This is a genomic window from Pseudomonas sp. FG86, from assembly GCF_057808775.1.
Genome location: NZ_JBMDIS010000007.1, coordinates 53359 through 162114, shown reverse-complemented (window position 1 = coordinate 162114; position 108756 = coordinate 53359). Strand labels below are relative to the sequence as shown.

Annotated in this window: 124 protein-coding genes and 3 pseudogenes (2 of these 127 cut by a window edge); 70 read left to right on the top strand and 57 right to left on the bottom strand. The window is 59.3% G+C overall.

Annotated elements, in window-relative coordinates; translation table 11 throughout:
* The 20 genes from ACODSV_RS07485 to ACODSV_RS07390 form a co-directional block, all read right to left on the bottom strand.
* Positions 1-1099: the 5' portion of a coiled-coil domain-containing protein gene (locus ACODSV_RS07485; protein WP_454844098.1), read on the bottom strand. It extends 92 nt beyond the left edge of the window; 1099 of the gene's 1191 nt are visible here — the first part of the coding sequence; it begins with the start codon at positions 1097-1099; the stop codon falls past the left edge of the window.
* A gap of 161 nt (positions 1100-1260) precedes the next feature.
* Positions 1261-1527 (bottom strand): hypothetical protein, encoded by a 267-nt coding sequence (locus tag ACODSV_RS07480; protein ID WP_489044299.1) that lies wholly within the window; start codon positions 1525-1527, stop codon positions 1261-1263.
* Complete coding sequence (locus tag ACODSV_RS07475; RefSeq protein WP_489044301.1) at positions 1524-1898, bottom strand: hypothetical protein; 375 nt, start codon at positions 1896-1898, stop codon at positions 1524-1526. The genes ACODSV_RS07480 and ACODSV_RS07475 overlap by 4 nt, the downstream gene beginning before the upstream one ends.
* Complete coding sequence (locus ACODSV_RS07470; RefSeq protein WP_489044303.1) at positions 1895-2092, bottom strand: hypothetical protein; 198 nt, start codon at positions 2090-2092, stop codon at positions 1895-1897. The genes ACODSV_RS07475 and ACODSV_RS07470 overlap by 4 nt, the downstream gene beginning before the upstream one ends.
* The gene (locus ACODSV_RS07465) at positions 2089-2685 is read right to left on the bottom strand and encodes a hypothetical protein (RefSeq protein WP_489044305.1); all 597 of its coding nucleotides are present in this window, start codon (positions 2683-2685) and stop codon (positions 2089-2091) included. Before ACODSV_RS07465 ends, ACODSV_RS07470 begins: the two co-directional genes overlap by 4 nt.
* Positions 2682-2885 carry a hypothetical protein gene (locus ACODSV_RS07460; RefSeq protein WP_489044307.1) on the bottom strand — a complete coding sequence of 68 codons (204 nt, stop codon included), beginning with the start codon at positions 2883-2885 and terminating at the stop codon, positions 2682-2684. Before ACODSV_RS07460 ends, ACODSV_RS07465 begins: the two co-directional genes overlap by 4 nt.
* Positions 2882-3097: a hypothetical protein gene (locus ACODSV_RS07455; RefSeq protein ID WP_073842603.1), complete on the bottom strand. Its 216-nt coding sequence runs from the start codon at positions 3095-3097 to the stop codon at positions 2882-2884. Before ACODSV_RS07455 ends, ACODSV_RS07460 begins: the two co-directional genes overlap by 4 nt.
* The gene (locus ACODSV_RS07450; protein WP_489044309.1) at positions 3094-3519 is read right to left on the bottom strand and encodes a hypothetical protein; all 426 of its coding nucleotides are present in this window, start codon (positions 3517-3519) and stop codon (positions 3094-3096) included. The genes ACODSV_RS07455 and ACODSV_RS07450 overlap by 4 nt, the downstream gene beginning before the upstream one ends.
* Before the next feature lie 21 nt (positions 3520-3540).
* A complete protein-coding gene (locus ACODSV_RS07445; protein ID WP_200656480.1) occupies positions 3541-3801 on the bottom strand; it encodes a hypothetical protein in 261 nt (86 codons plus the stop codon).
* A 21-nt stretch (positions 3802-3822) separates the two neighbouring features.
* A complete protein-coding gene (locus ACODSV_RS07440) occupies positions 3823-4110 on the bottom strand; it encodes a hypothetical protein (protein ID WP_138725722.1) in 288 nt (95 codons plus the stop codon).
* Between the two features lie 377 nt (positions 4111-4487).
* Positions 4488-4769: a hypothetical protein gene (locus ACODSV_RS07435; protein ID WP_489044312.1), complete on the bottom strand. Its 282-nt coding sequence runs from the start codon at positions 4767-4769 to the stop codon at positions 4488-4490.
* Positions 4766-4951 carry a hypothetical protein gene (locus ACODSV_RS07430; protein ID WP_489044314.1) on the bottom strand — a complete coding sequence of 62 codons (186 nt, stop codon included), beginning with the start codon at positions 4949-4951 and terminating at the stop codon, positions 4766-4768. Before ACODSV_RS07430 ends, ACODSV_RS07435 begins: the two co-directional genes overlap by 4 nt.
* A 64-nt stretch (positions 4952-5015) precedes the next feature.
* Positions 5016-5264 carry a hypothetical protein gene (locus tag ACODSV_RS07425; RefSeq protein WP_489044316.1) on the bottom strand — a complete coding sequence of 83 codons (249 nt, stop codon included), beginning with the start codon at positions 5262-5264 and terminating at the stop codon, positions 5016-5018.
* Positions 5265-5417: 153 nt separating this feature from the next.
* Positions 5418-5768, bottom strand: a complete 351-nt coding sequence (locus ACODSV_RS07420; RefSeq protein ID WP_489044318.1) for a hypothetical protein — start codon at positions 5766-5768, stop codon at positions 5418-5420.
* 60 nt (positions 5769-5828) lie between these two features.
* Complete coding sequence (locus ACODSV_RS07415; RefSeq protein WP_489044320.1) at positions 5829-6440, bottom strand: tail assembly protein; 612 nt, start codon at positions 6438-6440, stop codon at positions 5829-5831.
* Between the two features lie 55 nt (positions 6441-6495).
* Positions 6496-6837 carry a hypothetical protein gene (locus ACODSV_RS07410; RefSeq protein ID WP_489044322.1) on the bottom strand — a complete coding sequence of 114 codons (342 nt, stop codon included), beginning with the start codon at positions 6835-6837 and terminating at the stop codon, positions 6496-6498.
* A 50-nt stretch (positions 6838-6887) separates the two neighbouring features.
* Complete coding sequence (locus tag ACODSV_RS07405; RefSeq protein ID WP_489044324.1) at positions 6888-7385, bottom strand: hypothetical protein; 498 nt, start codon at positions 7383-7385, stop codon at positions 6888-6890.
* Between the two features lie 311 nt (positions 7386-7696).
* On the bottom strand, positions 7697-8635 hold the full coding sequence (locus ACODSV_RS07400; RefSeq protein WP_489044325.1) for a hypothetical protein: 939 nt from the start codon (positions 8633-8635) through the stop codon (positions 7697-7699).
* Entirely contained in the window at positions 8635-9093 is a 459-nt protein-coding gene (locus tag ACODSV_RS07395) for a DUF6932 family protein (RefSeq protein WP_489044326.1), read from the bottom strand. The genes ACODSV_RS07400 and ACODSV_RS07395 overlap by 1 nt, the downstream gene beginning before the upstream one ends.
* Positions 9074-9532, bottom strand: a complete 459-nt coding sequence (locus ACODSV_RS07390) for a hypothetical protein (RefSeq protein ID WP_489044328.1) — start codon at positions 9530-9532, stop codon at positions 9074-9076. The genes ACODSV_RS07395 and ACODSV_RS07390 overlap by 20 nt, the downstream gene beginning before the upstream one ends.
* Before the next feature lie 105 nt (positions 9533-9637).
* On the opposite strand from ACODSV_RS07390, the gene ACODSV_RS07385 reads away from it, so the two are divergent.
* The 40 genes from ACODSV_RS07385 (at position 9638) to ACODSV_RS07190 (ending at position 36273) form a co-directional block, all read left to right on the top strand.
* A complete protein-coding gene (locus ACODSV_RS07385; RefSeq protein ID WP_489044330.1) occupies positions 9638-9841 on the top strand; it encodes a Cro/CI family transcriptional regulator in 204 nt (67 codons plus the stop codon).
* 120 nt (positions 9842-9961) lie between these two features.
* Positions 9962-10429, top strand: a complete 468-nt coding sequence (locus ACODSV_RS07380; RefSeq protein WP_489044332.1) for a YmfL family putative regulatory protein — start codon at positions 9962-9964, stop codon at positions 10427-10429.
* A gap of 61 nt (positions 10430-10490) precedes the next feature.
* Complete coding sequence (locus ACODSV_RS07375) at positions 10491-11342, top strand: Rha family transcriptional regulator (protein ID WP_489044334.1); 852 nt, start codon at positions 10491-10493, stop codon at positions 11340-11342.
* Positions 11339-12253, top strand: a complete 915-nt coding sequence (locus ACODSV_RS07370; protein ID WP_489044336.1) for a helix-turn-helix domain-containing protein — start codon at positions 11339-11341, stop codon at positions 12251-12253. Before ACODSV_RS07375 ends, ACODSV_RS07370 begins: the two co-directional genes overlap by 4 nt.
* The gene (locus ACODSV_RS07365; RefSeq protein WP_489044338.1) at positions 12240-13028 is read left to right on the top strand and encodes a hypothetical protein; all 789 of its coding nucleotides are present in this window, start codon (positions 12240-12242) and stop codon (positions 13026-13028) included. Before ACODSV_RS07370 ends, ACODSV_RS07365 begins: the two co-directional genes overlap by 14 nt.
* Positions 13025-13297 carry a hypothetical protein gene (locus ACODSV_RS07360; protein ID WP_489044340.1) on the top strand — a complete coding sequence of 91 codons (273 nt, stop codon included), beginning with the start codon at positions 13025-13027 and terminating at the stop codon, positions 13295-13297. Before ACODSV_RS07365 ends, ACODSV_RS07360 begins: the two co-directional genes overlap by 4 nt.
* Positions 13294-13767 carry a hypothetical protein gene (locus tag ACODSV_RS07355; protein WP_169867159.1) on the top strand — a complete coding sequence of 158 codons (474 nt, stop codon included), beginning with the start codon at positions 13294-13296 and terminating at the stop codon, positions 13765-13767. Before ACODSV_RS07360 ends, ACODSV_RS07355 begins: the two co-directional genes overlap by 4 nt.
* Complete coding sequence (locus ACODSV_RS07350) at positions 13764-14195, top strand: hypothetical protein (RefSeq protein ID WP_489044342.1); 432 nt, start codon at positions 13764-13766, stop codon at positions 14193-14195. Before ACODSV_RS07355 ends, ACODSV_RS07350 begins: the two co-directional genes overlap by 4 nt.
* Entirely contained in the window at positions 14188-14763 is a 576-nt protein-coding gene (locus ACODSV_RS07345) for a hypothetical protein (protein ID WP_489044344.1), read from the top strand. Before ACODSV_RS07350 ends, ACODSV_RS07345 begins: the two co-directional genes overlap by 8 nt.
* The gene (locus ACODSV_RS07340; RefSeq protein ID WP_454844142.1) at positions 14760-15236 is read left to right on the top strand and encodes a hypothetical protein; all 477 of its coding nucleotides are present in this window, start codon (positions 14760-14762) and stop codon (positions 15234-15236) included. Before ACODSV_RS07345 ends, ACODSV_RS07340 begins: the two co-directional genes overlap by 4 nt.
* On the top strand, positions 15233-15703 hold the full coding sequence (locus ACODSV_RS07335; protein WP_454844143.1) for a hypothetical protein: 471 nt from the start codon (positions 15233-15235) through the stop codon (positions 15701-15703). The genes ACODSV_RS07340 and ACODSV_RS07335 overlap by 4 nt, the downstream gene beginning before the upstream one ends.
* On the top strand, positions 15700-16281 hold the full coding sequence (locus ACODSV_RS07330; protein ID WP_454844145.1) for a recombination protein NinG: 582 nt from the start codon (positions 15700-15702) through the stop codon (positions 16279-16281). Before ACODSV_RS07335 ends, ACODSV_RS07330 begins: the two co-directional genes overlap by 4 nt.
* A complete protein-coding gene (locus ACODSV_RS07325; RefSeq protein ID WP_454844146.1) occupies positions 16278-16823 on the top strand; it encodes a hypothetical protein in 546 nt (181 codons plus the stop codon). The genes ACODSV_RS07330 and ACODSV_RS07325 overlap by 4 nt, the downstream gene beginning before the upstream one ends.
* Positions 16824-16955: 132 nt before the next feature.
* The gene (locus tag ACODSV_RS07320) at positions 16956-17120 is read left to right on the top strand and encodes a hypothetical protein (protein WP_305452218.1); all 165 of its coding nucleotides are present in this window, start codon (positions 16956-16958) and stop codon (positions 17118-17120) included.
* A gap of 372 nt (positions 17121-17492) precedes the next feature.
* Positions 17493-17813 (top strand): MFS transporter, encoded by a 321-nt coding sequence (locus ACODSV_RS07315; RefSeq protein ID WP_454844094.1) that lies wholly within the window; start codon positions 17493-17495, stop codon positions 17811-17813.
* A gap of 3 nt (positions 17814-17816) precedes the next feature.
* The gene (locus tag ACODSV_RS07310) at positions 17817-18149 is read left to right on the top strand and encodes a hypothetical protein (RefSeq protein ID WP_454844093.1); all 333 of its coding nucleotides are present in this window, start codon (positions 17817-17819) and stop codon (positions 18147-18149) included.
* Between the two features lie 11 nt (positions 18150-18160).
* Positions 18161-18340 (top strand): hypothetical protein, encoded by a 180-nt coding sequence (locus tag ACODSV_RS07305; protein WP_454844092.1) that lies wholly within the window; start codon positions 18161-18163, stop codon positions 18338-18340.
* Positions 18337-18771, top strand: coding sequence for a proteasome subunit beta (locus ACODSV_RS07300; RefSeq protein WP_454844091.1), 435 nt, complete (start codon positions 18337-18339; stop codon positions 18769-18771). Before ACODSV_RS07305 ends, ACODSV_RS07300 begins: the two co-directional genes overlap by 4 nt.
* A gap of 10 nt (positions 18772-18781) precedes the next feature.
* A complete protein-coding gene (locus tag ACODSV_RS07295) occupies positions 18782-19390 on the top strand; it encodes a hypothetical protein (RefSeq protein ID WP_454844090.1) in 609 nt (202 codons plus the stop codon).
* 1 nt (position 19391) lies between these two features.
* Positions 19392-20876 (top strand): terminase, encoded by a 1485-nt coding sequence (locus ACODSV_RS07290; RefSeq protein ID WP_454844089.1) that lies wholly within the window; start codon positions 19392-19394, stop codon positions 20874-20876.
* 44 nt (positions 20877-20920) lie between these two features.
* Entirely contained in the window at positions 20921-22270 is a 1350-nt protein-coding gene (locus ACODSV_RS07285) for a DUF4055 domain-containing protein (RefSeq protein ID WP_454869442.1), read from the top strand.
* On the top strand, positions 22271-22507 hold the full coding sequence (locus tag ACODSV_RS07280) for a hypothetical protein (RefSeq protein WP_454843448.1): 237 nt from the start codon (positions 22271-22273) through the stop codon (positions 22505-22507). It begins immediately after the preceding gene.
* The gene (locus tag ACODSV_RS07275; RefSeq protein ID WP_454844087.1) at positions 22482-23597 is read left to right on the top strand and encodes a putative phage head morphogenesis protein; all 1116 of its coding nucleotides are present in this window, start codon (positions 22482-22484) and stop codon (positions 23595-23597) included. The genes ACODSV_RS07280 and ACODSV_RS07275 overlap by 26 nt, the downstream gene beginning before the upstream one ends.
* Positions 23594-23842, top strand: coding sequence for a hypothetical protein (locus ACODSV_RS07270; protein ID WP_454844086.1), 249 nt, complete (start codon positions 23594-23596; stop codon positions 23840-23842). The genes ACODSV_RS07275 and ACODSV_RS07270 overlap by 4 nt, the downstream gene beginning before the upstream one ends.
* A gap of 60 nt (positions 23843-23902) precedes the next feature.
* On the top strand, positions 23903-24271 hold the full coding sequence (locus ACODSV_RS07265; RefSeq protein ID WP_454844085.1) for a Gp49 family protein: 369 nt from the start codon (positions 23903-23905) through the stop codon (positions 24269-24271).
* Between the two features lie 82 nt (positions 24272-24353).
* Positions 24354-25121, top strand: a complete 768-nt coding sequence (locus ACODSV_RS07260) for a hypothetical protein (RefSeq protein WP_454844084.1) — start codon at positions 24354-24356, stop codon at positions 25119-25121.
* A gap of 13 nt (positions 25122-25134) precedes the next feature.
* Positions 25135-26307: a major capsid protein gene (locus ACODSV_RS07255; protein ID WP_454844083.1), complete on the top strand. Its 1173-nt coding sequence runs from the start codon at positions 25135-25137 to the stop codon at positions 26305-26307.
* Between the two features lie 46 nt (positions 26308-26353).
* Complete coding sequence (locus ACODSV_RS07250; RefSeq protein ID WP_454844082.1) at positions 26354-26584, top strand: hypothetical protein; 231 nt, start codon at positions 26354-26356, stop codon at positions 26582-26584.
* A 39-nt stretch (positions 26585-26623) separates the two neighbouring features.
* Positions 26624-28252 carry an SGNH/GDSL hydrolase family protein gene (locus tag ACODSV_RS07245; RefSeq protein WP_454844081.1) on the top strand — a complete coding sequence of 543 codons (1629 nt, stop codon included), beginning with the start codon at positions 26624-26626 and terminating at the stop codon, positions 28250-28252.
* Positions 28253-28282: 30 nt separating this feature from the next.
* Entirely contained in the window at positions 28283-28777 is a 495-nt protein-coding gene (locus tag ACODSV_RS07240; RefSeq protein WP_454843462.1) for a DnaT-like ssDNA-binding protein, read from the top strand.
* Complete coding sequence (locus tag ACODSV_RS07235; RefSeq protein ID WP_454844080.1) at positions 28777-29166, top strand: hypothetical protein; 390 nt, start codon at positions 28777-28779, stop codon at positions 29164-29166. Before ACODSV_RS07240 ends, ACODSV_RS07235 begins: the two co-directional genes overlap by 1 nt.
* Entirely contained in the window at positions 29163-29732 is a 570-nt protein-coding gene (locus ACODSV_RS07230; protein ID WP_454844079.1) for a hypothetical protein, read from the top strand. The genes ACODSV_RS07235 and ACODSV_RS07230 overlap by 4 nt, the downstream gene beginning before the upstream one ends.
* Positions 29732-30154, top strand: coding sequence for a phage tail terminator-like protein (locus tag ACODSV_RS07225; RefSeq protein WP_454844078.1), 423 nt, complete (start codon positions 29732-29734; stop codon positions 30152-30154). The genes ACODSV_RS07230 and ACODSV_RS07225 overlap by 1 nt, the downstream gene beginning before the upstream one ends.
* 71 nt (positions 30155-30225) lie before the next feature.
* A complete protein-coding gene (locus ACODSV_RS07220; protein ID WP_454844077.1) occupies positions 30226-30873 on the top strand; it encodes a phage tail protein in 648 nt (215 codons plus the stop codon).
* A 9-nt stretch (positions 30874-30882) separates the two neighbouring features.
* The gene (locus ACODSV_RS07215) at positions 30883-31266 is read left to right on the top strand and encodes a phage tail assembly chaperone (protein WP_454844075.1); all 384 of its coding nucleotides are present in this window, start codon (positions 30883-30885) and stop codon (positions 31264-31266) included.
* A gap of 62 nt (positions 31267-31328) precedes the next feature.
* Positions 31329-31574 (top strand): DUF1799 domain-containing protein, encoded by a 246-nt coding sequence (locus tag ACODSV_RS07210; RefSeq protein WP_454844021.1) that lies wholly within the window; start codon positions 31329-31331, stop codon positions 31572-31574.
* A gap of 24 nt (positions 31575-31598) precedes the next feature.
* Positions 31599-34415, top strand: a complete 2817-nt coding sequence (locus ACODSV_RS07205) for a phage tail tape measure protein (RefSeq protein ID WP_454844074.1) — start codon at positions 31599-31601, stop codon at positions 34413-34415.
* Complete coding sequence (locus tag ACODSV_RS07200; RefSeq protein ID WP_454843471.1) at positions 34415-34753, top strand: phage tail protein; 339 nt, start codon at positions 34415-34417, stop codon at positions 34751-34753. Before ACODSV_RS07205 ends, ACODSV_RS07200 begins: the two co-directional genes overlap by 1 nt.
* Positions 34754-34762: 9 nt before the next feature.
* Complete coding sequence (locus tag ACODSV_RS07195; RefSeq protein ID WP_454843472.1) at positions 34763-35515, top strand: phage minor tail protein L; 753 nt, start codon at positions 34763-34765, stop codon at positions 35513-35515.
* 2 nt (positions 35516-35517) lie between these two features.
* Entirely contained in the window at positions 35518-36273 is a 756-nt protein-coding gene (locus tag ACODSV_RS07190; protein ID WP_454844073.1) for a C40 family peptidase, read from the top strand.
* A 161-nt stretch (positions 36274-36434) separates the two neighbouring features.
* Here the strand turns inward: ACODSV_RS07190 and ACODSV_RS07185 are convergent, their stop codons facing one another.
* Positions 36435-37022: a hypothetical protein gene (locus tag ACODSV_RS07185; RefSeq protein ID WP_128191816.1), complete on the bottom strand. Its 588-nt coding sequence runs from the start codon at positions 37020-37022 to the stop codon at positions 36435-36437.
* 196 nt (positions 37023-37218) lie between these two features.
* Between ACODSV_RS07185 and ACODSV_RS07180 the strand changes: the two genes are divergently transcribed.
* The 8 genes from ACODSV_RS07180 (at position 37219) to ACODSV_RS07145 (ending at position 45527) form a co-directional block, all read left to right on the top strand.
* The gene (locus ACODSV_RS07180; RefSeq protein ID WP_104902946.1) at positions 37219-37563 is read left to right on the top strand and encodes a lipoprotein; all 345 of its coding nucleotides are present in this window, start codon (positions 37219-37221) and stop codon (positions 37561-37563) included.
* A 54-nt stretch (positions 37564-37617) separates the two neighbouring features.
* Positions 37618-38205: a tail assembly protein gene (locus ACODSV_RS07175; protein ID WP_454844072.1), complete on the top strand. Its 588-nt coding sequence runs from the start codon at positions 37618-37620 to the stop codon at positions 38203-38205.
* 59 nt (positions 38206-38264) lie between these two features.
* Positions 38265-41834, top strand: a complete 3570-nt coding sequence (locus tag ACODSV_RS07170) for a TipJ family phage tail tip protein (protein ID WP_454843480.1) — start codon at positions 38265-38267, stop codon at positions 41832-41834.
* Between the two features lie 328 nt (positions 41835-42162).
* The gene (locus tag ACODSV_RS07165; protein ID WP_454844071.1) at positions 42163-42795 is read left to right on the top strand and encodes a hypothetical protein; all 633 of its coding nucleotides are present in this window, start codon (positions 42163-42165) and stop codon (positions 42793-42795) included.
* 9 nt (positions 42796-42804) lie between these two features.
* Entirely contained in the window at positions 42805-44013 is a 1209-nt protein-coding gene (locus ACODSV_RS07160) for a hypothetical protein (RefSeq protein ID WP_454869450.1), read from the top strand.
* Positions 44010-44351, top strand: coding sequence for a hypothetical protein (locus ACODSV_RS07155; protein WP_454843486.1), 342 nt, complete (start codon positions 44010-44012; stop codon positions 44349-44351). Before ACODSV_RS07160 ends, ACODSV_RS07155 begins: the two co-directional genes overlap by 4 nt.
* A 58-nt stretch (positions 44352-44409) precedes the next feature.
* Positions 44410-45015: a glycoside hydrolase family 19 protein gene (locus ACODSV_RS07150; RefSeq protein WP_454844069.1), complete on the top strand. Its 606-nt coding sequence runs from the start codon at positions 44410-44412 to the stop codon at positions 45013-45015.
* The gene (locus ACODSV_RS07145) at positions 45012-45527 is read left to right on the top strand and encodes a DUF2514 family protein (protein ID WP_454844068.1); all 516 of its coding nucleotides are present in this window, start codon (positions 45012-45014) and stop codon (positions 45525-45527) included. The genes ACODSV_RS07150 and ACODSV_RS07145 overlap by 4 nt, the downstream gene beginning before the upstream one ends.
* A 363-nt stretch (positions 45528-45890) precedes the next feature.
* Here ACODSV_RS07145 and ACODSV_RS07140 read toward each other — a convergent pair whose 3' ends face one another.
* The 12 genes and pseudogenes from ACODSV_RS07140 to ACODSV_RS07085 all read right to left on the bottom strand — a co-directional run bounded on the left by ACODSV_RS07140 (position 45891) and on the right by ACODSV_RS07085 (position 56234).
* Positions 45891-46805 carry a transporter substrate-binding domain-containing protein gene (locus ACODSV_RS07140; protein ID WP_150095548.1) on the bottom strand — a complete coding sequence of 305 codons (915 nt, stop codon included), beginning with the start codon at positions 46803-46805 and terminating at the stop codon, positions 45891-45893.
* Positions 46806-46865: 60 nt separating this feature from the next.
* Positions 46866-47150, bottom strand: a pseudogene (locus tag ACODSV_RS07135) (aldehyde dehydrogenase family protein); the annotation flags it as partial.
* An 85-nt stretch (positions 47151-47235) separates the two neighbouring features.
* Positions 47236-48051, bottom strand: coding sequence for an HpcH/HpaI aldolase/citrate lyase family protein (locus ACODSV_RS07130; RefSeq protein ID WP_150056481.1), 816 nt, complete (start codon positions 48049-48051; stop codon positions 47236-47238).
* Positions 48048-48893: an HTD2 family dehydratase gene (locus tag ACODSV_RS07125; RefSeq protein WP_150056482.1), complete on the bottom strand. Its 846-nt coding sequence runs from the start codon at positions 48891-48893 to the stop codon at positions 48048-48050. The genes ACODSV_RS07130 and ACODSV_RS07125 overlap by 4 nt, the downstream gene beginning before the upstream one ends.
* 25 nt (positions 48894-48918) lie before the next feature.
* Complete coding sequence (locus ACODSV_RS07120; RefSeq protein WP_454844067.1) at positions 48919-49848, bottom strand: electron transfer flavoprotein subunit alpha/FixB family protein; 930 nt, start codon at positions 49846-49848, stop codon at positions 48919-48921.
* A 2-nt stretch (positions 49849-49850) separates the two neighbouring features.
* Positions 49851-50615, bottom strand: coding sequence for an electron transfer flavoprotein subunit beta/FixA family protein (locus tag ACODSV_RS07115; protein WP_454844066.1), 765 nt, complete (start codon positions 50613-50615; stop codon positions 49851-49853).
* A 62-nt stretch (positions 50616-50677) separates the two neighbouring features.
* The gene (locus tag ACODSV_RS07110) at positions 50678-51880 is read right to left on the bottom strand and encodes a CaiB/BaiF CoA transferase family protein (RefSeq protein ID WP_190300968.1); all 1203 of its coding nucleotides are present in this window, start codon (positions 51878-51880) and stop codon (positions 50678-50680) included.
* 74 nt (positions 51881-51954) lie between these two features.
* On the bottom strand, positions 51955-53118 hold the full coding sequence (locus ACODSV_RS07105; RefSeq protein ID WP_454844065.1) for an acyl-CoA dehydrogenase family protein: 1164 nt from the start codon (positions 53116-53118) through the stop codon (positions 51955-51957).
* A gap of 66 nt (positions 53119-53184) precedes the next feature.
* On the bottom strand, positions 53185-53781 hold the full coding sequence (locus tag ACODSV_RS07100; protein WP_150056397.1) for a thiamine pyrophosphate-dependent enzyme: 597 nt from the start codon (positions 53779-53781) through the stop codon (positions 53185-53187).
* The gene (locus tag ACODSV_RS07095) at positions 53769-54308 is read right to left on the bottom strand and encodes a thiamine pyrophosphate-binding protein (protein ID WP_150056396.1); all 540 of its coding nucleotides are present in this window, start codon (positions 54306-54308) and stop codon (positions 53769-53771) included. The genes ACODSV_RS07100 and ACODSV_RS07095 overlap by 13 nt, the downstream gene beginning before the upstream one ends.
* Positions 54309-54481: 173 nt before the next feature.
* Positions 54482-54616 (bottom strand): annotated as a pseudogene (locus ACODSV_RS07090) (aspartate transaminase); the annotation flags it as partial.
* Positions 54617-54857: 241 nt separating this feature from the next.
* Positions 54858-56234, bottom strand: a complete 1377-nt coding sequence (locus ACODSV_RS07085; RefSeq protein WP_454844064.1) for an MFS family transporter — start codon at positions 56232-56234, stop codon at positions 54858-54860.
* A gap of 504 nt (positions 56235-56738) precedes the next feature.
* Here ACODSV_RS07085 and ACODSV_RS07080 point away from each other — a divergent pair.
* Positions 56739-57662, top strand: coding sequence for a LysR family transcriptional regulator (locus ACODSV_RS07080; protein ID WP_150056399.1), 924 nt, complete (start codon positions 56739-56741; stop codon positions 57660-57662).
* A 6-nt stretch (positions 57663-57668) separates the two neighbouring features.
* Here ACODSV_RS07080 and ACODSV_RS07075 read toward each other — a convergent pair whose 3' ends face one another.
* Positions 57669-57818, bottom strand: a complete 150-nt coding sequence (locus ACODSV_RS07075; protein ID WP_190300994.1) for a hypothetical protein — start codon at positions 57816-57818, stop codon at positions 57669-57671.
* Between the two features lie 283 nt (positions 57819-58101).
* Positions 58102-58353, bottom strand: a pseudogene (locus ACODSV_RS07070) (integrase); the annotation flags it as partial.
* A gap of 240 nt (positions 58354-58593) precedes the next feature.
* Between ACODSV_RS07070 and ACODSV_RS07065 the strand changes: the two are divergent.
* Together ACODSV_RS07065 and ACODSV_RS07060 are read left to right on the top strand one after the other, a co-directional pair.
* A complete protein-coding gene (locus ACODSV_RS07065; protein WP_150055396.1) occupies positions 58594-59826 on the top strand; it encodes an MFS transporter in 1233 nt (410 codons plus the stop codon).
* Positions 59827-59839: 13 nt separating this feature from the next.
* Positions 59840-60772, top strand: a complete 933-nt coding sequence (locus ACODSV_RS07060) for a LysR family transcriptional regulator (RefSeq protein WP_102623990.1) — start codon at positions 59840-59842, stop codon at positions 60770-60772.
* Between the two features lie 237 nt (positions 60773-61009).
* Here ACODSV_RS07060 and ACODSV_RS07055 read toward each other — a convergent pair whose 3' ends face one another.
* Genes ACODSV_RS07055 through ACODSV_RS07045 form a run of 3 tightly spaced genes read right to left on the bottom strand, consistent with a single transcriptional unit; the run spans position 61010 to position 64997 of the window.
* Entirely contained in the window at positions 61010-63265 is a 2256-nt protein-coding gene (locus ACODSV_RS07055; protein ID WP_150055395.1) for a xanthine dehydrogenase family protein molybdopterin-binding subunit, read from the bottom strand.
* Positions 63262-63726, bottom strand: a complete 465-nt coding sequence (locus tag ACODSV_RS07050; protein WP_150055394.1) for a (2Fe-2S)-binding protein — start codon at positions 63724-63726, stop codon at positions 63262-63264. Before ACODSV_RS07050 ends, ACODSV_RS07055 begins: the two co-directional genes overlap by 4 nt.
* Positions 63723-64997: a c-type cytochrome gene (locus tag ACODSV_RS07045; protein WP_102623992.1), complete on the bottom strand. Its 1275-nt coding sequence runs from the start codon at positions 64995-64997 to the stop codon at positions 63723-63725. Before ACODSV_RS07045 ends, ACODSV_RS07050 begins: the two co-directional genes overlap by 4 nt.
* A gap of 350 nt (positions 64998-65347) precedes the next feature.
* On the opposite strand from ACODSV_RS07045, the gene ACODSV_RS07040 reads away from it, so the two are divergent.
* The 5 genes from ACODSV_RS07040 (at position 65348) to ACODSV_RS07020 (ending at position 69741) form a co-directional block, all read left to right on the top strand.
* Positions 65348-65992 carry a DsbA family oxidoreductase gene (locus tag ACODSV_RS07040; protein ID WP_024076455.1) on the top strand — a complete coding sequence of 215 codons (645 nt, stop codon included), beginning with the start codon at positions 65348-65350 and terminating at the stop codon, positions 65990-65992.
* Positions 65993-66029: 37 nt separating this feature from the next.
* Positions 66030-67142, top strand: coding sequence for an alkene reductase (locus ACODSV_RS07035; protein ID WP_024076454.1), 1113 nt, complete (start codon positions 66030-66032; stop codon positions 67140-67142).
* Between the two features lie 52 nt (positions 67143-67194).
* Positions 67195-68337, top strand: coding sequence for an FAD binding domain-containing protein (locus tag ACODSV_RS07030; protein WP_069076662.1), 1143 nt, complete (start codon positions 67195-67197; stop codon positions 68335-68337).
* 206 nt (positions 68338-68543) lie between these two features.
* On the top strand, positions 68544-69443 hold the full coding sequence (locus tag ACODSV_RS07025; RefSeq protein ID WP_150055393.1) for a LysR family transcriptional regulator: 900 nt from the start codon (positions 68544-68546) through the stop codon (positions 69441-69443).
* A gap of 28 nt (positions 69444-69471) precedes the next feature.
* Positions 69472-69741, top strand: a complete 270-nt coding sequence (locus tag ACODSV_RS07020) for a hypothetical protein (protein WP_150055392.1) — start codon at positions 69472-69474, stop codon at positions 69739-69741.
* On the opposite strand, the gene ACODSV_RS07015 is transcribed toward ACODSV_RS07020, so the two are convergent.
* Both ACODSV_RS07015 and baeS read right to left on the bottom strand, forming a co-directional pair.
* Positions 69723-70406 (bottom strand): response regulator, encoded by a 684-nt coding sequence (locus ACODSV_RS07015; RefSeq protein ID WP_024076450.1) that lies wholly within the window; start codon positions 70404-70406, stop codon positions 69723-69725. The two genes, ACODSV_RS07020 and ACODSV_RS07015, sit on opposite strands and share 19 nt — an antisense overlap.
* Positions 70407-70409: 3 nt before the next feature.
* A complete protein-coding gene (gene baeS, locus ACODSV_RS07010) occupies positions 70410-71795 on the bottom strand; it encodes a sensor histidine kinase efflux regulator BaeS (RefSeq protein WP_150055391.1) in 1386 nt (461 codons plus the stop codon).
* Positions 71796-71938: 143 nt separating this feature from the next.
* On the opposite strand from baeS, the gene ACODSV_RS07005 reads away from it, so the two are divergent.
* The 4 genes from ACODSV_RS07005 (at position 71939) to ACODSV_RS06990 (ending at position 78453) form a co-directional block, all read left to right on the top strand.
* Complete coding sequence (locus ACODSV_RS07005) at positions 71939-73123, top strand: efflux RND transporter periplasmic adaptor subunit (RefSeq protein ID WP_024076448.1); 1185 nt, start codon at positions 71939-71941, stop codon at positions 73121-73123.
* Positions 73124-73125: 2 nt separating this feature from the next.
* Complete coding sequence (locus tag ACODSV_RS07000; RefSeq protein ID WP_150055390.1) at positions 73126-76260, top strand: efflux RND transporter permease subunit; 3135 nt, start codon at positions 73126-73128, stop codon at positions 76258-76260.
* Positions 76257-77651: an efflux transporter outer membrane subunit gene (locus tag ACODSV_RS06995; RefSeq protein ID WP_024076446.1), complete on the top strand. Its 1395-nt coding sequence runs from the start codon at positions 76257-76259 to the stop codon at positions 77649-77651. The genes ACODSV_RS07000 and ACODSV_RS06995 overlap by 4 nt, the downstream gene beginning before the upstream one ends.
* Positions 77652-77751: 100 nt before the next feature.
* Positions 77752-78453 (top strand): MlaA family lipoprotein, encoded by a 702-nt coding sequence (locus ACODSV_RS06990; protein ID WP_024076445.1) that lies wholly within the window; start codon positions 77752-77754, stop codon positions 78451-78453.
* Between the two features lie 86 nt (positions 78454-78539).
* Here the strand turns inward: ACODSV_RS06990 and ACODSV_RS06985 are convergent, their stop codons facing one another.
* From ACODSV_RS06985 to ACODSV_RS06910, 16 genes are all read right to left on the bottom strand, one after another.
* Positions 78540-79538 (bottom strand): helix-turn-helix domain-containing protein, encoded by a 999-nt coding sequence (locus ACODSV_RS06985; protein WP_024076444.1) that lies wholly within the window; start codon positions 79536-79538, stop codon positions 78540-78542.
* A gap of 71 nt (positions 79539-79609) precedes the next feature.
* On the bottom strand, positions 79610-81088 hold the full coding sequence (locus ACODSV_RS06980) for an aldehyde dehydrogenase family protein (protein ID WP_150055389.1): 1479 nt from the start codon (positions 81086-81088) through the stop codon (positions 79610-79612).
* Positions 81089-81160: 72 nt separating this feature from the next.
* Positions 81161-82009, bottom strand: coding sequence for a VOC family protein (locus tag ACODSV_RS06975; RefSeq protein WP_150055388.1), 849 nt, complete (start codon positions 82007-82009; stop codon positions 81161-81163).
* Positions 82010-82031: 22 nt separating this feature from the next.
* Positions 82032-83678, bottom strand: coding sequence for a bifunctional 3-(3-hydroxy-phenyl)propionate/3-hydroxycinnamic acid hydroxylase (locus ACODSV_RS06970; protein WP_150055387.1), 1647 nt, complete (start codon positions 83676-83678; stop codon positions 82032-82034).
* A gap of 21 nt (positions 83679-83699) precedes the next feature.
* Positions 83700-84521, bottom strand: coding sequence for an IclR family transcriptional regulator (locus ACODSV_RS06965; protein ID WP_024076440.1), 822 nt, complete (start codon positions 84519-84521; stop codon positions 83700-83702).
* Between the two features lie 3 nt (positions 84522-84524).
* Positions 84525-85376, bottom strand: coding sequence for a fumarylacetoacetate hydrolase family protein (locus ACODSV_RS06960; RefSeq protein ID WP_024076439.1), 852 nt, complete (start codon positions 85374-85376; stop codon positions 84525-84527).
* 228 nt (positions 85377-85604) lie between these two features.
* Complete coding sequence (locus ACODSV_RS06955) at positions 85605-87050, bottom strand: carotenoid oxygenase family protein (RefSeq protein ID WP_150055386.1); 1446 nt, start codon at positions 87048-87050, stop codon at positions 85605-85607.
* Between the two features lie 35 nt (positions 87051-87085).
* Positions 87086-88267, bottom strand: coding sequence for an MFS transporter (locus ACODSV_RS06950; RefSeq protein ID WP_069076690.1), 1182 nt, complete (start codon positions 88265-88267; stop codon positions 87086-87088).
* Positions 88268-88282: 15 nt separating this feature from the next.
* Complete coding sequence (locus ACODSV_RS06945) at positions 88283-89275, bottom strand: SphA family protein (RefSeq protein WP_150055385.1); 993 nt, start codon at positions 89273-89275, stop codon at positions 88283-88285.
* A gap of 177 nt (positions 89276-89452) precedes the next feature.
* Positions 89453-91009 carry a methyl-accepting chemotaxis protein gene (locus ACODSV_RS06940; protein WP_150055384.1) on the bottom strand — a complete coding sequence of 519 codons (1557 nt, stop codon included), beginning with the start codon at positions 91007-91009 and terminating at the stop codon, positions 89453-89455.
* A 343-nt stretch (positions 91010-91352) separates the two neighbouring features.
* Positions 91353-91586 carry a hypothetical protein gene (locus ACODSV_RS06935; RefSeq protein ID WP_024076434.1) on the bottom strand — a complete coding sequence of 78 codons (234 nt, stop codon included), beginning with the start codon at positions 91584-91586 and terminating at the stop codon, positions 91353-91355.
* Positions 91587-91867: 281 nt separating this feature from the next.
* Positions 91868-92287 (bottom strand): DUF6691 family protein, encoded by a 420-nt coding sequence (locus ACODSV_RS06930; RefSeq protein WP_150055383.1) that lies wholly within the window; start codon positions 92285-92287, stop codon positions 91868-91870.
* 2 nt (positions 92288-92289) lie between these two features.
* Positions 92290-92724 carry a YeeE/YedE family protein gene (locus tag ACODSV_RS06925; RefSeq protein WP_024076432.1) on the bottom strand — a complete coding sequence of 145 codons (435 nt, stop codon included), beginning with the start codon at positions 92722-92724 and terminating at the stop codon, positions 92290-92292.
* A 70-nt stretch (positions 92725-92794) separates the two neighbouring features.
* Entirely contained in the window at positions 92795-93601 is an 807-nt protein-coding gene (locus ACODSV_RS06920) for a sulfite exporter TauE/SafE family protein (protein WP_150055382.1), read from the bottom strand.
* Between the two features lie 28 nt (positions 93602-93629).
* Entirely contained in the window at positions 93630-95300 is a 1671-nt protein-coding gene (locus tag ACODSV_RS06915) for a bifunctional protein tyrosine phosphatase family protein/NAD(P)/FAD-dependent oxidoreductase (RefSeq protein WP_150055381.1), read from the bottom strand.
* 52 nt (positions 95301-95352) lie between these two features.
* The gene (locus tag ACODSV_RS06910) at positions 95353-96231 is read right to left on the bottom strand and encodes an MBL fold metallo-hydrolase (protein WP_150055380.1); all 879 of its coding nucleotides are present in this window, start codon (positions 96229-96231) and stop codon (positions 95353-95355) included.
* A 243-nt stretch (positions 96232-96474) separates the two neighbouring features.
* Here ACODSV_RS06910 and ACODSV_RS06905 point away from each other — a divergent pair, with 243 nt between their 5' ends.
* From ACODSV_RS06905 to ACODSV_RS06880, 6 genes are all read left to right on the top strand, one after another.
* Positions 96475-97800, top strand: coding sequence for a sigma-54 interaction domain-containing protein (locus ACODSV_RS06905; protein WP_150296282.1), 1326 nt, complete (start codon positions 96475-96477; stop codon positions 97798-97800).
* A gap of 159 nt (positions 97801-97959) precedes the next feature.
* Complete coding sequence (cydP, locus tag ACODSV_RS06900) at positions 97960-98136, top strand: cytochrome oxidase putative small subunit CydP (RefSeq protein ID WP_024076427.1); 177 nt, start codon at positions 97960-97962, stop codon at positions 98134-98136.
* Positions 98133-99704, top strand: coding sequence for a cytochrome ubiquinol oxidase subunit I (locus tag ACODSV_RS06895; RefSeq protein ID WP_024076426.1), 1572 nt, complete (start codon positions 98133-98135; stop codon positions 99702-99704). Before cydP ends, ACODSV_RS06895 begins: the two co-directional genes overlap by 4 nt.
* Positions 99697-100833, top strand: coding sequence for a cytochrome d ubiquinol oxidase subunit II (cydB, locus tag ACODSV_RS06890; RefSeq protein ID WP_150056358.1), 1137 nt, complete (start codon positions 99697-99699; stop codon positions 100831-100833). The genes ACODSV_RS06895 and cydB overlap by 8 nt, the downstream gene beginning before the upstream one ends.
* 22 nt (positions 100834-100855) lie before the next feature.
* Positions 100856-100978 (top strand): cytochrome bd-I oxidase subunit CydX, encoded by a 123-nt coding sequence (gene cydX / locus ACODSV_RS06885; RefSeq protein WP_024076424.1) that lies wholly within the window; start codon positions 100856-100858, stop codon positions 100976-100978.
* Positions 100975-101262: a cyd operon YbgE family protein gene (locus tag ACODSV_RS06880; protein WP_024076423.1), complete on the top strand. Its 288-nt coding sequence runs from the start codon at positions 100975-100977 to the stop codon at positions 101260-101262. The genes cydX and ACODSV_RS06880 overlap by 4 nt, the downstream gene beginning before the upstream one ends.
* Before the next feature lie 93 nt (positions 101263-101355).
* Here ACODSV_RS06880 and bamA read toward each other — a convergent pair whose 3' ends face one another.
* On the bottom strand, positions 101356-103722 hold the full coding sequence (gene bamA, locus ACODSV_RS06875; RefSeq protein ID WP_069076698.1) for an outer membrane protein assembly factor BamA: 2367 nt from the start codon (positions 103720-103722) through the stop codon (positions 101356-101358).
* Between the two features lie 188 nt (positions 103723-103910).
* Here bamA and ACODSV_RS06870 point away from each other — a divergent pair, with 188 nt between their 5' ends.
* The 4 genes from ACODSV_RS06870 to ACODSV_RS06855 all read left to right on the top strand — a co-directional run.
* On the top strand, positions 103911-104594 hold the full coding sequence (locus ACODSV_RS06870) for a response regulator transcription factor (RefSeq protein ID WP_150056207.1): 684 nt from the start codon (positions 103911-103913) through the stop codon (positions 104592-104594).
* The gene (locus ACODSV_RS06865) at positions 104591-105874 is read left to right on the top strand and encodes an ATP-binding protein (RefSeq protein WP_069076699.1); all 1284 of its coding nucleotides are present in this window, start codon (positions 104591-104593) and stop codon (positions 105872-105874) included. The genes ACODSV_RS06870 and ACODSV_RS06865 overlap by 4 nt, the downstream gene beginning before the upstream one ends.
* A gap of 57 nt (positions 105875-105931) precedes the next feature.
* Positions 105932-106384: a hypothetical protein gene (locus tag ACODSV_RS06860; RefSeq protein ID WP_069076700.1), complete on the top strand. Its 453-nt coding sequence runs from the start codon at positions 105932-105934 to the stop codon at positions 106382-106384.
* Positions 106385-106511: 127 nt separating this feature from the next.
* On the top strand, positions 106512-108756 hold the 5' portion of the coding sequence (locus ACODSV_RS06855) for a TonB-dependent receptor (protein ID WP_150056206.1). The gene runs 161 nt beyond the window's last position; 2245 of the gene's 2406 nt are visible here — the first part of the coding sequence; it begins with the start codon at positions 106512-106514; the stop codon falls past the right edge of the window.

The window sequence follows — 108756 nt, the reverse complement described above, 5'->3', positions numbered from 1 at the left end:
ATGCGTCCAGCGCGGCGCGGTTGATCTTCGCTTTGTGCGCCTTATCCGCTTCCCGTGCGGCGGCTTGGCGGTTGATCTCGTCGGCAGCGGCATTTGCACGGGCGATCTCTGCGAGTCTCGCTCGCTCAGCGGCTTCAGCTTGGCGGCGCTCCGAGTCAATGCGCTCTTGTTCTGCACGCTGCTCAGCAGCGACTCGATCTGCTTCGGCCTGAGCAATCGCGTGCTTATGTCGCTGTTCGTCTTCGATCTTCTGTTGCGCGGCGCGCTGCTCCGATTCGATCTTGTCCCGCGCTGCCTGGGCGGCGGCGCGCTCCGATTGCTCAGCAGCCAGCTTCAACTCCAGCTCGCGGCGATCAGCGGCGGCTTTTGCTTCGACTTCACGCTTGGCTGCGGCATCACGTTCTGCCTGTGCACGCTGCTCGGCTTCGCGGCGGGCGCGCTCCTCAGCTTCCCGAGCGATTTGGGCGTCACGCTCGCGCTGGGCCTGGGCTTCTGCTTCGGCGCGCAACCGTACGAGTTCGGCCTGTTCGGCCTCGTGCTGGGTGCGCTCGTTTTGCATGGCCCGCAACAAGGAAAGGGTTCGGTCCTTGGCTTGGGCGGCCTCCGGAAGGAACTCTTCCCAAGAATCGCCGAGCTCGATGGCTTCCAGCTGGACAATCACTTGCGCCACCGCAGCTGCAGTCGGCGTTGCGCCAAACACTTCCATGTCCTTGATGGCCTGGATGTTGTCGACGTGCCGGTCCTTGCGGGCCTGCTCGGCATTTTCCCAGTCGGTCAGGGGCTGGCGGGTTGTATCGCGCAGGCTGTCCATCTTGGTGACGAACTCGCGCAGTTCGGCCTCGACGACCTTGGGCATTTCCTTGAGGCGCTTCAGGTAATCGCGGCCTGGCTTCTCGACTGCCGCCTTCGACTTGCTGACTGTTGCTGCTAGGCTGGCTATGCGGGCTCGGCCCTTGGCGGTCTTGAGGTCAGGAACTTCGGTAGTAACCTCGGCCTTCACCGCTTCGAAGAACTGGCTAAGGCCACCTGCTACGTAAATGGCCGGCGCGTTGTCTGCGCTGATGTCGTCGATGGTGATGACTTGCTGTTGTGCGGACACGGTGACTCCCTGCCGCGATGCTCGCAGCGATTGAAGGTTTGGGGTTTATTCGGTTATCAGGCCGCCGATAGCGGGTCCCAGGAACAGGACGGCGTAGAAGATCAGGCCGGTGATGAAGAAGGCCCAGCGGATGGCTCGGCGCCGGTGCCGCTGGTGGGTAGTCATGGCTTTACACCGAAGTGTTTCAGCAGGTTGAACACGCCACGCCCAGGTCGACCGCCACCGCGCGGGATGAACTTACCGGTCCCGGGCCAGAAGTCGGCCACCTTGCCGTCGTGGCTAACAATCAGGTGTGCACCCATGTTCTTGGTTTCGAACTGGATACCGCGATCCGCCAAGATTACAGCGCTCTTTTCTCGGTTATCCGCCCGGCGCGCTTCGCTTTCGCCTTTCCAGCCTAGAGCTTCGGTGCGCTCGATATCCCTCATGGCTTTTCTCCCATACCCCTGAGTTGGTCCACTACGCCAAGCCAGTTATCGCCATAGATGCGCTCAAGGCTAGACTCGGCGTCCTGTGCGATGAACTGGAAGCGCGCGGCGTCGATGCGCAGAGTTTCGATCTCGTCCTTGAGCCGGTCGCGCTCGGCGCAACTGGACTGACGCCGATCCACTCGAGTGTTCCAGTCGTGCAGCAGCAGCGGTAACTGGTCATCGGTCTGCGGGCAGTCAAGCTGGAAGTCTTCAAGCGGACAGCCTGTTACGTGGTCTGCTGCGATTCGATACCAGTCGCGGCCAACCTTTGAAAGGCTTGCATGCCCGCCACAGTAGGGGCATGGCTCCAATTCGATGCGTTCGCTCATAGCGCGCCCTCGAAGTCTTCCAGAAGGCCACGGTTGTCCTCTTCCAGCCGGGCGCACTCTTTGCGCAGCGCTTCAATCTCTGCATTAACGCTTGCCCTGGAATCCCTCCATAACTGGAAGTAAATATTGCGCGGCTTGATTAGCTGCTTATCGCAATACGCCTGGAATTCTTCCAGCAGTTGGTGATCGCTCATTCCGACACCTGCTTGCGGTAGCCCGCGTCGTATATCTTTTGGGCCGCTTCCCACAGATATGGCGTTGGGGTGGAGCTGGTCGCGGCGAGGAAATTTCCCAACTCTTCAATCCCTTTTCGCCGATCTTCAGCCGCGATCTGCTCGGGAGTTCGGATGGGGCGGAAGCAGCCGTGCATACCTTGCTCTACACAGGCATTGCCGCGTGAAAGGTTGCGAGGGTTGAACGTAAACGCCGCCAGCTCGCTTTCACCATCCTTGAAGTGAGCGATGATCGTCACCTCGTCGCCCTCCTTGAGGTCTTTGTCGAATGGATCTTCTGGGCAGTTCGTGCCGCCGGCAAACTCACAGACCGTCCCAACAGGCGGCAGACCTTCGCCGGTCCAGGGCGCTGGGCGCAACTGCTCAAAATGAAACTCAGACCGGCGCGGGTTGTGACGGTGATCGCTGTTACCGCCGCCGTAGGGGAACGGTTTGGGCTGATCAAGCCTTTGGTATTGATGCTCGCCGACCCACACTTCACGAATTTCTCCGCCGAACGCATGCAGCGCATGGCCGACCGCCCAGGCTGGCGCCTTGCTGAAATCAACATTCATGCCTTCACCTCATAAGCCACTGTCCACTCACCGCACAGACAGGCCCGGCGGCTCCAGGCGTGAACATTTGGGATGCCTGCGTCGTGAGCAAGCGACAGGGCGCCCAGCCACTTTGTGTGAGTGAAGGCCAGGGTCATGCGGTCGGCGGGCAGTTCTTCAATCTGCTCGTCGACCAGCGATTTTACAACTGGAGTGGTCATGCTGCGGCCCTCTTAAGCTCTGCATTGCGCTCGACGAACTTGGCGTCCAGCGCATCGCGGTAACGGTTGGCGGTAGGGGAGTCGACCAGATCGGCGAACTCGGCCATTTCGATCATGCCCATGACGAAGGTGCGGTCAGGGACCGGGGTGCACGACTTCTTCATCTTGGCGATTTCCAGGCCCAGGCGGGCGAGGGCGGTTGGGGTGTTCATAGTTCGTTGTCCTCTGCCTGGGCGATCAGGGCGTTATTGACCAAGGGCCGGAGTAGGGCCTCTGCGAGTTCGCCAAGCTTGCCGAAGGTGTGGTCGCTCGGGCCCAGCAGCTCGGCGGTTGACTTTTTGTCAGCCCGTCCGCAGTTGTTGGCGATCAGCAGCCACCCGAGTGCCGGTGTGCCGATGTCACAGCTCTCCATCCGAGCGTTCACAAGCTCATCAGCCGCCAGTGCCAACTGGGCTACCGTGACGGCCTGTGGCCTTCTCAGGCGGCGCTGGACCTTTACGTCGCAGCCGAATCGCACCAGTTGCTCCACTGCGTTGTAAAGCCACTCAGCGCGTGCCAGTTCCAGAGGACTTTCGCTGACTGGAGGCGGCAGACGGTTATCGAATTCACTTTGTGCAAGCGCTGTTGCGTTCATTTTCGCCTCCAGGGTGGCGGGTTAGTCGTAGTAGTCCTGATCGGCCAAGTACTCGGAATGCTCGTTTACAAGCCATTCCTCCATTGAGGCGATCTCGGATTCAGTCATGAAGCTGGTGTCGTCTTTCGACTCCCAATTGATTTCGCAATGTCCGAAGTACTCATCGGGATCGGCGGCTTGCGAACTGAAATTTCCTTTCCGGGCCGAGTAATAGGCGACGGTCAATTTGATAGCGATGTCCTCACCATCCTTGACCGTCCAATATTCGTAAGTGCGGGCCATGGCGACCTCCAGTGTTTGGGGTTAGGCGGCTTCGGCCTTCGGTTCGTCTTTGTCGTACTTCTCGCCGCAGAACATGCAGTAGCTGCCCAGCATCGACATGTCCTGCTTTTTGCGCTGGAACCCGTCGCCTTTCTTCTTGGGCACTTCGTACTCGATGTGCAGGTTCAGCTTGTTCTTCATGCTCACGGTGCCGCCCAGGAGCCAGGCGAACCCTTGCAGCTCGACGGAGAAGTCGCGAGAGCCTTCTGGCAGCTTGGCGCGAATCTTTTCCTTTGCTGCCGATTCAACTTCGGTTGCGCAGTTGCACATGGTTATTTCCTCTGTGGGTTCACCTGTATTCGCTCAACACTCATGCCTCCCGCTGGTTGCCGATGGGCGCGGGGGAGGAGTGCTGACGGGTAGAGGCGGGGAAGTGGGTGCAGATGGCCGGAGACAAGCCCCGGCGCTACAGGAAACCCCTGCGCATTCATCTGCTGTGTTGCGGTGATGCAGGTGGGCGGTTATAGGCCGCAGTTTCGTCCGCATCGGGGTGTGAACTGCATGACGTTTGTCTGCCTTTGCTCTCGCGCTAGCTGGCGGTACTCAGTTCACACCCCGATGCGCTCTCATAGAGAGGATCGGGCAGTTAACGACAGGCTGTCGTGGTTCAGGTCCATACATTCCGTTTCAACCGCTGTGACTAACAGCTACGCGGACTGCAGCGGGGCCTGATCCTCTATCAGCATCAGCCCTTGCTCGCGGCAGAACTGGATCTCTGCGTCGTATCCGGCGCGGCTCAGAACCTGCCGGCCGTTCTGGTCGTAGATCGCTCGGTGGAAGCCTGCGCCGCTCTTACGTGGCGTGCGCTCAACCGTATAGCTGTGGCGCTGGTAGCAGCCATTGGGGCTGTTTGGGTCCGGCATCGTCTTGCCCTCCGTTGTTTTCCCGCTGCACCCGTCACCAGGTGCATCAGTGAAAAGGTCCGTCATGCAGCAGCCTTGCAATCGGCCGCCGTCATTCGATGACCGTCTTCGCACTCAACGACGCGAACGCCGCTGGTGTAGCCACGCTCAGCGTTGAGCCTGTTTGCCTCGTGAATGCAGGCGGCCAGGCTCTCATCGGTAAATACCTGCAGCTCACCACGCAGAGTGATGTGGATGACTTTGTTCATGGTCATGCTCCGGGTTGTTTTCCCGATACCCACCGCTCTGGATGGGCATCAGTGAAAAGGTCCGTCATGCTGCGAAAAGATCTTGCTGACCTGCCTTGGCAGTGAATGGCTTGCGGTTGGCAAACGACTCTTCCAGCCAGTACCGCTTCGGCTTGAAAAAGCTGCTCAGGTAACCAGGCTCCGACCTGCCGACAGTTGCGTGGGTGTTCAGGTTTTTCCATTCCGAGAACTCAGGCCAGGGAGTGGGGTGGATGTTTTCCGGCCCGCCTATTGCCTGGAAGAAATGGTCTCTACTCACCTCGATCATGCTCATCGTTGTATCTCCGTTGATTTCCAATGCCGCCTCATAGAAGCGGCATCAGTAAATCTGTGGCGCCGTGACCCGCTACTGGCGTCGGTCACCGGCTTGAATCAAATGGGGTGTTAGCCGCTACAGGCTTTTCAGGTGATGGCGTAATCGCTCCGCTCAGAAGAAGCCGCGACTGCTGCGAATCACGCCAATCTCAGCCAGCGCCGAGCGATCGAGCAGGTATTCAGCGTCCAACTTGATGTGGTCGGCGATGAACGTCAGCTCGCGACCCTTGTTCTCGTGCTCAGCCTGCTTATCTGCCAGCGCTTTCTTCGGGTCACCATTCGAGTACTGCATTGCCTCGATCTGTGCGTCCTGAAGACTGCTGTGCTGCTTGGCGTAAGCACCGGCACGCTCATGGTGGAACGCTGCCTGTTTGTTGCAGAGGTCGCGAAGCTCGGGGCCTGCGACGGTTACCTTCAAGCCTTCGATTGGAAAGCTGATTGCTTGAGCTGCTACTTCGGTCATGGTTTTCTCCAGGCAATAAAAAAACCGCCTCGTGGGCGGCTGCGGTGCTACGAATGTTGGCTACATCTGGTCTTCGGCATAGATCGCGGCGCTGATGATCGCACCGCCCACCCGCCGCTTGCCGTAGCAGAGCGGTACCGGGTTGCCGGATGCGGTGGTGTTCTTCGCGCTACCGAAGGCGTAGCCCGGTGTGTTCTCGGGTGCGGCGCTGGTCTTGAGTCCGCCGGCCTGGGGGCTGAGCATTTGAATTACACCTCCAGCGACCATCCCAATACCGCCAGCGATCAAGGCGGCACCTATAGGGGAGGCAAGACCAAATGACATCCCGCTAACGACAATTCCAGCGACAACCATAACTGCGCCAACGATCGTCTGAAGCAGGCCGGCGCGCTTGGAGCCCGTGATAACGGGCACGATTCTGATCTCCCCCTTACCCTGGAAGCAGAGTTCGTCCTCGCCAATGTTTTTCTTCCCTCGAAATACGGCGAACTCCAAACCTCGCGATTTTGCATTAGACAGAAAGCGTTCGAAGCCTGGAATTTGCACGCAGAGCGCTTTGATTGCCTCTGCCGGACTCCGAACAGACAGCCTGTATTCTTTACCAAACTGCCGCAGCATTCCGCCAAGTCGAATCGTTTCTAGCGGTGAATATTCAATAGCCAGTGCTGGCATAGCTTTTCTCCAGGTGTAAAAAAACCACCCGAAGGTGGTTATGTTTTTAGATGGTTCAAATGCAGTCTTTTGCGGAGCTTTTCCAGCCGCTAGTCCCCGCCCAATCCATTGGAAGAAATACTCGAATCAAAGACCCGCCACCAGACTCATCGACGACCGCCAATGCGACTACGCCAGAAAGCGCTGCCGAGGCGGCAATCTTATATCCGCTCTCGGTTTCGATTGAGCTGGTAGATGGATTGAATTCTTGCCATTTAGGGGCAAGGCAGCGCACGTACTGCTGGGCCGTTTTTTTGGACTGCCCGGTAAAAGCCGGTTTGTCTTGCTCTATCCCTGATGTCGAACATCCCACCAGCAGCACGGAAGCAGCTATAGCCGCAGTCAATAAAATTCGCATGACACCCCTCCTTGTTAAAGGTGGAGCGTATCACTACAGGTCGGGGCTTCCTATGCGGTGAGCGCGCCATCGGCAAACCCGAGCGCCGTCATGACATCCCTTTTTATGTTGAAGGTTCTACAGATGAACAGCATGTTGTTTCCATGCTTGGAGTCATCAAGCATTTCCTTCACCTCTTTGGCTACGACAGATCTAGAGACAATCATGTTGATCTGAACTTCGCAGCCTTCAGCGGTTGAAGCATCATCCCATCCGACCCCCTCGAGGTCTTGGGTTACCGTCACCCTCATCTGCTTGCCCTGATAATGAACAACGAGAATCTCGGTTCCATTACGATGAGGAGATTTTGCGCGACTGCTTACTGGTTTCATTACCTTCTCCTGCGAGCCGTCTGACTCTCTGCTTTCCGCAAAGTCCTTCTCAAGACTTTCTGGAGAGCGTCCTGCCCGCTGGTAACGGGCAGGTATTCTCCTTTCCTTGCATAGGTCAACGGTCGCTTTCCCGTTGATGCCTGTCGGTGTGCCTGGGGTCATGCCGCCATTAGCCATACACCTACTCAACACCGCGCAGCCTCTCCAGCTACGCCCTCCGAATGAGGTCTCCTATGCCCAGCGCCGACATTAGGTCGAATCGCTGCGTACCGTTGCGCGGTACGTCCGCTGGCTATGCATCGGCCAGCTCGGCGTCCATCAAGTTTTTAAAGAGCGGATCGATTCGCGGCTGCCTGTTGAAGGACTGTGGCGTCTCGATGGGATAAGTATTGCCGCCGGAGATATGCAGTGTCAATCCCGGCGGCGATATATTTTTCTAGAGACGAAAAAAAGCCCGCTCTGTGCGGGCTCGATTTGGAAGGGGGTTGCTAATCGTCAGTTATGAGGTTGAATGTCGAAAAGTCTTTTCCGGCAATTTCATCCCTCTTGGTATGCCTCATAGCTTTAAGCGATACGATCATCCCGAGGGTTAGCTTCTGGACGTGCAGGTATTGCTGCCGGTTGTAGTTAATCTTGATTTTGCTTCCGTCATCCATTCGCACATAGATGGCGCCGGTCTCGTTTAGTTGAGATACGCGACCCTCGACGGAAACCTGGATGGGCTTGTCGACCTGAACCACCGAAAGTCTTGAGTGCGCTGACTTTACTGCATCCAATGATCCACCCCAGTGATACAGCTTGGCGTTTGGTGCTGGCCAGGTTAACTCGGCTCCAATTTCCTGCTTCTCAAGCGTACCAAGAAGGTCGCTAAGGGCTTTTGCCGCTGGGGCTCCGATTGCTGTTACTAACTCCCGTATCTTTTCTGGAGAAGGCGAGGATAGAACATCAAATATCTGCTCAAGCGCGCCCTCCATTAAAGAATCCCCCGTTGTGTCTGGCGCTATGTTCCCTGCAAATACGAGCCTGGTGGAGCCAAATGCTAGGCCAGACAGACGCAGGTCAATCTCAGCCGATGTGTCCTCGGGGATACCCTTGGAAGGGGGTCTTCCATGTCTAAGATGATAAGCAGCATGCGCGATCGCACTGTTGAATCTATCTGCAACCTTCGCCAGAAGCTTGAGTGGGATACTGCCATCCATTCTGCGCCCCATCAGGCGAAGCTCGACGACCTCATGTTGAAGGGCTGCCTTTGCCTGCCTGAGGTCCTGCCTCAGTTCTTCCTGGTGCGATTTCCAGGAGTCGAGAGCGAGCTCGACAGAAAACTTCCCTGGAGTTTCCTGCAATCTTAATGAGTCGCGCTGAATAAACCGATTGACCTGAGCAAGCTGGCGCTCAAGCCAATCAATACGATTTGCTTGCTCAGTCATCAATTTAACCTCAAGGCGGCAAGCCCTTTAGGGGTGCGCTCATCGCGCTGCGTGCCGAATTTTTGAATCCAGAATTCTAGACCTTCCTGATCACTGCTCTCTACTTTGAACACGTGCAGGCCAAAGCGTGCGGCGACAAAATTAGTATTGAGCAAATTATTTACGACAGGGAGAGCCGATTCGGAGAGGGAGTCAACATTTTCCGGGTCGTAAACGACAACCAAATCAATGTCTTCAGGCTCGTCTTTGGCGCACATAAACGAGCCGTCAACCCAGATTGTGCTTTTAACTCCAGCATTCTCCAGAAGCTCAAGATAAACCGTAAGGCCGCCAAAAAGCACCTTCCTTCGCGTTGACTCGGGAAAGTCATCGACGGTTAGTCTCTTCAGGTCATCTAGGGAGTATGGATGAATTCCAGCATCAAGCAGTGGCGGGTAATCAATCTTTTCTTGATTCATTAGATGGCATCAGTAGGTCCATTACCTGCTTGAGTTTCAGCGCCTGTTCGGCTGATAACTCCAGCATTTGAGTTGCAATCTCGTCAACCGCCTGACGGTGCTCCGGAGTCGCCCTTTGGTACTTCTCATCCTGATAGTAGTGGGGCGTGCCACTGCTTGCTGCGAGGGAGATCTTGGATATCTCTTCAGCCAATCTGGGACTGAATACCTCGACTGGGGTTGATATCAATCCCGATATAACACTTGCGACCTTCGCGTTAAGGGCGTTGTACCCATTCAGGTACGAGCTCACGGACCCCTGGTTAATGCCAAGGGCGTCAGCAATCTTTCCTTGAGTAAGAGATTCGGATCTGGACTTTCCTGTGTTGAAGGCGTCCACCGCAGCCTTGAGCGCCAAGCACTCAGCTTTTTCCCATTCTTCTAAGTCGCGTTTTTTCATGCGCCGATTATTCCTTGCGGCGATATTTAATCAATCGCCGCCGGGGTTGATTTAATAATCTCCGGCGGCGATACTTGGCGCATATCTATCAAAAGGAGGACGGCTATGAGCCGCATGACCCTTCAGGAGTTTTCCCGCGCCCACGGGCAAACCAAGGCTGCGACCTTGCTTGGCCTTACCCAGGGCTCACTGAACAAAGCCCTTCGTGTTGGTCGGGATGTGTATGTGATCGAGCACGACGACGGGGCTTTCACCGCGGAAGAGCTCCGCCCATTTCCAGTTCAGTCCGCCAAAAGAACCGCCGCCTAAATCGTGTCATCAGCTGCCAAGTGTGGCTGGAAGTGAGGTCGCCTGGGCCTGATTAAGTAAATGACCAATCTCGGCGACGAAGCAATCTTGAACGCAAACGACCCAAGGAAAAACTAGGACATGAAAACGCCCGTACTAGAGACCCGTCGCCAAGTAATGGCAGCCGTGTCCAACGCTTTCCCTGGAGGGATGGATTGCGCAGCTGCTCGCCTTGGCATCAAGGACAAGCGTCTGGAAAACCAGATCTACGAAACCGCCGGGTGCAAGCCGCTGAGCGATGCCGAGATATTTGTGCTGGAAAGCGAAACGAAGACCGAGCATTTGCCGGACTACATCTGCGCGATGTACGGCGGTGTGTTCGTGAAGATCCCGGAAGCGGGGGAGCTGGACAACGTCGATCTGTATCAGCGCTCGCTGGCGGCGTCTGCGCAGCGCGGTGCGCTTGATCAGATGGTGGCCGCAGCCCTGGAAGACGGCGAAATCGACGCAAGCGAAGCCAAGAAGATCCGCGCCCTGCACGCCAAGTACATGTCGGCGAGCCTCGAGGCTATCGGGGCGGTAATTGAGTTGCACAAAGCCCGCGCATAAATCGCAGGCACAAAAAAGCCAGGTTCGTGGCCTGGCTCATTGCTACTTCAGCGAGGCAATAATGAATACACAATCCATCCCCGTCAATACCCCCAACAATCTCGCGCCACGTTTTCTGCAATCGCAAAACGTGGCGCGGACAGTTTCCATGACCAGCCTCGAGCTGGTGGATTTCATCAACTCAACCAAAGAGGACGGGCAGCCTGATCTTCGTCACGATCACTTCATGGCGAAAGTGCCTCGGGTCATCGGGAAAGCAGCTCCCAATTTTTTGGGAACTGACTCTTACGCCAACGGGAGCGGCGGCCGGGTAATTCGTCGCATCTACACCTTCCCAAAACGCGAAGCCTGTCTGATGGCTATGTCGTACAGCTATGAGCTTCAAGCTCTGGTGTTCGACAAGATGACAGCACTTGAAGAGTCTATTTCTTCAGGGTTCTTTTCAGTCCCTAAAACGCGTGCTGATGCACTGCGCCTGGCTGCTGACCTTGAAGAACAGAACGCCGCCCTTGCCATCGAGAACCACCAGCAAGCCGAGAAAATCGCCAGCCTTGAATCCATCTTCCAGGTGGGTATGACCCCTACACAGTTCTGCAAGCGCCTCAATGGCGTGAACTGCCAGCAGGTCAACAGCGCGTTACTGGCCCGCAAGTGGATATACAACGCGGAGCGCGACGAGAAGCGTTCGGTCAAGTACCGGGTTGGCTCCATCGCTCGCGACAAGTACCTCACCGAGAAAGTTACCAATATCTCGAACGAGGGCATGGATACCTTCGCCAAGTACACGCCGATCCTGCTGAAGGAGGGGGCCAAGCGCCTGCACGACCTCTACATGGCACAGAAGCTCCCTATGAAGAAGACCTGGGACGGCCAGTTCTGCCACTGCAAGGCTACCGAAGAGGATTTGGCGTGAGCATGGGCCTTATGGTCGCCGCGATGAAGCTTCGCGTCGGCAATCCATTGCGCAAGCTGGTACTGATCAAGCTGGCAGACAACGCCAGTGATATTGGGGAGTGCTGGCCCTCGTACCAGCACGTCGCCGATCAGTGCGAGATCAGCAAGCGCTCTGTCATGAATCACATCACCGCCTTGTGTGAGGCGGGGCTATTGCGCAAGGAGATCCGGAAGGGTGGCCCGAAGGGGAATTCGTCAAACGTTTACTTCCTCACCCTCGACGGTGGTGGTGCACCTGCTGCACCAGGGGTAGTGCAGCAGGTTCACCAGGGTAGTGCAGCAGGTTCACCACCTAGTGAATCTCCTGCACCAGGGGGTAGTGCAGCAGATGCACCCAGAATCAGTAACTCTCTTGAACCAGTCATGGAACCAGTCATGGAACCAATTACGCCCCAGGCTGACGCCAAGGTCGTGACGGGTCAGGTCGTGCCATTTGCCCCCCAGCAGCCACGAGTTGAGATTCCCGCCGACATGCCTGGGCCCAAAGACCAGGCCTGCAAAACCTTCAAGGTCTGGGCCAACTACGCCATGGCCTACCGCAAACGCTACAACGCCTGGCCGGTGTGGAACGCCAAGACTGGCAAGCAGATGGCTTTGCTCGTCGACCGCCTGGGTGCCGATGTCGCCCACCACGTCGCCGCTCACTTCCTGAAAACCAGCGACGCCGCTGTGCTGCGCAAGTGCCACAGCCTCAACGAACTGCTGGCCAACGCCGAGAGCTACCACACCCAGTGGGTGACCGGACAGCGCGTCAACGGCACAACCGCCCGCCAGATGGAACGTACCGAGGCAAACCTCTCCGCCGCCGAGCAGGCCGCCCAAATGGTTCTGGCCAAACGCCAAGCAGGTGACCGCAATGAATACCTCTGAAATGAACGACCAGCAGGTCGCCGGACTGGCCGCCGCCATCTGCGCCACAGCCGAGGCCATGGGCCAGGAAATGAACCCAGGCACTGCCGCGATGATGGCCGAAGACCTCTGCGCCTACCCCGTGCCCGTCGTCAAAGCCGCGTTGAAGGCATGCCGCTTCGAGGTGAAGGGCAAGCTGGCAATGGCAGACATCCTGCAGCGCGTCCAGTCCTCCGACGGCCGTCCCGGCAAGGACGAGGCTTGGGCTATCGCCATGACCACCAACGACGAATACGAAACGGTCGTTCTGACCGACGAAATCCAGCTGGCCCTGGCCGCTGCCAAGCCTGTGCTCGATGCCGGGGACAAGATTGGGGCCAGGATGGCGTTCATCAGCGCGTACGAGCGGTTTGTCGGCCAATCCCGAGAGGATGCCAAGCCTGTGAACTGGCACGTCTCTGTGGGCTTTGACGCCAACCGCAGGATTCAGGCCGTCACCAAGGCGATGGAGTTGAAGCGCATCCCCCGCGAACACGGCCAGAAGTACTTGGCGGACCTGAGTGTCGTCCCGGTCACCGAGGATGGCCGGGCGATTGCTGGGTTGCTCACTGGCGCTGTAGCCAGGCCCGCCCCGGCGCTGCGCGAAAAACTGCACTTGGTGAAGTCCTCCATGCTGGAAATGCGCGCCGCCAGCGAAGAACGGAAGCTCGAAATGCGAATTGAAGCAGCCAACGAATTGGCAGATCGCCGCGCACTGCTCATCAAGCAGGCCCAGGAATTGGAGTCACGAGCATGACCGTAACCAGCATTCGATATAGCACCTCGCAGGCCAAACCAAAGCCGCAGGCCGGCGACGAACGATTCCTGAAAGGCCGTGGCGTCCAGCAAATCCGCCAGCAGCAGTACAGCAAGATGTACCGGGCCTACATGGTCAGCAACGGCCGCCCGGTGTGGGAGTGGGTCGACAAGGGCAGCGAGCGAGATCGCACTTCTGATGCGTGGCTCCAGGCCCGCAAGTCGGAACGTTTGGCAGTGATCGCAGAAGCAGCGGAGCAACGGACATGACCGAATTCGTAGAGGTGAAGACGCAAGACCTGTCGGGCGCGGCGCTGCTGGTTCTGAACGCTCACGCAAACTCCTTGGATATTCCATTCCCTCACTGGATTGGTGGTGCTGACGCTGACCAGGGTCCGTCCTACTGCCGGTCATGCGCGGAAGCAGAGGTCGCAGCAGGGCGTGCTGAATACGTCGATGGCGGATGGCAGCAAGAAAATGACGGCTGCTGTCACTGCGAAACCTGCGGGCGCCTGCTCGATTACACGCTGACCGAATACGGCGCCAGCGAAGAGATTGATCACTACATGGGCACCGAACTTGCGGGGCCGATCTCCCCGGAGGATGCATTCCACATCGCGAAGATGCTTGAGCAGGATGAAAAAAATCCTCAGGCACTCTCGATTGGTATTCAGGCTGCGGAACTGATCAAGGCTCAACAATCGGCCATCGAAGCCGCAGGCCTGAAGGTGAAGCCATGACCGACAACACCGAACTGAAGCGGCTGGCCGAGGCTGCACCGAAAGTGCGGGACCCATTGAAAACCAGAGCCCACGGCAAAGTCCGGGATGCGATTTTGTCAGGAAATCTTGTGCGGCCATCAATTTGCGAAAAGTGCGGAGACGAGCCAGGAGCGGGCGTAGATGGGCGATCCCTGATCCAGGGTCACTACCACAAAGGGTATGACAGGCCTTTGGATGTGGAATGGCTATGCGCTCGTTGCCACCGGATGGAAACCCCTTTCAATCCTCGACGCGGTGACGCTGTGAAGGTCGGGAAGCTGACGCTGGATGCCGTCCTGGATATCAGAACAAAGCGCATGTCTCAGCGCCAATTTGCAGCGCTGTATGGCGTTGTGCAGACCGCAGTTCAGCAGGTACAGACCAGAAGGACTTGGGATCATGTGTGAAGAATGCAAGAAACAAATCGCGGCCCTGATCGCCGAGAACGAGCGGATGAGCACCAACTGTCTTGGTGTGAAATTGGATGTTTTCGAAATTGTTTGCGCAGAGCGCGACCAGCTCAAGGCCGAGAACGAGCGTCTTTCCACGGAAAATAGCGAGATTGAGTCGGCGGCCATCACTTACATCGAGGACATGCAGGAAGCGCATCGCGAAAACGCGCGCCTCACTGAGCTTTTCACGGTTGGGATGACGCTGGATGGGAATCTGCGTGTTTATGGCGATTGGCAGAGCGTTAGGAAAGCACAGGAGATTCTCGCTGAGCGCGACCAGCTACGCGCCGAAATCGCCGGCCTCAAGACCGGCTACGAAGCCTACGAGCGGGTGAATGCTGAGCTGAAGGCTGAGGTCGAGGCGCTGCGTAAGGATTCTGATCGGTATCAGTGGCTGAGAGACAAGAGCGAGTCCGTGCATCAGTTCTACCTGAGCGTGCCGCTGTGGTTTACCGGCGTGCACTTTCGCGCCCAGGACGTGGACAAGTCTATCGACGCAATGAGCAAGGGAGAGCAGTCATGAAACCGATTATCACTCACCAAATGCAACCATGCCCTTACAGCTGCGTATCGACCTGCCTGGCAATGATTGTTGGGCGCCCGGCACAGGAAGTAATCGAAGAAATGCACAAGCCATATCGCGACGGGGATATGACCTTGCGACAGATGCTGGAGCGACTTGGCGTTGAATACACGGCGTTCTTCAGTCTGGATTGCCCGCCGCTGGCCGCCGAGGGTGTTTATCTGTGCACGTCACCGTCGCTCAACATCGAGGGCGGAAACCACCAGATCCTGATCGAGGTCACCGACGAGGGCTACTTCGTATTTGACCCGGTGCAGGGGCGCGAGGATCGCAAGTATTACGTGGCGCGCGGGCGCGGAGAGGGTATTCCGCTGGCGATCGACCTTGGCGGCTTCGTCGTCGACGCATTTATCTCGCGCGACCACCTATTGGTCCTGCGCGGCGACTCGCCTTTGTCGGAGGCTGCAGCATGACGGACAAAATCTCAGTCAACTGCCGCTCTATGCTCACCGAGGCCATCACACGCATGTCCAGGATGTTCGAGGACAAGCACTACGTGTTGGTTAGCCTTCGCCCGGGCAAGGACCGAACCCTGGACCAGAACCGCTTGTGGTTCGCCATGTACAAGCGCATCGCCGAGATGACCCAGTTGGGCGACCCAGCCGAGGCCCGCAAATATTGCAAGCTCCACGTCGGCGTGCAGATCCTGCTGAACGATGACGCCGGGTTCCAGGCTGAGTGGTACCGGGTGATGCGTCACCTTCCGTATGAAACCAAGCTGGACATGATGGGCGAGTGCCACCTGTTCGGCCCGGACGGCTTCCCGGTGACCAGCCTGTTCAATCGCGCTCAGGGCATCGCCTACACCGATCGCATCGTCGCCCGCTTTGCACCGCAGGGCGTGTACTTCTCTGACCTGCTTAGCCAGGAGGCCGCATGACCATAGAACGGAAGCCTGCCAAGCCGAAGAAATGCCGCGTTGCTACGTGTAGGGCCTCATTCGTCCCGCAGCGCCTGGGTCAGGCGGTGTGCAGCCCTAAGTGTGCGCTGGCCACTGTTGAGGCGCAGAAGGCCAAGGAGAAGAAGTCGCTGGCCCAGGCCGGGCGCCGGGACATCAAGGTGCGCAAGGAGGCGCTCAAGACTCGTGCGGACCACCTCAAAGACACGCAGGTCGCCTTCAACGCCTGGGTGCGCGCCCGTGACGCGGATCTGCCTTGCATCAGTTGCGGTCGCCACCACGAAGGCCAATATCACGCCGGCCATTACCGCACTGTAGGAGCGAACCCAGAGTTGAGGTTTGAACCGCTCAACGCCTGGAAACAGTGCGCCCCGTGCAATAACCACCTATCAGGAAACCTCATCAATTACCGAATCTCGCTCCTACAGAGAATCGGTGAGGAAAAGGTTGCATGGCTTGAAGGCCCTCATGAGCCCAAGAAGTACACCGTGGAAGAGCTGAAGGCGATGGCCGCCGATTACCGGGCAAAGACCAGAGAGCTGAAGGGGAGAGCGGCATGACTTATCGCAACGTGGTATCCGCAGTTGTCCGGGCGCTCGCCGCCGAAACCATCAACTCCGCCGGCGGCTGCGACTTTGAGCCAAAGGTGCAGTGCGCCAAGCAGAAGGGGGAGATCGTCGGCAAGGAGGCTGCATTCCTCACCGACTGCTGGGTTTTCGGTCGCCTACACAAATCGCTGTCCGCCGAACACTGGCGCGCCCTTGTGGCGAAGTTCTCCACACACACCGAGCGCAAGCATGCGGCAATTGCAGAATTGACCCGTGTGATGCGCTCACCGGCGCCGGAGCGGTTCCTTCACTGTGCCGTGGTTACGTGGGCGTTACCTCGGCTGCCGGGCGTGGACGGGAAGCGCTCAACGAACGTCCTGCCGGCCGGCTGGTACGAGATGGATAACTGGTCAAACGAACCGCATCCGATTAAGACCCAGGAGCGGTGGAGGCGTGACATTCGCAAGGCGCTGGAGAGCAGTGTTGACTTGGCTCTGGTCGAGGCTCAGCACATCCTTGAGCAGGAAGGCCTTGTGATATCAGAAGTCGCTTGACGATGGCTGAGCCAATGAGCCATTATTCACCCATCCTGTCGTACTTGCGCATGTAGGTGATGCAAGAGACAAACAAACCCGGCCACAGCGCCGGGTTTTTTATTGCCTTAATTCTACTGCCGGTAGGTGCGCATGAAGCTGAAGACCAGAATCAGCACGCTGGAGCGGGCCCGTACGGCCTGGGAAGCAGTTGCGCGACAAGTTGGCGAGACCGACTTCTCGCGCCATCCGCAGACCGGCGAATACCTGCATCCTGGTGTCGCCATGGGCTGGCGCATCCATAAGAAGAATCTGTAGATTTACCTGCAGCCAGGGCAGCCCTCGGGAGGCCTGGACGCTGATAAGCCGGTAGTGCAGCGCTACGGAAAAACACCGGCAGCCCGCGCGCCCTGACCTAACACGCTTTCAGGGTGGCGCGAGACATGAGCAGCGAGATCGATGCACTTGGGTGTCGACGCCGTGATGGTCTTTGGCTGGCAGCGTGGGAAGACACGCGTACCTATTCAGGGCCTCGACATTGATCGGGGCCTTTTCGTTTTCGGCCCCGCCACACCCTTCGCTCTGAGCTGGGAGTGCTGCCGGGGCTGACCTATTCGCCGCTGCTCCCCAGCGTTTGGCCGGCACCTGACGGCCTTTTTTATTCACTCATGCAACTGAGAGGTCGAGCGCATGGAATTCCTGCATCGCTTGCTCGACAAGGCCGACCTGATCCTTGCCGGGGTAGTCGGCGCCATCATCGCGAGCTGGTGGAGCAAGGACGACCTCAAGGATCTCTGGTCTTGGGTCATCTTCCTGCTGACGGGTATTGCCTGCGCCCTGTACTTGACTGGCATTGTTTGCGACCGCCTGGCTGTGACTGACCCCAGCAATGTGGCCGGTGTTGGGTTCCTGCTTGGAGCTTTCGGCGGGTCGCTACTGACCGCCATCAACCGCGCCATCAAAGCCGCCGACATCTGGGCGCTTATCCGCTCGAAGTTTGGGGGGGGTTAATCAATGAGCGTTCAAACATTGAGCACGGCCTTTATCTCCCTCATTGCCATCTGGGCGATGTGGTGTGTACTGAGCCACAAGGTGAGAGACGGTATTGTCGGCAAGATCATTTACGCGGCGATCGCCGTGTCCGGTTTCGCGATTGCTACCCGTGGCGAGACTGTACTCCTCAGCCCCAGCGCTGCAGGCGTCACCTTCCACGGAGCGCTCGCATTGGCTGGCCTAAGACACTGGTTCGTCGCCAACCACTGGCCGCGCGTCAAGGGATGGCTGTGCCGATACCTGCACTGTGAGCAATGCCTCAATAACCTTGAGCAGCCTCAAACCAAAGAATGATAGGTGATCCCATGGACAGAAAAGTCATATTCCTGGCCTATCACCCCTGGTGGTTCCGCCTCTACGTGATAGCGGTGAACACCTTCGCTTACCTGGCAGGCCTTGAGGTCGACACCGACAAGCTGAACGCCCAGGCGCGCAAGGCGACCCGTTACCGTGAGATTGACCCGGGTGATGAGGCAACGCTATGACCACGATCGCCTACAAGGACGGCATCATCGCCTATGACGGACGCTGCACTGCTGGCGGAACGATCGTCTATGACGACTTCGACAAGATGCGTGAGCGCGATGGGGCTTTCTTCTTCGGTGCTGGCGGCATGTCAGAGATCAATGATCTGATCAAGGCCTACCACGGTGAAGAGATCTCAGGCGACTGTGGGGCTCTTGCCATTGTGTGCAAGAGCGGTGAGTTAAGCCTGATCAGTTATGAAGATGGCAGGATCGTGGAGAGCTCTGTGCTCCCGGACAAGGCCTATGCAATCGGCAGTGGTCGAGATCACGCATACACAGCACTCGACATGGGCGCGTCCGCCTATCAGGCCGTAGAGATGGCAGCCAAGCGCGATACAGGCACTGGTGGAAAGATCAGAACGTTCACCGTGAAGGTTGAGCAGCAATAAGGAATTCAACATGGCAGCAAAGCAACCCGACTGGGAGCGCATCGAACAGCTCTTCCGGGCCGGTCTGCTCTCCGTCCGCGAGATAGCATCAGCTTGTGGTGTGTCTCATACCGCAATCAACAAGCGGGCAAAGGCTGAAGGATGGGAGCGAGACCTCAAGGCGAAAATCAAGGCTAAAGCCGATTCGCTGGTTTCCAAACGTGAGGTTTCCAGCAAGGTTTCCACGGAAACACTGGCAACCGAGCGAGGGATCGTTGAAGCAAACGCTGAAGTTATCGCTGACATCAGGATGGCGCACCGCACGGATATTGGTCGCTCTCGTCGCCTGGCAAACAAAATGCTGGACGAGCTTGAAAGCCTGACCGACAACAGAGAGTTGTTCGAAGAGCTTGGAGAGCTGATGCGTGACCCCGACGATAAGGGTTTCGACCGGCGCAACGAGCTGTACGGAAAGGTCATCAGCCTCGGCGGCAGATCCAAGACCATGAAGGAGCTGGCCGAGACCCTGAAGACCCTGGTCCTCCTTGAGCGCCAAGCATATGACCTCGACGCCAAGTCTGGTGGCGATGACTCCGAAGACCTATCAAAACTGATGGACGAGCTATCGAAGGAAGCCTGACATGAAGCCCGAGCACTTGAAGCTGCTTCGGGACAAGCGTTGGAGGCTGAACAATCTCTATTTTATTAATGATAAAAACGGCAAGCGCATTCGCTTCCGCATGACCGATGAGCAGGTCGAGTACTTCGATGGGATGCATACCCGGAACATCATCCTGAAGGCTCGGCAGCTAGGCTTCACCACTGAGTGCTGCATCATCCAGCTAGACGCCGCTCTGTTTGAGTCGGCCAAGTGCGCGTTGATCGCTCACACGCTGCCTGATGCCCATCGTCTCTTTCGGGAGAAGGTGAAGTACGCTTACGACAACCTGCCTCTTGAGATCCGCAAGGCTAACCCTGCGCGCAATGATGCGTCTGGAGAGCTGGTATTCAACAAGGGCGGATCAATCTACGTCTCCACGTCCTTCCGGGGCGGCACGCTGCGCTACCTGCACGTGTCCGAGTTCGGGAAGATCTGCGCCAAGTTCCCGTATAAGGCCCGCGAGATCGTCACCGGCGCCTTCGAGGCTGTGGCCACTGACTGTTTCGTCACGATCGAATCGACGGCGGAGGGTAGGGCTGGCTACTTCTTCGACTACTCGCAAAGCGCCGAGAAGCAACAGATATCTGGTACGCCCCTGGGGCTGCTGGACTGGAAATTCTTCTTCTTCTCATGGTGGAAGAACAAAGACTATCGCCTCGACCCGGAAGGCGTGGTCATCCCGCAGCGCCTGACCGACTACTTCAACGAATTGGCGGCCAAGCACGGGATCATCACGAATGACGGGCAGCGCGCCTGGTACGCGGCCAAGGAGAAGACCCTCGGCGACGATATGAAACGGGAATACCCGTCCATCCCTGTCGAGGCATTCCAGCAGTCTGTCGAAGGCGCTTACTACGCCAAACAGTTCACCAAGCTCTATGCCGAGAAACGCATAGGCGTAATCCCAGACAACAGCCATCAGCCGGTTATGACCTTCTGGGACATCGGTGTCGGCGACTCAACGGCCATCTGGTTCGTGCGTCAGGTCGGCACCGAGTACCACGTCATCGACTACTACGAGAACTCCGGCGAAGGCCTGCGGCATTACATGAAGGTGCTCAAGGACAAGGGTTACACCTATTCCGAGCACTGGGGGCCGCATGACATCGAGAACCGCGAGTTCGGCAGTGATGCCAAGAGCCGCAAGGACATCGCCAAAGAGGGCTATATCATCGACGGAGACAAGTACTCCATTCGGTTCCAGGTCGTACCCAAGACCGGCATTGATACCGGCATCGAGGCGGCGCGGGAGATCCTTCCGCTCTGCGTGTTCGATGAGTCCAAGTGCGAAGAAGGCATCGGTCACCTCGAAAACTACCGCAAGGAGTGGGACGAGAACCGCGGCTGCTGGAAAGACAAGCCATTCCATGATGCGACCTCTCACGGCTCCGACGCCTTCAGATACTTTGCTGTTGCCAAGACCAAGCGTGTACGCACCGCATCCACCGCACCTCTGAGAATCTAGATATGTCTGATGACCCAAGCAAAACGCTACCGGCAGTAGACGCCATGCGCGAAGACTGGGCCATCGTCGATCCTTTGATGGGCGGCACCCGGGCGATGCGTGAGGCTGGCACTGCGCTGCTGCCGAAGTGGCCGAAGGAAGAGGACTGCGACTATCGGAAGCGCCTGAGCCTTTCGACCCTATTCCCGGCTTACCGAGAGACGGTGAAGAACAACGCCGGGCGCGTATTCGCTGAGCCGATCGTGCTGGGTGAAGATGTCCCGCCGCAGGTCGCTGAGCTGACTCAGGACTTTGATCGCCAGGGTAATAACCTGCAGGTCTGGGCGAAGTCATTCTTCACTCAAGCGCTGTCGCACGGCCTGTGCCATGCGCTGGCTGAGTACCCTAAGATTCAGACTGGTGACGACGAGCGGCCGGCTACCCTGGCTGACGCTAAGGCTATCAACGCTCGTCCATACGCCATCATGATCCGCCCTCAGCAGGTGATCGGATGGCGCGTTAGTAACCGCAACGGGCAGTATTCACTCGACCAGTTCCGTTACATGGAGTCTGTCGAAGAGGAAGACGGTCTGTTCGGCATCAAGTCCATCGACCAGATCCGCGTACTGACCCCTGGAGCCTGGCAGACCTACCGCGAGACGAAAGACGACAAGGACAACAAGACGTGGATGCTTTACGAGGAAGGCTCGACCTCTCTCGATCACATCGCACTGACAACCCTCTACACCGACCGTACAGGGTTCATGACCGCCCGGCCGCCACTGCTGGAGCTGGCCTATCTCAACGCCAAGCACTGGCAGTCCCAGAGCGATCAGGACAACATCCTGCACGTTGCCCGGGTGCCGATGCTGGCGATCTCGGGCATCGATGATGATTCCTGGGAGCTGAAAGTAGGTACCGCATCCGCTACCAAGCTGCCGAAAGACGGCGACATGAAGTGGGTAGAGCACACCGGCGCGTCGATCGAGGCCGGGCGCACATCGCTGGCTGACCTCGAAGACCAGATGCGCGTTGCAGGTGCCAAGCTGCTCCAGAAGGACAAGCAGGCGGTGAAGACTGCCACGCAAGCCGAGGAAGAGGCAGCTCAGGAGCTGAGCCCGCTTCAAACCATGGCGAGCGGCCTTGAAGACGCACTTGACCAGATCCTCCAGCACTTCGCCGAGCTGAGTGACCTTCCTGAAGGTGGCCATGTGCAGGTGCAGGGCAACTTCGACGTAGACTTCGCGCCGGAAACTACACTCCCGCTGCTGCTCAACATGGCATCGCAAGGCCGCCTGTCCGACGAGACGCTGTTCTCGGAGATGCAGCGCCGCAACGTGGTGTCGAGCGATATCAAGTGGGAAGACGAACAAGCCAAGATCGCAACGCAAGGGCCTGGCCTCGGGGTACTCTAAATGGCTATCAAGCATGTAATGGGCCGAGACATCGCGGTACAGCTATGCAATATCGTCGGACTTGACCCAAGCCTGGTGACTGGCATAAAGCTCAATCTTGAGCCTGGCAGCATTGCCGCTATCGAAGTAACTCGCATCCTTACGCGCGACGAGGCTGACACGCTCGTTCATGTGGTTGAGCAGTACGATTTCTTCAAGCGGGCGCAGATCAATGTTGACAGTCAACCAGATACTTGAGGACGAACAGGTCGCCCATGCGGTCAGCCTTGAGAAATATAAGGTTGGCGTGGTCAAGCGGATAATCTCGCTGCTGAACCGATCAGATGCTGACCTATCGGCGGCCTTGTCCGCTGCATTGGAGCGCCTGCCGGCGGAATCCTTCACGGTTGAGCGCCTGGAACTGCTGCTGGATCAGGTGGGGCTGATCAACACTCAGGCCTATGCTTCAGTAACCACTGAGCTACAGAGCGACCTGAAGGACCTGTCAGGCTATGAGGTGAGCTGGCAGCAATCGCTGTTTGAGACGACCATCCCCGACCCGGTGCAGGTCCGCTTCCCGATTGCCAGTGTCAGCGCCGAACAGGCTTATGCTGCGGCTATGGCAAGGCCATTCCAGGGGCGTTTGCTCAAGGACTGGGGGACTGAGATCGCCGCCGACCGGATGACAAAGATCCGCAACGCGATCCGCACCGGTTACCTCGAAGGCAAGACGACTGACCAGATCATTCGCGGCATTCGCGGTACCAGGGCGTCTGGATACTCCGATGGGTTCCTTGAGCGGCCCCGGAAAGACCTTGCTGCGGTCGTCAGGACGGCTGTGAGCCACACAGCAGCGACTGCGAGGGGTGAGTTCGTCAAGGCCAACGAAGAGATCATCAAGGCGGACAGGTGGATCAGTACGCTAGACAATAGGACCAGCGCCCAGTGCAGGATTCGTGACCAGCTTCAGTACACCGCCGTGACGCACAAGCCCATCGGTCACAAGGTGCCCTGGCTGCAAGGCCCTGGCAAGATCCACTGGTGCTGCCGGTCGACTTCGGCGCCTGTGACCAAGAGTTGGAAAGAGCTGGGAATTCCTCTCAACGAGATGACCCCGGCCCAGCGCGCGAGCATGGACGGCCAAGTCCCCGGCGGTACCACCTACAGCGAATGGCTCAACCGCCAGTCGGACGCCCGCAAGATCGAGGTGCTCGGCCCGGTACGCGCTCAGTTGCTGAAGGATGGCAAGCTCGACCTTGAGGACTTCTATTCACCTACAGGGGAATGGCTGACACTCGACCAGATGCGCGCCCGTGACGCTGCGGCATTTGCTAAGATCGCCGCATGACCGACAAGCCCCGCTTCCACGTAATAGACGGCACCGCTCCACCGGATACCCCGGCCGAGCAGGTGCGTCGTCGTGTGCGTGCGATGCCTAAGCCTGAGGCGATGGTTCAGTGCCATCGCTGCGGCGGGCGTGAGGTGATCGAGTCCAAGATCGGCGTCCTGATGAAGAACGGCAAGCCAACTGGCGGGACGAAGGCGCTGCTGTGCGTCGTGTGCCTGCTCAAGGGTGAGCGCGTCACGCTGTAGCACGAAACGAATTCAAATAGCCCTGGCATCCGCCGGGGCTTTTTTATGGGCGGAGAATCCATGAACGACGAAGCAATTGAGAAAGCGATCCAAGCAAAGGGCCTGAACGCGCCGCGCATCACCCCGGACGAGCTGCAAGCCAACATCGTCGGCGAATACTTCTTCACTGCTGCCGATGGTGTGCAGGCCGCTTTCAGCTCGCAGGATGAGTTGACACGACTTACCGGTGCGCATGGCGAATTGGCGCTGCTGACCTTCTGTGTGCTCGTACTGCGTAACGGCTTCACCGTGACCGGTGAGTCTGCGTGTGCCAGCCCGGAAAACTTCAATGAAGAAATCGGCCGCAAGATCGCTCGCAAGAATGCTGAGCAGAAGATCTGGCCGCTGATGGGCTACGAGCTCAAGCAGCGCCTGCAAGACTCCAAGTAAGCAAAAACGATTCACACAAGCCTCGTCCATGACGGGGCTTTTTATTGCCGCCAGGCGGCCAACAGACCCAAGGGGTTAGCAGATGTTTATTTTCGGCAAGTGGTATCCGTTGATGGCTCCAGAAGGAGAGGGCGGCAATGGTGGCGGTGGCGGCGACGGCACTCCCCCTGCCCCATCCCCTGAGGTGCAGGCGCAGATTGCCGCTGCTGTAGAAGCGGCTGTAGGCGGCCTGAAGACCAAGAACAGCGAACTGCTCGGCAAGCTTAAGGCTGCCGGCGAGAACGCTGCTCGTTTCGAAGGAATCGACCCTGATGCGGTTCGGAACATCCTGTCGAAGTTCGCCAACGACGAAGAAGCTGGCCTGATTGCTGCCGGCAAGATCGACGAAGTGCTCGACAAGCGCACCACGCGCATGAAAGCAGGCTTCGAACAGGAAACCGCCAAAGAACGTACCGCTCGCGAGGCTGCCGAGGCTCGGGCTGACAAGTTCAGTCGCCGCGTCCTTGAAAACGGCATCCGTGCAGAAGCAACCGCTGCTGGCCTCCACCAGTACGCAATTGATGATGCGCTGCTCCGCGCCAGTGCGACCTTCAAGCTCGACGACGAGGGCAACCCTGTCGCCGTAGAAGACGCATTCGGCAAGGACGGCAAGCCGCTGACGCTCAAGGAGTGGTTCAGCGACATGAAAGACAAGGCTCCGCACTGGTTCCCTGCTTCCGCTAATGGCGGTGGCTCGCAACAGAGCAACGTGCAGATGGGGGCCAAGACCATGAAACGAACCCAATACGAAGCCTTGAGCCCCCTCGATCAGCGAGCGGCGGTCCAGGCGAAAATCCAGATTGTCGATTAAGAGGTAACACCGCATGGGCACTTTGACCCTCACCAGTCTGATCCCTTCCATTCAGGAAGCGATGGACGTTGTATCCCGCGAGCTGGTCGGTTTCATCCCGGCCGTATCCCGCGACTCCACTGCGGAGCGTGCAGCCGTCGGCCAAGCCGTTGTTTCTCCTGTTGTTGGCGCAATGGCTGCTGAAGACCTGGTTGCTGCGGCTTACGCCGCCGACACCCCGAACCAGACCATCGGCAATGTGCAGATGACTATCACCAAGGCGCGTTCGGTTCCGTTCGGCATCACTGGTGAAGAAACCAAAGGCCTGAGCAATGCCGGCACTCTGGGCAGCATCAACGTCCAGCGCCTGGCCCAAGCCATGCGGACCCTGACCAACGAAGTCGAAGCTGACCTCGCTGCGCTGCACATCAATACCTCGCGCGCCTATGGCGCCGCCGGTACCACTCCGTTCGGCACCTCCGGCGACATGAGCGACTTCGCTCAGGCTCGCAAGATCCTGGACGACAACGGTGCTCCACAAAGCGACATGCACATGGTCCTCGGCGGTGCAGCCGTTGCAAACATCCGCGGCAAGATGTCCACCCTGTTCCAGACCAACACCGGCGGCCCGCAAGCCGAAGCTCTGTTGCGCATGGGCGCCCTGGGAGAATACCAAGGCCTGCTGCTGCACAACTCGGCCCAGGTGAAGGAAGGTGTCATCTCTGGCACTGGCGCATCTGCCACCACCAACACCGCCGGTTATGCAGTTGGTGCAACCGTGATCACTCTGGCCTCGGCTGGTACTGGCACCATCCTCGCGGGTGACATCATCACCTTCGCTGGCGACACCAACAAGTATGTGGTTGTCTCGGGTGATGCGGACACCTCCAACGGCGGCTCGATCACCATCGCTGAGCCAGGCCTGCGCGTTGCAATGAGCGCTGCTGCCAAGGCGATCACCGTGATTGCAGCATCCACCCGCAACATGTTCTTCCACCGCTCGGCTATCCAGCTGGCCACTCGCGCTCCTGCGATGCCAGAAGGCGGCGATGCTGCTGACGACGTGATGATGGTCACCGACCCTGTATCGGGCCTGACCTACGAGTTCGCGATCTACAAGCAGAAACGCCAAGTTCGCTATGAGGTCAACCTGGCCTGGGGCGTCAAGATGATCGCGCCGCGTCACGCTGGCCTGTTGCTGGGGTGATCGTAACGCCCGGAGTTCAGGCTCCGGGCCTTCAATGGAGAAAAACATGCCAGTTATTCAAGTCAAGCCATGGGGTGAAGGCCAGGGTGATTTTGTCGAGATCAATGATTTTGACTTTGACCCGAGCTTTCACGTTCTGCTCGGTGATGAATCATCCGACGGAAAGGCCAAACTGACCGCCGCCGAGATCAAGGCCAAACTGACCGAGCTGAACATCGAGTTCAGGAGCAACGCATCGTACGACTCGCTTCAGGCATTGCTCGAAGCTGCCGCTTAACCGAAGACTGAAATCTACAGACAAGTGAAGGGCTAGACGATGAAGAGCATCACTGCCGGCGGGAAAGAAGTAATCACGTTAAATGAAGGCTATACCCTGAGCGTAACGGGGCAGGATGGTGCGGCGGGTGTTGTTTATCGTCTGGATACCTCGCTGGGCGGGAATAACTCGCTCAAGTCGTGGGTAGTTGGGGTGGGCAGCATCCCAGTAATAGGGCCTTTTAGTGGGCAGCAGCAATTCCTTGTGACCTGTTCGCTGGGAAGCATTGACATCAGTACGTCCAGCGCAAGTGTAGCCGCCGATTCAAGGCTGACGAAACTTGCGGCTTCCGGAACCCAGATAACAACTACCCCCGACCAGATTCCAGGCCTGAAGATGTGGCTCGACGCATCTCAGCCCATGTACACCGCCAGCTATGCCGCAAAGGTCGCCAACAGTGGAGATCAGATCGGAATCTGGCCTGATCGGAGCGGCAACAGCAACTCCGGTACGGCTAGCGGAACATTCCCGACCTACAGCCCTACAGGCATGAATGGCCGTCCGACGATCAACTTCAACGGCAACAGCAAGTTCGTCACGCCGTCGTTCCTGGATAGTACGTACGACACAGGGATGACCATCTTCATCGTCAGCGCCGCGAGTGGTGGCGCAGCCAACAAGGTCGTCCTTGGCTCTGCCTCGAACCGCCTGTACTTGCAGCGCAATGACTCGGCCAAAAGCAGCAGCTTTTCGCTTGCTGGTGTTTCCCCGGCGCCGTCGATCACTCCCTACGTCAATACGAGCGGGATTGATGCCCTGGTTTATCGCGCGACATCGTTCACCTACGAATATGACCGGTATTTCAACTCGGTCAGCGCTGCCCCTGGCGGTGCTTCTGCCAACAACAACGTCATCACCGCGACTGGTACGCTCGGGCTGACCGGCGTTTTGACTATTGGCGACATCGCAGCTGGCGGATTTGCTTGGCCAGGCAGCATCAGCGAAATTCTGATATGGAATACCGCGCTCACCAACGAGCAATACCGGATGGTTTATGACTATCTGGCGGCCAAGTGGGGTTTCCACTCCAAGAAGTTCGTGCTTTGTGCTGGCAACAGCCTGACATCCGGTACAAACAGCACCGGCGGCCAGACCCAGGCAACGTCTGTGACCGGAAACAACTATCCAAGCGTGCTGTGGAGTCTGTTGGGCGCCAATAACTACGACGTCCGCACGGATGCATTCCCTGGGCGAACCACCGACCAGATGCTTTCAGGGACGCCACTCTTTGGCGACCTGTTTTGGCTTCCTGCCGCCTCGACCAAGAACATCTGCGTTGCATGGGAAGTCACCAACACGCTGGCGACAAGCTCTAGTAGTGCTGCGGCCTATGACAAGATCGTCGCCTACTGCAAAGCTCGACAGGCACGCGGCTACAAGGTGGTGATTGCTACTTGCTTGCCTCGCCTTGGCAGCTACGCCGGGTTTGGAGTCGACTATTTGGCTGTCAACGGCCTGATCCGCGATAACTACGCGAGCTTTGCCGACGGGATTGCAGACGTGGCTTCCGATAGACGCTTGAAAGACCCCACAAACCTGACCTACTTCGCGGCCGATCAAATCCATTTGACCGACGCCGGGTATGCCGTAGTTGCGGGAATTATCGCGCCCGTCGTGGATAGCCTGTAATCAAAAAGACTCAGTCAGCTTGAGGCATCTATGTCACTGACAATTGAAACCGGCTTGATCATTCCAGGTGCCGAGAGCTTCGCCACGGCTGCCGAGTTGGTAACGTACGCTGCGAACTTTGGCCGTGTGATTCCGGCTGATACCCCATCGCAAGAGGCGTTGCTCCGTCGCGCCGCGCTAGAGATGAACGCCAAGCCATGGAAGGGGCACACTGTCAGTTCTGCCCAGGTGCTGTGCTGGCCTCGGTATGAGGTGTGCCTGAATAAGTGGCTGCTTCCGTCCAATACCATTCCGGCGCAGGTCAAGGCCGGTCAGATGGCGTTGGCCACGGAGATCTATGCCGATGACCTGAAAGACCCAGCAACCAAGCAAGGAGCAGCCATCCGGAAAAAGGTTGGCCCGCTTGAATTTGAGTACGCTGCTGCCAGCTCCATAGTTACAAAGGCTGCGGCTACGCGACAGTCATACGCCCAGTTCTCCGGCTTGCTTGAGTCGTCGAGCCAGGTAAAGCTGAGTAGAAGCTGATGAGCGATATCTATGATGAAGCTAAAGCGCTGGCCGCCGAGATGCTGGCGCCGCGCAGCCAGGGTGGAAACGGCCTAGAACTATCTCTGGTGCGCGTCACGCCTGGGGAATACGACCCGGATACCGGATCGTCCTCACCAACCACCGTGCAATACGATGGCTCGGGCTTCCGTGACACCTACAAGCAGAGCGATATAGACGGCTCGCGCATCAAGCAGGGTGATGTGAAACTCCTCGTCTCTCCTGTGCTGCTGAATGCTGCCGATATGCCTCAACCGATCAGCCAGGACAAGATTCTGTTCGACGGCGAGACTTACACCGTCCAGAACGTTGACCCTTGGGACTATGCCGGTATTACTGTCGGCTTCAGCGTACAGGCGCGCAAATGAGCTTCGCATTGGACCTGAAGGCGTTCGCAGCGAAAGCCGAAGCCAATGCCGAGACCGTCATCAAGAAGGTCGCCATCGACCTGCTGGGCGCCGTGGTGGATCGATCCCCCGTCGGCAACCCTGAGCTATGGGCGGCCAACGCGACTGCGACCCAGTACAACAACGAAGTGGCCAGGCTGAATGCCGAGCTGCGCGCCGATCCGGCGAACCTGTCCAAGAATGGCAGGATGAAGCCAGGTCGGCTGATCAAGGATGGCATGGACTTAACAGCCGGTGCTGGCTATGTCGGCGGGCGCTTCCGGGGTAACTGGCAGGTGTCGTTCGACGTGGCTAAGACCGGCACGCTGGAGCGCATCGACCCATCTGGGAACGGTTCGAAAGGCGATGGCATAAACGTCATCCAGGGCTTCACGACTCAGGTCGGCACTATCTGGATGATGAACAACCTACCGTACGCCCAGCCGCTCGAGTACGGACATTCAAGCCAGGCTCCGGCGGGGTGCGTCAGGATTTCAGTACTAGAAGTGCATATGTTCATCAATAAAGCCGTATCGGAGCTCCCCTGATGTCAGACAAGATCATCCGCAGCCTGTTTGAAGGCCGCCTGAAGGCGTGGGCGGCCGCCAGGGTTCCGGCACTGCCGATTGCCTACGAGGACGTCGCTTTCACGCCGCCGGCGGACGGTTCGACCTACCTGCGCGCCTTCCTGCTGCCGGCCAACACGACCAGCGAAGACCTCGAAGGCAAACACACGGCCTACCGTGGCATCTTCCAGATGAGCGTTGTGACCAAGGCCGGTATCGGTCGCGGCGCCGCTGAAGGGATCGCCGATGAGATCGCCGCGCTGTTCCCGAATAACCTCGGCCTGACCAAGACGACTTTCACCGTCTACGTCCGCTCGCCGATGTCTACAGGCTCGGCCCAGCAGGGCGACACGACCACCACGCTGCCGCTGTCGATCCAGTATCGGGCCGACACCACAACCTAATCCGCCCATTGGGCAAACCCAGAGCCCGCCATTTAGCGGGTTTTGTCATTTCTGCATAGAGGAAAACCCCCATGGGCTACAAGATTCCGAACGGCGGCACGTTTGAACATGCCGCCACTTACGCCGCAGCGCTGCCGTTCTCGGCCATCTCCAACGCATCCGAAGCAATCTGCACCGTGACTGGCGCTACTCTGGTTGTCGGCGACATTGTGCTGGTCACTTCCGGTTGGACTGCGCTGAACAACAAGGTCGTTCGCGTGAAGGCAGCGACTGCCACCGCGATCACCCTGGAAGCTATCGATACCACCAGCACCACGACTTACCCGGTCGGCTCTGGCGTCGGCAGCTTGAAGAAGGTCCTGACCTGGGTGCAGATCCCGCAGATCACCGACGTAGCGTTTTCCGGCGGAGACCAGAACTATCAGGACGTCGTGTTCCTCGAAGACGCCCAAGGCCGCCAGATCCCAACCGACAAGGCGGCCGCAAGCATGGTTCTGACTGTTGCGGATGATCCGACACTGGCCTATGTGCCAATCGTGATCGCTGCCGATTCCGCCCAGACTGTGCAAGCCGCACGCTTGAACCTGCCAGGCACCGACAAGATTTACTACGGCGCCTACACCTCGTTCTCGCTGCAGCCGGCCGTGTCGCGCAGCAACATCCTGACGCGCACCGTCTCCCTGGCCCTGCAGGCCGCTCCTGTTCGCTACCTGTCGTAAGGAAACCACATGGCCAGCTTCAAGATTGCCCAGAACGCCACGTTCAAGGCGGAAGTCGAGATTCCTCGTGTCGGCTTTGAGCTGATCAAGGTTGAGTTTGAGTTCCGCTACCGGGACCGCAAGGAATTGTCGAAGTATTACGACAAGTGGAATGCGGAGCGTGACGCAGCGGCCAAGGAGGCCATGAAAGACGGCGCAACCTGGGAGCAAGCGACCGAACGGCAGATCGCTCTCGAAGTTGGTCAGATCAAGGATATCGTCGTCGGCTGGAGCTTCGATGAGGCTTTCACTGATGAGTCGATCACCGAGCTTGTCACCACCTGCGTCGGTGCGCCGGCTGCTGTTCTTGATGCTTATCAGGCGGCCTATGCGGTAGCTCGCCGGGGAAACTGATTGCCGCTTCGCGCGCCCTGTACGAGCGCGGCGCGGATGCTGAAGAACTGGCGAAGCTAGGCCTGACACTGGCCGACCTCGATCAAGGCGATACGGAGATCTGGCCAGACAACTGGCCGGCCTTCCGCCTTTTCAATGCGCTCAGTACCCAATGGCGCACCGGGCCAGGCGGTGCCACCGGACTGGATTATTCGGTCGTTCGCGAGGTGGCCATCCTCATCGGCATCAAGAAGCGGCAAATCCCCGAACTATTTCCTGACCTTCAAGTAATGGAGGCCGAAGCGCTCGCTGTCATGGCCGAGGCGTAGTGAATTTATTGTCAGGAGAGTGGCATGACACAAGACATCGCCAGCCTTGGGATCAAGATCGATACGGGCGAGGTTGCCAAAGGCACATCCGAGCTTGACGGGCTGGCTCAGGCCGGCGCGAAGGCAGAGAAGGCCACGGAAAGCCTTTCCACCGAGAGCAAGAAGGCAAGCGCCTCTATCAAGGCGATGGCGGCTGAGACGAAAGCTGCCGAGGCTGCTACAGCCAAGCTTGGAAAGCAGACTGCAGCGGCTGGTGTATCTGCTGCACAAACTGCTGCTGCGCTGCGCGGAGTCCCGGCCCAGGTAACGGACATCGTTACCAGCCTGCAAGGTGGGCAGGCCCCGCTTACTGTTCTTCTGCAGCAGGGCGGTCAGCTCAAGGATATGTTCGGCGGGATTGGCCCTGCCGCAAAGGCGCTGGGCGGTTATGTTGCCGGCCTGGTAAATCCATTCACTCTCGCAGCAGCAGCCGGCGCAGCTCTTGGTCTCGTCTATTACAAGGGTTCTCAGGAGTCCACCGCCTATAGCAATGCCCTGATCCTGACGGGTAACGCTGCCGGGACAAGCGCTGACCAGCTTGCAACCCTGGCAACTCAGGTTAGTTCGACTGTAGGTACTACTGGCGCAGCGGCTGAGGTGCTGGCGAAGCTAGCCGGTAACACACAGATCGCGGGTGAGAGTTTTGGTGAGATCGCCACTGCCGCCATCCAAATGGAAAAGGCCACAGGCAAGGCCATCGACGAAACTGTCGCTGAGTTTGCGAAGATTGCGAAAGATCCTGTCGCTGCGGCGAAGGAGCTGAACGATCAGTACAACTTCCTGACTGCCGCTGTGTACTCGCAGATCGTTGCGCTGAAAGAACAGGGCGACACCATCGGCGCCGCCAAGCTGCTCACTGACACCTACGCATCAACCATCAATACCCGTACCGGTGAGATCACCCAAAACCTGGGACTGATCGAAAGGGCCTGGAAGGGAATTAAATCTGCTGCCGCTGATGCGCTGGATGCAACCCTGAATATTGGACGCTCCCAAACTTTGGAGCAGCAAGCGGCTGATATCCGTCAGCGCCTACAGTCCAACCAAGGTCGCGGTGGCCGCGCGGCGGCAATGGGTATTGATACCCGAAGCACGGAGCAGGACAAGAAGGACCTGACCTATCTTGAGCTGCTGATCGAGGCGGAAAAGTCTCGTACCAAGTACATAGGCGATCGCAATCAAGTCCAGCAGGAAGGGATTGATGCGTCAATCAAGCTGAAGGCGATCAGCGACTCCAACCTCAGCAATGAGGAAAAGCGCAACAAGCTGGTCAAGGAGTATCTGCGCGACGTTGAGAAACTTCGTGCCGCTAATCCAGACGACCCGCTCGTCCAAGCAGGCGTAGTCGCCAAGAACGTCCAGAACATCAAGGACAAGAACAAAGATCCGGCCGGCAAGGCAAACCAGCTCAATCTGACCGGTTACAACGACGCCCAGAACGCGATCAAGGATCTGCAGGCCACTTACTCAAACTCCACGAAGGAGCTTGAGGCGCAGCAGAAGGCCGGCCTGCTCACGCAACAGAGCTACCTTGATCAGCGCACAGCTTTGATCCGCGCGGAGCGTGATGAGGTAACCAGCGCTTACCAGGCTGAGATCTCGGCCCTGGAAGCCGTCAAGGATAAGACCGGCACGACTGGCGAGCAGCGCATTCAGCTAGACCAGAAGATCGCCGACGCCCGCACCAACATGGTCAAGGCCCAAAAGGACGCAGATAGCGAACTGGAAATCCTGGCCACCAATGAACAGGGCCGCCTTAAGAAGCAATCTCTCGCCATCCAAACCTATACCGATGCATTGAAGCAGCAGGCTGTAACTCTGCGTCAGCAGGGCCAGCGTGAGGCGGCAGGGCTTGGCATGGGTGACCGGCAGAAAGCCCTTCAAGGTCAGTTCAACAGTATTGACGACAAAGCCAACTCTCAGCGCATCGACCTGGCTAACCAGTACGGTGATGGCTCGCGCGGCATGAGCCTCGACGAGTACAACGCCAAGCTAAAAGCTGTATCGGATAGCCAGCAGCAACTGCGCAATGTGGTTGTCGCCAACTACGACGATATGACCTCAGCGCAGGGCGATTGGACATCTGGCGCGTCCTCCGCCTGGGAGAACTACCTTGAGTCGACGCGCGACGTGGCTGGGCAGACGAAAAGCCTGTTCACCAACGCGTTCAGTTCAATGGAGGATGCGGTCGTTAACTTTGCGCTAACCGGGAAACTTTCGTTTTCTGACTTTGCCAAGTCCATCCTGTCTGACATGGCTCGCATTGCTGCACGTCAGGCCAGTTCGTCTGCGCTGAGTGGATTGTTCGGCCTTGCTACCACTGCGGCGAGTTCGTATTTCGGTGGTAGTTCATCTACTTCGCTGGGTGCCTCGCAGTCTGGATATTCCTCGACTTACTTCCCTCAAGCGAAAGGAGGTGCTTGGTCGGGCGGCGTACAGATGTTCGCCGACGGCGGCGCGTTCACGAATTCAGTTGTCAGCAAGCCCACTGCGTTCGGTATGGCCAATGGCAAGACAGGGGTAATGGGCGAGGCCGGCGAGGAAGCGATTATGCCTCTGACCAGGACATCCAGCGGCAAGCTCGGCGTTATGGCCATGGGCGGTGGCGGGGCCGGCGCAACACAGATCAATGTCGAGGTGCATATCGATGGCGACGGGAACGCATCCTCGACCGCTGACGCGCCTGGCTACGACATGTTTGGCAAGGAGCTGGCGGCTTTTGTTGAGCAGAAGTATCAGGAGCTACGGAGTAAGGACATGCGCCAGGGTGGCGTGATCAACAACGCAATCAAGGGGCGGTGATGGCTATCGAACGATTTACTTGGGCGACGGAGAAGGGCGCAGAGGGCGATATAGTCCAGCGCGTTCGCTCCAAGCAGTTCGGCGATGGGTACGAGCAATCGGTCGAGGATGGCCTCAATAACCAGTCCCAATCCTGGCCGGTGACATTCACCGGCTTGAAGGGGCGTATCAAAGACATCATAGCGTTCCTCGATCGGCACAAGGGCGCCAAGGGATTTCTATGGGAGCCGCCCCTGGGCGAGCTTGGCCTCTACAAGTGCAACGGCTACAAACCGGTTCACCGCGGAGGCCAGGTCTACGCCATCACCGCCACCTTTAAGCAAACCTTTCATCCCTGAGGTCCATCCATGGCACTGATCACGGACATCCAGAAACTGGAGCCCGGCGGCGAGATTCGCCTGTTTGAAATTGACGGGACTGAGTACGGCGCGGATTACCTGCGCTTCCACGGGCATGCCATTCCGCACACACCTGAAGAGCTGCTGGCCTACGAGCATTTGGAAGAGGATCTGCCGGCGAAGTCGATCTGGTGGCAGGGAGAGGAGTATGCGGCCTGGCCGGTGCAGATTGAGGGGATTTCCTCAAGTAGCGACGGCACAGCCTCACGGCCGACATTCGCCGCCGGCAACGTCAACGGCAGAGTCACGGCACTGTGCCTGGCCTTCGAGGACATGCTCAAGTTCAAGCTGACGGTCCGTGAGACGCTGGCCCAGTACCTGGACGCGGCGAACTACCCTGACGGCAATCCAACTGCCGATCCAACCCAGGAGGCGCTGGAGATCTGGTACATCGACCAGAAAACCAGCGAGGACGGTGAGGCGGTGGTCTGGGAGCTGTCTTCCCCGGGTGAGATCGATAACCACGGCCTGCCAGGGCGCCAAATGACGACATTCTGCCACTGGGCCATGACCAACGGTTACCGGGGGCCGGACTGTGGCTACACCGGCGCGGCCATGTTCGACGACGAGGACAACCCCACGGATGACCCGGCACTGGACCAGTGCAAGGGCTGCCTGTCGTCCTGCAAGCTGCGCCTCGGAGAGAACAACGAACTCTCCTTCGGTGGATTCCCTGCTGTGTCCCTGATCGCCCGGAGCTGACCATGCGCAAGCACATCATTGCGGCCATCCAGGCGCACGCGGCGGCTCAGTATCCGAAAGAGTGTTGTGGGTTGTTGCTGGCTATCGGTCGCAAGCAGAAGTATTTCCCGTGCCGGAACATTGCCACGGAGCCGAGGGAAGAGTTCCGGCTCGATCCTGAGGACTACGCCGCGGCCGAAGACCTGGGCGATGTGATTGGCATTGTTCATTCACACCCGGACGCCACCAGCCGGCCGTCCCCCCACGACCTGGCCATGTGCGAAGTAACGGCCTTGCCGTGGCACATCTTGAGTTGGCCCGAGGGCGACCTGCGCACCATCGCGCCAACCGGCCGCACGCCGCTGCTCAATCGCCCGTTTGTACACGGCGCCTGGGACTGCTGGCAGGTCTGCGCCGATTGGTACAAACGCGAGTGGGGTCTTGAGTTCGAAGCCTTCCAGCGCACCGATGGCTGGTGGGAGAGTGCGGAGAACGCTAGCCTTTACGAGGCGAACTACGAGGCCGCCGGCTTTGTACGCGTAGACCGACCGCAGCGCGGTGACATGATCGTTATGCAGGTTGGGCGCACGGTTCACCCGAACCATGCTGGGATCTACCTGGGCACCGACCCAACGCTGCCCGGTGAAGAGTCAGGCGCCTTTGGCCCTGGCCCATTCATGCTGCACCATCTGTACGGCAGGCCTTCCGAGATCATCGTCTACGGCGGACCATGGCATGACCGGACACGCCTGATTCTCAGGCACAAAGACGCCAGATAACCAATATGACGCGGTAAGGCCGCAAGAGGACAGTATGCAAGCAGGTAACCAATTCCAGGCGCATTTTCCTTTGCGAGCAGAAGATATCCCGGTTTCAGCCTCAATGGTCGAAGCCGGGCTAGCTGTGCTTGAGGAGACGGATGATCGGCCTCTATCCAGATTTACGGTCGAAAGAGCTTTTCAGGCGATGTGCCTGTGTGGTCTAGCTGAATCTGCTCGCGAGTCCTCTTCTCGGTAATGACTTCAATTCCATAGTGAATAGCCTGAAAGATTCTTGCGAGTCTTAAGCAGTGCGCCCGCAACTCATCGAGCGTCAAAACGGCATTCGCTTTCTGTACGCTTTTTGGTTTGATTAAATCGGTTTGTGTTGCGGTAGGACCTTCATTAAGCCCCCATTGCCAGTGAACAATTTTATGCCTGATTGGCGATATTAGTTCGAATGCTTCGATAGAAGCCTTCAGGTCATCGGCTATATCGCTTTGCTCTTCCAAACTGTCGGAGAGCTTGAATTTTGAATATCTGATCATCGCCGCCATCGACATATTAGTTTCAACGCAGATGCGTTGCGCCTCAGCGATAGGCTTGTCCAGGAAAAAGGCGAAAAGCTCAGATATCTTCCACTCCACTGCGGAGTAACAGGCTACAAACTGGCCGATCGCATGCAGATTCGGGTCCGAAGGGCCGACATCGAATTGGCGCACCCAGTCGACCGTGAACGCGGGTCGCGGAACGAATTGGTCATCTGACACATTGACCTCCAGGTCATAAACGCGCCGATATTGGCGCTATCCCAGTCCTTGGGCTTGCAGGCGAAGGACTGGGGAATCCTTGCGTGTGGCAGGAGGCTACTACTGAGGGAAGGATTGGCGTTACTGGTATTCCATCCACGCTGGATGCCTGGCCAGGTCCGGGTTACAGTCGCCACTTTCAGGACGAGGATCGATCATGCGGATTTTGATAGCTGCGGTAGCGGTGGCGATGCTGGCGGGGTGCACAACACCTGGCGACCTCAAAGGCGGAAAGGCAACCATCAGCGCCTCGTCGAGTAAGGCGCCGAAACAATATGCCCTCTGCGTCATGCCCAAATGGCAGGATGCTCGCTCAGGAGCCACGATGGCCGAAACCTCGACTGGTTATAGGCTCATCGTTGCTACGGACTCGACGGCCGAGGAGCTTCTTGAGGTGAATCAGTCCTCAAATGGCAGCAGCATCGCGCTTTATCAGCGATTGTCCTGGGCGCCCGGTTACGGTCGATCAGCCATTGAAAAGGCAGTTCGCGACTGCCTGTAACGAACAACTACATCAAGCCGCCTTCGGGCGGCTTTTTCACGTCCGGAGAAAACTATGGCAGCGCTCGCAATCGAATACCAGCCACTCACCACCATCCTGCTATTCGGTCAACTACGCCAGTTCGGTCGCTCTTTCAAACTGTCGGTCAGAACGACAGCCGAGGCGATCAAGGCCCTCTGCGTGCAGGTCCCTGGCTTTGAGCGATTCTTGTCGAATGCGAAGTCTCGAGGGATTGAGTTTGCGGTGTTCAGGGGGAAAAAGAATATTGGAGAGGGCGAGCTCGCTTTTGGCGGAGAAGGCGATATCCGCATTGCGCCGGTAATTACTGGTAGCAAACGGGCCGGGATTCTCCAGACGATTGTTGGTGTAGTGCTACTCGCTATTTCTTACGTTTTCCCGGTTACTGCACCATATTTGGCTCCCGCCGGCATCGGCCTTGTCGCCGGAGGCGTGATCCAAATGCTCAGCCCCCAGGCCGGCGGCCTCAAGACCAGCGCCGCACCAGAGAACACTCCCGGTTACGCCTTCGGAAGCGCCAAGAACACCACTGCATCCGGTAACCCGGTACCGCTCTGCTACGGCAAGCGGCGGGTGGGTGGGGCGATCATCAGTGCCGCCATTTATGCCGAAGACCAGATGTAGCCAACACCTGAAGCACTGCAACCGTCCATGAGGCGGTTTTTTATTGCCTGGAGAAAAGCATGGGCGCAGCACGCAAGATTGATATTCACGGCGCCAAGGGCGGCGAAGAGAAAGCAAAAACGCCAACGGAAGCCCCGGATAGTCTGCGCTCCGTTGCCATCGCCAAGATGCTGATTGCCATCGGGGAGGGTGAGTTCGAAGGCACCCCAACCGCTCGCGACATTTACCTCGACAACACCCCACTGCAAGATCCTCAGGGCAACATGAACTTCCCGAACGTGAAGTGGGAGTGGCGCACCGGTGCGGTGGATCAGACCTATATCCAGGGCATCCCCTCGATCGAGAATGAGACCACCATCAGTACTGAGTTGCGCAGTGGCACGCCGTGGGTGCGGGCGATCACCAATACCCAGCTTTCGGCCGTGCGCGTGCGTTTCGCCTGGCCGGCACTCCAGTCAATTGATGCCAGCGGCAACATCAACGGTTACCGGATCGTGTACAAAGTTGAGCTGGCCACCGACGGCGGCGCCTACCAGCAGGTGTTGAGTGAGGCGGTCGACGGCAAGACCACCAGCACTTACGAGCGCACCCGCCGTATCGATTTGCCCAGGGCCACCACCGGCTGGCTGATGCGCATCACCCGTCTGACGATCAACCAGAACAACAACAAAATCTCCGACACGATGCAGATCGCCGGCTTCACTGAGGTGATCGACGCCAAGATTCGCTACCCAAACACCGCGCTGCTTTACATCGAGTTTTCGGCCGAGCAGTTTCGCAGCATTCCGGCCGTGACTGTCGAGACCAAGCTGAAGAAGATGCAGGTGCCGAGCAACTACGACCCTTTGTCGCGCTCGTATACCGGGATCTGGGACGGCACCTTCAAGCAGGCCTGGACTGACAACGCTGTATGGATGACCTACGACATCACCACGGCCGATCGCTTCGGCCTGGGCCGTCGCATCAAACCGTGGATGGTAGACAAGTGGGAGCTCTACAGGATCTCTCAGTACTGCGACCAACTGGTACCGGACGGGAAGGGCGGCCAGGAGCCGCGCTTCATCTGCAACCTGAACCTGCAGAGCAAGGCTGACGCCTGGTCGCTGCTGCGCGACATCTCGGCGATCTACCGGGGCATGACCTACTGGGCCCAGGGCCAGGTCTTCACCCTGTCGGATATGCCGCGTGCCACTGACTTCGACTTCGCCTACACCCGGGCGAACGTGATCGACGGCAAGTTCACCTACTCGAGCGCTTCGGAGCGCACCCGATACAGTCGCGCCCTGATCAGCTACGACAACCCGGCGAACAATTACGACACCGACGTCACTGCCGTTACAGATGCCAAGCTGCAGCGACGCTACGGCGACAATCTGCTGGAGATCAGTGCCATCGGCTGCACTCGTGAGTCTGAGGCGCAGCGCCGCGGTAAGTGGGCGCTGCTCACCAACTCCAAGGACCGGGCCGTTACCTTCAAGGTCGGCCTCGACGGGCGCATCCCGCTGCCTGGCTACGTGATCCCGATCGCTGACGAACTGCTGGCCGGTCGGCCGGTGGGCGGGCGCATCTCGGCGGTGAACGACAAGGTCATCACCCTGGACCGCGACACCCAGGCCAAGCCCGGCGACCGGCTGATCCTCAACCTGCCCGATGGCAAGTGTGAGGGGCGCACCGTGCAATTGGTCAGCAGCCGCCAGGTCACCGTGACCGTTGCCTATTCGGTTATCCCCGAACCCGAACTGGTGTGGGCGCTCGATGCCGATGACCTGGCAATCCCGTTGTACCGGGTGGTGAGTGTGGCGCGGCCGGAGCCTGGCGTGTTCGAGATATCGGCCGTGCAGTATGACCCGAGCAAATTCGCGCACATCGACACCGGCGCGCGCCTGGAAGAACGCCCAATCAGCGTTGTGCCGATCACCGTCGTTCCGGCGCCGGCGAGCGTCACGCTGACGTCGAGCTACGCCGTGAACCAGGGCATCGCGATCAGCACCATGAATATCTCGTGGCCTGCCGTGGCCGGCGCGGTCGCCTATGACGTGGAGTGGCGCAAGGACAGCGGCAACTGGATCAAGGTGCAGCGGACCGGCTCGACCAGTGTCGACGTCACTGGCATTTACTCGGGCGCATACGTGGCCCGGGTTCGGTCAGTGAGCGCCTTCGAGATCTCCTCGGTCTGGAAGAGCTCCAATCTGACCAACCTGGAAGGTAAGGTTGGCCTTCCGCCGGCGGTGGCGTTCCTGACCACTGCCAGCGAACTGTTCGGCATCGGCATCAAGTGGGGCTTTCCTGCTGGCGCCGAAGACACCCAGCGCACCGAGCTGTGGTATGGCCCGGCGAACGACCTAGGGGCGGCGACCAAGCTGGCCGATCTCGCGCACCCGCAGGCGGATTACAGCATGCAGGCCCTCAAGGCTGGCGCGCAGCTCTTCTTCTGGGCGCGCCTGGTGGACCGTACTGGCAACATCGGTCCGTTCTTTCCAGTCGGCAACGGCGTGATGGGGATGGCCAGTGCCGACGCGGCGCCGGTGTTGGAGCTGATCGCCGGACAGGTCGGCCGGACCGAACTCGGTCAGGACATCAACGACGAGATCGACAAGATCCCAGGCCTGCAGGCGCAGATCGATGCGCTCGACGGGCTATCTGCCTACGATCCTGAGCAAACCTACCTCGAGGGCGACCTGGTGGTGGTTGGCAAGCGGATATATCAGGCTACTGGTCTGGTTCCCGTCGATACACCTCCGCCGAACGCCGATTATTGGGTGGACGTGGGCCAGGTTCTGGTTACGGCCAACGGCCTAGCGCGCCAGGTTGAGATCAACACCACCAGCATCACCGAACTGGACGGCGTGGTCACGGCCAATGCGTCGAGCCTTCAGGCCTTGCAGTCGGCTTATCGGGACGATACTGGGGAGGGTGATCTGGCCGATGCACTCCAGGGCTATAACGCCTCGGCGAGTTTCGCGCAGGAAGTGAAGACGCGCGCTTCGCAGAACGCGGCCATGGTGCAGCGGCAGACCGAGCTTATCGCTGAGGTGGGCGAAGTCAGCGGCTCGGTGAGCGAACTCGAAAGCGTGGTGGTTACCGACCGAGAGGCAACTTCTCAGGCTATCCAGCAGGTCAGGGTGGAAATCGGCGAGACCTCGGCCGCCGTTCAGGTCGTGAGCCAGGCCCAGGCCGACACCGACGGCAAGTTCACCACGATGTACTCGGTGAAGATGCAGGTGAACGCCGACGGGCAATTGGTTGCAGCCGGCTTTGGCCTGGGTATCGAGCAGGACGAAGAAGGGGTACTTCAAAGCCAGTTCCTTGTGAGCGCCGATCGTTTTGCAATCGTCAGCACGCTGGCGGGGGGGCAAGTGTTTACGCCATTCACGGTGGATAACGGGCAGGTCTTCATGCGCTCGGCGTTCATCCAGGAAGGCAGCATCACCATGCTTCAGATTGGTCAGGCTTTGCAGTCTGACAACTACGTCGCTGGGGTGCAGGGCTGGCGGCTTGATAAGGCTGGGAACCTGGAGTTCAACGGCCCAGCGCCTGGTGGCGGCCGCCTTACGATGACCAATAGAGCCATCAAGGTCTACGACGAGAACGGCGTTAAGCGGGTCCAACTCGGAGACTTAACAGCATGATAGCTGGAATTAGAATATGGGGGCCAACGGGGGCGCTAGAGCTAGATGAAAACTCATTCACAGTAAGAGTTTTATATTCTGCTCTAGTTTCGACCTCAGGAAGAAGCCTATACATAGCTATTCCCGGGGTTGCTGCGGCAACTTGTACAGGTGTTTGTTTGCCAAACGGAAATTGGTCGAACAGTTCGTCAAGCCAAGATGCTGGTAACTCACAGTTTGATGTTCAAGTTCTGAATGGCGGCGTGAGAGTTTGGTTCTCAAATAGAAATATGCCTACCGGCAGGATCGGAATTTCTACTCAAAGGCTTTTGGTGTTGAGGTACAGATAATGGGGTTTGGGTTAGAGTTTATAAACAATTCAAATGTCGTAACCTTGGATTCTGAGTTTTCAAGGCTGGTTGTTTTATATTCGGCGCGCTACTCTGGTGGCGCGGTTTTTCCTTACCCTATCAACTCTCCCGAGGCCCCTCTGATTTTTGCAAGGCCAGACGGTAACGCGACATTCCAGTGGGTTAGGTTGATTGGCTCTCCCGGCAACTGGACGGGATGGACTAACGTTGCAGGCGGTACCGGAACATATTTCCTGGCGGCATACCAGTCTAAGGAAACTGCTACTTACGGAATTAGGCTGTGGGATGGAAGCTCAAAACTACTAGTCGATACTGGTAACCCCTGTGCGCAGTTTACAGATGTTGTAACAAGCTGGGGTTATTTAGGTGCTACAAATCCGTCTGTGGGTAGGTGGGAAAACAGGTGGTCCGCTGGCGTCCCATTGAATACGGGTAACTTTATGCTGATAAACAACATCGCAATGGATCTTCCAGGTCAAGATACTTTCTCAAAGCTTAGCTGTTCGTGGAACTACTCCAGCAACTCTATTACGGCGCTGCTTCAGAATATAGGGGACTTTAATGGCTCCAGTTTCTTTTTGCCGCTCCTGTTCGCAAAACCTATTTCGTAGGAGAGTTTGATGACTTGGTACAAAACTGGGACTGCTAGCGTCACGTCCGGTAGCAATGCTGTGATCGGCACCGGAACGTCGTTCATCGCGAACTCGCGTGTAGGTGATGCCTTTCGTGGGCCCGATGGCGAATGGTACGAGGTGACCAACATTGCGAGCGATACAGCGTTGTCGATCGCTCCCAATTACCAGGGCGCCACCGTGGCGGCCGGGGTTTACTCGCTTGCGCCAATGCAGGGCTACGTCAAGGATTCGGCCGACGCCCTGCGAGCAGCCACCCAGGTGATCGCCAGCGGTGTTGCTGATATGCAGGACCAAGTGGCGGCGGCGACTGAGGCCGCCACATCAGCCGGGCAATCCAAGACGGTGGCCACCGAGCAGGCTGGCATCGCAAGCGCAGCGGCTGATGCATCGGCGGGGAACAAGGACGCCTCGCAGTTGGCGGCTCAGCAAAGCGGTTTGTCTGCCCAGGCATCCGCCGCGGCAGCTGATCGAGCAGAGACGGCCAAGACCTCCATCATTCAATCGGAGCAGGCGGCCGCAGCATCTGCATCAGCTGCGGCAGCATCTGCTGAACACGCTGAGGAGGTCACGCTCGGCAAGGCCGCCAGTGGCGAAAACAACGACATCACGTCTCTGCGAGCACTTTCCGCTGATGGCTTCGACAGGTTGCGGCAGGGCATCGCGCCGATGGTCGGTGCAACGGCAACTGTTGCGGGAACCAAGGGCCTAGTGCCGGTTGCGTCAGTCGCTGAGCGACTGAAGGTTTTGAGCGGTGCCGGGGTTTGGGTACCGCTGCCAACTGGAGCAGCCTGGGGTGCGATTACCGGAACGCTTTCGGCGCAGACGGATTTGCAGTTGGCATTGGACGCCAAGCAAAGTGTTTCAACCGCCCCATTCACTAAGTTTTTTGAGAGCGCACCGACAGCTTGGACTGTAGCGGGCCAACTGACTTTTACTCATGGACTTGGTGCACTTCCTAAATATGTAGAGATAGAAGTAATCGTTACTGCTGCGTTTGCTTCTACGCCAGTCGGCACTCGATTCAGTGCTGTTTTGATTTATGCTAGCGGATACCTTGGCGCGCAGGTTGACGGAAGAACAGCGACTACCGTTACCGTTCGTTGTGGTAACACCATGATTAGGTTAATTAACACAACCAGTGGTGATCAGGGAACTCCAGCAAACACTCAAATAATAGTCAGGGCGGCAGCATGAAATATTACATTGATATCAACGGTCAATTTCTGGGCGGCTGGGATCAAGACCCACCGGATGGCGCAATTGAAGTTGAAAATCCTCCAGAATACGCCGACCAAATTTGGATATCTTCTGGCTGGGGTCCAAGCATCTCAAAGGCCTCTCAGGAGGAAAGCAAATGGCGTGACGAGCAAATGCTTACTGCTCAGCAGAACGTAACAGCCATTGATTTCGGCTCAAAAAATGTCCCGGGATCTGCTCAGGAGTGGAAGGACTACTGGCTTGGCCTTCTTGGGTGGACCGCCGATAACCCTGACTTCCCCGACAGCAGCAAGCGCCCTGTAGCGCCTACCTGATCCGCCGCTGAACAACGCCACCCGCCATGAGCGGGTTTATTTTTGCCTGGAGAAAGCCATGCCTATCACTGAGCAGCAATTGCTGCAGATCCTCCCGAACGCCGGCCGCAATGCCGGCGTTTTTGCATCTGCGCTGAACCTAGCCATGGACCGGTACCAGATCAACACCAGGCTTCGGATGGCGGCTTTCATCGCCCAGGTCGGGCACGAGTCTGGCCAGCTGACGAGCCTGGTGGAAAACCTGAACTACAGCGCTGAAGGCCTGATGAAGACTTGGCCAAGCCGGTTCGACCTGGTTCGAGCAACGGCAGCAGCCCGCAAGCCCGAGCAGATCGCCAACATCGTGTATGCCGGTCGCATGGGCAACACCGAGCCGGGTGATGGCTGGAAATATCGCGGTCGTGGTTTGTTCCAGGTGACCGGACGGGCCAACTACACCGCGTGCGGTGAAGCCCTGGGCCTGGACCTGATCAATAACCCCCAGCTGCTCGAGCAGCCGCAGTACGCCGCGATGTCAGCGACCTGGTTCTGGTCAACCCGCGGGTTGAACACGCTGGCGGACCAGGGGCAGTTCGTGAAGATCACCCGGCGCATCAATGGTGGACTCACCGGTCAGGACGATCGTCAGGCACTGTACGACAAGGCATTGAAGGTGCTGGCATGAGCGCGATCTGGCTGAAAGCCCTTCCTTATATAGCGGCGTTGCTGCTGGCCCTGGGTGCGCTGTATGGCGCCTACCACCATGGTGTGAGTACCACAAACGCGACATGGAAGGCCGAATGGAACGACCGCGATACACGCGATGCACAGGCCAAGGAGCAGAACGAGGCCGCCGAGCGTGCCAAAGAACAATCTCGCCAACAGGCGATCAACAAGGTAGTCCAGAATGGCCAAGCTCTTATCGATACCGCTGCTGCTGCTGTCACTGCTGCTAACCGCGAGTCTGACCGGCTGCGCAGAGCAGCCGACGGCCTTGCCAGTCGCATCGCAGCCAGTCAAGGCGGCAGCCATTCCTGCACTGCCGCCGCAAGCGCGGCAGCTTCCCGTGCCGTCCTGGTGCTTGCCGACGTGCTCAAGCGCGCTGACCAGCGAGCGGGCGACCTGGCAGGATATGCTGACCAAAGCCACAGCCGGGGAGTGACCTGCGAGCAGGCGTATGACAGCTTGGGGAAATAGGGGGTTGTGTTCGTCGGCAGGACGCCGGGGAGGGGGCGTGACATTTGCGTGACTCTCTCACGCACTTGCAAGCTCTTGTGGGAAGTCGATTGCAGCGAGCGCCAATAAAAACAGCTAGTTAACAATGGCTTGCAGGTGTACTGCGTGCATGGGGTGCTAGGGGTCGAGTGTTCGAATCACTCCGTCCCGACCATATAATTCAAAGGGTTGCGAGATTTTATCTCGCGACCCTTTTTTGTTTTTAGGTGTTTTTACCCCTACAAAAACTCTGGCTCTTGGTGGAATCTTCAGCAGCTACAAAGGTCATGGCGCGAGAAGAGTGCCTCGCTGTGTCCTGGTCGCTCGAGCAGAAGGGGACGGCCGTTAAAGAGCCTTTTCCGGCGCCGGTTGGTCGTTGGGTTGGGCGATGATTGTTTTGAGCTCTGCGCTCATGGGGAATTTGAGATTCAAGCCTTTGGGAGGGATGGGCTGAGTAAACCATTTATCGTAGATGGCGTTGATTTCACCCGAGACAAAAAGTGACTTGATCGAGTCATCCACGACTTTTTTGAGATCCGGATCACCCCGACGCATTGTGCAACCATAGATTTCGTTGGATTGCGGGGTGCCGGTCACCACCCAATCTTCCGGTTTCTTTGCCTTGGCCATCTCGCCCGCCAGCAATGCGTCGTCCTGCATAAACGCAATGGCGCGGCCGGACTCGAGCATTTGGTAAGACTCGCCAATGTCTTTGGCAGAGATTACGTTCATGTTCATCTTTTTCTCGGCATTCATGACCTTGAGCATCCGCTCGGCAGTGCTGCCAGCAGTAGTCACTACGTTCTTGCCGTTGAGATCTTGAAAGTCCTTGTAAACCGAATCCTTCCTGACCAACAGGCGGGTGCTGGCTTCAAAAATGCCGACCGAGAAGTCGACCTGCCGAGCTCTCTCGGCGGTATTGGTTGTGGAGCCGCACTCCAGGTCCACAGTGCCGTTTTGCACCAGTGGGATACGCGTCTGTGATGTCACCAGGTTGTACCGTACGTTCAGCTTGGGCATACCGAGTTCTTGCTTGATAGCCTCGACAATCTTTAATTGAATGTCATGGGAGTAGCCCACCGGCTGACCGGATCCGTCGGCAATATAAGAGAAGGGAATGGACGAGTCTCGGTGACCCAGGGTGATGGTCCCCGAGGTCTTGATTTTCTTAAGCGTGCCGGTGGGTTCGGCAGCCATGAGGGCAGTACTACTTAAGGCCACAGTCAGGGTAACGCTCAGGATTGCAGGGAAGGCACGCATCAAAAGCTCCTCATTAGGGTGAGGCGAGAGGTCTCGCGGGGCTTGGCGACTCGCTTGTTGTTAGTGACGGTCCAGCCAGACGGTCTGTGCATTACAGAATTCGCGCACACCGAAATGCGACAGTTCACGGCCAAAACCGCTTTTCTTTACGCCGCCGAAAGTGGCGCGTGGGTCGGTTGCGCAATAGCCATTGATGAATACGCCTCCGGTTTCCAGTTCGCCGGCCAGCTTCTGGGCCAGTTCGACATTGCTCGTGTAGATGGTCGAGGCGAGCCCGAATTCACTGTCATTGGCCAGTTCCAGAGCATGTGCGGCGTCCCGCGCAGTGATGATCGATGCCACGGGTCTAAGGCCGGAAACGTTAGTCATGACACCGTCCTGTAGGATGGGAATGGATGCATAGCTTCTAAGCAACAGCGCCGGTTTTGAATCAGATCGCGCGAGCCAAAATGGATTGTGCGCGACCAATGACCGGCGCATCGACCATTTGCCCATCCAGCACGAAAACGCCTTCACCTGAACGAGCGGCTTCGATAATGCGTTGCGCCCAGTGCAATTCTTTCTGGCTTGGTTTCAGCGCCTGATGAATGATCGCGACTTGGGTTGGATGAATACACAGCGCGCCACCAAAGCCCATGTCGCGTGCAAAATGAACAGCGTGTAGCAGCCCTGCGGTGTCCTGGATCGACGGAAATACCCCATCCAACGCTGGAGCGAGCGCGGCAACCCGGGTGGCAAGCAAAACGGCGTAGCGCGCATGGCTAAGGATTTCTTCAGCGGCAGGGCTGCCAGTAGACAGGTTCAGGTCCAGACCCAGATCCAGACTACCGAACGACAAGCGCTCAACGCCTTTAGTGCCGGCAATTTCGTTGAGTGCTGACAAGCCCATGGCGCTCTCGATGATTGGCCAAATCGGCTTTTCGGTACCGGCAGCTGTGGTGACCTGTTTCGCGCTTTCTGCTTTGGGCAGCAGAATTCCGATAACGCCGGCGTGGCGTCGGCTAAGATCCAGATCCGCAACATGCGCCCAGTGATCCGGGGCATTCACTCGGACCAGAATTCGTGCATCCGGGGCTTCGCTCAGAAATGCATCGAGATTATCCCTCGCCTGCTCCTTGAGGTTTTCTTGCACGGCATCTTCCAAGTCAACGATGACCCGATCCGCCCCGGTGGCAATAGCTTTTGAGATGCGCTCTGGTCGAGTGGCCGGCACAAACAGGGCGGAGCGAACAATTGATTTGCTCATGGCGTTGCTCCATTGCTGAACTCGATCTCTCCGATCTGTGCTGTGCCGTCCTGATTGCCAGCCCAGACCTGTGCCTTGCCGTTTTCGATTAGACGTCCGCCCACCTCGAAAGGCTTAGGCGAAATCAGAGGTCGTACTCCGCGGAATGCGAAACGCTCCAGACGCGCAGTTGGATGCGCTTTGGTAAAGGCACGCAAATTTAACGTTGCGATCAATGGACCATGTACCACCAGCCCCGGATAACCTTCGGTCTCTGTCACATACGGCCAGTCATAGTGAATACGATGACCATTGAAGGTCACTGCGGAATAGCGAAACAGCAGGGTTGGAGTGGGCTCTATTCGTTCCTGCCATTGGCCTTCAGGTAGCTTTTCGGTACCGTTCAGTTTGGGCGGGGAAGGTTCACGGTAAACAATGTCCTGATCGTCTTGAAGGGTGCGTTTGCCGTCCTGGAAAAACTCATGGCGTACTGTGACGAACAATAAGGAACCCGTGCGACCGTGCTTCTCCTCGACGTTGAGGATGGTCGATACACAGGTCACTTCAGCATCCACTTTTAATGGCTGGAAAAACTCAATTCGGCTTCCCGCCCACATGCGATTACGGTTATGGGCCGGCGGCAAAAATCCCCCAAGCGCTGGATGGCCGTCCGGCCCCAGTTCGCTGGCACCCACCGGCTCCTGAAAAAATGCCCAGTGCCACAGGGGCGGCAGCGGCTCACCGGGTTGTGGAGCCGACTCGCCCAATGTCGCGGCAATGCGTTTGACCAGAGTGAAACTAATCCGGTCCTGGCTTTCCTGACGTCGTCCAATCCAGGCGGAAAAATCGGAACTGTTGCTCATATTCTTTGCTCCAGTCGGTCAGTGATCAGGCCAGGGCAGCCATTTCTGGAATCGCTTCAAACAGATCTGCCACCAGGCCGTAATCGGCCACCTGGAAGATCGGCGCTTCTTCGTCCTTGTTGATCGCAACGATCACTTTGGAGTCTTTCATGCCGGCCAGGTGCTGGATCGCGCCGGAGATACCGACCGCGATGTACAGCTGTGGAGCAACGATCTTGCCGGTCTGACCGACCTGCATGTCGTTGGGTACGAAACCTGCGTCGACCGCGGCGCGCGAAGCGCCGACGGCAGCGCCCAGCTTGTCGGCCAGGGCGTACAGGTGTTTGAAGTTGTCGCCGTTCTGCATGCCGCGACCGCCGGAAACGACGATCTTGGCAGCGGTCAGTTCAGGACGATCGGACTTGGCCAGCTCTTCGCCAACGAAGCTCGAGGTGCCAGCGTTGTGCGCAGCAGCCACCGCTTCAACAGCAGCCGAACCACCTTCAGCGGCCACCGGGTCGAAACCGGTGGCACGCACGGTGATCACTTTGACCGCAGCGTTCGACTGAACGGTAGCGATGGCGTTACCGGCGTAGATCGGGCGCTTGAAGGTGTCAGTGCTTTCCACCGAGATGATCTCGGAGATCTGGTCAACGTCCAGCTGAGCGGCAACGCGCGGCAGGATGTTTTTGCCGTTGGAAGTCGCGGCAGCCAGGATGTGGCTGTAGCCAGCGCCCAGCTCGGCTACCAGCGGCGCTACGTTTTCCGGCAACTGGTGAGCGTAGGCAGCGTTGTCGGCCACCAGCACTTTGGCCACGCCAGCGATTTTCGCAGCGGCTTCAGCCACGGCGCCAGCGCCCTGGCCAGCGACCAGAACGTGGATGTCGCCGCCGATTTTGGCAGCGGCAGCCACAGTGTTCAGGGTGGCCGGAGCCACTACCTTGTTGTCGTGTTCAGCGATTACCAAGATAGTCATGATTAGATTACCTTCGCTTCGTTTTTCAGTTTCTCGACCAGTTCAGCCACCGACTTGACCTTGATACCCGCGCTGCGTGCAGCCGGCGCTTCGACTTTCACGGTCTTGTTGGTGGAGGCGGTGGAAACGCCCAAAGCGTCCGGAGTCAGCACTTCGAGAGGCTTCTTCTTGGCTTTCATGATGTTTGGCAGGGACGCGTAGCGCGGCTCGTTCAAACGCAGGTCGGTGGTGACGATGGCGGGCAGTTTCAGGGAAACGGTCTGCGCGCCGCCGTCGATTTCGCGGGTCACGGCAACGCTGTCGCCGGACACTTCGACTTTCGAAGCGAAGGTGCCCTGACCGTAGCCGCTCAATGCAGCGAGCATCTGGCCAGTCTGGTTGTTGTCGCTGTCGATGGCTTGTTTGCCAAGGATCACCAGCTGCGGCTGTTCCTTGTCGACAACAGCTTTCAACAGTTTGGCAACGGCCAGGGAAGTCAGATCTTCAGCGGATTCGACGAGGATGGCGCGGTCGGCACCCAGAGCCAGCGCGGTGCGCAGTTGCTCTTGAGCAGTGGTCGGGCCGACGGAAACGACGACGATTTCAGTCGCAACGCGCCCTTCTTTTATAAAGAGTTCTTTCAGGCGTACGGCTTCTTCCACGGCGATTTCGCAGAATGGGTTCATCGACATCTTCACGTTGGCGAGGTCGACGCCGGAATTGTCCGCCTTGACGCGAACTTTCACGTTGTAGTCGACTACTCGTTTCACAGCTACCAGGATCTTCATTGGGCAGTGTTCTCTCAAAAACTTTGATCGTTGCAGGCAGGCTTTTTGTGTTCAGCTCAAGGTTAAATCGCCCCGGCTGAGCGCATTTGTTCAATACGATCCGTACCTAGCCCCAGTTCCCTGAGCACCTGTTCGGTGTGCTGGCCGAGGCCCGGTACGGCATCCATACGTGGTTCGAATGCGCTATTGCTGCCTGGAGGAATCAAGCTGGGCACGGTGCCGGCAGAGGTTTCGACTTCCCGCCAGCGATCACGTGCCTGAAGTTGCGGATGGTCCCAAACACCTTGCATGTCGTTGACCCGAGCGTTGGCAATTTGCGCCTGCTCCAACCGATCAAACACGGCATCGAAATTAAGTGTGGAGAACGATTCAACGATGAGTGCCCGCAGCGCCTGGCGGTTTTCGACGCGCTTGAAGTTGGCAGAGAAACGTTCGTCTTTCGCCAGTTCAGGCGTCAGCAGTACCTTGTCGCAAAACAGCTGCCACTCTCGTTCGTTCTGCAAACCCAGCATTACTGTGGTGCCGTCACCGATGGGGAAGGGACCATAGGGGTAAATCGTGGCGTGCGCGGCGCCGGCGCGAGGGGGAGGTGTAGCGCCGTCGTAGGCGTAGTACATCGGGTAGTTCATCCACTCGACCAGGCTTTCCAGCATGGACACATCGAGGTGGCTACCTTCGCCAGTGCGTCCACGCAACAGCAAGGCTGACAGAATTCCGGTGTAGGCGTACATGCCGGCCGCAATGTCAGCAATCGAGCAACCTGCCTTGGCCATTTCGTCCTCACCCGGTCCTCCGGTGACCGAAAGAAATCCGCCTTCGCTCTGGATCAACAGGTCATAGGCTTTTTTCTTTTCATAGGGGCCGCCTGCGCCGTAGCCTGAAATGTCACAAACGATCAGGCGCGGAAACCGCTGATGCAAAGCCTCAAATGAAAGTCCCATTCGTGCTGCGGCACCCGGCGCCAGGTTCTGCACCAGGACATCGGCAGTGGCCAGCAAACTGTCCAGCACCTCGGTGGCCGAATCTTGTTTCAGATCGAGGGTCAGGCTTTCTTTCGAGCGATTGGTCCAGACGAAGTGCGAGGCGAGACCATTGACACGTTGGTCATAACCTCTGGCGAAGTCCCCCGTGCCGGGGCGTTCGACCTTGATTACACGCGCACCAAGGTCGGCCAATTGTCGGGTGCAGAAGGGCGCTGCAATGGCATGCTCAAGGCTGACGACAGTAATGCCATCGAGCGGACGGATGCCTTTGGGTTGGCTCATGATTATTATCTCTCTTGTCATGGCTCCCCAGTCGCGCCTGCTTAAGCCGACGCACTGGGCTTTACGCTGATCCTTTAGAAGGAGCGCGGCAGTTCGAGCAGGTGTTCGGCAACGTACGACAGGATCAGGTTGGTGGAGATGGGAGCAACCTGATACAGACGGGTTTCACGGAATTTGCGCTCGACGTCGTACTCGCAGGCAAAACCAAAACCGCCGTGGGTCTGCAAGCACGCATTGGCGGCTTCCCAAGAGGCTTTCGCCGCCAGGTACTTGGCCATGTTGGCGCTGGCCCCGGCGTTGATACCGCTGTCGTATTCCTCGCAAGCACGCCAGCGCATCAAGTCAGCCGCTTCGATTTCAATGTGTGCTTCAGCGATGGGGAACTGAACGCCTTGGTTCTGCCCGATAGGGCGTCCGAACACGACGCGATCACGCGCATAGGCGCTGGCTTTTTCGATAAACCAGCGACCGTCGCCAATGCATTCGGCGGCGATCAGTGTGCGCTCGGCGTTCAGGCCATCCAGGATATAGCGGAAACCTTTGCCTTCCTCGCCGATGAGGCTGTCGGCAGGAATTTCGAGGTTGTCGAAGAACAACTCGTTGGTTTCGTGGTTGACCATGTTGGCGATAGGTTGCACGGTCAGGCCGTTACCGATGGCCTCACGCAGGTCGACGAGAAAGATCGACATGCCTTCGGACTTTTTCTTCACGTCGGCCAGAGGGGTCGTACGCGCCAGCAGGATCATCAGGTCGGAATGCTGAATTCGCGAGATCCAGACCTTCTGTCCGTTGATGACGTACTTGTCGCCTTTGCGTACGGCGGTGGTCTTGATCTTGGTGGTGTCAGTACCGGTAGTCGGCTCTGTCACTCCCATCGATTGCAGGCGCAATTCGCCGCTGGCCAGTTTCGGCAGGTAGTAACTTTTCTGTGCCTCGCTACCGTTACGCAGCAGGGTGAACATGTTGTACATCTGCCCGTGAACGGTGCCGGAGTTGCCACCGCAGCGATTCACTTCTTCCAGGATTACCGAGGCCTCGGCCAGTCCGAGGCCGGAGCCGCCGTACTCGACAGGAATCATCGCCGCCAGCCAGCCGGCATCGGTCAGGGCCTTGACGAAGGTTTCCGGGAAGCCTTTTTCTTCGTCGACTTTACGCCAGTAAGCCGCATCGAATTCAGCGCAAAGAGCGCGTACGCCCTCGCGGATGGCATTGAGTTCCTCAGAGTTGCGGTCAGTCATTATTGTTCTCCTCAACGCGTCACGCATGACAACGGCCCTGCGTGACCGGGTACGGGCATAGAATGGTCAGATCGGGTTGAAACCCAGCGCAGCACGAAAGCGATTCTTGATGTAGTGACCATCGCGCGGTGGCAGCACCCGTGGCGGGTTTTCCGCCTTGATTTTTATCGTCGCTAGCTTGACGCCATCGCGAGTTGCAAAGCGCTCGCGCAAGTTATGTACGCCTTCCATGTCACGGATTTCATCGGTCCAGCTGAAGCCGCAAGTCTTTGCGACCTGATCCAGGGAAATACCAAAACCGGCGTGGCTGACTTGCATGCCGGTTTCGCCGAAGTGACCGTTATCCAGCACAGCGATGGTCAGGTTGGCAGGCTTCTGCAGTGCCACCGTGGCCAGTGCGCCGAACCCCATGAGCAACTCACCATCACCGGTGACCACCACCACCGATTTGTTTGGCTGCGCATTCGCCAGGCCCAGACCCACAGTGATTGCGCTGCCCATGGCGGCCCAGAGGTAATAATTCAGATCGTTGTCACCGGCGGCCATGACGTCATAGGACGCTGAACCCAGGCCTGTCACGACCAGCACGTCTTTGCGGTCGGCCAGCAAGGCCTTGACCACTTCGCGGCGGCACAGAGTGTGGTTTGCGCTTACTTGACCCATTTCTTTTCTCCAATCAGGCGCTGACCGAGCAGCAGGGCAGTGGACGAATCACCGTTGAAGGCCATGGTCGCGGCACCGTGCAGCAACGGGGCGACGTCTTCCGGAACGTCCGCGCGCCAGGTCATGACCTTCATCAGGTTCAGGGAGGCTTCGGTGGCCTGACCCATAGGGTTCTGCCATGCGTTGAATTCGGCCCAGTCGCCGCGCATGGTGACCACCATCAACAGCGGGAAGCCGGCACAGACTTGAAGTGCCAGAGTGTTGATGCAGTTACCGACGCCGCTGGACTGCATCAGGAGGGCACCGCGTTCGCCGCCAAGCCATGCGCCGGCGAGATAGCCGATGCCTTCTTCCTCGGTGGTGAGGACAACAGCCTTGATGTCCGGGTCTGCATACGACATACGGATCGCCGCCGAGTGGCCTGCATCCGGGACGAAGACCACGTGTTTGACGTCATGGGCCTTGAGCACGCGGAACACGTCCTCCTGCCAATCCTGTCCCACGATTTGTTCAGCTTCTGTTGACATACTCATCTCCCAAGCAGTGCTGCTTTTGTGTTTTCACCCATTCTGGGAGTGCTGGAGGAGAAGGACGACTACCGTTTTTGTCTTTGAGATATGCCCATTTTGTATAGCTGGTTCGGGAATGCGTGGCATGTCGGGTAAATGCGATAGCCACGCTTTATGGGAAGGGGGAATGATTAACGCAGCGGTGTGCAGAATGTACGGATCGTCTCGCAAGCCCGGCGCAATGAAGCATCATCCAGTGCATAGGCAATACGGATTTAAGGACCCAGACCAAAATCACTGCCATGTTCCACGGCCACATCTGCTTCCAGGAATTTACAGAACATACGATCCCCTTGAAGTTGTAGGCCTGGTTCGGCGTTACCTTTCGCTCAAGGAGTCAATGACGTGCCTTCACCAGAAAGTTTCAGTCACGTGCAACTACCTATGATGGTGGGGGCAGTTGAGCGTGGCTTCTTCAACGCAGGTAGCATCCGCTACTCAGGGATGGTTAAAAGGGCCCAGGGATCGTCATGGGCCCTTTAACTAACCGCAGTAATCGTCAGTGCTTCAGATCCTCGCAGCGTGCGACTTAGTGCAACCCCTCAGTCCGGTTCGTTCTTCAATCTCACCCGAACCGCTGATGTAACCATAGCGTGACAGGTTCGGCATCAGCATTGCGGCTATGAAAGTGATGGTCACGACAGCCGCGACATAGAAGAAAAAATACTCCTCTGTACCTTGTGACCGCAGCGACAAGGCGACGTATTCCGCGGTGCCGCCGAATGCCGCATTGCCTACCGCATACGGAAAGCCCACGCCTAACGCACGTACCGCAGGTGGGAAAAGCTCAGCTTTGACGATCCCGGCAATGGGAGTGTAAAGCGATGCGATAGCGAGGCCGCCAAATACCAGCAGGAACGCCGTAAACGGACTACTGACTGATTGCAGTGAATAGAGCAGAGGGATCACCAGCAGCATGGCCAATCCAGAAAACATCAACATGTGAGCTTTGATTCCGATACGGTCGGCGAGCAGACCAAAGAGCGGCTGGCAGAACATAAAGCCAACCAGTGCCGCCGTCATGATGAAACTCACCGTTTCCGGACTAAACCCTGCAGAGATCACTAGAAATTTCTGCATGTAGGTGGTGAAGGTGTAGAAGTAAAGCGAACCGCCAATGGTGAACGCTACTACCAGTGCAACGGCACGTTTGTGTTTGAACATGCCGCGCAGCGAACCGGCATCTTTGCGGTTCATGTCTTTTTTGGTGGCGGTTTCATGCATGGCGCGTCGCAGATACACCACCACGATGGAACTCAATGCACCGATGAAAAAAGGAATTCTCCAGCCCCATTCCCGCAGTTCCTCGCCGGTGAGGGTTTGTTGAAGAATGACCACGGTCATCAGCGCCAGGAGTTGGCCCGCGATGATGGTGAAGTACTGGAACGACCCATAGAAACAGCGTCGTCCCGGCGTCGCGATTTCACTGATGTAGGTGGCACCTGTACCGTACTCTGCGCCTACAGACAGGCCCTGAATCAGTCTGGCGACGACGAGCAAGACTGGCGCAGCCATACCTATCGTTTCATAGGTGGGCATGACGGCGATCAATAGCGAACCGGCGCACATCATGAACACCGAAATGATCATTGAGACCTTGCGGCCACGGGTGTCGGCAATCCAGCCGAAAATCCAGCCACCGAGAGGGCGCATGAAAAAACCGACGGCAAAAACGCCGGCTGTAGCGAGCAGTTGGCTCGTGGTGTCACCTTTGGGAAAAAACGAAGCCGCGAAGTAGATGGCGGTGTAGGCGTAAATGAAAAAATCGTACCACTCCACCAGATTGCCCGAGCAGGCACCCATGATGGCTCTGACGCGATTCGGACTTTTCATCTGATCGGACTTTTCAGTGTGGAGTGTTGAGTCGCTGGTTGATGCGGACATTTTGTTCACCCTTTTTTCAAGGCGAGACGATACGAGGCGCACGCTGATGCGTGTCCGACGTTGCTAGCTCGATGGGTTGATGTGCTTAACGCAGTTGCAGTGATCCTTTGACGACCAAGGCAAATGAAGAGGGGGGATGTGTACGAGAGGTCAGCTGCTCACTGACGGTATTAGGCGGGTCGGTCAGGTAACGAGAAATGTAGTAAGTCATGGCGTAAACCCTCGAATCTTATTCTTGTCGTCAGTCGATCGCCCTTGGCGTCGACGTTGATTGCACGCTACCGCAGAGTGACGAGGGTAATAAGCCGTCAGCCAGGTCTAACTGATATACCGAAATTCTATAGCTTGTCTTGCAGCCCCGGCTGGCTAGGGTATACAGCTGCTCGTAAGCCGCGACTCCCCATGCGGCGCGGATTCTGCGGCATTCCAAGGGGCGCTAATGTGTTTACACTGACTCTACCTTCGACGCATTTCGCGCCGAGCCCGACTTTGACTGGCCTGGTAATGGATGTCGTTCAACTCAAGACCCTGATTCATGTGGCCGAGCTAGGCAGTCTCAGCAAGGCTTCCGACCGGCTTCACATCGCACAGCCGGCACTGAGTAGGCAAATTCGTCTGTTGGAAAAAGAACTCGGGGCCTACCTTTTTGATCGGCATGGTCGAGGCATGGAAATTACCGATGCCGGCCGTGAAGTCTTGGCGCATGCCACCCGGATCATGGAAGAGATGGAGTCCATTCGAAGTTCGGTCGTGGGCGGGAAGTCTTCATTTCGGGGTACAGTGGTGATCGGTACAACACCGACGGTTGCGGAAATTGTCACCGTTCCGCTGGTTCGGAAAATCAAAGAAGAGCATCCGAATCTCGCCATCAGGTTCTCCTCCGCCTTTAGCGGTTACCTGCTGGATTGGGTTCAGCGTGGCGAATTGGAGCTGGCGATTTCTTACGATCCCCAACCCTTGCATACGCTGCGTATCGTGCCGGTGATGATGGAAAACCTGCTGCTGGTGGGGCCCGCCAGCGCCAAGCTGCGCCTGGATGCGCCGGTGTCATTCGAGTCTTTGGCTGAGCAGCAATTGGTGTTGCCAAGCGCCCGCCACAGTCTTCGCGTGATTTTGGATAATTGTGCGCGTGAAGTCGGTATCAAGCTCAAAACCAGCGTTGAAGCCGACTCCTTCGGCGCGATGATTGACCTGGTTCGCAATGGCTTCGGTTTGACAGCTTTGCCACTGGCATCGATTTATACGCAGATTGAATCGGGAGTGCTCAGTGCTGCACCTTTGGTCGACCCTATTCCCATGCGTAAATTGGTCCAGGTATTTCCCGCGGACAGGCGAGTCAGCCCGGCTGCAAAATTTGTTGGGGATGCGTTCATCGAGATTGCTGCCGATCTAGTAGGTCGCGAAATCTGGGCAGGGCACATGCTTTGAACAACATCAATCCTCGACCATGAACCTATGAAGGAAACCCCCGTTGTCTTCCCACCGAACTGAGATTCGACCGGCCAGATTGCCATCCTCTCTGAGGATTCGGCCGGCATCATTGGCGGTCAGCGACTCGAGTTCTTTGATGGTAATTTTGGCCATGAAATGGACTCCCCCTACTTTTACCCCCACAAAAACGCCGGCTCTTGATGGACGTTACTGGAGTCTCGTAGAGCAGAACACCGCTGGAGCTCAAGTAAATACTCGCTTGGAAAAATCCAGAGTAAAACTTTGGAAGCTTTCAAGACGTATGAAAAAGGAGATGGGGTGCTAGGGGTCGAGTGTTCGAATCACTCCGTCCCGACCATTATTCCTGAGTAAAATCAGACAATTGAGCCGATCTAACAGATCGGCTTTTTTGTGCCTGCGCAAAATCAGCGCAAAACTACCCGGTGATTTCACTGATATTCAGGTCCGGGATTGCTTCTGCCCAGATGATTTCATCGTGGTCCCGCTGGTGGTTTTTGGTCATGCCCTCGCTCGCATGACCAGTGATCTTTTGCCCATCCTTTCCGGCTTTCTCTTACAGGTGCAGCGACAGAGCTCGCACTTCGTGGAAGCCTGGCATCTCCTCTTCCTTCCATCCCGCGTAGCTGCTCGCCGCCTCGCTGACCGCCTTGAGCGCTCGCGCCAGATATGAGCTGGCCTAATGAATTTGGACATATCAATAGGGCGCTCTGATGGCGTCCAAACCTGAGGTGTGCAGTTGCTGTTATCGACTCAGCCCGGGCATCTCTTGCGCACGACGCAACGCGACGTTGCGTCCCGGCCATATTCTCTCGAGGTGCACTGCCGCCTATGTTGTTGGCCTGGCAAACATGAATGCGAGTGACCTTCGTTGGAAGGTCACCGCTGTCGAACCTCAGGAGTCTATGGCATGGGCCTTTCTACACGTGATACAGCAGCGACGATACAAAAAGCATCAATGACAAAGGGGCTGGTGCTTCTGTTTGCTTTTTGTTGCGGTGCCATCGTGGCCAACATCTATTACGCACAACCGATTATTAGCTTGATCGCCCCGGATATCGGCATGTCGAGTGGGAGCGCGAGTTTCATCGTTTCGCTGACCCAGATTGGTTATGCGCTCGGATTGTTTTTCCTGGTGCCCTTGGCGGACCTGCTAGAAAACCGTCGGCTGATGATCGCGACGATCGTGATTACGATCTTCAGCCTGGTCGCCGCCGGTTTATCCAAGCAGCCGAGTGTATTTCTAGTGGTGTCGGCACTCATCGGTTTCAGCTCAGTCTCCGTGCAGATGCTTATTCCGTTGGCGGCACATCTGGCATCGGAAGAGTCTCGCGGTCGGGTGGTTGGCGGGATTATGGGGGGCTTGCTGCTAGGGATTCTGCTGGCGCGGCCTCTGTCGAGCCTGGTTGCCGATCATTTGGGCTGGCGGGTGGTGTTTGTCGGGGCCGCCGCCTTGATGCTCGTTATCGCCATCGTGATTGGCATGACCCTGCCTAAATGGCAACCGACCCATCGTGCGTCTTACGGCCAATTGCTGATGTCCCTTGGCCAACTGTTTTGCCGCGAGCCCGTGCTGCGTCAGCGCGCGCTCTATCAGGGGCTGATGTTTGCGGCGTTCAGTTTGTTCTGGACCGCTGTGCCATTGATATTGAGTCGTGAGTTCGGCCTCACGCAAAGTCAGATTGCGATTTTCTCTCTGGTTGGCGCCATCGGTGCCATTGCCGCACCTATCAGTGGCCGTCTTGCCGATGCAGGCCATACTCGACGAGCGTCGCAGGTGGCCATGGTGCTGGGTGTATTGAGTTTCCTTCCGGCCTTCATCAATCCCTTTTACGGTGTGATTGGGTTGGCCGTCACCGGGATAGCGCTGGATTTTGCAGTGCAAATGAACATGGTGCTTGGCCAGCGAGCTGTCTATGCATTGGGCACTGCCAACAGAGGCCGTCTGAATGCGTTGTACATGATCAGTATCTTTATTGGGGGTGCAATCGGTTCTTCGGTAGCCAGTTTGCTTTATGAACATGCCGGCTGGCTGGCGATTGCTGCGGTGGGAAGCGCATTGTCGCTGGTAGCTCTAGTCGTCTTCTCGGTGGTTTCTCGTCGGACCCGAACTGGCACAATGCTCAATATGAACAACGGGTGAGTCAAGGAGTGTCATGGACAAGCTGCTCGCATTGAAGATGTTCGTCCAGGCTGTGGATTCGAAGGGCTTTTCTTCTGCCGCTCGACAGTTAGGCCTGGCGACGTCTTCTGTGACTCGGATGATCGATGGGCTTGAGGCGGAACTGGGCGCTGTCTTGCTTAATCGATCCACGCGTCAAATCTCATTGTCAGATGCCGGGGCCGCCTACTACTTGAAAGCGCGGGAAGTGCTGAATGCTGTCGCCGAGGCGGATGCCTCGGTCAGTGACCGCGGGGAACTCCCTGCGGGCCATCTTCGTATTTCCGTGCCCGTAGCGCTGGGGCGTCGTCTGATTGCACCTCATATTGCCTCGCTGTTGAAGCGATACCCTCAACTTGTGTTGGACATGACGCTCTCCGATGACATCGTTGAATTACTGGGGGAGCGCGTCGATCTGGCGATTCGATTGGGATCGGCAGCCGCCATGGATGGTGTCGTCAGTCGTCCAGTCGGTCATTTCAAGCGCCGGGTGGTGGCCAGTGCCGAGTACCTGAATGCACATGGCTTTCCTGAACATCCCATGGACCTCATGCAGCACGAGTGCCTGCGTTTCAGTTACGGCCCAAAGCAACAGGTGTGGACTTTCTTAAAGGAAGGTGAGGAGACTCGAGTACCGATTGAGGGCCGCTTCAAAAGCAACAATGCCGAGGTTTTGCGTGAGGTTGCGTTGGCGGGCGGTGGAGTGGCTCTGTTACCTGACTGGCTCGTCAACGACGATATTGGCAGCGGTGATTTGACTTCATTGTTCGAGTCTTTCGTTATCAATCCGAACGATGCCAGTTCGGCCATTTCCGCGCTGTATCTTCCCAATCATCGTGGCTCCAAGCGCGTCAATGCGTTTATCGATTTCATCAGCGAATTGCTAGGGCCTGAAGGCTCGTTTTCGAACGATGCTGTCAGGAGATAGCCTTGAAATGCTTAAGCGCCTGCAAAACTCTATCGATATTTCCCCAGCAAAGAGGCACGGATAGACCGCGTGTACGACGAGGTGTATCAGTGGGATTCCTCGTGTTCGCGTTAACGGGTTGCTGCATGAGCGCCAGGCGCTCATGAGCGTGCGCCTGGCTACCGATTCAGACGTTTCGCCGGCATCGGCTGGCTGACTTGTGGCCGAAGGGCATAAAGTCGACACCGCCCGGATCGGTCATGACTCCAGCGCCTCCTGCCAGCCACGTCGCGCCAGCGGCAGATCGAGCAAGCGCTTGCCGGTGGCATCGTTGATGGCATTGCCCAGTGCTGCGGCCATGGGGCCCTGGACGATTTCCGCCGCACCAAGAAATGGCTGATCCGGCTGATCAATCAGGTGGACCTCGACCTGTTGCGGCAAATCCGGAAAACGCATGATCGGATAGCCGCTCCAGTCGAAACTGTGCATGCCGCTGGCGTCATAGAGGATTCGCTCATAGAGCGTCCAACTGGCGGACTGCACGATGCCACCCTGGATCTGATTGAGCAGCCCGTCGGGGCTGACAATTTGCCCCACGTCGACGGCGGCGACAACGCGATCAATCGTCACCTGTCCAGTCTGGCGCTGCACATGCAACTGCACGGCGATTGCGCAGTAACCCATGATGTTTTTGTAGCGGGCAAAGGCAAAGCCGATTCCGCTGCCGGGGCCCGTTGCTTTTTGCGGCCAGCGGAACTCAGCGGCCACGCGTTCCACCACCGCCCGTGCTCGCGGATCGCTCAAGTGATTCAGGCGAAATTGTACCGGGTCGACGGTGGCCCTGGCCGCCAGTTCATCGACGGTGCTCTCGATGGCGAAGATGTTGATATGGGCACCGAGCGAACGCATGGCCGAGGTCCTGAATGGCATGGTCAGTACAAAGTTAAGATCGACCTTCAGGTTGGGGATCTCATACAACGGAACGGCATTGCGGTCGCCGTCGCCTTCGGGCTGAGCGATCGGTACCGACGGTGCCGGGGTGAAGGGATTGGCCAACAGCCACGCCGGCAACAGGCGCCCGGCGTTGACGATACGTTCGTTGTGCGGCGTACTCCAGAGTTCGTATGTCCAGTCGCGAAGCCGCCCGCTGTCGTCCAGTCCTGCTTCCACTTCGGCAAGCATGGCCGAGCTGTAGGGCTCCCAGAGATTTTCCTGTTCGCGCATCCATTGCACCCGTATCGGCTTGCCGGGAATGGCCATGGCGATCAGCGCGGCGTCGGCGGCGGCGTCATCGGCGCCGTTGTGGCCATAGCAACCGGAGCCTTCAGCGTGGATGCACCGCACCTGAGCCACCGGCAGGCCGACCATCTCGGCGATACCCGCGCGCAATGGATAGACACCTTGAGAGTGGGTCCACACGGTCAGTGTGCCATCCTTGAACCAGGCCACTGCGCAGGAGGGGCCGATGGAGCCGTGCATCAGGTATTGCTTGGTCACCCGGGCCTTGTAGGCGCGCGGCACCGGTTGCGGGAGGTCACCCTTGGCACTCACCGGGTAGCGTCGCGCCGGCAATTCGGTGAGGAGTTGATGGATGTGTGTCGAGTCGGGCAGCGGGTTACCTGCTGTCCAGCGGGCCGTGGCATAGCCCTCGCGCATTGCTTTGACCGCCAGCCATTCATCGGTGGCGACCACGGCAAGGTAGCTGCCGTTGCGGATCAGTTTCACCTCACCGGGCAGTTTCCCGAGGGCGGCCTCGTCAATCTCCAGAAGCTGACTGCCGCGCCGGGGTGGCCGTATCACGCGGGCATGCAGCATATCGGGCAGGCGCATGTCCTGCACATAGGCTGCACCGCCGCTGACTTTGGCCGGGATGTCCAATCGAGGCAGTGATTGGCCGATCAGGGTGAAACGGCTGGCTGGCTTGAAGGGCGAGTTGGCCGATGCAAAACGATGCAGTTGGACCCCTGCCACGGCTTGTGCGTAGGTCATGCTGCGGCCTTGCGCATCGTAGATCACCGCGTTCCGCGTGGTCAGGCTGTCGACGTTGAGATGCCATTGCCGTGCCGCGGACTCGAGCAACAATTGACGCACCTGGGCCGCGGCGTTGAACAGCGCGGTGCCGCTGTCGACGATCGTATGGCTGCCGGCGGTATACCCTTCATTGGGGGTCAGTGCGGTGTCGGCGGTGAGAAAACGGATGAGCGTGGGCGGCACTTCCAGCCGCTCGGCGGCGATCTGCAGGAGCGCAGTTTTGACGCCAGTGCCCAGTTCCACTTTGCCGGTGTAGACGGTGATGCCATCTTTCGCATCAATGCGGATCCAGGCGTCCAGGTGAGGAGTGGCGCGCAGGCTGCCCGGCAGGTCGGGGGCGAGGATCTCTGTCCCCAAGGTGTCTACTTCAGTGTCGGCGAAGGCGCGAGGAATAGCCGGGAGCAGTGCGAACCCCATCACCAATGCGCCATTTATCATGAAGGCGCGGCGGCTCAGATCGACTTTTTGCGTTGAGGTTTTCATACCTTGCCCCCTTGCGCGATGACCGACTTGATAGCGGCGAGGATTCGCACATGGGTGCCGCAGCGGCACAAGTTGGCTGCCATGTGGCGACGGATCGTTTCATCGTCCGGATGGGGGTTGGCTTCCAATAGCGCCTGTGCGCGGACGATCATTCCGGCGATGCAATAGCCGCACTGGGCCGCCTGTTCCTCGATAAAGGCTTTCTGCAAGGCACCCGGTTGGTCAGCGCTGCCGAGGCTCTCGACCGTGCGCACCGATTTGCCCGCCAGCGCGCCGCAGGGCGTCAGGCAGGAAAACACCGGTTTGTCGTTCACTAGCACCGTGCAGGCGCCACATTGACCCAGACCGCAGCCGTATTTGGCGCCGTTGAGCCCCACTTGATTGCGCAAGGCATACAGCAAGGGCATGTCGTCCGCGATGTCCAGTTCGTGAGTCTTGCCGTTGATATCGAGTGTGATCACGGTTGCTGCTCCTGAGCCCGAATGCTTTTGATGGTCTTGTCGAGATCCGTCCAGGGACGGTTCGCGCAACTTTGGTTGCGCAAGTACTCGGCAAGTGCGGCCACATGGGTGTCGTCCAGGCTAGGGGCGAAGGCAGGCATGTAGTGGCTGGAAGCGGCGCTGGACATGGGGATGCCCTGCAGGATGGTCTGGATCAAATTGCGTGGCGAGTCCGCCATCACCGCCGAGGTGTTCGCCAGCGCCGGCCGAGATTCAATGACACGCATCGGCGCCGCGCCGCCGTGGCAACTCGCGCAGGCGCCGTCGAACAATGAGGCGCCCATAAGTGCTCTGGCGCTGGGCTTGACCCCAGAAGTGCAGGGCGGCGATGGGGCATCCGATGAGGTTTTCTTGAGGTCGAGAATGTACTGCGCGATGGCATGGGCATCTTCCGTCGGCAATTGCGCGATGCTCAGACTGACCGGCAACATCGGGCCCGCTGCTGCGCCGTGTCCTTCGGCGACCTCGCCCGTCAGATAGGCGACCAACTGGGCTTCGTTCCAGGGGTGTTGCGCCTCGGTCATTCCGCGCAGGGCAGGGGCAGTCCAGCCGTCGACGACACCACCGTTGAACCGCTCGCTGCTTTTTTCCCCGCCAATCAGATTCAGGGGCGAATGGCAGGATGAACAATGTCCCGCTCCCTCGACCAGGTAGCGTCCGCGGTTCCATTGTGCTGACTGGTTGGGAAGTGGCTCCAGCGGATCTCCATGCAGGAACAACAGGTTCCAGAAGGACACCAGCGGACGGAAGTTCATGGGGAAGACCATGTGGTTCTGCGGCGCGGTGTATGTGATCGGGTCCACGCTCATCAGGTAGGCATAGGCGTCGGCGATATCGGCGTCGCTCATCTTTCGATAATGCACGTAGGGGAACGCCGGATAGAGGAAATGGCCGTCACGCGCGATGCCTTCACGCATGGCCCGTTCAAAGGCGTCCAGCGACCACTTTCCGATACCGGACTCCGGGTCCGGGGTAATGTTGGTGGTGAAGAGGGTTCCGAAAGGCGTTACCAGCGGCAAACCGCCGGCCATGTAGGCGCCTCCTGGCCGTGTGTGACAGACCGCACAGTCTCCGGCTTCGACGACGCGGCGGCCTCTGTCCAGGGTTTCGCGATCGGCCTTCAGGGGCTGGCTGACCGTGGCAATTTCCGGCCTCCACATCATCCAGAACGCAAACCCTAACCCCACGACGCCGATCGCCAGAACGACACCGATGATCGTTTTGCGCTTCATCGCCTTACCTCTCGAGCTGAATTAACGACAGATTTTTCAATCCGCCGCGTGCGATGGGCGTACGGCGATTTTCCATGACGTGAGCTTAGAGAGGGTGCTTGTGATGGAGTACCCCATCAAGGCGCAACGCTACATTGCGCCAGGCGCAACGGTGACCGAATCAACAACCGCTAACTCGCGCAGCGTGCGCCCCTGCCCAAAGACAGGCGCTCAAGGACCGTGGCGCGCCGAAGGCGTGATCGGCACATCGTTGCGTTTTGCGAAAAGCTACGTTGTGCAACCGACGGATTCTCTGGCGGCGCTCCGGCCCCTACCTTGGGGGGGTGAAACACTCAACCACGGAGACCGTCATGAGTTTGCACTCATCCACAATTCAAGTGACTTACGACTTCATCTGCCCATGGTGCTGGATCGGTGAGGAACATCTCGAACGCGCTCTGGCTGCTTCGGGTTTATCAACGGACCGACCCATCGGCTTCCTGCCTTATCAGTTGAACCCTGACATGCCCGTTCAAGGCATGGATCGCAAAGTCTATCGCTCTGGCAAATTCGGCAGTTGGGCACGTAGCCAGGCGATGGACGCACAGGTCACCCACGCCGGTAAGGCGGTCGGGCTTGAGTTCGATTACGAGCGAGTCAAAAAAACGCCCAACACCCTGGCCGCGCATCGGTTGGTATGGCGCGAGCAACAGGCGGGTCGAGACGCGTCGACGCTGGTCAAGGCCATTTTCAAGGCGTACTTCGGCGAGGGGCGGGATATCGGCGACCTCACGATACTGGCCGACATCGCCGCCGAAACCGGGCAGGACCGAGCGGTCATTGTCGACTTTCTCAAGTCCGATGAAGGCACGGCTGAAGTCTTGAAGCTCGAAGCCCAAACCAAGGCATCCGGTGTGCGCTCGGTGCCCAGCATTCAGATCGCAGATGACGTGATCAGTGGCGCCCAGCCCGTCGAAATAATGACCCGGATACTGAAACGAAGCGAAGCCGCTTAAGGCGTTTTTCCAATCCCTATTCATTCAGGAAATCATCATGACTCATCACTTGTTCAGCCCGATCAAACTTGGCCAACTCACCCTCAAGCACCGCGTCGCCATGGCGCCTCTGACTCGTTCGCGGGCGGGGCAACCGGGCAACGTACCGACATCGATGAACGTCGAGTACTACCGTCAGCGTGCCAGTGCCGCATTGATCATTACCGAGGCTACGCAGATTTCGCAGCAGGGCCAGGGTTACGCCTGGACCCCCGGCATCCATAGCGACGAGCAGATCCAGGGCTGGAAGGCGGTCAGCGAGGCCGTGCACGCAGAAGGCGGGCGCATTTTCCTGCAGCTCTGGCATGTGGGGCGAGTGTCGCACCCGGTGTTCCAGCCTGGCGGCGGCTTGCCGGTGGCGCCGACCGCGCAACCGGTGCCCGGCAAGACCTTCATCCTCAATGAAGAGGGCGAGGGCGTATGGGGTGATGTACCTGTCCCTCAAGCGCTGGACATTCCCGGGATCGAAGCGATCGTTGCCGACTTCCGCAAGGCCGCTCGCAACGCGATCCTGGCGGGTATGGACGGTGTGGAAATTCACGCCGGCAATGGTTACCTGCTCGACCAATTCATCAACAGCGCCAGCAATCAGCGGAGTGATCGCTACGGTGGAAGTATCGAAAACCGTGCCCGGTTGCTGCTTGAAGTCGTGGACGCCGTGACCGCGCAAGTAGGCGCCGAACGCGTAGCTGTCCGCCTGACACCGATGGGACGTTTCATGGGGATGGGCGATGACACCCCGGAACAAACCTTTGGCTACATCGCATCCCGGCTCAATCACTGGAATCTCGCGTACCTGCACCTGGTAGAACCGATGATGGTTGGCACAGTGCTCGATGAAAGTAACGACCCACGCTGGGACGCGATCATCAAGCAACTGCGTAATGACTTCCACGGCGTTCTGATGTTGGCGGGAGGCTACTCCGGCGAAACGGCCGAACAGGCCATTGCGCAGGGGCGTGCGGACCTCATCGCGTTTGGTCGCCCGTTCATTGCCAACCCCGACTTACCGGCTCGCTTGCGCGGCCGTAACGAACTCAACGTGGCTGACGGCAACAGCTTTTTTGGCGGCGACGCCAAGGGGTACATCGACTATCCGGTGTTGGCATAACGCAACGCTAAACCGCAGCCGGGGAAATCACCCGGCAACGAGGAGAAAGGTAATGAAGCGTTCAGGTGTTCCGAAGGCCTTGGTCATTGGTGGTTCCCTGGGAGGGCTGTTCGCCGCCACGGCGTTACGCGCGATTGGTTGGCAGGTCGATATTTACGAGCGATCCCCTGCGGCGATGGACAGTCGTGGCGGGGGCATCGTTCTGCAGGCGGATGTCCTGCACCATTTTCGCTATGCGGGCATTCATCCGGCAGGTGCGCTCGGCGTCCGGTCCCATGATCGTCTCTATCTGGATCGAGTCGGTAGCATCGTGCATAAAGAGCCGATGCCGCAAACTCAGACGTCATGGAATACGCTATACAGCGCATTATTTTCTGCGTTTCCTGCCGAGCATTATCACCGTGGCAAGACGTTGGTGGATCTGACCCAGAATGAGCACAGGGTGACTGCGACTTTTGCAGATGGCGGCAGTGCAGAGGGTGACCTGCTGATTGGTGCCGATGGCGCGGGTTCAACCGTACGAAGCATGGTGCTGCCTGGAGCGGTACCTACTTATTCGGGGTATGTGGTGTGGCGTGGGCTGGTCGATGAAGAGCAACTTCCAGACTTCGCCAAAACGCAGCTTTACGAGGACTTTGTTTTTCAACAGGACCCTGAATCGCTGATGCTGGAATACATGGTCCCGGGCGTGAATGGCTCCGTTAATCCTGGCGAGCGTCGGTTCAATTGGCTGTGGTATTTGAAAGCTGCACAAGGGCCGGAACTGGACGCTGTGCTCACTGACCGCAATGGCCATCGGCGTAGTCACTCCATTCCACCCGGGGCCTTGGCCACGGGGCAGGATGCTTACATTCGGGAAATGGGTGAGCGGCAGGCGAACCCGGCTTTTCGGGAACTGATTCGCCAGACCAAGGATATTTTTGTGCAGGCGATCCTTGATCTCAACGTCCCGCAAATGGTGTTTGGCCGTGTGCTGTTGACGGGGGATGCCGCTTTTGTGCCGCGTCCTCATACCGCCGGAAGCACGGCCAAGGCCGCCCGCAATGCACTGTCCCTGGCGCAAACAATCGATGACAGCGGCGACCTCGATCATGCACTGCTGGCCTGGCAGCGACAGCAACTTGCAGAAGGCAAGCGCATGGCAGATTGGGGAGTGAATATGGGCAATCGGATCATGGGCATCGCGCAAGCCTGATGGTGCGGTTCACACCGGCCAACCTGTACCTGCCCCAGGATGCCACTCTATTGATCAATCGGTTATTTGTCGTTTTTTGATTGTCATCCGATCAATTGTAGGGTCGCAGGCCTCTTTAATCAGGCCATTGAGCACAGCCATGCAAGATTCCCATTGCCTGGTCATGCACAGTCGCCACCTTTACCTTTCGATTTCGGAGTCCGTTCATGGACAAGTTGCTTGCGCTGAAAATGTTTGTCGAAACGGTACGCTGTGGGGGGTACTCATCTGCAGCGCGTAAGCTCGGCATCTCCACGTCGTCGGTGACGCGGCAGGTCGCGGGGCTGGAAAGTGAGTTGGGCGCCAGCCTGCTCAACCGCACCACGCGCAATACGAGCGTCACTGTGGCGGGGCAGCACTATTTCGATAAGGCCGTGGCGATCCTGGAGGCCATCGATGAAGCGGATGCCGTCGTTGCCGATCGTGGCAGCGAAGCTCAGGGGCGTCTGCGGGTCAGTGTCCCGGTGGAGTTCGGCCGGCGAATCATCGCCCCGCACTTGGGGCGGCTGCTTGAACGCCATCCCGGTCTGGAAATCAGTCTCTTGCTGAGCGACGAGATCAGTGACCTGCTCAGCGAACAAATTGATGTGTCAGTACGTCTTGGTTCATCGGTTGTCAGTGACGACATCATCAGCAGGCAGTTGGGCGAGTTCCAGCGCTGGGTTGTGGCGAGTCCCGAATACCTGGCACGAACCGGACTGCCCCGACACCCTTGCGACTTGCTGGAGCACCAGTGCTTACGTTTCGATTACCGCATGGGCCACCACCAATGGACATTCCAGGGGGATGAGGACCTCATCCGCTTGAATGTGCAGGGACGGCTGCAAAGCAACAATGCCGACATTCTGCGCGAGGCTGCCTTGGCCGGTGGCGGGGTGACGCTGTTGGCCGATTGGCTGGTACGTGAGGATGTCAGTGCAGGTCGGCTGACGCGGGTGTTGGAGCAATATGAGGTCAACCCAGGCAGTGCAAGCACCTGCATCAATGCGCTGTATCTGCCCAACCATCGTGGCTCCAGTCGCATCAATGTATTCATAGCGTTTCTTCAGGAAATAATCACGCCCTAAGCGCGTCTCGTGCATCAGGCAAGACGCAATGCTGGGTGACTTGGGAACGCTTCAAACGCCGTCGCGACGTTCTGAGTTCATTATTGATAGTGTGACGCTTGATCGGGTCAAGGTTGCCGTGGGTGATACAACGCTTGTGATCCCGAAAGGCACTTTTGAAGCAGTACTGGACTATTTGCACCTCAACCACCACCACGCGGGCAATTTGTGTGCGATCAAGTCTGATAACAGCCTCGCGGACGATGTCCAGGTGAGGCGGGTCTTGGCCTCGACAAAACCTCAGCCCCCGGAAAGCTGAAACCGATAACCCACCCCATACAACGACTCGATGGGCGTTTCCCCAGGGCATGCCTGCTCCAGCTTACGCCGCAGGTTACGGATATGGCTGTCCACCGTGCGGTCGGTGACCACACGGTGGTCGGAGTAGATGTTGTCGAGCAGTTGGTCACGGGAAAACACCCGCCCGGCGGAACGTGCAAAGGTGCTGAGCAAGCGCAGTTCCAGCGGCGTGAGGTCCAGTTCGATACCGTCGAGTGACGCACGGTATTGCGCTTCGTCGATCAGCAGGCGCGGCGGTGTGCTGGTCAGCAGTTGCGGGCCGCGACGCAGGATAGCCTTGACTCGCGCTACCACCTCGCGCGGGCTGAACGGCTTGCAGATGTAGTCGTCGGCGCCCAGGTCCAGGCCCTGCAGGCGGTCCACCTCTTCGACTCGGGCGGTGATCATGATGATCGGTACGGCGCTGAACCCGCGCAGGTCCTGGCACACTTGCATACCGTCGCGCCCGGGTAGCATCAGGTCGAGCAAGATCAGGCGCGGTGCCTGGGCGCGCACGCTCGGCACCACCTGCAAGCCGTTGTCCAGGCACCGCGTCGGGTAGCCCGCGGCGACCAGGTAATCGCGCATCAGTGCGGCCAGCTTCGGTTCGTCTTCGACGATCAGGATCGGGCTTTCGTCGCTCATGAGTCAGGTATTCCGTGGCAGGCGCAGGGTCAGCCAAAGACCGCCGAGGGGGGAGTGAGCGGCGCTGAGGCTGCCGCCGTGGGCGAGGGCGATGCTGTGACAAATCGCCAGCCCCAGGCCGGCCCCGCCACTGGCGCGGTTGCGCGACGATTCACCGCGATAGAAACGCTCGAACAGGCGCGGCAGTTGTTCGGCTGAAACGCCTGGGCCGGAGTCTAGAACGTCAATGCACACGTGGGTGCGATCCAGGCCGGCGCGGATGCGTATGAGCCCCTGCGGGTCGGTGTAGCGCACGGCGTTTTCCAGCAGGTTGGAAAACAATTGCTGCAAGCGATTGGCGTCGGCCAGCAGTTCCAGGGGCTGGGATGGCAAGTCCAGTTCGATGCGCAGGTGCTGGGCGTGCAAGCGCTCCTGGAACATCGCCACACTGTTGCGCAGCAGCGGCTCCAGTGCGCAAGCGCTCTTGCGATAGGTCAGTGCGCCCACATCCGCCAGGGACAGTTCATACAGATCATCCACCAACTTGCTGAGCATGCCGACCTCACCTTGCAAGGACTTCATCGAGCCTGGGTCCAGGGTGCGCACGCCATCCTCGATGGCCTCCAGCTCGCCGCGCAACACCGACAGCGGGGTACGCAATTCGTGGGACACATCGGCCATGAACTCACGACGCATCTGTTCATTGCGCTCCAGGGTATAGGCGAGCTGATTGAAGTCCCGGGCCAATTGGCCCACTTCGTCATTGGAGGCCACCGCCACGCGGCCGCTGTAGTCGCCGCTGGCCAGGCGATGGGTCGCTGCGGCCACCCGTTTGACCGGCTCTAACAACGTGCGGGCGATCCACCAGGCAATCAGCATCGCCAGTAGCAGCGAAAAGGCGCCCATCACCAGGCTGGTGCGTAACTGGTATTGCTGGAACCGTTCGCCGCCGGCCTCGGTCACGCTCTGGAACGGGGTCACGGCCAGCCAGCCGACGGTTTCATCGGCCACCACGATCGGGCGCAACAAGGCGTCGTTGCCGATATCCGGGTAGCCGTTCACGCGTTTTTTGTGTTTATCCAGCAATGCAATGCGAAACAGCGCGCCCGTCAGGTCCGAGGCCATGGGGGTACGCAAGTCGTTCTTCGCCGGATCTTCGCCGAGTTCGGGCCGCATAATGTCAAACCAGCGGTCCGGCTGGTTGCGCAGGAACTCCCAATTCCCCTCACGCGCATAGGCACTGGCCAGGCGTGGCAGCACGGGTGCCATGCGGTCCAGCGCCTGCTCATTGAGATACCCGAGAAAGCCGCGCCCAAAACTCCAGCTCGTCGCCAAGCCCATGCTCAGGATGACCAGCAGCACACCGGCCAGTACCGCGATAAACAGCTTGGTGGAGATACTCAACTTCATGCAGGTGGGCCGTTAAGAATGGATGGACCATTTAGGCCCTGGCGACGGAAAGATTCAACCCGGTCGGGCAATCTTCAATTTTCCTGCACATTTGCCTCGCAGGATGGCGCTGACTCAAGCCATTCCGTCTTGCAGAGGCAGCTATGTCCACGAAAATAATCGCCAAATTCCTGGTAACCGCCGCGGTTTTCCTGTCGTTGATCATTCTGGTCATGTTGGGTGGCTGCTCCGGTGGCGAGCCGGCGCCTGAAGCGGTCACCCCCAAAGTCTCGGTGATCAGCATAAAGCCCCAGAGCCAGGTGCTGACCACTGAGTTGGCGGGGCGCACCCAGGCGTTCATGGTGGCGCAGATCCGTCCGCAGGTGGGCGGCATCGTCCAGCGGCGACTGTTTGTCGAGGGCGCGGATGTCAAGGTCGGGCAGGCCCTGTACCAATTGGATGCGGCGTCCTATACCGCCGCGCTGGCGCAGTCCCAGGCGAGCCTGGCCAAGGCTCGCGCCACGCTTAAATCGGCGCAGAGCACCGCCAGGCGCGACGCGGAACTGGTGAAGATCAATGCCATCAGCCAGCAGGATAACGAGGACGCCCAGGCGACCTTGCTGACGGCTGCCGCCGATGTGCAAGTCGCCGAGGCGGAAGTCGAAACTGCCCGGATCAACCTGGCGTACACACGTATTACCTCGCCGGTCAGCGGGCGCATCGAAACGTCCACCGTGACCCCTGGCGCGCTGGTGGTGGCCAATCAGGACAGTGCATTGACCACGGTGCAGCAACTCGATCCGATCTATGTGGACGTTACCCAATCGACCACGCAATTGCTGCGGCTCAAGCGGGACCTGGCCAGCGGCGTGTTGCAGTCCAACGGTGACGGCCAGGCGCGGGTCAGCCTGAAGCTGGACGATGGCAGCACTTACAACCAGCAAGGGCGGCTCAAGGTCAGCGGCGTCAGTGTCAACGAGGGGACGGGCACCGTCACCCTGCGCGCGGAGTTCGCCAATCCAGACCACCTGCTGCTACCGGGCATGTATGTCCGCGCGGTGCTGGAGCAGGCCCGCAATGACCAGGCCATTCTGGTTCCGCAAAAAGCAGTGACCCGCAGCGCCAGCGGTGTGACCACGGCGCTACTGGTGGTCGACGGCAAGGTGGAACAACGTCAGCTGAGCATTGATCGCGCGGTGGGCAATCAATGGTGGGTCACGGCAGGCCTCAAGGCGGGTGACCAGTTGATTGTCGAAGGCGGACAAAAAGTCCGTGCCGGTGCCGCAGTCCAGGCGCAGGACGCCAGCGCGCAAGCGGCCACGCCACCCACCCCTGTGAAGGAGGGTTAAGCGTGGCGCACTTTTTTATTGATCGACCGATTTTCGCCTGGGTCATCGCCATCGTGATCATGCTCGGTGGCAGCCTCTCCATCAGCCAGTTGCCGTTGGAGCAATACCCGGACATCGCGCCACCCACGGTGAAGATTTCCGCGACCTACACCGGGGCCTCGGCCAAGACCGTGGAAGACTCGGTGACCCAGGTCATCGAACAGCAGATGAAAGGCCTGGATAACCTGACCTACATGTCGGCCACCAGCAGTTCGGCGGGCAGTGCCAGCATCAGTTTGACGTTCACCGCCGGCACCGACCCGGATGTCGCCCAAATGCAGGTACAGAACAAGCTGCAACAAGCCGAGTCGAGACTGCCGCAATCGGTACAAAGCGAAGGCCTGACCGTGACCAAGGGCGGCTCGGACTTCCTGATGATTGTCGCCCTGGCATCGGATGACCCCAGCGTGACCGGCACCCAGATCGGCGACTACATTTCCACCACCTTGCTGGACTCCATCAGCCGCATAGACGGGGTCGGCGATGTGCAGACATTGGGGGCAGGCTATGCCATGCGTATCTGGCTGGACCCGGCCCTGTTGGAAAAGTACGCGCTGATGCCTTCGGACGTCAGCAGTGCCCTGGAGGCGCAGAACACCGAAGTCTCCGCCGGGCAACTGGGGGCATTGCCGGCGATCAAGGGGCAGCAGTTGAACGCCACGATCAGCGCCCGCAGCAAACTGCAGACCGTCGAAGCGTTCCGTGATGTGGTGGTCAAGTCCAGCAGCGACGGTGCCGTGGTGTTGCTGGGCGATATCGCGACCCTGGAACTGGGCAGCGAAAGCTACGACATCAGCACCGCCCTCAACGGCAAGCCCGCGGCGGCCATGGGGGTGCAACTGGCGGCAGGCGCGAATGCGCTGAACGTCGGCAAGGCGGTCAAGGCCAAGCTCAAGGAGATGGAGCCGTTCTACCCGACTGAAATGCAGCTTAAAAACGTGATTGCCTACGACACCACGCCGTTTGTCAGCCTGTCCATCGAGGAAGTGGTCAAGGCCTTGGGCGAGGCCATCGTGCTGGTGGTGTTGATCATGTTCCTGTTCCTGCAAAACCTGCGCGCGACGCTGATCCCGGCGATTACCGTGCCGGTGGTGTTGCTGGGCACGTTCGGCGTGTTGGCGATGTTTGGCTATTCGATCAACACCTTGACGATGTTTGCCATGGTCCTGGCGATTGGCTTGCTGGTGGACGACGCCATTGTGGTGGTGGAAAACGTAGAGCGGCTGATGGGGGAGGGGCTATCGCCTGTGGCGGCCACGCGTCAATCGATGCGCGAAATCAGCGGCGCACTGGTCGGCATCACGCTGGTGCTGAGCGCGGTGTTTATCCCCATGGCGTTTTTCGGCGGTTCCACCGGGATTATCTATCGGCAGTTTTCGGTGACCATTGTCTCGGCCATGGTTCTCTCGGTGTTGGTGGCGATGACGCTGACCCCCGCGCTGTGCGCTTCGTTGCTCAAAACCCACGATGGCCAGGGGCATGCGGCCCAGCGCGGGTTCTTCGGCGGGTTCAACCGCACCTTTGAACGTGCCAGCGCCGCTTACGAGCGTTGGGTGGGTGTGGTGTTGCGGCGTTGGGTGCGCAGCCTGCTGCTCTATGGCGGGGTGCTGGTGGTCATGGCGGTGGGCTACATGAGCCTGGCCACGTCGTTTCTGCCGGACGAAGACCAAGGGATCCTCCTGGCACAGATCCAGTTGCCGGTCGGCGCGACGGACAGCCGCACCCAGGCGGTGATCAAGCAGTTCGAGGACTACATCCTCAAACAGCCCGAAGTCGAAGCGATGATCAGCATCAGCGGGCTGGGCATGGGGGGGAACAGCCAGAACACCGCGCGCGCGTTTATCCGCCTCAAGGACTGGGACGAACGCGGTGGGCCCGGCCAGGGGGCGGCGGCCATTGCCCAACGGGCGACCCTGGCACTGGCCAGCATCGGGGATGCCGACGCGTTCGTCATGCAACCGCCGACGGTACGCGGCCTGGGCCAAAGCTCGGGGTTCGACCTGCAACTCAAGGACCTCGCTGGCCTGGGGCACGATGCGCTGGTGGCGGCCCGCGAACAGTTTCTTGAGCTGGCCAGAAAGGATCCACGTTTGCTCGGGGTTCGCAGCAACGGACTGGACGATGCGCCGCAGCTCAAGGTCAGCATCGACGACCGCAAGGCCGGTGCCCTGAGCCTGAGTACCAGCGACATCAACACCACCTTGTCGACGGCGTTGGGCGGTACTTATGTGAATGACTTTCTCAACCAGGGCCGGGTGAAAAAAGTCTACGTACAGGGCCAGGCATCCGCACGCATGCAGGCCGCGGACCTTGATCATTGGTTCGTGCGCAACAGCAACAATGAAATGGTGCCGTTCTCATCGTTTGCCAGCAGCAGCTGGAGTTACGGCTCACCCTTGCTGGAACGCTACAACGGTAACGCCTCCCTGGAAATCGTCGGTGACCCCGCGCCAGGGGGGAGCTCCGGCGACGCGATGGACGCGGTGGAAGCCATTGTCCGGCAATTGCCCCAGGGCATCGGCTACGAATGGACCGGGCAGTCCTATCAGTTGCGGCTATCCGGCTCCCAGGCCCCGCTGCTCTATGCCCTCTCCGTATTGTTTGTGTTCCTGTGCCTGGCCGCACTCTACGAGAGTTGGTCGGTGCCGTTCTCGGTGATTCTGGTGGTGCCCCTGGGGGTGATTGGCGCCGTGTTGGCGACCCGCGTCGCGGGGTTGAGCAACGACGTGTATTTCCAGGTGGGGCTGTTGACCACCGTGGGCCTGGCGGCGAAAAACGCGATCCTGATCGTTGAGTTCGCCAAGCACCTGCAAGAGCAGGGCAACAGCCTGATCGACGCGACGCTGATCGCGGTGCGCCAGCGCCTGCGGCCGATCCTGATGACGTCCCTGGCCTTCATGTTCGGCGTGTTGCCGCTGGCCTTGAGTACCGGCGCAGGCTCCGCCGGACGTCAGGCCATCGGTACCGGCGTACTGGGCGGGATGTTCAGCGCCACGGTGCTGGGGATCTTCTTTGTACCGCTGTTTTTTGTGCTGATCCGCCGCCGTTTCGGCCGCGAGCGCAGTGCTCGTCAATCTGCCCCGACAGGTGATGCATGATCAAGTCACATTGGCCTTTGCTGGCCGCCATGGTCCTGGGCGGCTGCGTCAACCTGGCGCCCCAGTATGAGCGGCCTGAAGCGCCCGTCTCCGGGCAATGGCTGCCGGCGGCCAGCCTGCCGAAAGGGCAGGTGGGCGCCGACGTCAAATGGCAGCAGTTCTTCACCGACAGCCGCCTGGCGCAGTTGCAGGCGTTGGCGCTGGCCAATAACCGCGACTTGCGCCTGGCCAACCTGAACGTGGAGAAGGCCCAGGCGCAGTACCGCATCAAGCGCGCGGACCTGTTTCCCACCCTTGATGCGAGCGTCAGCGGCACCCATAGCCGTACGCCGGGGTCGTTGTCCAATACCGGCACGGCGGCCACCACTCACGATTACAGCGCGCAATTGGGGCTGAGCAGCTATGAACTGGACGTGTTTGGCCGGGTACGCAACCTTCGGGACGAGGCCCTGGAAGACTACCTGGCGCTGACGGAAACCCGGCGCAGCACGCAAATCAGCCTGGTGGCCGAAGTGGCCACCGCCTGGCTGACCCTGGCGGCCGACAACGAACGGCTGCTGCTGGCCCAGGAAACCCTGACCAGCCAGTTGGCCACCTACGACCTGACCCAGCGCAGCTATGCCCTGGGCGGCTCCTCCGCGCTGTCCGTGGCCCAAGCCCAGACCACGGTCGAGTCGGCGCGGGGCGATGTGGCGTCCTACGAGAGCCAGATTCTGCAGGACCGCAATGCCTTGCGCCTGTTGGTCGGCAGTGACGTGCCCGAGGCCCTGTTGCCGGGCACGCACTTGGAGTCAGCGGCCGTGCTGGTGCAGATACCCGCGGGCCTGCCTTCCAGCCTGCTGCAACAACGCCCGGATGTGCTGTCGGCCGAACACACCCTCAAGTCCGCCAATATCGATATCGGTGCGGCGCGCGCGGCGTTTTACCCCAGCATCAGCCTGACCGCCAATGCCGGCTCCTCCAGCGCGGCGTTGGCCGGCCTGTTCAAATCCGGCAGCGGTGCCTGGACCTTTGCCCCGAGCATCAGCGTGCCGATTTTTGACGCGGGCAGTAACCGCGCGACCCTGGACTCGGCCAAGGTCGAACGTGATATCCAGGTGCAGACCTACCAGCAAACCCTGCAGACCGCGTTCCGTGAAGTGGCCGACGCGCTGGCGGTGCGCAGCACCCTGGATCGCCGGATCGCCGCGCAACAGGCGCTGACCGACGCCAGCCGCAAAAGCTTCGAACTCTCCGATGCCCTCTATCGTGGCGGGTCGAAAAGCTACCTCGAAGCCCTGGATGCGCAACGCTCCCTCTACAGCGCACAGCAAGACCTGATCACCCTGCGCCTGACCGAGCAGAGCAACCGCATCACGCTCTACAAAGTGTTAGGCGGCGGCTGGAACTGAAGGCCCAGGCGAAAAGACTCTGCCGAATACACACATAACCGCAGCGATGGAACGGCTTGCGTGGATCAAATCGGGTGACTTCATTCATTGGGGAACAAACATGCGTGCCTTTCGTTTCACCTTAAGCCGTCGCGCCCAGGCACTGGCCTGCGCCTGCTTCATCACGCTGTCACCGCTGTGCCGTGCGGATTCCGACGAGGACCCATGGGAGGGGTTCAACCGATCGATCTTTGCATTCAATGACACGTTGGATACGTATGCACTCAAACCGCTCGCCCAAGGCTATCAATTCATCACCCCCCGTAGGGTCCAGGACGGTATTCATAACGTCTTCAACAATCTGGGGGAGGTGAAAAACCTGGCTAACAATGTACTTCAAGCCAAATTTCACAGTGCCGGCGTGGATACCAGTCGCTTTTTGCTCAACAGCACGCTGGGCCTGGTGGGGATGATCGACGTCGCGACGCCGATGGGGCTGCAACGCAGTGACCAAGACTTTGGCCAAACCCTGGGGCACTGGGGCGTCAACAGCGGCCCTTACCTGGTACTGCCATTCCTGGGGCCAAGCACGCTTCGCGATGCACCCGCGATCCTGCCCGATGCCTACGCCAACCCGGTCCGTTACATCGGCGACGTTCCGACGCGCAATAGCCTGTACGGCGTGAGTATGATCGACGGGCGTGCCCAATACCTGAAATCTGAAAAGCTCATCACTGGCGACAAATACAACTTTATCCGCAGTGTTTATCTGCAAAACCGAGCGTTCAAGATCCAGGGCGCAAACGTCAAGGATGACTTTTGAGCCGTGTGACGACCTACACGAGGTGACCTGCATGCGTTGCCTGGCCCGTCCACCCTGACCTCGGTGTGGATGGGCGGTGCCTGGGGTTACGCCGCGGTGGAGTTGGCGCGGGCGTCGCTGGCGGTCTCACGAAACAGCCGGGGCGACATGCCGAATGTCGACTTGAAGTGCCGGCTGAAGTGCGAGCTGCTGCCATAACCCCAGGCGTAGGCTATTTCGGTGAGGGAGCGATGGGCCTGCTCGTGGTTGCGCAGGTCTTCGGCGCAGCGGGACAACCGACGCTGCCAGATGTACTCGCTGACGCTGCACCCCAGTTCGTCCTGGAATGCCCGATGCAAACTGCGCACCGAACACTGCTCGGCGTTGGCAATGCGTTCGATGCTCAGGTCGCGGTCGGCCAGGTGGCGCTCAATGTAGGCCTTGAGGCGGTTCTGCTTGAAGAAGCGGAAGTCATGGTCGAGCTGCTTTTCATCTTGCTTGTTCTTCAGCGCATTGTTCAGCAGCCCGGCGATACTGTCGCCGATCAGCCCCGCCGACTGGCTGTTGAGCAAGGGGTATTGGTGGTAGGCGTCGCTGATCAAGTGCATCAGCATGCGCCCCAGCCCGTTGCGGCCGCTCAAGTGCATGTCGCCGGTCTGGGTCAGTTGCCCGGCAGCCCCCTGGAACAGCAGGATAAAGTGCTCGCAGCCCTGGGTACTGGTGACGCTGAAGGGTTTGCCGCAGTCGACCAGGAGCATCTCGTCCGGCGCGACGGCGCTGCTTTTCTGGCCTTGCTCGAAGTGACTGACACCGGCGATTTGCAATATCAGCATACGCGGGGTGTCGAGCACATCGAGCGCCTGGCTCAGGTGACGTGAATAGCGATGGGCACTGGCGGTCATGCGGCAGAAACGCAACTGGCCCAGGTCGCCGTATTCCAGTCGCCCCTGGAAATTACCGTTGTGCAGCGGGTCGATGTGGGTGGATTCCAGGCGCTTTATATACTCCGGCGTGCGGCCCAGATGATCGCTCATGAATTCTTTCCACTTCATCAGCCGATCGGAGCGCATGACCTGTTCGGTGGACACACAGGCTAGATTATTCATTGGTTTCGCCTTTTGTTTTTTGTTTTGGGCAGACGGGGCAGGGCTGGACCCTGCCCGATCCTCGCAGACGATCAGAACGGGTAGTGATGGCCCCCGGCTTGCCAGGTCACCCAATGGGCCCGGGTGAATTCATCCAAGGCATAGTGACCATTGAAGCGGCCAAGGCCGGAGTTCTTTTCGCCGCCGAACGGCGCATTGGGCTGATCATCGACCGTGATGTCGTTGATATGGGTCATGCCCGCCACGATGCCACGGGCAAAGCTCAGGCCGCGCGCCATGTCGCGGGTAAACACCGCACTGGACAGACCGTACTCGCTGGCGTTGGCCAACTCCAGGGCATGGGCCTGGTTTTGCGCGATCATCAACGGCAGCAACGGCCCGAAGGTTTCATCGCGAGCCAGGGCCTGGTCGGGGCCCACTTCGCCAAAGACATGGGCCGGCAGCACCAGCCCGCGCGCCTGGCCGCCACACAACTGCTTGAGACCGGCGCGCTCGGCGGCGGCGATCTTCCCCAGCAGACCGTCGAGCTGACTTTGGTTGACCACCGGCCCGATCACCGTATCGGCCTGGGCCGGGTCACCGGTCTTGAGATTGCGCACGCGCTCGACCACCAGCGCTGCGAAATCGGCATACAGCGAGCGATCCACAATGACCCGGTTGACGCTCATGCAAATCTGGCCCTGATGTAGGAAGCGCCCGACCACGGCGGCATGCGCCGCGATCTCGATGTCCGCATCCTCCAGCACCACCAGCGGCGCGTTGCCGCCCAGCTCCAGCGCCACCCGCTTGATGTGCTTGCCACCGGTGGCGATGCGTCCGACATTGCGTCCCACATCGGTGGAACCGGTGAAAGAGATCAGGCTCGGTATCGGGTGTTCGACGAAGGCATCGCCAATCTCCGAACCCGCGCCGACCACCACATTCAGCGAACCGGCCGGGAACCCGGCTTCTTCGAACAGGTGGGCAATCAGCAGGCCGCCGGTCACTGCCGTGTCGCTGGCCGGCTTGAGTACCACGGTATTGCCCAGCGCAAGTGCCGGCACCACGGAACGCATGCTCAGGTACAGCGGGAAGTTCCACGGGCTGATCACACCGACCACCCCCAGTGGTTCGCGAAACACGAAGCTCTGCTCACCAGGCTTGTAGCTGGTCAGGATCCGCCCCTCAACCTGCATCGGCAGGGTGGTGCACTCGCGAACCAGGTTGAGGGTGAACTGCCACTCCATGCCCGCCTTGATGCGGGTACTGCCGGACTCACGGATCAGCCAGTCGATGATTTCTTCGCGGCGGTTCTGGATGACCTGGGCGAGCTTTTCCAGCTGTGCGCCGCGCTCGGTCGGGTGCAGCGCGGCCCAGTCGGTCTGTGCGCGCTGGGCGGCCTGGTAGGCGTCATCCAGGTCGGCCACCGAGGCCAGGGGCATTTCCAGCAAGGGTTCGCCGTTGAAGGGGTTGCGGTCGTCCAGGCGTCGTGTCGAACCACCGGCGCGCCAGGTGCCGTTGATGTATTGGTCGCCGTTGATGGCGTAGGCCGCGAGTATTGGAGTTGTCATTGTCTTACCTTTGAGGCAGGTAGCCGCGTCGATTGAGGGTGGGTGAGGGCAGACCCTTTAGGTTGTGCGTATTCAGCTTCGGATCCAGGCGCGTCCCCAGGAGTTGAGGGTGTATTCCTCCTGCGGCCAGACGCCAGGCGGGCGCGTGGCTTCGGTGATCTCCAGCTCGGCCGAGAACTCCAGGCGGTTGCGATCGGCATCGACCACCATGAAGAACAGGTTGTTGCCTGGGCCATGTCGTCCCGGGCCGAAGAACAAGGTGATGCGTTCCTTGGCGAAGCGGTCGCCCCAGTCGCGAATGTCGTTCCATTCGTTGGTTTCGTAACAGTGGTGATCCCACTCGTTTTTCGATCCGCGGAAGAACGCCAGCGAATGGTGCTCATCGTCCGAACGCAGGAAGCAGGTGGTGAGCTGGCCGCTCTGCTCGTCGACGACGTTGTCCGAGACGGTGAAGCCCACCGTGTTGACGTAGAAGTCGATCATCGCTTCCAGCTCCGTGGTCTGGAACACCACGTGCTGCAGGCGGCCCGGCATGCCCTTGCGGTCGAGCGTGGACGCGCCGCGAGACACCCCAAATACGGTTTGTCGACCCTGGGGGTCACGGATTTGAAAGGCGCCCGCTTCCAGCAACGGCGAGTCGAGCGCCTCGACGTTACAACCGTTGCCGACCAGGCGCGTGCGCAGCTCGTTCAAGTGTGCTTGGCTGCCCAGGTCGTACGCCGCCGCGAGCAGGCCGCTATGGTCGGCGGGCGAGATCAGCATGGCCCGTTGAGGCCCCTGGAGCAGCCAGCTGCCGTCGGCTTGCGCCAGGCTGTCCATGTCCAGCAGGCGCCGATAGAAATCGACTTGCTGCTGGGGCGCTTTGCTCGCCAGGTGCAGGTAACACAGGCGTGCGGGAGTGGAAGTCTGCAAGGTTTGCATAAACACCTCTGGGGCTGATGGTTCAGGGGTAGACGGGCGCCATCGCCGGCTGATCCACGCGATGGTTCGTCAGGGTGATGCCGAACAACGACTGCAATGCGCCAGCGGCCTGGTCTTGTGTGGCCAGGTCGAAGATGGCGGCCACATAGCGATCCGGGCGCAGCAGCACAAACGTGTGGCTGTCGCCGAGCAGGTCCTTGAGCGCATCCTCGCGGTCGTGCAGCACGGTGCAGCCGGGCAGTGATGGCAGGGCCTGCACGTGCGCGGGCAGGATCAGGATGCGCTTGGCTTCCAGGTGGTCCCAAAGGCCGTGGCGCAGTTCATCCAGGCGCTGGCGAGCGGGGTCGCCATATTGGATCAGGGCAAAACCGGCACCGATGGTCGTGTCCAGCAGTTGTGTGTGGCCTTGGGCATCGGTCAGCAATGGCTGAGGAAACATTTGCCCGCAGGCCAGCTTCCCGGCCTTGCCTTCGGGCAATACCAGGCCTTTGGTAAAACGTGGTTTGGGCTTGAAGCGCATTTGCAGGAAATAATCGCGCAGCGGCGGCACCAGGCCGATTAACGCGAAGGCCGCGCTGATCAGGCGAGCCCGCAGCACGGTGGCCGGCGCCATGACCACGCCAAGGTTCAGGGCCAGCTTGATCAAGGCCCAGGCATGGTCGCGCCGCTCGCTTTCGTAGGACAGCAGGGCGGTTGCGGCCATTTGGCCCTTGAGCACAGCGATCAGCTTCCAGCCCAGATTGTGCGCGTCGCGAACGCCGCTGTTCATCCCTTGCCCGGCGTAGGGCGGGGTCAAGTGCGCGGCATCGCCGGCAAGAAATACGCGGCCGACCTGCCAACGCTCGGCGACGCGGGCATGAAAGGTGTAGACCGTCTTGCGCACGATAGACACCGGGGCATCGCCCTTGAACGGACGAAGCAGCGTGTGCAGGCATTCGGGGCTGAGCACCTGCGCATCGGTTTCGCCCGACTTGAGCTGGAACTCAAAGCGCCGAGTATGGTGCGGGCCGGGCACTTCCACCACCGGGCGTCGGGCATCGCAATACACGCGGGTCTGCCAGAAGGGGTCGTCGTCCTGGTCGGTGTCGACCACCAGCCAGCGTGAGGAAAAACTCGACCCTACCATCTCGATCCCCAGTTGCTTGCGCACCGGGCTGCGACCGCCGTCGCAGGCGATCAGGTAGCTGGCCTTGACGTCGAGCAGTTGGCCATCGGCATCCTTGATCAACGCGCGCACGCCGTGCTGGTCTTGAGTGAACTCGAGCAGTTCGTGATTGAAGCGCGCTGTCAGGTTGGCAAAACGTTCAAGGCCGACCTTCAGCGTGCTTTCGAACAGCGGCTGGCGAAACGCATTACGCTTGGGGAACCCATATAACCTGCCGGTGGGCTCGACCTTGCCAAAGCAACGGCCGCCTGCGCGGGTGAAGTAATGCACACCGTAGCCGGGCACGACGTCGCGTAACACGGCGTCATCCAGCCCGATCGCCTGCATGGTGCGCAAGGATTCATCATCGATCGAAACGGCGCGGGGTTCGGTCACGGTGCCGGGTTTGCGGTCGATGATCAGGGTGTCCACATTGGCCTGGCCGAGCAGGTTGGCCAGGGTCAGCCCGGTGGGGCCGGCGCCGACGATCAGGACTTGAGTGCTGAAGCTGTTGAGGGTTGTCATTGTTATTCCCTTCCAAAGGTTTCAGTCCGGCTGCGGCGGGCGATGGGTCAGCGCCGCCATGCGTTGCGACAGCGTCTGCGCGAGGGCCAGCATCTGTGCCCCTTGTTGCGCTTCCTGGGCGTTGTCACGCTGCTGGATCGGGCGCACGCAACTGATGCTGCCGACCACCTTGCCGTCGCTGTCGAAGATCGGCGCCGCCAGGCCGTAGACGCCGGGATCGATTTCCGCCGCGCTGGCGACATAGCCCTGGCGGCGCAGTTGCTGCAGCGAGCGGCGGAACTGTTCCCAGGTCTGGCCCAGGTGGCTGGCGCGCACTTCATCAGGGTTTTCCAGGAACAGTTGGTTGTGCTGGCGCGAGGTCATGTTGGCGAGGATCGCCTTCGACGTTGCGCCGAGGAACAGCGGCCTGGGTGAGCCCCGGGAGTAGCTGACCTCACTGAACAACTCGCCATGCTGGTGGATACACACCACCTGGTCCTTGAACAGCCGGCAGATCAGCCAGACCTGTTGTTCGCTCCAGCGTGGCAGGTCGTGTTCCAGCGACTGTGCGGCGCGCACCAGAGGGTCGCTCAGGCGCAGTTGGCGGTCCCAGGTGATAATCCGCGCGCCGAGTGCGTAGCGTCCGGCTTCGACCTGAAACAACAGGCTCGCCTCGGCCAGTTCGCGCACATAGCGATAGATGGTCGAGCGCGTATAGCCCAGTGCGGCGCCCATTTCGTCGACCGCCCAGATCGGGCTGGCTTCGGTGAATAAATCCAGTACCCGCAGCATGCGTTCAAGGCTCGAACCTTTGCTATCGACGTCCTGTTCGGACAGCTGTTCTGTTTCAGACAATGGCTGCATGGCTTACTGCTCGTCGGCGATGTTGTTGCGCAGAATGCCGATGCCGGCTATCTCGACTTCGACGGTATCGCCGGGCTTCATCCAGACCGCTGGTTCGCGGAAGGCGCCGACGCCGCCGGTGGTGCCGCTGACAATCACATCGCCGGGCGCCAGTTCGGTGAAGGTGGAGCAGTACTCGATCAACTGGCGCACACTGAAAATCATGTCGCTGGTGCAGGTGTGTTGCATCACTTCGCCGTTCAGGCGCGTGGTCAATTCCAGGTCCTGCGGGTCGCCGATCTCATCGCGCGTTACCAGCCAGGGGCCGAAGCCGCCGGTGTTGGGGAAATTCTTACCCGGCACGAACTGAATGGTGTGCTTCTGCCAGTCGCGGACGCTGCCATCGTTGTAGCAGGCATAACCGGCCACATAGTCCAATGCATCCGCTGCCTTGACGTGCCGCGCGGTTTTGCCGATGACCACCGCGAGCTCGCCTTCGAAGTCCAGTTTGTGCGAAGCCTTCGGACGAATGATCGGTTGCAGGTGCGCCACCTGGCTGTCGGCGAAGCGCGTGAAAATCATCGGATAGGTTGGCATGTCACGCCCGGTTTCACGCACGTGGGTGGCGTAGTTGATGCCGATGCACAGCACTTTGCCGGGGTTTGCGATCACTGGCAGGAACGTCACGTCCGCGATTGCGACGCGGGGCAATGACGCCAGCACGGCTGGGGTCAGTTCCCCGAGGCGATGGGCGGTGATGGCTTGCTTGAGGTCCGTGCCAACGGTGGGCTTGACCGATTCCAGGTCAATCAACTGGTCACCGTCGACCACACCGTAGGTCGTACGGCCGTGAACAATGAAGCTTGCGAGTTTCATGAAGTGTCCTCTCGTAAAGGGCAGCGGGAGATGGCGGCAATGGGGTTAATCTAGTCCTGCACATTTATCCTGTAAAGTGGGATTTATGCATAAATCCTGCAATATGAAATAAATGCGATTTTTTTGTTCGATCATCGGATCGAGGCCGGCAATGCCAGGCAGCCCGTGCCATTCCAGCAAGTGGATGGCCACGGGCGTGACGCGCGGAAGGGGGAACGCTGGGACGATTTAGCGCGGTGCCCAGCAGCCATGCAGTGACATGCGCAGGCGGAACGGGATTTTGATGCGTGCGATGGGGCCGGCGGCCATGGCGGAGGCGTCCAGCACCACCAGTTCGCTGCGGCCTTCGGCGATCAGGTTGAGCAGGCAGACCACGTAGCCATCGCCTTCCGCGGCGTCAGCGGAGCGTGGAATGAAAATGGGTTCCTGGAAGCAGCCGCTGTCACCGGGAAACCAGGCATCGGTGACACCGGTGGTGAGGTTGAGGTGAGCCAGCAGGTTAAAGAACTGGAACGGCATCGGCCCGTTCGACGGGTTGTAGGGGCGCTCTGGATCGAAGGCGAGCAGGAATCCATGTTCATATTTGCGCCCGATGTAGCGGTCATCACAGCGGGGAAACTCGCAGGGGTAGTCGGTCAGCGCCTGGGGTTGCAGTTCATCTTGCGCACTGTTGAGGTCGAACACCCAGCGCATCAGGCTGGCGGCCAGGGTTTCCGGTGGCGGTACAAAACCGTCCGCCTGGGGGAAGAAGTAAAAGATGTTGCCGCCGGTGACCGGCATGTCCAGATAGACTTTTCCGCCTTCGTCGAACGCATTCAGGGTGTGGCCCTGGAAGCCATCCTTGGGCCCTTTGAACCAGCGCACGTCGCGCGCGTGGCCGTGGCGGGGGACCACGGCAAACAGCTGGGGCAGCTCGGGCTGCCACTGGAAATGCTGGCCGCCGTTTTTCATGCGCTCGACGTCTACCGTCAGCGGGATCAGCGGGAACACCACATAATGTTCGGTGACCGCGAAGTCGTGGACCATCGCTGCATAGGGGGCCTGGAACCAGATTTCATGCAGCAGTTTTCCCTGCGGCGAAATCTCGAAATAGGCCATGTCGGGTGTGCCGTCGCCTTTGGCTTCGTAGCTGAAGGCCAGCAGGTTGCCGGTGACGGGGTCGAGCTTGGGGTGGGCAGTGAACGTTGCAGAGTTGATCTGCCCGTCGAAATTCCACTCGCCGAGGGTTTCCAGCGTCTGTGGGTCCAGGGCCCAGGGCATGGCATCTTCCTTGAGCGCCAGCAGGACGTTGTTGTGCGGGATCACCGAGGTGTTGGCGGTGGTGTTGTTTTTGGCCGCGAGCGGGTCGTTGGTGTAGACGTTGCGGTACACGCCGTTGAGCGAACGCCCTTCACGGCGTTGAGCGACCAGGCGATCGGTCAGCACATAGCGTCGACGCAGCGAGACCTTGCCGCCTTCAAAGTAAAAACCGCTGACCAGGGCATCGCCGTTGAAGAAAATATCGCTGCCGAGCATCGGCGGGTACTGCGGGTCCGGCGACACCTGATAAAAGGCGCCACGGATCGCCTCGGGGACGGCGCCTTCGATCTCAAGGTCATACACTTCACCCTCGACGCGGCTGGGTGCATACAGCGCCCCGGAAAATTCGGGGGTATTGGGGAATGGCGTATTCATTGCGTGATCTCATTGAGCTGTTTGGTTGACGTCGTTCAGGCGGATTGGGTTGCCAGGGCTTGCCCACAAGGCTTCACGCCTCGACGGAAACGGGCCACCACCAGGCACGAGATGATCAAGGCCAGCATATAAGCGCAGGCGGCGAGCCAACCCACCGCGCGAAAGTGCCCTTCGCCGACTACCAGCGCGGCGCCAAAGGGGCCAAGGCCCTGACCGACGAAAATCGCTGCGTTGCCAAGGCCGGCCAATCGACCGGAGGGGTCGAGTTCGGCGGCCATGGACAGCAGGTACGGCAAGCTGAAAAACCACACCATATGAATCAGGCAAGCCGTGGTGGCGAATGCCACGGTGCTGTCGCCGTAGACCATGATCAGGGTGGCCAGTAACGCAGTGCCGAAGCTCAACAGTTGCGGGAACAATAGCCCCAGACGCCGCCCGATCAGCCCGGAAAGGCCGGCACCGAGGGCGCCCGCCAGGATGCTGCCACCGAGGATGGCGCCGATCTGCTGGGGCTCCAGGCCCAGGCTTTTGCCGATGCGTTCCTGATACACCCACAGGGCGGAGTGCCCGAAGAACAGTAGCGCAAACAGCGCGATCAGCAGCATCGACGTCAGCCCGAACGGCCGGGCTGCGCCATGGGCGATGCGTTGGGCGTCCGGGTAGTGCCTGGGTATTCTCCAGCAACCCAGTGCGGCGAGCAGGCTGGTGATGGCCAGCAGGCAAAAGGCACCCTGTACGCCAAACCCCCGCAACAGCAGGGGCATGGAGGTGACCAGCAGCATGCCCCATAACAGGTTGCCGATATTGATCACCGCAAAGGTCGCATCTTTGGACCTGCGCAGTGCCGCGGTCGCATACACCACCGCCATGACCGCGCCACCGCTGGCGCCGCAGATGATTCTGAAGACCACCAGCCATGCCTGGCTGTGAAGCTGGGTGCTGACCAGGTTGCCAGCGGCCAGGATCAACAACGCTACCAGGGCAAAGCGGCGGCGGTCGACACGCGCCATCAACAGCGCACAGGCGCCGCAGGCGATGGCCATCGCGATCAGCTCGGCGGCGAAAATCGCGCCGATGGCATTGAGCGGCACACCCAGTTGATCAATCAACGCGCCGCCCAGAATCGGCTGGATCTGCAGCGTTCCCAGGGAAATGACCATCATCAGGCAGATAGCGCCCAGTGATTGCTTGCTATCGATGGAGTCGAGCGCATTCATCACACATCACCTCAGTCAGAACTTATGGACGTAGCGAACTTGCACGGCGTAATCGGTTTTGCTGCGGTTCTCTACGCCGGTTTCTTTATAGGTATTGAGCCAGAACGCCTTGTCCTCAGTGATCTTCCAGAACAGGCCAGGGCCAATGCCGAGGACTTTCTCGCGGGAATTACTCAAGCGGTCGCCGTTGACCTGGTCATCCGAAATCTGCCGGAAGTAATAGCCGTTGATCCCGATCGAGACCTTCGGGAACACCTCGTACGAGGCCGTAAAGTTGGCCCAGGCCGATTGCCCTGCTTGGGTGTCACGCACCGGTCGCCCTTCAAAGAACTGCGCCGAGCTGCTGGCTGGATCGTCGTTCTTGAAGTTGTACAGGTAATTCAGGCGCCAGCTCACTTCCCAGCGCGGTGCCGGCATCAAGGTCGCGGCCCAGTAGGGGTTGAAGGAGAAGTAGTTGGAGCCGGTATTCAAGTCCTTGTGTTTGTCGTACTTGCCGGTGGGCAGGATCGTATCGAAGGCCACGCGCTGCACAAACACCGGCCGGCCTTCGGCATTGACGATCGGATCGAACTGGATCTGCGGGCCGACCGTGACGTCGCCCAGGCCAACGCCGTTGTCCTTGAGTTTGGCGCCGTTGTCGCCAAAGTCGCCGTCCAGTGAGATCACGGGTACCAACAGGCTCCAACCCAGGTGCGCGCCGCCGCCGATGGTGTCGGGTGAGTAATAGCTGAATTGGTTGATCAAGCTGATGACATTGATCTTCGGGTTATCGAAGTTGCGGTTGTCCTTGCCGCCATTGTCACGAATGCTGCTGGTCGTACTGAATTTCAGATAGGTCTGATGCGTCAGCCCGGGTGGCCCGGCGAACCCGTCGTAGAAGCTGGTGCCGCCCAGGTTGATACCGCTGGGTTGGCTGACGGAGGGCGGAGGAGGGCCCTCGGCAGCATAGGTGGCAAGTGATACGAAGCTCAGAGCCAGGCACGCTGGCAAGGATGGTGTCAGTCTCATTGACGTCGCTCTATTATTGGAGTTGTGAGCTGGGGTAGCTTCCCCTGGCGCTTCAACTCTAATTCCTGAGCTTTTGCGTTACTTGTACACAGCGGTCAGAGTTGACTGAGAGCGTCATGTTGCCGGCGTTAGGCGCTTGAGCGGCAAGTTTGTGCAATCAGCCCACCCCTCGCGCCCCTAGACCTTGAAGCGCTCCACCAACCTTTCCAGTTCATGCCCCAGCCGCGCCAGCTCGTTACTCGACGCTGCGGTTTCTTCGCAGGTGTTGGCCGTCTGCTCGGAAATGTCGCGGACGTTGATCACGCTGCGATTGATCTCCTCGGTGACAGCGCTCTGCTGTTCGGCTGCCGTGGCAATCTGCTGGTTCATTGACTGAATGATCGAGACCTTGCCCGTGATGTTCTCCAGCGCATTGACCGCTCGATGGGTGCATTCCACGCTGCTTTCACTCAGCAGCAGGCTGCTTTCCATGCCGGAGGCCACGGCGTGGGTGCCGCTTTGGACGCCGGCGACCAGGGTTTCAATTTCTTCGGTGGAGCGCTGGGTGCGCAGGGCGAGGTTGCGGACCTCGTCCGCGACCACCGCAAACCCGCGACCAGCCTCTCCGGCGCGGGCCGCTTCGATGGCCGCGTTCAGCGCCAGCAGGTTGGTTTGCTGGGCCACGGCCTTGATCACATCCAGTACGCCGCCGATTTTGTCGCTTTGTTCCTGGAGATGGCGCACCGCGTCCGCCGACTGGTTGAGTTCTGCCGCCAATCGCTGGATTTGCGCGATGGCTTCGCCCACGATCCGTTCCCCTTCGCTGGCCTGCTGATCGGCGATGGATGCCGCCGCAGAAGCTTCTTCGGCATTGCGTGCGACGTTGTGCACGGTGGCGGTCATCTCGTTCATTGCCGTGGCCACATGATCCGTTTCGGCTTTCTGGTTGCTGATGCCGGAATTGGTGTGCTCGGTGACCGCCGACAGCTGCTCGGCCGCGCTGGCCACCTGGATAACACCGGAGCGAATGCCGTCGATCAGTTCGTGGAGGTTGAGCATCATCTTCTGAAGGCCTGATTGCAGCTGGCCCAGTTCGTCACGCCGGTTGACCTGCAGATGCTCGGTCAAATCACCCTGGGCAATGCGGTTCACCGCCCGGAGCGTGTGTTGCAGTGGGTTCACGATTTGACGGGTGATGACCCACGCAGCGAGGGCGCCCAGCAACAGCGCCAAGGCCGCGACGAGCCCCAGCAGGGTCTTGGTGGAAGCGGCGTCGGCATCGCGTTTGGCATTTTGCGATTGAATGAGTTTTTGCGTGGTATCGAGCAGCAGGTCACCCAACTGGCCCATCCGTTTAAACAACGACGCCTGGTCAATGCCGGGGGTGGACAGGTCGTGCAGCAGCCCTCCGTACGCGGTGACCGCATTTTCCTGCTGTTGGATCAGGTCGGCATCCAGTGGGTCAATGAACAGTGCCCGAATACTGTGCAGGTGGGCTGCGAGCTGATCCAGGGTTTGCTGCAACGGTTGATAGGCATTCGGTTGGGAGTTCGTACCGATGCGTAGACGAATGATTCGCAAGTCTTTGGTGTAATCGCTGACCTGCGCAATTTTTTCAACTTTCAGCCCACGGTCCGTCAACGTCACCACGGCGTACCAGCCGGTCGCGGCCAGTAACAACGCAAGCCCCAGTACCAGGCCGAACCCCCAACTTAATTTAGCACTGACTCGGATATTGCTGATCCAGCCGAACATATGGACTCCCGGTAGTAACGCAGGTTGATAAGTGAGTTCTGAGTGTCGACCTTGAATCGCAATGCTTTAGCGTGAGTGTGACGGCGACACTATTACTCCGGCTGGTTTTGAGCACTGCATGAAAAAATATCGAGAGGTGGAATGAAGGGCGGTAGTGCCACTGAAAGGTTAAAGCACCTTGTTTTTCGGGGGGGTGGAAAGATTGGCCAATTAACCAAGTGCGTTTTCAGAAGGCTCATAGTGTGATCTTGTGCTTTAGTCGAATATTCAGGAAGGCCAGGTTCTGGTGAGCCCGAATAGAGAGCGACAAGTTCCCGAAAGGGCCACGATCGTCATCATGAATTTAATGGTTGATGGCTTTTTTCAGGTAGGAAAACAGCTGGTCCTGGCAAGCCCTGTAGTGATTTTCAAGGTTCTCGACCTCCCACATGCGGGCGAGCCAGACCTCATCGCAGGCCTCTTCTAAATGGTTCACGGTTGTCATCCAACTGGTTTGGGCGTTCAGCGTCGCCTGCATTAATTGCAAGAACTCCTCATTAATGGGAAGGGTATTGGGTGTGGATTGTTTGAGGGGCATTAAAAGTACCAGGCAACAATTTTAATCAGGGTGGGGGTTTGTGCTGCCCACTATAAAACGCTGCTCGCAAAGGGCCATATTCGACGAATGGCTAACAAGTCGGGCACTCATAGTTGAATTTTTTAGGTGCGGGTATTCATCCGCTGGATAATATCGTTGTGGTGATAATCATTATTTGTTGCATTAAACCGATGATTCGATTCAGCCGATAAGTTGAGCCTTAAATAATCGCTCTTGAATGATCGGCTGCAACGCTATTGTTGTTGAGAGTGCAAACGCAATCAACGACCGTGGCGGTTTTCCAGGGCCGTAAATAACAACATGCCACCCAGCATGGCCACCATGAACACCAACGCTTGCCAATGCCCGGTCAGCAGGATGGCCACGGCCGGCCCAGGACAAATTCCGGCGATCCCCCAACCGATGCCAAATAACAGGCTGCCGCCGATCAGGCGCCGGTCCAACTCACGCTTGGCAGGGAACTGCATGGGCGCGCCCAGGAGCGAACGGGCGTGTCGGCGTGCCCAGGTCAGCGGGCCAATCGCGACGGCAATGGCGCCGCCCATGACCAGCGCCAGGGACGGGTCCCAGGCCCCAGCCAAATCCAGGAACGCGAGCACTTTGCTCGGGTTGGCCATGCCGGCCAGCAGCAGGCCCAGGCCGAACAGCAGGCCGGCGATGAATGCCGTGACTTTGAGCATGTTCAAACCCCCAGTAGATGACGCAGCACAAACACCGTCAGGAATCCGCTGGCCATGAAACAAACCGTGGCGACCATTGAGCGCGGCGAAAGGCGTGATAAGCCACACACCCCGTGGCCACTGGTGCAACCTGAGCCATACCGCGTACCAACCCCCACCAGCACACCGGCGACGATCAGCCCGAGCCCGCCGCTCTGGAACTCAATCGCCGGCAGCGCGGCAAACAAGCCCCATAGCAGCGGCGCGACCAGCAGGCCCAGCAGAAACAGCGCTTTTTCACTTACGCCTTCGCCACCGCGCTGCAGCAGGCTGCCGATCAGGCCGCTGATGCCGGCGATGCGGCCGTTGCCGACGGCGAACAGGCTGGCCGCCAGGCCAATCAATGCGCCGCCTGCCAGGGACGACCAGGGGGTGAAGTTGAGCCAGTCGACAGTCATGGGGTTTCTCCTGTGCACATCTTGGGGGACTGGCGCGGTTCAGGCGCGCCTGAAAGTCGCTCGTTCAGGTTCATGTATTAATCGCCTTGACCAGCAGGGCCACCGCCACCAGCATCGACACGACGGCAAACCCTCGTTGCAGGTGGGGCCCCGCCAACCGAGCCGCGATCAGGCGTCCGCCGGCCATGCCAGACAATGCGCCCAGAGAGAACGGCAGCGCAATTGCCCACTGCAAATGCCCGGCCGCCGAACTGGCCGCAACGCCGGAAATGGACACCAGCGCTATCACCGCCAGGGACGTTGCCAGCACCGACTGCGTGGTCAAATTCGTGTATCGCTGCAGCGCCGGTACCATCACAAAGCCGCCCCCCACGCCGAGCAGGCCCGACAGCCCGCCCGCGACTATGCCAGACACGGTGAGCGCCCAGGCGCACGGCGCCGTCCAGTTCAGCTTTCCGCGCTGGGGGTTCAATACGCAAGGCGGCGGCTTGGGCGCGACGGCGGTCTTCGAGGCCGGGGAGGGCGGCAACGAGCGTTTGAATACCCGGAACGCCACGTACATCAGCACGCAGGCAAACAGGACCGTTAACGGACGATTCGGTGTGTGTTGTGCCAACCAAAGGCCCAGGGGCGAACAGACGATCCCCGCGGCCGCGATCAACAACGCGGCCTTGTAGCGGACGGTGCCGTTCTTGAGGCCCATCACCGCGCCCAGGGTCGCGGCCAGCCCGACCGCCAGCAGGCCAATAGGCCCGGCCTCGGCCATGCTCAAGCCCGCCCCGAATACCAGTAACGGCACCGCGAGTATGCCGCCGCCGGCACCGGTCAGGGCCAGAATCACGCCCACCGTGAGCCCCAGCAGTAAGACGATGATCATCTGAGTGTCCTTGCCTTCTGCGCGGCATTCATTGGTCGGTCAACTCGGGTTTCGCCAGCCACTCCCGCCCCTTGAGCATGCCCTTCCAGTACAGCGGTGGAAGAATCCGCTCTTTGAGCAGCCAGGCCAGCCTGGAAGGTCGAGTGCCGTCGATCAGCCATGAGGGGAAGCTGGGGGCGACCTTGCCGCCGTAGGTGAACTCCGCCAATACAATCTTGCCGCGCGCCACCGTCAGCGGGCAGGAGCCGTAACCATCGTACTGGGCGATGCCGGTTGCCTTACCGAGTGCCGCCAACACGTTATGGGCCACCACCGGTGCCTGCTTGCGCGCGGCGGCGGCTGTCTTGGCGTTACTGGTGTTGGCTGCGTCGCCCAGGGCATGAATGTTGGCCCAGGTTTTATGGCGCAGCGTGGCGGGCTCGACATCTACCCAACCCGCCGCGTCTGCCAGGGGGCTGACCCGAATGAAATCCGGCGCGATCTGCGGCGGCACCACATGCAGCAAATCAAACTCGCGCGTCACCCGGCGAGCGCTGCCATCGGCGTGTACGCTGCTGAACGTGGCGGTGCGTGCCGGGCCATCGACGTGGGTGAGGGTATTGCCGAAATTCAGGTCGATCCCATACGCCGTGACATATTCCATCAACGCCGGCACATAGTCGGCCACCCCGAACAGCACCGCGCCGGCGCTGTGGAACTCGATGTCGACGGCATCCAGCACACCGCTGCGTTTCCAATGATCGGCCGACAAGTACATGGCTTTTTGCGGTGCCCCGGCACATTTGATCGGCATGGGCGGCTGCGTGAAAATCGCCCGGCCACCGCGCAAGTGTTGCACCTGTTCCCAGGTATAAGGCGCCAGGTGATACAGGTAATTGGAGGTCACGCCGTTGCGCCCCAGGGTCTCTGACAAGCCCTCGATGGCATGCCAATCGAGCTTCAGGCCGGGGCAGACGATCAGTTGCTCGTATTTGACCACCCGGCAGCCATCCAGAATGACCGCGTTTCTCTCGGGTTCGAAGGCCGCCACCGCGGCCTTGATCCAATGCACGCCGCGGGGCAGGGTGGCGCCCATGGTGTGGGCCGTTTGACGCGCATCGAACACACCGCCGCCGACCAGCGTCCAGCCAGGTTGGTAGTAATGCACATCGGCCGGGTCGACGATCGCGATGTCGAGCCCCGGCGCGCGGGCCAGCAGGCTGGAGGCGGTGGCGATACCCGCCGCGCCAGCGCCGATGATGACCACGGTGTGCTGCGCCTCAGCCACTTCGACCGGCGTGCGACCCTGGTTCGCAATCCGCCGAATCACGCCTTTCATGTCGAAGCCGGCTTTTTTGGCGCTTTCGACGATGTGCGGCAGGTCGTGCTGACCTGCTTGTGACAGCGCCCACATCGTGGTCGAGCGCATACCGGAGCGGCAATAGGCCAACACCGGCTTGGGCAGCGTTTCCAACAGTTGGCCGAAGGCAATCCCTTGCTCGTCGGTGACTTTGCCCGATTCGGCGGGTAGATAGTGCGCCTCGATGCCGACCGCGTCGGCGGCGCGTTTGATTTCGGCAAACAACGGTTGGTCAGCGCCCTCACCATCGGGGCGGTTGCACACGATGGCTCGAAAGCCGGCGGCTTTCAGTTCGGCCAGTTGGCTGGGGAAAATCTGTTCTGATACTGATAGAGCAGGTGCAAGGCTGCGGATATCCATACGTGTCTCCGTGATGGGGATTTTTCTTATGTGTTTTTTTGGGTAGGAAATGTCAGACGACGTTGAGGGGGATTTTCAGGTAGCGGGTACCGTTGGCTTCAGGCGCAGGCAAATGCCCGGCGCGTATGTTGACCTGGACTGAGGGCAGAATCAGGGTCGGCATGTCCAGCGCTGCATCGCGCTTGGTGCGCATCGCTACGAACGCCTCCTCGCTGATGCCATTACGCACATGCACGTTGAGTTCGCGCTGTTCGGCAACGGTGCTGACGAATTGCACCTCACGCCCGCCCGGCTGGTAGTCGTGGCACATGTACAGCAACGTCTGCGCGGGCAGGCTCAGGACTTTGTTGATGGACTGGAACAGCGTGCGCGCGTTACCGCCGGGGAAGTCACAGCGGGCGGTGCCGTAGTCGGGCATGAACAGGGTATCGCCGACAAACGCCGCCGTTTCGCTGCCATTGCTGATCAGGTAGGTCATGCAGGCCGGCGTATGGCCGGGGGTATGCAGCGTAGAGCAGTGCAGCGTGCCGATGCGGAACGTTTCCTCGTTGGCGAACAGGTGATCGAACTGGCTGCCGTCGCGGGGCATATCGCTGCCGGCATTGAACAGCGTGCCGAACACCTTTTGCACCGTCGAAATCTGGCTGCCGATGCCTATTTTTCCACCGAGCTTTTCCTTCAGGTAGGGCGCGGCGGTCAGGTGGTCGGCGTGGACGTGGGTCTCCAGAATCCACTCGACCTGCGCATTCAGCGCGTTCACCCGGGCTATCAGGCGGTCGGCAGAGGTGGTGGCGGTGTGGCCTGATTTGGGCTCGTAATCCAAAACGCTGTCGATGATCGCGCAGTGGCGGGTGGCTTCATCCAGCACCAGATAGCTGACGGTATGGGTAGCAGGATCGAAGAAGCCTTCGACGTGAAGTTTGGCGCGCATGAACGGTCTCCTTGAGGGGGCTTTTTTACCGAGCCACTTAGACTAAGGACTGACAGTGCAATAAGTTTGCCAGGCGATGGCGCTCACCAAATAGTCTGATATCTAATTGATTTTATTGGACTTTGTATTTGTGTATGGGCGTGTTCGGGCGTCTGTCGGATGGGGTTTTCTGCCATTGGCAGTGCCTGTTGACAGAGGTGGCAGTGCCACAACAGGATAGAAGAATGGATTCCAGGAGCCATGATGAAGACTTTCCAGCCGACCCCCACCAACGCCGTGCCCCCTCCGGATCAAGTGCAGTCGCTTGTTTCGTTTTTGGAGCACGAACCCAACCCCATGATCGTGCTTGATCCGGACTACAACATCCTGGCGGCCAACACGGCCTATCAGCGTCAGTTCGGCAGCGCCGACAAGCCGTTCATCGGGCATAAGTGCTATCAGATCTCCCACCATTACGACGTCCCGTGTGATCAGGCGGGTGAGAATTGCCCGATGAAAAAAGCCCAGGAAATGCGTGGGCCGGATCGTGTCTTGCACATCCACCACACGCCTCGGGGGCCTGAGCATGTCGACGTGGAATTGCGCCCGATCCTCGACGAGCACGGGGTGATTACCGCCTATGTGGAGCGCCTGACACTGGTACGCAGCGCCTCGGCGCGCCCCAGCGACGAAGGGTTGGTCGGCTGTTCACCGGCTTTCAACCTCGCCCTGTCGGAGTTGCAACGGGTGGCGCCCTCCATGCTGCCGGTGCTGCTGCTGGGGGAATCGGGCACCGGTAAAGAGCTGTTCGCGCGCGCCGTCCATGAAACCAGCGAGCGGGCCGCCGGGCCGTTTGTGGTGGTGGATTGCTCGGGCTTGACCGAAACGCTGTTCGAGAGTGAGCTGTTCGGCCATGAAAAAGGCGCCTTTACCGGCGCCATCACGCGCAAGCCCGGCTTGGTCGAAACCGCCCAGGGCGGCACATTATTCCTGGATGAAATTGGCGATGTGCCGCTGGCCATGCAGGTGAAACTGTTGCGCCTGATCGAATCGTCGACTTATCGCCGGGTCGGCAGTGTCGAGACCTGTCACGCCAATTTCAGATTGATTGCCGCCACCCACAAACCGCTGGAAAAGATGATGGAAAAAGGCGAGTTCAGGCAGGACCTGTACTATCGCATCAGCGCCTTCCCGATTCACTTGCCACCCTTGCGTAACCGGGTCGAAGACATCGGCTTGCTGGCCAATTCCTTTCTGCAGCGTGGCGGTGCCGGCAAGCGCCGCCTGACCCTCGACCCTGAAGCCTTGGCAAGGCTCCAGCAGTACCCCTGGCCTGGCAATATCCGTGAGTTACGCAATGCGCTGGAAAGAGCCAGCCTGTTCGCTGACGACGGTGTCATCCGTGCCGTCCATTTACCCCAGGCATGCGTGGCGCTGCCGCCTCAGGCTGTGGCTTCGACCCCGTTGGACAGCAACACGCTGGCGCAGGCCCTGGCGACATTCAAAGGCACCCGCAGCGAGTTGGCCAGGCACCTGGGCATCAGTGACAGGACCTTGTACCGACGCCTGAAAGAACAGGGCCTGGCCTAGGCAGTCTCCGACTGCCAGCGCGCTGCCAACCTGGCAGATTGGCAGCGCGCTGGTCTGCCAATTTCCGCTGAATTCAACCCGATCACATCGTAAATGTCTGTTTTATAAGCATATAAATACAGACCCAGGCCTTGGCATGCCCTGTGCTAATTGCCTGGCATGACCATTTCCGACAAACGCCTGCTACGCCATCTGCTCACCGCGGTGCTGATCAAGCTCGTGCTGCTGAGCGTGCTGTGGTGGCTGTTCGTCCGGGACTCGCACGTCACTGTCGACCCGAACACGGTCGGCAACCGATTCGGTGTACCCACCTCGACTCAAGGGGCAAGCAAGTGATCTCAGAACAACTGGTGGATTTGTCACGGCTGCAGTTCGCGGCGACTGCGCTATACCACTTTCTTTTCGTGCCGCTGACGGTGGGCATGGTGTGGCTGCTGGTCATCATGGAGAGCGTCTATGTGATGACCGGGAATGTCATCTGGAAAGATATGACGCGCTTTTGGGGCAAGTTATTCGGCATCAACTTCGCCTTGGGGGTGACCACCGGCATCACCTTGGAATTTCAGTTCGGCACCAACTGGGCGTACTACTCCCACTACGTGGGCGACATCTTCGGCGCCCCGCTGGCCATTGAGGGGTTGATGGCGTTTTTCCTCGAGTCGACCATGATCGGGCTGTTCTTTTTTGGCTGGGATCGCCTGAAGAAAGAGCATCACTTGCTGGTCACGCTGCTGATGGCCATCGGTACCAACCTGTCGGCGTTGTGGATATTGATCGCCAATGGCTGGATGCAGAACCCGGTGGGCTCGGAGTTCAGCTACATCACCATGCGCATGGAGATGGTGGATTTCTGGGCGGTGGTGTTCAACCCGGTGGCCCAGGCCAAGTTTGTCCACACGGTATCTGCCGGTTATGTCACCGGCTCGATGTTTGTGTTGTCGATCTCCAGTTGGTACTTGCTCAAGGGGCGTGACATCGAGTTCGCCAAGCGCAGTTTTCGGGTGGCGGCTGCCTTCGGCCTGGCCTCGGTGCTGAGCGTCATCGTGCTGGGGGATGAGTCGGGTTACACGGTGGGCGAGGCGCAGCAAACCAAGCTCGCGGCCATGGAGGCCATGTGGGAAACCAAGCCGGCGCCGGCGGGGCTGACCTTGCTGGCCAGCATCAATGAAGCCGAATCCCGGAACAACTGGGAAGTCGACGTGCCGTGGGTGATGGGCTTGATCGGCACGCGCTCGGTGAGCAAACAGATTCCCGGCATTCATGACATCAAAGAGAAAAACCGCGCGCGCATCCTGCGTGGCATTACCGCGGTCAATGCGCTGGAAGCCCTGCGCGCCGATCGCACCGATAAGGCGGCGTTCGAGACCTTCGAAGCGTACAAGGCCGACCTCGGCTTTGGCCTGCTGCTTAAAAAGTACGTCGCGGATGTCAACCAGGCCACCCCGGCCATTATCGACAAGGCGGTGAACGATACCGTACCGCGCGTAACCCCGATGTTCTGGGCGTTCCGGGCCATGGTCGCGCTGGGTTTCGCCATGCTCCTGCTGTTCGGGCTAGCCTTCTGGAGCACCTTGAAGTCGGCCTGCACACGCCGCCGCTGGCTGCTGCGTTGGGCGCTCTGCATGCTCCCCGCGCCCTGGCTCGCCTGCGAGCTGGGCTGGTTCGTCGCTGAATACGGTCGTCAACCCTGGACCATCTACGGCGTGCTGCCCACCCACATGAGCGTCTCCACGCTCAGCATCAACAACCTCTATGGCTCGCTGGCAGGATTCGTCGCTTTCTACACCGTTCTGCTGGTGGTTGAAATGTTCCTGATGGTCAAGTTCGCCCGCCAAGGGCCCGGCAGCCTCGGAACCGGCCGTTATGCCCACGATGCCAACCTGAAGGAACTCCACCATGCTTGATTACGTCACCCTGAAAATTATCTGGTGGGCACTGGTCGGCGTACTGCTGATCGGCTTCGCCATCATGGACGGCCACGATATGGGGGTCGGCACCCTGCTGCCCTTTGTAGGCCGCACGGACCTGGAGCGCCGCGTCGCGATCAACACGGTGGGGCCGCACTGGGACGGCAACCAGGTGTGGTTCATCACGGCGGGCGGCGCGTTGTTCGCGGCGTGGCCGGTGGTGTATGCCACTGCGTTCAGCGGGTTTTACTGGGCGATGATCCTGGTCCTGTGGGCGCTGTTCTTCCGCCCTGTGGGGTTCGATTATCGCAGCAAGATCCACAACGCCAGATGGCGCAGCACCTGGGACTGGGGGCTGTTTGTCGGCGGGGCCGTGCCGCCGCTGGTGTTCGGCATCGCGTTCGGCAACCTGTTGCAAGGTGTACCGTTCCACTTCAGCAACCTGCTCGTATCGACGTACACCGGGAGTTTCTGGCAACTGCTGAACCCCTTCGCGCTGCTGACCGGGGTGGTGAGCAGTGCAATGATCACGCTGCAAGGCGGTACGTACCTGGCGCACCGCACTGAAGGGGCGATCCAGGCCCGGGCGATCAAAGGCGGGGTGGGCGCGGCGTTGGTGCTGCTCTGCACATTTGTGATCGCCGGCATCTGGTTGCAATGGATCGACGGCTATCGCATTACCTCGGTGGTGGATACCGCCGGGCTGCCGGACATTCTCAACAAGACGGTGGTGCGCGAAGCCGGTGCCTGGATGGCCAATTACGGCCATTACCCTTGGCTGTGGCTGCTGCCCGTGCTGGGCTTGGGCGGCGCAGCCGCTGCCGCGTTGTTGCTGATGATGCGGCGGACCCTGGCCGCGTTCGTCGCGTCGTCGCTCGCGGTGATCGGCGTGATCAGCACGGCCGGTGTCTCGATGTTTCCCTTCGTCATGCCGTCGTCATCGGTACCGGCGGCCAGCCTGACCGTGTGGGACAGCGTTGCCAGTCATCTGAGCCTGGCGATTATGTTCTGGGCCACGCTGATTTTCATGCCGCTGATCGTGATCTACACCTCATGGGCTTATCGCGTCATGCGCGGCAAGGTCACCGTGGCGCAGATCAAAGCCAACGAACATTCAGCCTACTAGCGTCATCGGAGGAGCAACGACTATGTGGTATTTCGCCTGGATGCTGGGAGTCGGCTTTGCACTGCTGCTGGCCATATTAAATGCGATGTGGGGCGAGAACGAAGCCGGCCGCGCCCTGAACGATCGTGACGAGACGCGGCCATGACGCCGCGTGCCGCCGACGCACCGGCGCCCTCACAGCTACACCTGCTGAGCTTGCTGCTTGCCATCGCGATGATGCTGGCGTGTACGCTCTATCCGCCGATGATGACCGCGCCAGATGGCCGCGCTGATCATGGGCTGGCAACGGCGTTGTTCACCGCGATGAGCGTGGCCTTTGTCAGGGGCGTGGGGTTTGTGCCACGCAGGCGTGTGTGGCGCGGGTTGTTCTCGGGCTGGACCTGCCTGGCCGCACTGGCCCTGGCGGGCGCGCTGAAGTTCCTGCGCTGAAGGAGCGACGATCCCGACGCTACGGTGGCATCTCTTTGCCGTAGCGGGATCGTCGAGCCTTGCGCACGCGGCGGCGCCGGAATGCTGGAAGCGTCAGAACGTCTGGCCCATGGAAAACTGGAAGATCTGCTTGTCCGCGTTCTCCGGCGTGCGGATCGGATACGCCAGGTTGACACTCAAGGGCCCCAGCGGGCTGTACCACGTCACGCCCACCCCCACTGAGCTGGCCATCTGGCTCAGGTCCACACTGCCGCAGCCTTGGGTGGTGCTCAGGTAGCATTTGTCCGAATACACCGAGCCCATGTCCCAGAACAGCGAGGTGCGCACGGATTTGTTGTCCTTGATGAACGGCACCGGGAACAAGTACTCCGCGCCCCCGGTAATCAGGATATTGCCGCCCAACGCATCGGTATCGCGGTCTGAATAGTACGCCTGACCGGCGCTGGCATAGGTGCCGGTCGCCGGGGTGCTGCGCGGGCCGAGGGTGCCACTTTTAAAACCGCGCACCGTGCCTTCGCCGCCCGCGGTATAGCTTTCATAGAAGGGCAGCCCGTCCGTGGCGCCATAACCGTTGCCGTAACCGAGCTTGGTATGCAAGCGCAGGGCCGTGGTGTTGCTGACGGGCAGGAAGGTTTGCCCCGTGTAGTCGACTTTGTAGAAGCTCAGGTCACTGCCGGGCACCGTCACGGTCAGGTTGAGGTTTTGCGAGTGCCCGCGCGTGGCCAATACGCCCTTGTTCAAGGTCGACTCCGACCAGCCCAGGTTGGCCTTGAAGTTGGTGAACTGCTTGCCTTCGCGCTCGATGAAATCGTAGATCTCGTCGGCGCTGTAAGTGCCTGGCTCGATGCTGTCGTGTTGAGCGGTCAGGCCGAAACTCAGGCGTGAGGTCTCATTGATCGGATAGCCGAGGGTGGCGCCCAGGCCAAAACTGTTGATGGCGTAATAAGACACCCCATCATCGTAGTATTTGTTGTAGTCGGTCTTGTTGTAGAACGCGTTGTAACCCAGGCTCACCCCGTCGGCCGTGAAGTAAGGGTCGGTGAAACCGATGTTGTACTTGCTCTGGTAGGACGAACGGGTCAGCCCCAGGCTGGCGTAATTACCCGTGCCGAGAAAGTTGTTCTGGGTAATCGAGCCGCCGAGGATCAGCCCCGAACTCTGGGCGAAGCCGACGCTGGCAGTGATCGAGCCGGAGGCTTGTTCTTCCACGGCGTAGTTCACATCCAGCTGGTCATCCACCCCGGCGACTGCCGGCGTCTCGACATTCACCTCCTTGAAGAACCCCAGGCGCTCCAGGCGGACCTTGGATTGGTCGATCAGGTAGGTCGACGCCCAGCCACCCTCCATCTGGCGCATTTCGCGGCGCAACACCTGGTCGTCGGTCTTGGTATTGCCCCGGAAGTTGATGCGATTGACGTAAGCCCGCTTGCCGGGGTCGACGCTGAAGAGGATGTCGACCGTATGATCGGCGTCATGGACCTGGGGCGTACCGTTGACGTTGGCGAACGTATAGCCTTCGTTGCCCAGGCGGCGGGTAATCAACTCCGAGGTGGTGGTCATCAATTTGCGCGAGAACACCTGGCCCTTTTGCACCAGCAGCAATGATTGGAGCTGGTCTTGCGGGACTTTCAGCTCGCCGCTCAACTTGACGTCGCGCACCGTGTATTTCTGGCCTTCCTGGATGTTCACGGTGATGTAGACGTGCTTTTTGTCCGGGGTCATGGAAACCTGGGTCGAGCTGATGTCCATGTTGATGTAGCCACGGTCCAGGTAGTAGGAGCGCAGCCGTTCGAGGTCGCCGGAGAGCTTCTCCCGCGCGTATTTATCGTCGTTCTTGAAAAATGACAGCCAGTTGCTGGTCTTGAGCGTGAAGGTGTCGGTCAAGGCGTCGTCGGGGAATACCGTATTGCCCACCACGTTGATGTGCTGGATCGACGCCACTTCACCTTCATCGATCTTGATCTTCACGCCGACCCGGTTGCGCGGCTGGGCGATGACCTCGGTGTCGACCGACGCCGAATAGCGGCCCTGGGCAACGTACTGACGCTGCAACTCATTGCGCACACCCTCCAGGGTGGCACGCTGGAATATCTCACCTTCGGCAAGCCCGCTCTGCTTCATGCCCTTCATCAAGTCCTCGGTGGAGATCGCCTTGTTGCCTTCGAATTCGATACTGGCAACCGAAGGACGCTCGACTACATTGATAATCAGCACGTCGCCTTCGCGGCTCAACTGGATGTCCTGGAAGAACCCGGTCTTGAACAACGCACGCGTGGAGTCCACCAGGCGCCGGTCATCCGCTTCGTCGCCGACATTCAGCGGCAGTGCGCCGAACACGCTGCCCGCCGAGACCCGTTGCAGGCCATTGATTCGAATATCCGAGATTTTGAAGCCTTGGGCGAGTGCCAGTGAGGCATTGAGCAGCAGCGCAACCGAGCAGAGCAGGCGCGAAAAATTCATCAAGATCTTTTCCAGAACACATCGACAAGCAGCGCCGGCGCGCTTGGATCACTCGCCGACCGGTGAAGGGCGAGCATACGAGCGCGGGGCGTTTGGTGCGGTTAACCGAATGTCAAGTTAGGTAAAGGTTGGCCCGAATCGCTGCTGCAAGGCTGATAATGCGCACCCACCCCACAGACGAGCCGGCAATGATCTCCGTACTGTTAGTCGACGACGACCAGGAATTGACTGGAATGCTGAGCCAGTACCTGGCGTGTGAAGGCTTCGAAGCCACGGCCGTGCACACGGGCGAGGAGGGCGAGGCCGAAGCGCTGTCGGGCCGCTACAGCATTGTGGTGCTGGATGTCATGCTGCCCCAGCGCTCGGGCATCGAGGTGCTGCGGCGTATCCGCACGGTCAGCCAGGTGCCCGTGGTGCTGCTGACCGCCCGTGGCGACAATATCGATCGCATCACCGGCCTGGAGCTGGGCGCCGACGATTATGTGCCCAAGCCCAGTTCCCCAGGCGAGCTGGTGGCACGCCTGCGCGCCATCATGCGCAGGGTGCAGGCGGCAGGCCAGCCGACCACCGAGGTGATCAAGACCGGCTCGCTGGTGTTGTGGCCAGGCAAGCGTGAGGCCCTGTGGAAAGGCGCCGAGCTGGGTGTGACCAGCACCGAGTTCAGCCTGCTCGAAGAGCTGGCCCGCAGCGCCGGCCAGGTGGTAAGCAAAAAAGACCTGTCGCTCAATGCCCTGGGCTGCCCGCTGACCCGCTACGATCGGCGCATTGACGTGCACATCAGCAGCATCCGGCAAAAGCTGGGGCCGCGCCCGGATGCCAAGGCCTGGATCCAGAGCGTGCGCGGGCTTGGCTACCTGTTGATTGCCGAATGAGCAAGCCCGGCCTGCTGTTCTGGAAGCTGTTCCTGGCTTTCTGGCTGGCGACCACCTTGACGTTCCTGGTGGGCGTCGGTGTGCTTGAGGTGGGTCGCTTCCGCCCGGGCGACCCGCATGTGGAGGCGATCCTCGCCAGCGAAAAGAGGCTGCTGCAACAGTTTGGTGTCCAAGCCGCCGGCCAGCTTCTGACGGTATGGGAGCGGCCGCCGGATGAGGCCATCGGGGTCTATGACAGCACCGGCCAGTTGCTGGTTGGCGCTCCCGTTGCACAGCCGGCCTATGAGCAAGCGGTCACCAGTCGGGAGGGCCTGGCGCTGTCTCTGCGGTCGACCCATGCGCCGGGTAATGACGCAGGCAGGCCGTGGCCCCAGATCCCGCTGATCATCGGTACGCTGATGAGTGCGCTGTTCAGCGGTTACATGGCGTACTACCTGGCCTGGCCCTTGGCGCACTTGCGTCGGGCAATGAGCGATGTGGCCCAGGGGCGTTTCGAAACCCGGGTCAAGCCGTCCATGGGCAAGCGCCGCGATGAAATCGTCGACCTGGCCGAAGACTGCGACCGCATGGCCAACCAGTTGAAGGTATTGGTGCAAGCCCAGCAGCACCTGCTGCACGACATCTCCCATGAGCTGCGCTCGCCGCTGACGCGCATGCAAGCGGCCATCGGCCTGTTGCGCCAGGACGCCGCGCGCCTGGAAATGCTCGAACGCATCGAGCGCGAATCCGAACGCATGGACACCCTGATCGAAGCGTTGCTGACCCTGGCTCGCCTGCAAGGCCGGCCAGAAAGCATCGAGCGCGAGCCGGTGGATATCGTCGAATTGCTGGCGATGATTGTCGAAGATGCGCAGTTCGAAGCCGGTATCAAGGGCTGCCGCGTTCATCTGCAGGCTTGCCCGCCGTTTATCGCCTGTGTCAGCGGCGAGTTGCTGTACCGCTGCTTTGAGAATGTGATCCGCAACGCTGTGCGCTATACCCGGCCGGGTACTACCGTGCGGGTCTCGGCGCACGTCAATGCCGAGGCGAATCGCTTGAGCGTGCGCATCAGCGACCAAGGCCCGGGGGTGCAGCATGACCGGCTGCACAGCATCTTCCAGCCGTTCGAGCGCGGCGTGGGCGATGCCACTGTCGGCTTTGGCCTGGGCCTGGCCATCGCCGCGCGGGCAGTGCAGATGCACGGCGGCACTATCGAGGCGCGCAATGAGATGGGGGGAGGGCTGACCGTGGAGGTCAACCTGCACAGCGCGCGATCTTTACACGACATTACATTGGCTTGACCGCCCTGTACGTCGCCGCTCATTAGACTGGTCGCCAGTGATCGAGCGGAGATGGCAATGTTTCAGGTGCATAAAAAGGGCTTTGTGCCCGGCAGGAAAATGGTCGACGGCCTGGTCCCGTATGATTTCTTTTGCGAAGACAGCCCGGCGATCAATCTCTTCGTGTTTACCGGCGCGGCCACCCCAGGCGCAAGCGTCGAAGAGCAGACGCTGTGGGGCTTCACCCGGCTGGAGCGGTTCGAGGCGATGACCAGCGTGCTGGTGGGCAACAAGCAACAGGCCGGCTGGTTTCAAAGCGTCAATGTGCTGACCGGGCCTGACCTGAACGGTACGCAAAGCGTGAAATTCCAGCGCGTGCTGAAAATCATCAAGCACGCGAGCGCCACGCGCAAAGTCGACTACGAGATCCTGACCGACGAAGGCGACACCTACTTCACCCGGCCGACCGTCGCGCCGAACTGTGCGCAAACCGTCATCTATTCGGCCGACACCTCCGCTCAGCGTGGGTAAACACGCCATGAAGGCGGCGTAAGGAGTACTCGAACTTTTTTTGTGAATGATTTTCGTCGAAGCCTGTCCCTTTTTTTCACTTCACCGGTCATTCCAGGTAAGTGAACAAAATCGAGAGCTTCTTCCAATGCCCGCAGTCCTCCCCTTGCGCTTGCGCCCGTTGCTCAAACTGAGCCTGGTGCTGAGCCTCAGCGCCAGCCCGCTGTTTGTCCCGCTCAGCTATGCCGAAGACACCGCCGCCCGCCGCAGCTACCAGGTGCCCGCCGGGAGCCTGAGTGCCGCGCTGACCCGTTTTGCCGGGTTGTCAGGCGTCAACCTGTCGGTGGACCCGGCGCTGGTCAGCGGGCGCAGCAGCGCTGGGTTGTCCGGTGAGTACGGCGTGGAGGAGGGCTTTGCGCGTTTGCTGCAAGGCTCGGGCCTGCAACTGCAATCGATGGGCGAGCAGGCCTACATGCTGGTGCCGGTACCGGATGGCAGCAGCCTGGAGCTGGCGCCGACGTCCATCCTGGGCACCACGGGCCTGTATGACGGCGATACCTACGCCGGCGGCCAGGTGGCGCGCCGTGGCTCGCAGGGCTTGCTGGGCACGCGGGACTTCATGGAAACGCCGTTCAGCATGACCACCTACACCCAGGACACGGTCAAGAACCAGCAGGCGCGCACCCTCGGCGACCTGATCGCCAGCGACCCCTCGGTACGCGCCACTAACCCGGCCGGCGGGCGGTATGAACAGTTCACCATTCGCGGCTTCAGCCTGTTCAACAGTGATGTGGCCTACAACGGCCTGTACGGCGTGCTGCCCACTTACACCATCGACATGGAAATGGCCGACCGCGTCGATATCTTCAAAGGCCCCACCCAGTTGATCAACGGCATCTCGCCGCGCGGCAGCGTGGGCGGCGGCATCAACGTGGTGCCCAAGCGCGCCACCGACAAGGACATCACCTCGTTTACCGGCACCTGGGCCTCCGACAGCCAGGCGGGCGGGGCGGTGGATGTGGGGCGGCGCTTTGGCGAGGACAACAAGTTCGGCCTGCGTTTCAATGGCGTGAAGCAATCTGGCGATACCACCTGGGACCACCAGAGCGTCGACCGCGAAATGGCGGTGCTGGGCCTGGATTTCCGTGGCGAACGCCTGCGCCTTTCCACCGATATCGGCCACACCGAACGCGATACCGATGCGCCACAGGAACGTGTGCAAGTGGCCGCCGCCGCGCCAGTGCCGAGCGCCAACGATGTGCGCCACAACTACGCGCAATCCTGGAGCAAGGCCAGCACCAACGACACCTTCGGTACCGTGAATGCCGAATATGACCTCAGCGATTCGGTGATGCTCTACGGCGGTGTGGGCGCGCGTAAAAGCAACCACGACTTCCTGCGCCATGCAGTGTCAGTGACCAATGCGGCCGGCGATTTCACGGTGCAGCCCCGTGATTTCACCCGTGATGAAAATGTGCGCACCTACAACGCGGGTGTGCGCAACTGGTTTCACACCGGGCCGGTGAGCCATGAGGTCAACCTGGCCGCCAGCTACTTCTATATGGACTTCACCAACGGCGGCGCGCGTTATGCGAACGCGTCGAGCAATCTCTACAACCCCGTGCAAACTGCGACGCCGTCCGTGGCCACGCGCCAGGATGCGAAGGTCTACACCGAGAACAAGTTCAGTGGCGTGGCCTTGTCCGACACCCTCGGCTTCTTCGATGATCGCCTGCTGTTGACCCTTGGCGCGCGCTGGCAGCGGGTCAAGGTGGATGACTGGAACAATGGGGTCAAAGGCCGCACCGGCTACGACGAAGAAAAGATCTCGCCATCCGGCGGCTTGCTGTTCAAAGCCACCGACAAACTGTCGCTGTACGCCAACTACATGGAGGGCTTGAGCCAGGGCAAGATCGCGCCGTCCACGTCGAGGAATGAAGACGAGATCTTCCCGCCGTTTATCAGCCGCCAGGTCGAAGTCGGCGCCAAATACGACGCCGGAGCCTTCGCCGTGACCGCCGCCGTGTTCCGCATCAAGCAACCGGCCTATGAAACCAACGCCACCTCGCGGTTATTCGGCCCCAACGGCAAGCGCCAGAACCAAGGGGCGGAAGTCAGCGTGTTCGGTGAACCGCTCAAGGGCGTCCGCCTGCTCGGTGGGGTGATGTACATCGATAGCGAACTGACGCACACCACCAACGGTACCTACGACGGCAACCGCGCGCCGGCCACGCCCAAGTACAACGTCAACCTCGGCGCCGAGTGGGACGTACCGACCCTCGAAGGCTTGACCCTGACCAGCCGCGGCATCTACTCCAGCTCGCAGTACCTGGACCCGTCCAACGTCAAGGAAATCGACGCCTGGAACCGCATCGACGTCGGCGCACGCTATG

Bases quoted from the DNA above. Each gene is read 5' to 3' on its own strand.
- ACODSV_RS07100 (WP_150056397.1), bottom strand. From the start codon at position 53,781: ATGGGTCAAGTAAGCGCAAACCACACTCTGTGCCGCCGCGAAGTGGTC.
- ACODSV_RS07175 (WP_454844072.1), top strand. From the start codon at position 37,618: ATGGCAGCGCTCGCAATCGAATACCAGCCACTCACCACCATCCTGCTA.
- ACODSV_RS06970 (WP_150055387.1), bottom strand. From the start codon at position 83,678: ATGACAACCCTCAACAGCTTCAGCACTCAAGTCCTGATCGTCGGCGCC.
- ACODSV_RS07460 (WP_489044307.1), bottom strand. From the start codon at position 2,885: ATGACCACTCCAGTTGTAAAATCGCTGGTCGACGAGCAGATTGAAGAA.
- cydB (WP_150056358.1), top strand. From the start codon at position 99,697: ATGCTTGATTACGTCACCCTGAAAATTATCTGGTGGGCACTGGTCGGC.
- ACODSV_RS06860 (WP_069076700.1), top strand. From the start codon at position 105,932: ATGTTTCAGGTGCATAAAAAGGGCTTTGTGCCCGGCAGGAAAATGGTC.
- ACODSV_RS07315 (WP_454844094.1), top strand. From the start codon at position 17,493: ATGGAATTCCTGCATCGCTTGCTCGACAAGGCCGACCTGATCCTTGCC.
- baeS (WP_150055391.1), bottom strand. From the start codon at position 71,795: ATGAAGTTGAGTATCTCCACCAAGCTGTTTATCGCGGTACTGGCCGGT.
- bamA (WP_069076698.1), bottom strand. From the start codon at position 103,722: ATGAATTTTTCGCGCCTGCTCTGCTCGGTTGCGCTGCTGCTCAATGCC.
- ACODSV_RS07150 (WP_454844069.1), top strand. From the start codon at position 44,410: ATGCCTATCACTGAGCAGCAATTGCTGCAGATCCTCCCGAACGCCGGC.
- ACODSV_RS07065 (WP_150055396.1), top strand. From the start codon at position 58,594: ATGGGCCTTTCTACACGTGATACAGCAGCGACGATACAAAAAGCATCA.
- ACODSV_RS07355 (WP_169867159.1), top strand. From the start codon at position 13,294: ATGACCGAATTCGTAGAGGTGAAGACGCAAGACCTGTCGGGCGCGGCG.
- ACODSV_RS07280 (WP_454843448.1), top strand. From the start codon at position 22,271: ATGGCTATCAAGCATGTAATGGGCCGAGACATCGCGGTACAGCTATGC.
- ACODSV_RS07340 (WP_454844142.1), top strand. From the start codon at position 14,760: ATGAAACCGATTATCACTCACCAAATGCAACCATGCCCTTACAGCTGC.
- ACODSV_RS07265 (WP_454844085.1), top strand. From the start codon at position 23,903: ATGAACGACGAAGCAATTGAGAAAGCGATCCAAGCAAAGGGCCTGAAC.
- ACODSV_RS07130 (WP_150056481.1), bottom strand. From the start codon at position 48,051: ATGAGCAAATCAATTGTTCGCTCCGCCCTGTTTGTGCCGGCCACTCGA.
- ACODSV_RS06935 (WP_024076434.1), bottom strand. From the start codon at position 91,586: ATGCCCCTCAAACAATCCACACCCAATACCCTTCCCATTAATGAGGAG.
- ACODSV_RS07285 (WP_454869442.1), top strand. From the start codon at position 20,921: ATGCGCGAAGACTGGGCCATCGTCGATCCTTTGATGGGCGGCACCCGG.
- ACODSV_RS07045 (WP_102623992.1), bottom strand. From the start codon at position 64,997: ATGAAGCGCAAAACGATCATCGGTGTCGTTCTGGCGATCGGCGTCGTG.
- ACODSV_RS06870 (WP_150056207.1), top strand. From the start codon at position 103,911: ATGATCTCCGTACTGTTAGTCGACGACGACCAGGAATTGACTGGAATG.
- ACODSV_RS07040 (WP_024076455.1), top strand. From the start codon at position 65,348: ATGAGTTTGCACTCATCCACAATTCAAGTGACTTACGACTTCATCTGC.
- ACODSV_RS06940 (WP_150055384.1), bottom strand. From the start codon at position 91,009: ATGTTCGGCTGGATCAGCAATATCCGAGTCAGTGCTAAATTAAGTTGG.
- ACODSV_RS06950 (WP_069076690.1), bottom strand. From the start codon at position 88,267: ATGAATGCGCTCGACTCCATCGATAGCAAGCAATCACTGGGCGCTATC.
- ACODSV_RS07160 (WP_454869450.1), top strand. From the start codon at position 42,805: ATGACTTGGTACAAAACTGGGACTGCTAGCGTCACGTCCGGTAGCAAT.
- ACODSV_RS07275 (WP_454844087.1), top strand. From the start codon at position 22,482: ATGTTGACAGTCAACCAGATACTTGAGGACGAACAGGTCGCCCATGCG.
- ACODSV_RS07255 (WP_454844083.1), top strand. From the start codon at position 25,135: ATGGGCACTTTGACCCTCACCAGTCTGATCCCTTCCATTCAGGAAGCG.
- ACODSV_RS07300 (WP_454844091.1), top strand. From the start codon at position 18,337: ATGACCACGATCGCCTACAAGGACGGCATCATCGCCTATGACGGACGC.
- ACODSV_RS07145 (WP_454844068.1), top strand. From the start codon at position 45,012: ATGAGCGCGATCTGGCTGAAAGCCCTTCCTTATATAGCGGCGTTGCTG.
- ACODSV_RS07425 (WP_489044316.1), bottom strand. From the start codon at position 5,264: ATGAGCATGATCGAGGTGAGTAGAGACCATTTCTTCCAGGCAATAGGC.
- ACODSV_RS07060 (WP_102623990.1), top strand. From the start codon at position 59,840: ATGGACAAGCTGCTCGCATTGAAGATGTTCGTCCAGGCTGTGGATTCG.
- ACODSV_RS07170 (WP_454843480.1), top strand. From the start codon at position 38,265: ATGGGCGCAGCACGCAAGATTGATATTCACGGCGCCAAGGGCGGCGAA.
- ACODSV_RS07335 (WP_454844143.1), top strand. From the start codon at position 15,233: ATGACGGACAAAATCTCAGTCAACTGCCGCTCTATGCTCACCGAGGCC.
- ACODSV_RS07410 (WP_489044322.1), bottom strand. From the start codon at position 6,837: ATGCGAATTTTATTGACTGCGGCTATAGCTGCTTCCGTGCTGCTGGTG.
- ACODSV_RS07295 (WP_454844090.1), top strand. From the start codon at position 18,782: ATGGCAGCAAAGCAACCCGACTGGGAGCGCATCGAACAGCTCTTCCGG.
- ACODSV_RS07420 (WP_489044318.1), bottom strand. From the start codon at position 5,768: ATGACCGAAGTAGCAGCTCAAGCAATCAGCTTTCCAATCGAAGGCTTG.
- ACODSV_RS07140 (WP_150095548.1), bottom strand. From the start codon at position 46,805: ATGCGTGCCTTCCCTGCAATCCTGAGCGTTACCCTGACTGTGGCCTTA.
- ACODSV_RS07385 (WP_489044330.1), top strand. From the start codon at position 9,638: ATGAGCCGCATGACCCTTCAGGAGTTTTCCCGCGCCCACGGGCAAACC.
- ACODSV_RS07200 (WP_454843471.1), top strand. From the start codon at position 34,415: ATGGCTATCGAACGATTTACTTGGGCGACGGAGAAGGGCGCAGAGGGC.
- ACODSV_RS06960 (WP_024076439.1), bottom strand. From the start codon at position 85,376: ATGAAACTCGCAAGCTTCATTGTTCACGGCCGTACGACCTACGGTGTG.
- ACODSV_RS07055 (WP_150055395.1), bottom strand. From the start codon at position 63,265: ATGAAAACCTCAACGCAAAAAGTCGATCTGAGCCGCCGCGCCTTCATG.
- ACODSV_RS07305 (WP_454844092.1), top strand. From the start codon at position 18,161: ATGGACAGAAAAGTCATATTCCTGGCCTATCACCCCTGGTGGTTCCGC.
- ACODSV_RS07290 (WP_454844089.1), top strand. From the start codon at position 19,392: ATGAAGCCCGAGCACTTGAAGCTGCTTCGGGACAAGCGTTGGAGGCTG.
- ACODSV_RS07220 (WP_454844077.1), top strand. From the start codon at position 30,226: ATGGGCTACAAGATTCCGAACGGCGGCACGTTTGAACATGCCGCCACT.
- ACODSV_RS07235 (WP_454844080.1), top strand. From the start codon at position 28,777: ATGAGCGATATCTATGATGAAGCTAAAGCGCTGGCCGCCGAGATGCTG.
- ACODSV_RS07155 (WP_454843486.1), top strand. From the start codon at position 44,010: ATGAAATATTACATTGATATCAACGGTCAATTTCTGGGCGGCTGGGAT.
- ACODSV_RS07325 (WP_454844146.1), top strand. From the start codon at position 16,278: ATGACTTATCGCAACGTGGTATCCGCAGTTGTCCGGGCGCTCGCCGCC.
- ACODSV_RS07195 (WP_454843472.1), top strand. From the start codon at position 34,763: ATGGCACTGATCACGGACATCCAGAAACTGGAGCCCGGCGGCGAGATT.
- ACODSV_RS07015 (WP_024076450.1), bottom strand. From the start codon at position 70,406: ATGAGCGACGAAAGCCCGATCCTGATCGTCGAAGACGAACCGAAGCTG.
- ACODSV_RS07375 (WP_489044334.1), top strand. From the start codon at position 10,491: ATGAATACACAATCCATCCCCGTCAATACCCCCAACAATCTCGCGCCA.
- ACODSV_RS07085 (WP_454844064.1), bottom strand. From the start codon at position 56,234: ATGTCCGCATCAACCAGCGACTCAACACTCCACACTGAAAAGTCCGAT.
- ACODSV_RS07310 (WP_454844093.1), top strand. From the start codon at position 17,817: ATGAGCGTTCAAACATTGAGCACGGCCTTTATCTCCCTCATTGCCATC.
- ACODSV_RS07225 (WP_454844078.1), top strand. From the start codon at position 29,732: ATGTCAGACAAGATCATCCGCAGCCTGTTTGAAGGCCGCCTGAAGGCG.
- ACODSV_RS07400 (WP_489044325.1), bottom strand. From the start codon at position 8,635: ATGACTGAGCAAGCAAATCGTATTGATTGGCTTGAGCGCCAGCTTGCT.
- ACODSV_RS07390 (WP_489044328.1), bottom strand. From the start codon at position 9,532: ATGAAAAAACGCGACTTAGAAGAATGGGAAAAAGCTGAGTGCTTGGCG.
- ACODSV_RS07430 (WP_489044314.1), bottom strand. From the start codon at position 4,951: ATGAACAAAGTCATCCACATCACTCTGCGTGGTGAGCTGCAGGTATTT.
- ACODSV_RS06915 (WP_150055381.1), bottom strand. From the start codon at position 95,300: ATGGATATCCGCAGCCTTGCACCTGCTCTATCAGTATCAGAACAGATT.
- ACODSV_RS07415 (WP_489044320.1), bottom strand. From the start codon at position 6,440: ATGCCAGCACTGGCTATTGAATATTCACCGCTAGAAACGATTCGACTT.
- ACODSV_RS07240 (WP_454843462.1), top strand. From the start codon at position 28,283: ATGTCACTGACAATTGAAACCGGCTTGATCATTCCAGGTGCCGAGAGC.
- ACODSV_RS07120 (WP_454844067.1), bottom strand. From the start codon at position 49,848: ATGACTATCTTGGTAATCGCTGAACACGACAACAAGGTAGTGGCTCCG.
- ACODSV_RS06920 (WP_150055382.1), bottom strand. From the start codon at position 93,601: ATGATCATCGTCTTACTGCTGGGGCTCACGGTGGGCGTGATTCTGGCC.
- ACODSV_RS07020 (WP_150055392.1), top strand. From the start codon at position 69,472: ATGCTGGGTGACTTGGGAACGCTTCAAACGCCGTCGCGACGTTCTGAG.
- ACODSV_RS07405 (WP_489044324.1), bottom strand. From the start codon at position 7,385: ATGGCTAATGGCGGCATGACCCCAGGCACACCGACAGGCATCAACGGG.
- ACODSV_RS06880 (WP_024076423.1), top strand. From the start codon at position 100,975: ATGACGCCGCGTGCCGCCGACGCACCGGCGCCCTCACAGCTACACCTG.
- cydX (WP_024076424.1), top strand. From the start codon at position 100,856: ATGTGGTATTTCGCCTGGATGCTGGGAGTCGGCTTTGCACTGCTGCTG.
- ACODSV_RS07165 (WP_454844071.1), top strand. From the start codon at position 42,163: ATGGGGTTTGGGTTAGAGTTTATAAACAATTCAAATGTCGTAACCTTG.
- ACODSV_RS07125 (WP_150056482.1), bottom strand. From the start codon at position 48,893: ATGAGCAACAGTTCCGATTTTTCCGCCTGGATTGGACGACGTCAGGAA.
- ACODSV_RS07110 (WP_190300968.1), bottom strand. From the start codon at position 51,880: ATGAGCCAACCCAAAGGCATCCGTCCGCTCGATGGCATTACTGTCGTC.
- ACODSV_RS06930 (WP_150055383.1), bottom strand. From the start codon at position 92,287: ATGCTCAAAGTCACGGCATTCATCGCCGGCCTGCTGTTCGGCCTGGGC.
- ACODSV_RS07115 (WP_454844066.1), bottom strand. From the start codon at position 50,615: ATGAAGATCCTGGTAGCTGTGAAACGAGTAGTCGACTACAACGTGAAA.
- ACODSV_RS07465 (WP_489044305.1), bottom strand. From the start codon at position 2,685: ATGAATGTTGATTTCAGCAAGGCGCCAGCCTGGGCGGTCGGCCATGCG.
- ACODSV_RS07030 (WP_069076662.1), top strand. From the start codon at position 67,195: ATGAAGCGTTCAGGTGTTCCGAAGGCCTTGGTCATTGGTGGTTCCCTG.
- ACODSV_RS06965 (WP_024076440.1), bottom strand. From the start codon at position 84,521: ATGCAGCCATTGTCTGAAACAGAACAGCTGTCCGAACAGGACGTCGAT.
- ACODSV_RS06910 (WP_150055380.1), bottom strand. From the start codon at position 96,231: ATGCGCGCCAAACTTCACGTCGAAGGCTTCTTCGATCCTGCTACCCAT.
- ACODSV_RS06985 (WP_024076444.1), bottom strand. From the start codon at position 79,538: ATGAATAATCTAGCCTGTGTGTCCACCGAACAGGTCATGCGCTCCGAT.
- ACODSV_RS06995 (WP_024076446.1), top strand. From the start codon at position 76,257: ATGATCAAGTCACATTGGCCTTTGCTGGCCGCCATGGTCCTGGGCGGC.
- ACODSV_RS07480 (WP_489044299.1), bottom strand. From the start codon at position 1,527: ATGAGGGATATCGAGCGCACCGAAGCTCTAGGCTGGAAAGGCGAAAGC.
- ACODSV_RS07095 (WP_150056396.1), bottom strand. From the start codon at position 54,308: ATGTCAACAGAAGCTGAACAAATCGTGGGACAGGATTGGCAGGAGGAC.
- ACODSV_RS07190 (WP_454844073.1), top strand. From the start codon at position 35,518: ATGCGCAAGCACATCATTGCGGCCATCCAGGCGCACGCGGCGGCTCAG.
- ACODSV_RS07035 (WP_024076454.1), top strand. From the start codon at position 66,030: ATGACTCATCACTTGTTCAGCCCGATCAAACTTGGCCAACTCACCCTC.
- ACODSV_RS07215 (WP_454844075.1), top strand. From the start codon at position 30,883: ATGGCCAGCTTCAAGATTGCCCAGAACGCCACGTTCAAGGCGGAAGTC.
- ACODSV_RS07260 (WP_454844084.1), top strand. From the start codon at position 24,354: ATGTTTATTTTCGGCAAGTGGTATCCGTTGATGGCTCCAGAAGGAGAG.
- ACODSV_RS06945 (WP_150055385.1), bottom strand. From the start codon at position 89,275: ATGAGACTGACACCATCCTTGCCAGCGTGCCTGGCTCTGAGCTTCGTA.
- ACODSV_RS07320 (WP_305452218.1), top strand. From the start codon at position 16,956: ATGAAGCTGAAGACCAGAATCAGCACGCTGGAGCGGGCCCGTACGGCC.
- ACODSV_RS06905 (WP_150296282.1), top strand. From the start codon at position 96,475: ATGAAGACTTTCCAGCCGACCCCCACCAACGCCGTGCCCCCTCCGGAT.
- ACODSV_RS07360 (WP_489044340.1), top strand. From the start codon at position 13,025: ATGACCGTAACCAGCATTCGATATAGCACCTCGCAGGCCAAACCAAAG.
- ACODSV_RS07470 (WP_489044303.1), bottom strand. From the start codon at position 2,092: ATGAGCGATCACCAACTGCTGGAAGAATTCCAGGCGTATTGCGATAAG.
- ACODSV_RS07345 (WP_489044344.1), top strand. From the start codon at position 14,188: ATGTGTGAAGAATGCAAGAAACAAATCGCGGCCCTGATCGCCGAGAAC.
- ACODSV_RS07080 (WP_150056399.1), top strand. From the start codon at position 56,739: ATGGATGTCGTTCAACTCAAGACCCTGATTCATGTGGCCGAGCTAGGC.
- ACODSV_RS07075 (WP_190300994.1), bottom strand. From the start codon at position 57,818: ATGGCCAAAATTACCATCAAAGAACTCGAGTCGCTGACCGCCAATGAT.
- ACODSV_RS07230 (WP_454844079.1), top strand. From the start codon at position 29,163: ATGAGCTTCGCATTGGACCTGAAGGCGTTCGCAGCGAAAGCCGAAGCC.
- ACODSV_RS07450 (WP_489044309.1), bottom strand. From the start codon at position 3,519: ATGAACGCAACAGCGCTTGCACAAAGTGAATTCGATAACCGTCTGCCG.
- ACODSV_RS07395 (WP_489044326.1), bottom strand. From the start codon at position 9,093: ATGAATCAAGAAAAGATTGATTACCCGCCACTGCTTGATGCTGGAATT.
- ACODSV_RS07455 (WP_073842603.1), bottom strand. From the start codon at position 3,097: ATGAACACCCCAACCGCCCTCGCCCGCCTGGGCCTGGAAATCGCCAAG.
- ACODSV_RS07270 (WP_454844086.1), top strand. From the start codon at position 23,594: ATGACCGACAAGCCCCGCTTCCACGTAATAGACGGCACCGCTCCACCG.
- ACODSV_RS07380 (WP_489044332.1), top strand. From the start codon at position 9,962: ATGAAAACGCCCGTACTAGAGACCCGTCGCCAAGTAATGGCAGCCGTG.
- ACODSV_RS07365 (WP_489044338.1), top strand. From the start codon at position 12,240: ATGAATACCTCTGAAATGAACGACCAGCAGGTCGCCGGACTGGCCGCC.
- ACODSV_RS07435 (WP_489044312.1), bottom strand. From the start codon at position 4,769: ATGACGGACCTTTTCACTGATGCACCTGGTGACGGGTGCAGCGGGAAA.
- cydP (WP_024076427.1), top strand. From the start codon at position 97,960: ATGACCATTTCCGACAAACGCCTGCTACGCCATCTGCTCACCGCGGTG.
- ACODSV_RS07475 (WP_489044301.1), bottom strand. From the start codon at position 1,898: ATGAGCGAACGCATCGAATTGGAGCCATGCCCCTACTGTGGCGGGCAT.
- ACODSV_RS07250 (WP_454844082.1), top strand. From the start codon at position 26,354: ATGCCAGTTATTCAAGTCAAGCCATGGGGTGAAGGCCAGGGTGATTTT.
- ACODSV_RS06955 (WP_150055386.1), bottom strand. From the start codon at position 87,050: ATGAATACGCCATTCCCCAATACCCCCGAATTTTCCGGGGCGCTGTAT.
- ACODSV_RS07005 (WP_024076448.1), top strand. From the start codon at position 71,939: ATGTCCACGAAAATAATCGCCAAATTCCTGGTAACCGCCGCGGTTTTC.
- ACODSV_RS07180 (WP_104902946.1), top strand. From the start codon at position 37,219: ATGCGGATTTTGATAGCTGCGGTAGCGGTGGCGATGCTGGCGGGGTGC.
- ACODSV_RS06980 (WP_150055389.1), bottom strand. From the start codon at position 81,088: ATGACAACTCCAATACTCGCGGCCTACGCCATCAACGGCGACCAATAC.
- ACODSV_RS06865 (WP_069076699.1), top strand. From the start codon at position 104,591: ATGAGCAAGCCCGGCCTGCTGTTCTGGAAGCTGTTCCTGGCTTTCTGG.
- ACODSV_RS06990 (WP_024076445.1), top strand. From the start codon at position 77,752: ATGCGTGCCTTTCGTTTCACCTTAAGCCGTCGCGCCCAGGCACTGGCC.
- ACODSV_RS07440 (WP_138725722.1), bottom strand. From the start codon at position 4,110: ATGTGCAACTGCGCAACCGAAGTTGAATCGGCAGCAAAGGAAAAGATT.
- ACODSV_RS07025 (WP_150055393.1), top strand. From the start codon at position 68,544: ATGGACAAGTTGCTTGCGCTGAAAATGTTTGTCGAAACGGTACGCTGT.
- ACODSV_RS07105 (WP_454844065.1), bottom strand. From the start codon at position 53,118: ATGACTGACCGCAACTCTGAGGAACTCAATGCCATCCGCGAGGGCGTA.
- ACODSV_RS06925 (WP_024076432.1), bottom strand. From the start codon at position 92,724: ATGACTGTCGACTGGCTCAACTTCACCCCCTGGTCGTCCCTGGCAGGC.
- ACODSV_RS07330 (WP_454844145.1), top strand. From the start codon at position 15,700: ATGACCATAGAACGGAAGCCTGCCAAGCCGAAGAAATGCCGCGTTGCT.
- ACODSV_RS06975 (WP_150055388.1), bottom strand. From the start codon at position 82,009: ATGCAAACCTTGCAGACTTCCACTCCCGCACGCCTGTGTTACCTGCAC.
- ACODSV_RS07205 (WP_454844074.1), top strand. From the start codon at position 31,599: ATGACACAAGACATCGCCAGCCTTGGGATCAAGATCGATACGGGCGAG.
- ACODSV_RS07445 (WP_200656480.1), bottom strand. From the start codon at position 3,801: ATGGCCCGCACTTACGAATATTGGACGGTCAAGGATGGTGAGGACATC.
- ACODSV_RS07350 (WP_489044342.1), top strand. From the start codon at position 13,764: ATGACCGACAACACCGAACTGAAGCGGCTGGCCGAGGCTGCACCGAAA.
- ACODSV_RS07245 (WP_454844081.1), top strand. From the start codon at position 26,624: ATGAAGAGCATCACTGCCGGCGGGAAAGAAGTAATCACGTTAAATGAA.